Source organism: Alishewanella sp. SMS8 (assembly GCF_030737935.1).
GTDB lineage: Bacteria > Pseudomonadota > Gammaproteobacteria > Enterobacterales > Alteromonadaceae > Alishewanella > Alishewanella maricola.
The window spans coordinates 900639-1015981 of sequence record NZ_JAPJEA010000001.1 but is presented as its reverse complement, the minus strand read 5'-3'; the positions used below and the strand labels follow the sequence as shown (position 1 = coordinate 1015981).

Sequence of the window (115343 nt, the reverse complement as noted above, 5' to 3'; positions counted from 1 at the left end):
CGTTTAAGCAGTGGTGGCAATGAAGCTGATCTGGCCGCCTTGTTAGATAGCCAAACTAAACCGTTTTTATTAGTGTTAGACGGTGTCACCGATCCACACAATTTAGGCGCTATTTTGCGCAGTGCTGATGCCGCCGGTGTGCATGCGGTGATTGCGCCTAAAGATCGCTCTGTTAAGCTCACCTCAGTGGTGCGAAAAGTGGCCTGCGGCGCCGCTGAAAGCGTGCCTTTTATTACTGTGACTAACTTAGCGCGTACCTTACGTCAACTGCAAGAAGCTGGGGTATGGGTGGTGGGTACGGCTGGCGAAACAGAAACCTTAGTCTATCAAGCTGATTTGCAAGGGCCATTAGCCTTAGTTTTAGGCGCTGAGGGTGAGGGACTGCGCCGTTTAACGCGGGAAACCTGTGATGTATTGGTAAAAATTCCGATGTTTGGCAGTGTTTCTAGCTTAAATGTTTCGGTTGCGACGGGTATTTGTTTATTTGAAGCGGTACGTCAACGTGCTCAATAACTGGGCTTAGCCGATCCTAGCGCCCTCACTTAGCGTAAACACACTTGATAACGCTAAATAGCCATGTTAAGTTTTGGTAAATTTATCTTTGCCGGTTTTATGGTGCTAAATCGAGGGTTCGTTTATGGATCGCAAAATTATTGCAACAGCTATACTGATGTCTTGCGCTGCTTTAAGTTTAACGGCTTGTGGCGGCGGAGGCGGTGGTAGTTCAACTCCTACCAGCGGTGGCGGTTCTGGCTCAGGCGGCAGCGGTGTTACCCCACCCACGTGGATCGCGGGTCAATATCCTGCTGAAAGCACCTTAAAAAACTATTGCCAGACACCTCGAAGTGGTATTGATCCGTTCAGTAACGAAGCCTATCCCGATCGCGTGGGTAGCAGCATGCATGAAAAAATGTGGCTGCGTTCTTGGACCAATAACAGTTATTTATGGTATCGAGAAGTCGCGGATCGTGATCCTGCGCCTTTTTCGGTCGCTAACTATTTCGACTTGCTCAGAACCGAGCAATTGACCGATTCGGGATCCCCTAAAGACAATTTTCATTTCACCGAAGTCACCGCTGAATATCAACAACAAACCCAAGCGGGCGTGACCGCAGGTTACGGTATTAAATGGTCTTTTGGCCGAAATAGCCCACCTCGCTCTATCACCATTGCTTATACCGAGCCCAATTCTCCGGCGCGAAACGCCGGCTTAGCGCGCGGTGATCAATTGGTCAGTATCAATGGTGTTGACTTTGTGAATGATAATTCTGAAGCCGGGGTCGATTTACTCAACCGCGCGCTTTTTCCATCAGAAACGGGTTTAACCTTTAACTTTGTGTTTACTGCGGTCGATGGCACTCGTAAAACGGTCAGCATGACCTCGGCGAATGTCAGTACTTCGGCAGTACAAAATGTGGCGGTACTAGACACACCAACCGGTAAAGTGGGTTATATGCAGTTTAATACGCATATCGCACCTGCACAGCCGCAGTTGATCAGTGCGGTACAGCAATTTGCTAGTGCTAACGTCAAAGATTTGGTCATTGACCTACGCTACAACGGCGGTGGTTTGTTAGCTTTAGCTTCACAGCTTGGCTATATGGTTACGGGGCCTGCGATTATTCAAAACCAGTTTTTTGAACGAACTATCTTTAATGATAAGTATCCCAATACGAATCCGATCACGGGGGCGAGCTTAGCGCCAATCCCGTTTTATTCTAAAGTAATCGATTACGAAGGTAATCGACTGACTAACACCGACTTGCCTTCTTTAAATTTAAGCCGGGTATTTATTTTAAGTACCGGTAACACTTGCTCTGCTAGTGAAGCGCTGATCAACGGTTTGCGGGGCATTAATGTTGAGGTGATCTTGGTCGGTAATAAGACCTGTGGTAAGCCTTACGGTTTTTATCCAACAGATAACTGCGGTACAACCTACTTTACTATTCAGTTTACCGGCGTCAATGCGCAAGGCTTTGGCGAATATGCGGATGGATTCATTCCTAAAAATAACCCAGTGTTTGCGGCCGACGTGAAAGGCTGTGCTTTGAATGATGATTTCAGTAAACCGCTGGGCGATCCCAGTGAACGCTTATTTTCTGCGGCGTTATATTATGCTCAAAATAACAGTTGTCCACCGTTGGCCGTAGGCCAAGCCAGTGCGACGAGCAACGTACAATCGACGACTGGCGAAGCCTCTTTGAACGGTGGTATGCCGCTGTTAGATCCTCGCTATCGTGATGTTATCTTGCACAACAAAGTGATTACTGAGCTGGCACCTGCGGAGCAACAACCGTGAAACGCCTGCTGTTAATCGGTGCATCTTTAGTGCTGATGTTAAGTGGTTGCCAGTTAAGTCGAGCGGCTGAGCCAGCGGTACTAGAGGCTGTTGATGCCGTCTTAAAACAACAGCTGTCAGCCTTTATAACCGACATCGTGGGGGGAAACTCAGTAATACTGGCCGATGATGTCTTTATGCAGCAAGCTGAACTGTATATTAGCCAGCGGATGCCCTTAGATGCTAAGGGTAACCCTTTAGATGGCCGGCATGCCTTGCCGGCTTATCGGTTTGTTTTACTGAAGTCAGCACGAGGCTGCCTGATCCAACATCCCGCTTCGGGTAACAGCGCTTTGCTCAATGCGGCACGTTGTAAAGTGCTACCCTTAAACACGCTTTAATCGGTTTTGACCTTTGAAATAACCCCGAGCGGCGACTGCGAACGGGGTTTTTCTGAAGTATTTTGGTCATGCTCATATCAGTGCTTGTTATTTATGCGCTAACTCCGTAAAATACGCGACCTTCGGCCATTCAACTCACGTTCCTTGCCTTTATGAGAACCCGGCCGAGTTCCCCCGAGGCTTACTAACCGTAAGGAGCTACAATGCGTCATTACGAAATCGTTTTTATGGTTCACCCTGATCAGAGTGAACAAGTGCCTGGTATGATTGAACGTTACACTGGTTCGATCAAAGAAGCTGGCGGTACTATCCACCGTCTTGAAGATTGGGGCCGTCGTCAACTGGCTTACCCAATCCAAAAGTTACATAAAGCACACTATGTGTTAATGAACGTGGAAGCACCACAGACTGTGATCGATGAGCTGGAAACTAACTTCCGCTACAACGACGCTGTTTTACGTAACCTGGTTATGCGCACTAATGGTGCAGTAATCGAGCCATCACCAATGGCAAAGGTACGTGATGAGCGCCGTGATCGTGCTCCTCGTGAATCTGAAGAGCAAGTAGCAAACGACGAGTAAGTTGTTAATGGACAATTACTTTGTGCTTAGTGGCGCCATATGTCGGCACCCTGAACGCAGTGAGAGTCCGGCGGGTATTCCGCACACTGTATTAACCTTAGAACACCGCAGTATGCAACAAGAGTCGGGGTTAAACCGGCAAGCTTATGTGCGAATGCAGGTTGTTCTTAGCGGTACCGTGTTACAGCAACAAGCTCAGCATTTGACGTTGGGCAATCAGGTTCGGGTGGCAGGTTTTTTAAACCGACATCAGAATCGCAGTGGTCAGGCTAAACTGGTCCTGCATGCGCAACAGATTGAACAATTAAGTTAGGAGACAGACAAATGTCACGTTTTTTCCGTCGCCGTAAATTCTGCCGTTTTTCTGCAGAAGGCACTGTAGAGATTGATTACAAAGATACCGCCGTTCTGAAGAACTACGTTACTGAAAGCGGCAAGATCGTACCTAGCCGTATTACTGGCACTAGCGCTAAATATCAGCGTCAGTTAGCTCGCGCTATCAAGCGTGCGCGTTACCTGGCCCTGTTACCATACAGCGACTCACACAGCTAATACAGAGGGGTATAGACAATGCAAATTATTTTGTTAGACAAAGTCTCGAACCTTGGTGGTTTAGGTGACAATGTAACTGTTAAGTCTGGTTATGCTCGCAACTTCTTATTCCCACAGGGTAAAGCAGTGCCAGCAACTCAGGCTAACATTGAGAAATTTGAAGCACGTCGTGCTGAATTAGAAGCTAAGTTAGCTACTGATTTAGCTGCGGCAACTGAGCGTGCAGCAAAAATCACTGAGCTTGCAGAAGTGACTATCGCTTCTAAAGCGGGTGACGAAGGCAAGCTGTTCGGTTCTATCGGTACTCGTGATATCGCTGATGCGATCACTGAAGCCGGTGTTGCTGTTTCTAAAGCTGAAGTTAAATTACCAAACGGTACTTTACGTGAAACTGGCGAGTTCGAAATCGATCTGCAGTTACACGCTGAAGTTATCGCAACAATCAAAGTTGTTGTGATCGCTGAAGCCTAAGGCATTAAGCACACTGCCCTGCGGCGGTGTGCTTTCCTCTACTCCACGTTCCTGCTTACTATTTTACTCTGCATCACACCTCGCATTACCCTAAGATTTTTTCAGACTTTACTTTGACTTCTGCGCGCTGCAGGTTAGCATGACAGACAGTATTCCGTTATTTCCCCTCGGCAGTTTGAACACCCTATGAGTAACGTAAAAGATAAGCAAGTCGCCGCCATTAAGATGCCGCCGCATTCTATTGAAGCTGAACAGTCTGTGCTTGGTGGCATGATGTTAGACAATGAAGCCTGGGATCGCGTCTCAGAAAAAGTGGTGGAGCAAGACTTCTATTTACGCTCGCACCGTTTTATTTTCAGTGCGATGTCACGCTTAGCTGAAGCTAATCAGCCGATAGACTTAATTACTGTCTCAGAAGCCTTAGAAGCCAATCAACAATTAGATGATATTGGTGGTTTTGCCTACTTGGGCGAAATAGCTAAAAACACGCCCAGTGCTGCCAACATTATGGCCTATGCGGAGATCGTCCGTGAGCGTGCTGTGGTGCGCGACATGATCTCAGTAGCGCATGATATTGCCGATGCCGGCTATGATACGCAAGGGCGTACCAGTGCCGAATTGCTCGACTTTGCCGAAACCAAAGTGTTTAAAATTGCCGAGCAACGCGCCAACGCTAATGAAGGTCCAGAGCCAATTAATAATATTTTGGCGAAGACCATTGATAAAATCGATGCTTTATACCGTAGCCCGCAAACGGGTGTGACGGGGCTTTCTTCGGGTTACACCGATTTAGATAAAATGACCAATGGTTTGCAGCCTTCCGATTTAATTATCGTGGCGGCACGTCCATCGATGGGTAAAACCACCTTTGCAATGAACCTGTGTGAACATGCTGCGATTACCAGTGATAAGCCAGTCTTAATTTTCAGCTTAGAGATGCCCGCCGACCAAATCATGATGCGGATGTTGGCCTCGTTGGGCCGGATCAATCAAACTAAGGTACGCACCGGCCAATTAGAAGATGAAGATTGGGCACGCTTATCATCCGCCATTGAGTTACTAAACAGCAAAGGCAAAATGTATATTGATGATGCATCAGGTTTAACCCCAACAGAAGTGCGTTCGCGGGCACGACGCATTGCCCGAGAGCACGGTGGCCTGAGTATGATCATGGTCGACTATCTGCAGTTAATGACGGTGCCAGGTATGTCAGAAAACCGCACCTTAGAAATTGCTGAAATCTCTCGTTCATTAAAAGCGCTTGCCAAAGAATTAAAAGTGCCGGTGGTGGCCTTGTCGCAGTTGAACCGCTCGTTAGAGCAGCGGGCAGATAAAAGACCGGTAAACTCAGACCTACGTGAATCGGGCTCTATTGAGCAAGATGCCGACTTGATTATGTTTATTTACCGAGATGAAGTGTACAACGATGAAAGCCAAGATAAAGGTTTGGCGGAAATCATCATCGGTAAACAGCGGAATGGCCCCATCGGCAAAGTACGCTTAACCTTTCATGGCCATTACTCGCGCTTTGATAATTATGCCGGCAGTGCTCGTTTTGAGGACGAGTATTAATGAGTCGGCGTCCTGTTGCGCAGATCGATCTGCTGGCGTTACAACAGAATTTACAGCGAGTGAAGCAATTAGCGCCAGACAGTCAGGTGCTCGCAGTATTAAAAGCCAATGCCTATGGTCATGGTTTAGTGAAGGTGGCACAAAAACTGACTGCCGCTGATGCTTTTGCCGTAGCGCGCATTGATGAGGCACTCGCTTTGCGAACCGCGGGTATTGTTAAACCCATAGTGTTGTTAGAAGGGTTTTACGAGGCGGCAGAGTTACCCTTATTATTAGCCAATAACCTGCAAACCATTGTTCATAACGAGCTGCAACTGCAAGCCTTAGAGCAGACCCCGTTAGAAGGCCAATTAAAGGTTTGGCTGAAAATTGATACGGGTATGCACCGTTTGGGCATTGACCCAGCTGAAGTTGATAATGTGTATCGGCGATTGTGGCAATGCTCTAACGTGTTGCCCGGCATTCGTTTGATGAGTCATTTTAGTTGCGCTGATGAACTTGATTCAGCAACCACTTCGAAGCAGCTCGCATTATTTCAACAGCTGTGTGCCGATAAAGCCGAGCAACACAGTTTAGCCAATTCTGCGGCAATTTTAGCCTGGCCTGCCACGCATGGCCAATGGGTTAGACCCGGCTTAATGCTGCATGGTATTTCACCTTTTGTTGGTAAACAGGGGGCGGATCATCAATTGCAGCCCGTGATGCGTTTAAGTAGCCGTTTAATTGCTATCCGTAAGGTTAAGGCAGGTGACACTGTCGGTTATGCTGGGCTTTGGCGAGCAAAAACAGATACTTTTATCGGCGTGATCGCGGTGGGTTATGGTGATGGTTATCCCCGGCATGCGGCCAATGGCACGCCGGTGTGGCTAAATGGCCGTGAAGTGCCTTTAGCAGGTAGGGTATCGATGGATATGATTACCGTTGATTTAGGTCATTTCTGCAAAGATAAGATTGGTGATGAAGCAGTGTTGTGGGGGCCCGAACTAGCGATAGAACGAGTGGCTGCTCAGGCAGAAACTATCGCTTATGAATTGCTGTGTAATATTACGCCACGCGTGCAGTATCAGTATTTAGGTGATAACGGCTGAGAGGGCCCAGCCGTTTTAGCGTTCGAGCTATTTATCAAAGGTCACTTCAATATGTACTTTGCCAAAGTCTGAAGTGAACGGCATTAAGATCGTTGGGCCATCGCAGCGATGAGTAATAGTGTGGCTTTTGCCAGAAACAACAATCGGTGTTGCCATGGTAAATTCGTAGCCTTTTTCACCTAACATTCGCTTAGCGCCGCCGGTAACCATGTTCGTGATCTCACCGACCATATCAGTGACATCGGCATCTATTTTTGTTGGCCGCTCGCCTAGCATCCGAAACATAATTTCAATGGCTAACGACTCATCAAAGCTAACCGAAAAAGACCCCTTCATGGTGGGGCCAACCATGCCAATTAAACCAGAGACATCGCCATTTGCAATTTCATTCTTTTTAATGCGAGGCTGTCCAGGCACAATTTTGGTATTGGCCATTGTCGATAACACATTGACCAAAGAGGACAAAAATGGGTTTACGTATTCAACATTCATGTAAATGCCTTTGGGGTTTATACAAGCGTTCGCCTAACGCGCAATACTAAGCCTAGAAGTTTTTTTAGTGTAATACAAGCATGATTGCTCGCAAGATACTTAATTTTCACGGCAATTCCGACACTTACCTCTTGCTTCAATGGTTTGATGGTGAATATCAAATCCTTGCAGGGCCGCTTGACGGCTAAATTCGGTTTGCAAAGCGCTAGAATGCAATTCGGTAACATTGCCACACACTTCGCAAATCAGTAACTGTGCAGGGTGGTGTTTTTCAAAATGATGACACAACATAAAGGCGTTACTAGATTCAATTTTGTGGATAAAACCTTGTTCTGTCAGAAACTCTAAAGCGCGATAGATAGTCGCCGGTTTCGCGGCGGGTTCACTTTGTTTTAACTGCTCTAATAAATCATAAGCACCTTGGCCACCTTGGTTTTCGGCCATTAAACGAAAGACCTTTTCCCGGATCGCGGTAAAGCGCGCGCCATTTTGCACACAGATGGCTTTGGCTCGTGACACTAAACTCTCAGTTGACATACTTAGTCTCCACTCCATTTCTGTTGTCAGTGTACCATATTGCTTGCACACTGCCAGCTTGCGCATGTTGCTAGCTAATGTTACATGCTTGCTGACAACAACTGCTTTCTGCTTAGGTTTTTGGTATAATTGCCAACGGTTTTATTGGTGAGTCATTCACTCGTTTGTAGAGATAAATAAAAATCTTATGCCTCGATTACCCGCGAAAACGGCAGGGCTGGTTATGCCCTTGTTATTATCTATTATGATGACCTGTATTGTGTCCTTGGTGAGTACGCTAAGTAGTCTGGGGTGGCCTGCATTTACCTTTTCTGGCTGGTTATCCGCTTGGGGTTTGTCTTGGGTAATTGCTTTTCCTACCTTGTTATTGGTACTGCCTATGGTGAAAAAACTCACTAGCTATTTGGTACATGCCTAATTGCGCTGTTAAGAGGACTTCCTGCTTTGACGCTAAAACTGTTACCGCAACGACTCTCTGTTGCCCCCATGCTCGATTGGACCGATCAGCATTGTCGTTATTTTCATCGTTTAATGAGCCAGCATGCAGTGCTGTACACCGAAATGGTCACTACCGGTGCCATTATTCACGGTAAAGGCGATTACCTTGGCTATAACGAACAAGAGCATCCGTTGGTATTGCAATTAGGCGGCTCTGTTCCAAAAGATATGGCCACTTGCGCTAAACTGGCGGAACAGCGTGGTTATGATGCAATCAATATTAATGTTGGTTGCCCATCAGATCGCGTGCAAAACGGTATGTTTGGCGCCTGTCTTATGGCACAGCCACAACTAGTAGCTGATTGTGTGAAAGCCATGCAAGATCAGGTTGCGATTCCTATTACAGTAAAAACACGTATTGGTATTGATGATTCAGATGAATATCAATTTTTACAAGATTTTGTGCAAATTGTGGCGGATGCGGGGTGTCAGCAGTTTGTTATCCATGCGCGTAAAGCGTGGTTAAAGGGCTTAAGCCCAAAAGAGAATCGTGAAGTTCCACCGCTTAATTATGGTCGAGTTTATCAGTTAAAACAGGATTTCCCGGCTTTAGATATCAGTATTAACGGCGGTATTAAAACTTTAGCTGAGGCCGCGACACATTTAAAACAACTTGATGGTGTGATGATTGGGCGAGAAGCCTACACTAACCCTTACATGTTGAGCGAAGTGGATGCGCAGCTATATGGCGATGCGCATCCAGTACTTTCGCAGCATCAACTCGTGCGGCAGATGTTACCTTATATAGAGCAGCAAATGCAGCAAGGTGCGCGGTTTTGGCATATCGCTAGGCATATGCTCGGGCTATTTCAGGGCTTACCGGGAGCACGTCAATGGCGACGTTTACTCAGTGAGCAAGGCCATCTCAGCAGCGCGACTCCGACCTTACTTGAAGCGGCTTTGGCCAAAGTACCTGAGTAAGCTAAATCTTAAAAAAGTGGTGATTTTCGCCACTTTTTTTATTTTCAGCTATCGAGTAATCACCTTAGTATTTCGCTGACTTTATTTTTTTATATATAATTCATAGTCTTATGTTTTTTCTGTTTACTGGCACGGCACTTGAAACAACTTAGGCATGTTCCTGATTCTAGGATGATGCTTAAGCAAGGAGCCGTCTATGCCATTCTTAAATCCGTTAAACCGCCTGTTTAATCATAAGGCAGGTGACAAATGATGTTATTTCAACATGATACTCTGCTGTTGATTTACCTTATGCCGTTACTTGGCTTTATTTTAGGCATGTTACCGGCTTTAGTGGTGTGGCGCTTTAGCAAGCCTCGTCGCAAAAAAACGCCAACGATTGAGCAAGCTGCACGGATCAAAACCGGATTTACACTGTCGCTGTAGTGGTTTTGGTGTAAGATAAAGGCAGGTCAAACCAGCAAGGATCAGTAAGATGCGATATTTTTTCTTTATGTGTTGCAGTGCTTTGTGTTTAGCTAGTGCGGCATTAAGTGCAGCTGAACTGCAGTTAACCCAAGCAGAAGTGCGTGCGCCCTTGCCCGGTCGCACGGTAACGGCAGGTTACTTTCAATTGCAAAATGACTCAACAAAATCCATTGAGTTAGTCTCTGCCAGTAGTCCCGCTTTTGAGGTAATTGAACTACACCAACATATCGAACAAGATGGCATGATGCGCATGGTTGAAGTAGCTAGCATTGAAGTCGATGCCGGTGCGCGCTTGATTTTTGCCCCAGGCGGTTTGCATATGATGATGTTTACGCCAACGCAACCGCTGGTGATTGGTGAAACGGTACCGGTCACTCTTCAATTTAAAGACGGAAGCCAGTTACAGTTTGCATTCCCATTAGTAGCCATGCCACGCCGATAGGAGAAACCATGAATAAATCTATGATTGGCAGTTGGTCTGCCATTATCTTGTTATTGTTGTTTTGGATGCTCAGTTGGTGGGTCAGTCGAGAGCCTGCCATGGTGTTACCCGCTACTGCAACAAACAGCATGAGCACTGAGCAGCAGCGTGTTGCTGGCTACAGTACCACTACCGCTTTAATTCAAGTAAGTGAAACTCTGTTAAACAAGCCGGGCGGTTATATGGCAAATGATGTCTTACCGCCTTTTAGCTTGTTAGACAATATGCCAGCATGGGAATTTGGTGTACTAGAAATGTCACGTGATCTAGCGCTAGCGTTGCGTAAAGATTTCAGCCGTTCGCAATCCCAATCGGCCGAAAATGCATTTCTTAAAGTGGCGCAGCCGCAATTAAATATTGATCATCAAAGCTGGATGTTACCCAGCGCCGAATCAGAATACCGTAAAGCAATTGAACAGTTTTATATGTATCGGCAAGCTTTAATGGATCCAAAACAGAACGATAGCCAGTTTTATGCTCGCGCGGATAATTTACGCGACTGGCTAAAAAACGTTGAAAAGCGCTTGGGCAGTTATTCGCAACGCTTAAGCGCAAGTGTAGGGCAAGAGCGTTTAAATACGGATTTAGCGGGTGATGCTGCCGCACGTCAATCTACAACGACCCCCGAAAAACAGTGGTTAAAAACCAGTTGGTGGAAATTGGATGATGAATTTTACGAAGCCCGTGGTGCGACCTGGGCGTTATTACAATACCTGCGGGCGATTGAGGTTGATTTTGCTGATGTATTAGAACGTCGTAATGCCATGGTCAGTTTGCAGCAAATTATTCGCGAACTGGAAGCGACACAGCAACCGATTTGGAGCCCTATGGTGTTAAACGGGAGTGGTTTTGGGGTGCTGGCCAATCATAGTTTAGTGATGGCTAATTATATTTCACGCGCTAATGCGGCATTAATTGATTTATCAGAGTTGTTAATACAAGGATAGTAAAATGAAAAAGTGTATGGGTGTATTAGGTTCTTTGTTGTTGCTCAGCACGACAGTGCAAGCAGATACCGTATTAGGTCTCTATGCCGGTGCCGATTACTGGCAAACTCAAGTGAATGGTGGTTTCGCTAATTCTGAGCAAACACAGGCCTTTAACTTTGAAGATGCATCTCAGCAATCTTTTTACTTGGCGTTAGAGCACCCGTTGCCGCTACTGCCTAATTTGCGTATTCAATATCAAACCTTGGAAGCACAAGGTAATACACTGCTCAATAGCACTTTTACTTTTGGTGGCGTCAATTACATTCAAGGTACTAACATAGCCACTGAGCTGGATCTCAGCAGTACGGATTATGTCTTGTATTATGAAGTGTTAGATAATGGCTTAATCACACTCGACTTAGGTGTCACGGCGAAACATTTAAAAGGCTATGCCTCAGCCCGTTCAGCTTCCGTTGGAACGATCCAAGATATTAACCAAGTTGTGCCGATGCTGTATGTCGATACGCGTATTGGTATCCTTGGTACGGGGTTAGATGTATTTGCAACGGCGAATGCTACGCGCTGGCAAGACAGTCATTTATATGATGCTCAAGCGGGAATTGGCTACCAGCTGGTTGACAATCTGCTGATAGATCTGCGCTTGAAAGTAGGTTATCGCACAGTCGATTTACGTTTGGATGATATCGATGATTTGTACGCCGATTTACAATTTAAAGGCGCTTTTGCCGGCGTAGAATTGCACTTTTAGTTAAAAAAGCCTAAGTATTCTGGTTTGACTTGTTACTATTAGCCTTAAGCAATATAGTAACCGTCTTTATTATGCTTAAAGAGCACGATGTTGACGCAGCTTTTCCGAAATCTTACGCTTATCTATGTCGCCGCCTGCCTTATGTTGGCGGCCGTCTTATTTAGCTGGCAAGTCCGCGTTGCTGATCAACAGGCGCAGCGCCAGCTGCAGCAATATGCCGATCTGTTAAAAATCAGTTTAAAACCCTTGTTATTACAAACGTCGGCTGAGCAACTTAGTTCCCATCTTAATGAATTACAGTTCAGCGCCTTACTACCGATTGCCGCACTCGGCGTCTATCAATCTGATGGCATACAATTAGCCAGCACCGGCGCTTTGACCGCATTACCATCTAAAATTGAAACGCAAAGTCGGCAATATCAGTTGTTACAAACTGAGCAAGGTCGAGTGGCTTTACAACCGTTGATGATTTGGTCTGCCGCGTCAGGCCAATTTGATCATTTTAAAACGCCCGATGCTTTTCTATTAATCCTACCTGAAACCGCCGAAACTTGGCCTTCAGTGCTGTTACCTCTGAGTATTAGTGGTTTAATTTTTACTGTATTTTTTATGCTAACGTTATGGATGGTCTATCTTTGGCAACAACAACGTAACTTATGGCTAGATCGCCTGACCGCCGTTGATACCGAAACCCGTGGGCTGTCGAATGTGCCGTCTGATGTACAGGCGTTACTTGACTGGCGTGTACAGGCAGAGCAACAGCAACTGAGTTTGCAACAGCAGTTAGAGAATGCGGCGCAACAACAGCAATTTTTGCAGCAGCAATGTACGGCCCAACAACAACAAAGCAGTGTCTTGACCGAGCAGGCTGACATACTGCGCCAACAAATGTCAGCTTGGTTACAGCACTGTAAATTACTGTGGCAGCGACAAGAGCAATTATCAGTGGCAGTGTTTCAAACGTTATTGCGGTTGCATTTTTTGTATGGTCTCTTTCAGTTTAATCCGCGTAGTTTAAAAAAAGATCCGTTATCGCTGGTGCATTGGTTACCGCAACAGTTTGGTGCTTTGCATAAGATCCTGGCACAAGGAACCAGTATTGATTGGGTAGAAGGCCCAGATAATATAAATTTTGATGTATTGTTAGACGAGGAAGTGCTGCAAGCCAGTTTACAAGCGATGTTGTTGTTGGCGGTACGCTCTGAGAATACTCAGCGTATTTTATGCCGAGTGACCTTAGAAGCCACAGCGCAGCCTCATCTGCTGCTGCATCTGAGCTGTGATGGTAATGGTTTACCTGCGCATATTATTGAGCATATCAGTCAGGCCAAATCGTCAAACTGGCAATGGCGCGATGTGGATGTAGCCCTATTACAATTGATGGTTAAGTTGTTACAGGCTGAGTTACAGGTGCAATCATTAGAAGGGCTCGGCTCAAGTATTCGCTTGCGTTTTCCGGTTGCGCTTCAAGGGGTGACCTTTAGTAGTCCTGTGGATCGCTTACTGGTGTTTGATCAAGATAGCGACAGGCTACAGGGTCGTTTAGCAGGCTTAGCTAGCCAAGCGGTGCAGGTAAGTGCTTGCAGTCATTTTTCCGAGTTAAAACGCAAATTAGAGCAGACAGCGCCACAGCGGTTATTAATGTTTTTGCCGGCAGAACAACCCAATGAAGCTTGGCAGCAATTAATTTCCTCTTATCAAGCCAGTATTAACATACAAGCTTTTGCTCCAGAGTTAACGTTATCGCATTGGCAAGCACTATTGCCTTGCATAGCGAGTGCAGAATTTAGTTTAATGATGCTACAGCAACACGCTGTCGAGGTGTTAAAAAGCCAGCGGCATAAAAGTTTATTAGTGGTCGACGACAATGAAACGAACCAAGCTTTTATTAATATCCTGTTGCAAAACAAGCCGGTGCAGCTCGCTTCAGCTTTAACCGGTAAGCAGGTGTTACAGCTGTGCTTGCATCAGCAATTTGATATGATTTTATTAGATATTCGTTTGCCTGATATGTCGGGTATTGAAGTAGCGAAACAGTTGCGAGCTTTACCCGGATATCAACATACACCCATATTAGCGTTTACCGCGCATGCGTTGCCGGCAGAAATTGCCGAATTTAAAAAAGCAGGTATGGATGATATCTTGTTAAAGCCGTTAGAACCGAGTAAATTTGCAGCACTGTTAGCGCATTATCAGCTACATTAAAAATCTAAGCTATGCGCATACCTATTAGGGGATTAGCAGCACGCCCTTTGCAGTTAGGAAGCGGTTAAATTAGCAGGACGTTAATATAAAGGTTGGCCGATGATACAAAATAACGCAGATGAAGGATTTCTGTTTTTAGCAGACGATGAACATGCGCCGACTACACCGTTGCATGAACTTGATGTTTGGCATCTGTTGATCGTCGATGACGATGAAGAAATCCACACCGTAACCAAACTGGCGCTGAATGATTTGATCGTGCTAGGTAAGCGTTTGCAATTTCATCATGCCTTCTCCGGGCAGCAAGCCATCGATTTTTTACTGAAACAGCCTGATACAGCGTTGGTTTTACTCGATGTGGTGATGGAGACCGATGACGCAGGTTTACAGGTCGTGCGGCGTATTCGAGACGAATTGCGTATGGATGAGTTACGTATTGTCTTGCGCACCGGTCAGCCAGGTTATGCGCCTGAAGAAAGTGTTATCAAAGAATACGATATCAATGACTACAAAACAAAAACAGAACTGACCCGCAGTAAACTGGTTACCTCGATTATTTCTTCTATTCGTTCCTATCAGCAAATTAAAACCATTAATCAAAATCGCCTTGGTCTACAAAAAATCATCAGTGCCGGTGCCAATTTGCTGGAACAGCATTCATTACATGAATTCTCTGAAGGCGTGGTCACGCAAATTTCTTCGTTAATTGGCTTGCACGCTGAAGGTGTTTTGTGTGCACAGATTGAAGATGACGGCTCGGCAAGTGATCGTATTTATGTATTGGGTGCGGCCGGGCATTACGCGCCTTACATTAAATGCCAATTAGAACGCTTAGAGAATAAACGGATTGTTGAGCAAATTAATCTGTGTCTATTGAGTAAACGGCATATCTTCACGGAACGTGACACCGTTTTATATTTAGGCAACGAGAAACACAATGCTGCCGTTTATATTGAAACCAATCGGCCTATTGATACCGCGGATCAGCAACTTATCGAAGTATTTTTAACCAATATCTCGATTGGTTATGAGAATGTCGCGTTATTCCAACAATTAAGACATGCGGCCTATATTGACCCGTTAACCAAAACGCCGAATCGTAATGAGTTTATTCAAATCTTGCAGGATACGCGACGGTTTGAACCTGACAATATGGTTGCCGTACTGGTGGATATTGATCATTTCTCAGATGTGAATGATGGCCTGGGTCAAGAGGTGGGTAATGAACTGTTGGTTGCTGTTACGCTGCGCTTGATCGAACATTTTGGCATTAGCTGTCAGTTAGGCCGGGTGGGGGCGGATGTCTTCGCCTTAGTGGGCCCAGAAGACCAGTTAACCCCCACGCGGTTAAAAGCGGTATTCAGTTCGCCATTTCAAGCGTTTGAGCATAGCCTGCAAGTTAATGCTACCTTTGGTATTTGTCGTTTACGCGACTCGGGTGAGCAGGGCATGGTTATTATGAAGCATGTTTATATTGCGCTGAATAAAGCTAAAAAGACTTTGGGAGTGCACCATCAATATTACGAGCCTTCGATGGAGGATGAAGTCAGTAATCGCTTAAACATGTTGCGTAAGCTCCGAGCCGACTTTGCCCTAGACAAATTGGAGTTATGGTATCAGCCACAACTGTGTATCAAAACGCAAAAAGTAGTTGGAATGGAAGCCTTATTACGATGGCCACATCAGCCGAATCAATATATTTCACCGGCCGTGTTTATTCCATTGGCGGAGTATTCAGGGTTGATTGTGGATATTGGTTTATGGGTGCTAGAACAGGCTTGTCAGCAATTAAAGCGCTTAGCTGAGGTCGGTTATACTAATCTGCGAATTGCCGTAAATGTGTCGATGCCACAATTTCGTTCAGCACAGTTTGTGCCTTCGGTTATCGAAACCATACAGCGTTATCAGGTTGCGCCACACCTGTTAGAACTGGAAATCACCGAATCGGTGGTGATGGACGAACCGAATAGGGTGATCAGTGCATTACAAAAGCTGAAAAGCTTTGGTATTAAGGTCGCGATAGATGATTTTGGTATCGGCTTTTCGTCGTTAAGTTATTTACAACAATTACCGCTGGATCGCATTAAAGTAGACAGGGCTTTCATTAATGCAATTGATCAGCAAGATGGTGGCTTAATTGCTGAAACCATTATCAATTTAGGTAAGCGTATTGGCTTACAAACCATTGCTGAAGGCGTAGAAACGGCAGAGCAGTTGGCGGTGATTACTCAAATGCAGTGTGATGAAGTTCAAGGTTATTTCTTCGCTAAACCACTGCCACATGCTGAATTAATGGCTTACTTAGCAGAAAATTAATGCAGTTAAACGCCATAAGCCAATGATGCTGGCTTATGGCGTAATGAGGTTACTTGCTCGCGCGTTCAAATGAGGTCATGATCTCGGCTTTGGCGGCAGCAACATCACCCCAACCTGTTACTTTTACCCATTTACCGCTTTCCAGTTCTTTGTAACGTTCAAAGAAGTGCTGAATTTGTTTTTTCAACAGTTCAGGAACGTCATTCACATCATGGATATGATCATAAAGCTTCGTCAGTTTACTGACTGGAACCGCTAATACTTTGGCATCTTGGCCTGCTTCATCTTCCATATGCAGAACGGCAACCGGACGACACTTGATTACCGCACCTGGTACTAATGGATAAGGTGTTGGCACTAAAACGTCAACTGGGTCCCCATCTAACGATAAAGTTTGGTTAACGAAACCATAGTTACAAGGGTAGAACATCGGGGTCGACATAAAGCGGTCAACCCATACCGTGCCAGTATCTTTATCGACTTCGTATTTAATCGGGTCAGCATTAGCTGGAATTTCAATAATTACGTTAATTTCGTCTGGCAGGTTTTTACCTGCAGCTACATCGCTTAAGCTCATCGCTTGGTCCTCTGGTTAATGGCTGGGCGACATTATAATGACACCCGTAAAATTCGCTATAAGTTATTGGTCTTAGTTGGGCTGCTTAGCATGATAGCTAACACAGGTCTCGACCTCATGTTTTGAGCCTAAAATGACGGCCACACGCTGGTGAATATCGGTGGGCACGATATCCATAATACGTTCATAGCCGGTTGAACTTGCCCCACCGGCTTGCTCTACTAAAAAGCTCATCGGGTTAGCTTCGTACATTAAACGCAGTTTATCGGGCTTGCTCGGGTCTTTGTTATCGCGTGGATACATAAAGATGCCGCCACGGCACAATACGCGATGTACATCACCGACCATCGCAGCGATCCAGCGCATATTAAAGTTTTTACCACGAGGCCCTTCCTTGCCTTTTAGTAAATCGGCCATATATTCCTGCATAGCAGGCTGCCAAAAACGTTGGTTTGACATATTAATTGCAAATTCGGCGGTGTATTTAGGAATAGTCGCCGTGTCTTCGGTTAATAAGAAGCCGCCATAGGTTTTATCTAAGGTGTACAGACGCGTGCCTTTACCGGTCGTTAGCGCTAACATGGTCGACGGACCGTAGAGCACATAACCTGCGGCAACTTGTGCCGTACCGGGTTGTAAAAATTGACTGGCATCATCAGCCTCTTTTGCTGCATCAGCGGGAAGAATTGAGAAAATAGTGCCGAGTAGGCTGTTAATATCGGTGTTAGATGAGCCGTCGAGCGGATCAAACGTGACTAAGTAACGCCCATTAGGGTTACCCGGTACTATGGTGTCTTCTTCTTCAGAGCTAATTGCTTTGACAACACCGGTTTCTAAGATAATTTCTTTGAGTAATTCGTTGGCGATAATATCGAGTTTTTTTTGTGTTTCGCCTTGGACATTTTCGGCCAGGGTTGATCCTAAAACACCGGCCAGTTCACCTTGACTTACCCGAAAGGCAATTTCACGACAGGCAGCGAGAATAGTCTTCAAAAGCGAGATCAGGTCTGGATCCACGCCATCTTGTTGCAGTACGGGGGAGATGCGACGCATTATAGTAGGTCCTTTTCTTATCGGGTCAGAGGTTTGCTGTTAACAGCAATAGTTATTTTAAAGAAGTTTTCCTTAAATTGCAGTTTTCATCGCAGCTTTATCTGCATTTGTTACAATAGCCGGCGATTGTTAAGAGAAAAGATATATGCATATTCATATTTTAGGTATTTGTGGCACCTTTATGGGGGGCATCGCCGCATTAGCGAAAGCCTTGGGACATCACGTCACCGGCTCCGATCTCAATGTTTACCCGCCAATGAGCACGCAACTGCAACAACTTGGCATCAGTTTAACGCAAGGTTACGATCCTGCCCAGTTGGAACCTGCACCTGACTTGGTGATTATTGGTAATGCGCTGTCTCGCGGCAACCCTGCGGTGGAGTATGTATTAGAACACGGCTTAGCTTATAGCTCAGGGCCGCAATGGTTATCCGAGCAACTCTTGCAGCAGCGTTGGGTGATTGCCGTCGCCGGCACGCATGGTAAAACCACCACCGCAAGTATGTTAGCTTGGATCCTCGAGTATGCCGGTTTAAAACCGGGCTTCTTAATTGGTGGTGTGCCACAAAACTTCGATTGCTCTGCCCGTTTAGGCGATGCGCCGTTTTTTGTAATTGAAGCCGACGAATATGACACGGCGTTTTTTGATAAACGCTCGAAGTTTGTGCATTACCGGCCACGCACCTTAGTGATTAACAACCTTGAATATGATCATGCGGATATTTTCCCAGATTTGGCCGCCATTCAACGGCAATTTCATCATCTGTTGCGCACGGTACCGGCTTCAGGTTTAGTGGTGTCGCCGGAAGGTGTACCGGCTGTAGCGCAAACACTCGCCTTAGGTTGCTGGAGTCAACGCGAAGCTTATGGTACCGATTGGCGAGTCGCGTTAACGGAAGTGGATGGTTCGGCATTTCAGGTGTTTTGGCAACAACAGTTGCAAGGTAGCGTCACTTGGCAGCTAACCGGCCAGCATAATGTCGATAACGGTATGATGGCCATTGCCGCGGCTCGCCATGCGGGCGTGCCGGTTGTCGTCAGTATTGAAGCTTTAGCCCGTTTTATTGCGCCGAAGCGCCGTATGGAATTAAAAGGGACACCGGGTAATATTGCTATCTATGATGATTTTGCACATCACCCCACGGCGATTGAAACGACCTTAAAAGGTTTACGTGCCAAAGTGGGCCAGCAACGTATCATAGCCGTACTTGAACCACGCTCGAACACCATGCGACTGGGCGTACATCAAGCCGCGTTACCGCAAGCGTTACTCAGTGCCGATGAAGTGTTACTGTTTGAACCACGCAATGCCGGCTGGTCGATGAGTGAATTGGTTGCGCGGCTTCATGGCCCGGCCAGTGTGAGTTACGATATTGATGAATTATTGACGCGTTTAGTGGCAACCGCTCAACCCGGTGACAGCATTGTCATTATGAGTAATGGCGGCTTCGGCGGGATTCATCAGAAATTACTGACTGCCCTCACAGATAAATGGAACACTTAATGAATCAATCCCCAACAGAAATCACTTTAGCCTTTACCGGTGCATCAGGTGCGCCTTATGGCTGGCGCTTATTAGAATTGTTGTTAAAGCAACAGGTCAAAGTGCACTTGCTGATTTCTAGTGCGGCGCGTGTGGTCTTTGCTACCGAACATGATATTAAGTTACCCGCCGCCGCTGAGCGCTGTGCTGCGCAATTACAGCAACATTTTCAATGTGACGCTGAACTACTCAAGGTGTATGGCAAAGATGACTGGTTTTCACCAGTCGCGTCCGGCTCGGCCGCACCGCGGCAGATGGTGGTGTGTCCCTGCTCAACCGGGAGTCTGTCAGCGATTGCTCAAGGTGCCAGTGATAACTTGATAGAGCGCGCCGCCGATGTCGTTATTAAAGAGGGCGGTAAGTTAATTTTAGTGGTGCGAGAAAGCCCACTCAGTGCTATCCATTTAGAAAACATGTTAAAGCTGAGTCGGCTAGGGGTTTGTATTATGCCTGCCGCACCAGGCTTTTATCATCAACCACAGCAGATCAGCGATTTAGTGGATTTTATGGTGGCACGTATTCTCGACCAGCTGGGTTTGTCGCAGCAATTAGTCGCGCGTTGGGGCTACGGTGGTAACTAAGTATTCAAAGAGGAGTTAACATTGGAAATTGCACTGGATATTTCAGATCTGCATAAAATTTATGGCAGCGGCACGGTGGCGTTGTCAGGCATTGATTTGCAAGTTAAGCAGGGTGATTTCTTTGCCTTACTTGGCCCGAATGGCGCAGGTAAAAGCACCACTATTGGTGTGATCAGTTCGTTGGTGAATAAAACGCAAGGTAAGGTGCGGGTGTTTGGCTTCGATATCGATACACAGTTAGAAGCCGCGAAAAGTTGTTTAGGGTTGGTACCGCAAGAATTTAACTTTAACCAGTTTGAAACGGTGTTACAGATTGTGATCAATCAAGCGGGTTATTATGGCGTACCGAAAACGGTGGCGTTAAAACGCGCCGAAAAGTACCTCGGGCAGCTTGGTTTGTGGGAAAAACGGTCGGCGCCGGCTCGTGAGTTATCCGGTGGTATGAAGCGGCGTTTGATGATAGCGCGGGCGCTAATGCATGAGCCTAAACTATTGATATTAGATGAACCTACCGCTGGCGTGGATATCGAATTACGCCGCTCGATGTGGGAGTTCTTAAAAACCATTAATCAGCAAGGTGTCACCATTATTCTGACCACGCATTATTTAGAAGAAGCCGAAATGCTCTGTCGCAATATTGCCATTATTGATAAAGGCAATATTGTTGAAAACACCACCATGAAGGCATTGCTGGCCAAGCTGGGCAAAGAAACCTTTATATTCGATGTGGCACAGTTGCCTGCAAATTTACAATTAACCGACTTTGTTTGGCGACAGTTGGATGAACAAAGTATTGAAGTGGATGTAGAAAAATCGCAAGGCTTAAACCCTATCTTTAGCCAACTCAGTGCGCAAGACGTCAAAGTGCTATCGATGCGCAATAAAGCGAATCGTTTAGAAGAGTTGTTTGTCACTTTAGTAGAGCATGGTCGGGAGGTGGCAGTATGAGAAGCCAGTACTTGATTGCATTACAAAGTATTTTAAATAAAGAAATTACCCGCTTTATGCGGATCTGGGTGCAAACCTTGGTGCCACCCGCCATTACCATGAGTTTGTATTTTGTTATTTTTGGTAGCTTGATTGGCTCACGTATTGGTCAGATGAATGGCTTTAGCTATATGGAGTTTATTGTACCTGGCCTAATTATGATGTCGGTGATCACCAATTCTTACACTAATGTTGCCTCATCGTTTTTTAGTGCGAAGTTTCAACGTAATGTCGAAGAGTTATTAGTTGCGCCAGTGCCAAATTTTATCATCGTGCTGGGTTATATTGGCGGTGGTATGGCGCGTGGCATGTTGGTCGGTTTAATCGTAACCATCTTGTCGTTGTTTTTTGTGACGATCCAAATTCATAATTTGGCGATCATTATTGTTACGGTGATTTTAACGTCTATGCTGTTTGCTTTAGGTGGCTTAATCAACGCGGTGTATGCGAAAACCTTTGATGATATTAGTATCATCCCCACCTTTGTCTTAACGCCATTAACCTATTTGGGAGGGGTGTTTTACTCGTTGTCGTTATTGCCTGGTTTTTGGCAAAAAGTTGCTGCTTTAAATCCAATAGTGTATATGGTTAACGCCTTTCGCTATGGTTTCTTAGGGTATTCAGACGTCAGTCTGTGGTTAGCGCTAGCAGTAGTTTTAGGATTTATTATCGTTTTATTCAGTTATGCCATGTATCTTATTAACAAAGGTATAGGTTTGCGTAGCTAAATACTAAATCCCGGATACAGGGATATGATTTTTGCAGACATTTAATGGTTGCAACCATAACACTCCAGGTTGGTGTATAAACCAACCTAGGGTTAATCGAATGCAGCAAGGTACTGACAGGCATGAATGACCAAACAAAACGCCAAGCAACCGCTTCGGAAGAAGCGTTGTGGCGGATCTTTACTGTTCCGGAAGCACCGGACTCGACACTGAGCATTATTGAGCAGAATTTGTCGCAGAATTTGGCTGGTTTTTTAAACGAGAGCATTGTTGCTGTCGAAAAACCGCTATGGCAAATCGAGCGGGATTTTCAGGCATACCAGATCCCAGAACAACCCAGTTTTGTCTCTGACTATACCGAAAGCATTATGCAAAAGCTGGTTGCACACTCTGTGCATACGGCAGCGCCCAGCTTTATTGGCCATATGACGTCAGCCTTACCCTATTTTGTGTTGCCGCTGTCGAAAATGATGGTAGGGCTTAATCAAAACTTGGTGAAGATTGAAACCTCGAAAGCCTTTACGCCATTAGAGCGGCAAGTACTCGGCATGATGCACCATTTAGTGTACGGCGAGCGCGAAGGGTTCTATAAAAAATGGATGCACAGTGCCAATCACTCGCTCGGCGCGTTTTGTTCTGGCGGCACCATTGCCAACATTACCGCATTATGGATTGCGCGTAACAAACTACTGAAAGCTGAGGGTGATTTTAAAGGTATTGCAAAAGAGGGCTTATTCCGCGCGATGCAGCATTACGGTTATCAAGGGTTAGCCATTGTCGTGTCTGAGCGGGGGCATTACTCGTTAGGTAAAGCGGCTGATGTGCTTGGCATTGGCCGTGATTCGGTTATTTCGATAAAAACTGACGCGAATAACAAAGCCGATATTACCGAGATGCGCCGGGTGTTGAACGAGCTACAGCAAAAGCAGATTAAAGTGTTAGCGATTGTCGGAGTGGCCGGTGCAACAGAAACCGGTAACGTGGATCCGTTAGATAAATTGGCCGATCTGGCCGCAGAATATCAGTGTCATTTCCATGTTGATGCGGCCTGGGGAGGTGCGACGTTATTTTCGGCTAAGCACCGAACCCTGCTTGCGGGCATAGAGCGCGCCGACTCGGTGACCATTGATGCGCATAAACAAATGTATGTGCCAATGGGCGCGGGCATGGTGGTGTTTAAGCATCCGTCTGCGGCGAATGCGATTGAGCATCATGCTGAATATATATTGCGTAAGGGCTCGAAAGATCTCGGCAGCCAAACCTTAGAAGGTTCTAGGCCGGGCATGGCAATGCTGGTGCACGCGTGTTTGCAAGTGATTGGCTATAAAGGCTATCAGATCTTAATTGAACGCAGTATCGAAAAAGCCAAGTACTTTGCCACGCTGATTAGCCATAATATTGATTTTGAGCTGATCACTGAGCCTGAACTGTGCATTTTGACCTATCGCTATGTTCCCGCGCAGGTGCAAAAAGCGCTGGCGCATGGCACGCCTGAGCAACGCCGCCGTATCAACGAGCTGTTAAATGGTTTAACGCAGTTTATTCAAAAACGGCAGCGGGAAGAGGGGAAATCTTTTGTCTCTCGTACCCGGTTAACTCCTGTGCGCTATGATCGACAAGAAACAATCGTCTTTCGCGTGGTACTGGCGAACCCCCTTACCACAGAAGAGATTCTGCGTGAGGTCTTAGTGGAACAAGATCAGTTGGCGCAATTAGACAAAGACTTCTATCCCAGATTACGCCAATTTGCTGCTGATATCTTAGCTTAATCCTGACTCTGACGCTGCGGCGTCGGGGGTTTAGCTTGCACTTAGGCCTAAATACCAAAAATACAGCGCCATTGCACTTAACAAGCTGGCGCTACCATAGCAGAGCACTTTACCCCAGCCGCCCGCTCTGAGCATTAAGTCATGCATACCATGATGCACGCGGTGCATGGCATGAAACAGCGGCATACACAGCCCTGCGCCCACCAGCACTAAACCTGCTAATCCCCAATAATCGCTAAAGAGCCACTGGCGTATTTTTGTATAATCTAAAGCGTTTTCCGGTAATAATCCCAAAGGATAGGCAATCGCGAGGGTAAGAATTAACCCTGGGATCAGCACGGCAAAACACACACCGCCGGCACTAAATAAAGCCCACCAAATCGGTTCATCAGAACGGGCCGGTTGCGTCATAGCACACCCCCTAATAACAATGCGAGTAATAACGTCACGCTGAGTGTGCCAAGCCATTGCCCTGCAATCATTAACGGCGCTGGCAGAATGGGTAACACCCGAGGAAACAATTCAAAAAAGGTTTTGGCATGAAACAAACTAGCCAAAAAGGTCAAAAGGTTTAGGCCAATCACCCAAGGGGTGGCCATAAAGGCAAGCCAATTCAACCAGCTTTGTTCGCTATGTTGCAAACTGTACAGGCCGGTTAGCAGGCAACCACAAAAAAACAATAAGGGTAAAACGGTCGCTTCACGCAGCATATAACGTTGATAGTAGCCATGCTTTAACCACCAATTGCGCTGCAGTTGACTCTGATAAGCTTGGTTAACCTGACGGGGTTCTGACATGATGCGCTCCTAAGGTTTAAAGATACCAATCACAAAGTCCGCAGCAGACGCTACTTTACCCTGATTGACGGCCGCAGCCGGATCGAGTTGTTTTGGGCAGACATCCGAGCAAAAGCCGACAAAGGTACATCCCCAGACGCCATTTTTACCGTTAAGCTGCGGCATGCGCTGTGCTTTTCCCTGATCGCGACTATCGAGATTATAACGCTGCGCTAAAGTCAGCGCGGCGGGGCCTAAAAACGCTGGGTTTAAACCAAATTGCGGACAAGCGGAATAACATAAACCACAATTAATACAGTTGGAAAACTGAGCATACTTCGCCAGCTGTTTTGGTGTTTGCTGATGCGGCTGTAAGCGGGTGTCGTGGTTAATGAGGTAAGGTTTGACTGCCTGCAAATGGGTTAAAAACACTGACATATCAGAAATCAGATCTTTTTCGGTGGCAAAGTGTGCTAAGGCTTCCAGCGTGATGTCATCTTTATAATCACGCAGAAACGTTTTACAGCCAAGCTTCGGTATGCCATTGACCATCACACCACAGGAGCCACAAATAGCCATGCGGCAAGACCATCGAAAAGCCAGCGTTGGATCCAGTTGCTGCTGAATATACAACAATGCATCGAGCACCGAAGTACTGTCATCGCAGGGTACAGTGAAATGCTGCGGATGCGGTTTGTGATCTTGCTCTGGGTTGTAGCGTTGAATCACCAGTGTTTTCTGCATTAACGCTGCTCCTGTTGGCTAGGCTCTGCACCATAACGTCTGACCGCCGGTTTGCTCTGAGTGATACGCACGGGCTGATAACGAATACTGGCAGTCCCTTGCTCGGTTAATTGGGCTAGGCTATGTTGTAGGAAGCGCTCATCATCACGCTGTTGCATACCGTCATCGAGGCGCTGATGAGCGCCTCGAGACTCTTGCCGTGCCAATGCACTGCTGACCATAGCATTGGCCACATCTAAGCCGAAGCCTAGCTCATAATGTTGAATTAACTCAGTATTAAAGACCTTACTGTGGTCGCTGACGAACACCTGTTGATAACGTTGCTGCAAGTGCGCCAGAGTAGCTAAACATTGTTGCATACCCGCAGTATCACGATAGATGCCACAACCTTGTTCCATTGCCAGTGTCATCTCATGGCGAATTGCGGCTACACTGTCGGCGTTTTTTACACCGAGTTTGGCTTGCAACTGTTGCTGTTGCTGCTGGCAGTACTGAACCACTTCAGTGCGAGTAGCGGCCTTAGCCGTTTTAGCAAAGCTGACCGCTTGCTTACCAGCAACATGACCAAACACCAGTAATTCGCTTAAAGAGTTAGATCCCAAGCGGTTGGACCCGTGCAGCCCCACAGAGGCACATTCGCCGACGGCAAATAAACCGGCGATACTGGTTTGGCATTGGGCATCAGTTAAAATACCCCCCATGGTGTAGTGCACGGCCGGTCTGATCGGTATTAAGGCTTTTGCGGGATCGACATTGACATAAGCCTTAGCTAATTCACAAATAAAGGGCAGTCGTTGTTGCAGATGGCGTTCGCCTAAATGGCGCAAATCTAAATAGACAACCGCATGCCCCTGACAATCACCCGTTCGGCCCTGCTGCTGTTCATGCCAAAAGGCTTGCGATAATTTATCGCGCGGGCCCAGCTCCATGCATTTATTTTCCGGCTTACCCAGCGGAGTTTGAGGGCCTAGGCCATAATCTTGCAGGTAACGGTAGCCGTCACGATTGAGTAAAATGCCACCTTCACCACGGCATGCCTCGGTAATTAAGATGCCAGAGCCGGGCAAACCGGTTGGATGGTATTGCACAAACTCCATATCGCGCAGCGCGACACCATGCCGATAGGCCAGTGCCATGCCATCACCCGTAACAATGCCACCATTGGTGTTGTGGTGAAATACTCGGCCAGCGCCCCCTGTTGCCAGAATGACGCTTTTGGCATGGATCTGATACAGTTCGCCAGTGGTGAGTTGTATGGCAAGCACACCAACTATCTGTTGCTCATGTACTAATAAATCTAAAACAAAAAACTCATCTAAGCGCTGAATATTCGAGTATTTAAAAGATGTTTGAAACAAGGTATGTAAAATATGAAAACCGGTTTTATCTGCGGCGAACCAAGTTCGCTCGGTTTTCATGCCGCCAAAGCGTCTGACTTGAATACTGCCATCCTCGCGTCGGCTCCAAGGGCACCCCAAATGTTCTAAATTAACTAATTCTTCATAGGCATGTTGCACAAAATACTCAACCACATCTTGCTCTGCTAACCAATCGCCACCCGTAACAGTGTCCTCAAAGTGACCTTGCATACTGTCTTGCGCCAAGGTTACTGCGGCGGCACCTCCTTCGGCAGCAACGGTATGTGATCGCATGGGATACACTTTAGATAACAGGGTGATTCGACAAGCCGGGTCGGCTTCTGCTGCAGCGATCGCCGCTCTTAACCCCGCGCCACCCCCACCTATGATGGCGATATCGGTTTCTAGTAGCTGCATCTAAAATCCTTAAAAGTGTGCGAGTGTTTAAACTGCCGCCCAAGCGAGGCCGGCACAAAGTAACAAGGGATACACATGGCAAAGTATGACGTTTATCCCAAGATAGGGGCTAAGTTCGGTCGGTTGGTCGGCATACTTAAAAATGCCCGGCAGTAACTTCAGCAATAAGGGTAAACTGAGTAAGCCTAGCAAGGTTTGCCAGGGTAGTAATTGCATAACAACGGCTATGATCAATAGGCTATAACTGGCAAAAATGAAGCCAGTAAACACCATGGCGCTGCGTCGACGACCAATAACAATGGGCAGATGATTGCGGCCGACTTGACGATCCGCTTCAACATCAGGAAATTGATTTAGCAGCAGTAAATTACTGACTAACAAACTGATAATCATCGCCAGTACCCAAGCACCGGCGGTTAAGCCCCCAGCAAACACCCAAAAGGCGCCCAGTGTCATCAGTAAGCCGAAGCCAAAACCGGGTGCTAATAAGCAGGCTAATGCGTTTTTATTCAAATACTGAGTATAGGCATAAATAATCAGCACACCGGGGATACCAATCAACAGTAATTGCCAGTTTTGCTGAAAGCTCAGATAAAGACCGGCAAAAATGACCACACATAACGAAATAATCGCCAGTTTCAGCGCAATACTACTGGCTTCAGGGTGGTTTACTAAGGTACCACTGCCACCACTAAATGGCGTTCGCTGGGTTAAAAAATCGAGCCCCGATTTAAAATCAAAGTATTCATTAAAGGCATTGACGCTGATATGAGCACTGAGCGCAATTAAGGTCACCAGTAGGTAGTTTTGCCATGTTGACATGGCCACCATTTGCCAGCCTGCCGTAGCAGCCAGTAACACACACACTAGCGTTAAAGTAAGAAAGTTTGCGCGACTGACGCCGAAAAGTACTGCAAACAAGATCATATCCTTATGTTGTTTAATAAATACGATACGCTAAGGCTATGCTTATTGAGTATGGCGGCAAGTTACTGTAATGGCTTTTACCCGCTGTAGCCGACACAACACTCATACAGCTCAGCAGCATCGAGTAAAGCTTGTCAGCCGTTAGCTGCGGCATAATGCTTAACATCAACTCTGTTATAGTACAGGTATTGCGTTAGCAGCGGTTTGATCTACATTATGCTTGCGTTGTTTTGTGGCAAAACCAGTGCAAGCCAGAGAGTGAGCTTATTTAAAGGTTAGGAAGAGTTATCAGTAAAAGCAAATAGCGCTACCATAAGGCTAATTGATCGCGCTGCTCGCCTGGCCAGGGGGCAAGTACTGCGTGTTGTAGCTCAGGCAGTTGATGTTGTAAATCACGGGTAAATTGCCGAGCTAACGCAGGTGCCCCCTGATTGTCAGGGGTATGGAAATAGCAATAGGGTGTTTTACCTGCACGCAGCCAGCTGGCAATTTTAGTTAGCCAAGGTTGGTAATAATGCTGGTTAATGCTGGCGTCAGCACAACCAATAAAGCGCATCACAGGCGTTTCAGTTAAACAAATGGCATGCACCGGTAAGCGTGGTTTTTTTTGCTGCGCATCCAGCAGTGCAGGGCTATTGGCGGGTACCGAAAATAGCGCTCGGCTATCTAACACTACGCGTTCGGTTTGATAGTGGCTCAGCAGGCGGTTTAGCTGCACCTCAGCATCGCCTTTGTCAAAAAAAGCGGGATGGCGAACCTCAACACAGATGGGGGTTAACGGCCTTAAGATATCCAGTTGTTGCGTCAGCCAGTCGAGATTAGCTGGGCCTGTGCTGGCAGGCAGTTGTAAATGGATCATACCCAATAACGGATGTAGCGGGCTGAGCAATTGCCACCAAGCTTGCAGTTCAGCGGTATTATCACTGTGTAACTGATGTGACAGCCGCGAGGGGACTTTTAATTGTAAGCGAAAGTCTGCAGGTAACAGCGATGCCCAGCGTGCTATTGTTTTGGCATCTGGATCGGCATAAAAACTGGTATTGCCTTCCACCGTGTTAAACACGGCGGCATATTGGGCTAAAAAAGCGTGTTGCGGAGTATCATCAGGGTACAGGCTGCCTTTCCACTGCGGATTGGCCCACATGGGGCAGCCCAAATACAACTGCACTGCTTAAACTTCCAGATTATCAATCAATCGGGTCGTGCCAAGCGCTGCAGCCGCTAAGATCACCTTCGGCTCGGTGGCGTGCTCTGCCAGGGCCAAGGTGTGTTGATGGCTAATATCAAAATAATCAGGACGAAAGCCCGCTTCAGTTAAGTCGGCTTTGGCTTGGCGCTCAAGTGCCCGATAATCATGCTGGCCGGCCAAGATGGCCGCTTTTACTTGCTGTAAAATCTGATATAGCGCCGGCGCTTGCTGGCGCTGACTTGCGCTTAAATAGCCGTTTCGCGAACTTAAGGCTAAGCCATCGGCAGCGCGCTCAGTAGGCACACCAATGATCCGAATAGGAAAAGACAAGTCGGTGACCATTTGCCGGATAATCGCCAGTTGTTGATAGTCTTTTTGACCAAAACAAGCGACATCGGGTTGCACTAAATTAAATAGCTTACTGACGACGGTACTGACACCGCGAAAATGCCCGGCACGGCTGGCGCCACAATGCAGATCGCCGAGTAAAGGCACTTCAACATAACTTTGTACGTCTAAACCGCGTGGGTACATGATCTCAGGAGTGGGGGTAAACAAAGCGGCGGCGCCGTGCTGTGTTAAACCAGCAATATCATCCTCTAAAGTGCGAGGATAGCTGGCCAAATCTTCGTTTTTACCAAACTGCATGGGATTAACAAAGATGCTGCAAATCACTTGATCGGCTTGTTGCTTCGCAACATCAACTAATTTTAGATGGCCAGCATGCAGATTACCCATCGTCGGCACAAAAGCGATGCTTTGTCCCGCTTGTCGCCAGCGCAGAATTTGGCTGCGTAGCTCATTAACAGATTGCAGAATATTCATTTAATTAAAACTGTGCTCTTGGCTTGGAAAAACGCCGGATTTGACTTCACTGACATAGCTGGCAATGGCGCTGCGGATCTCGCCCGTTTGGGCTAAATAATTTTTAGAAAATTTCGGGATGTAACCACTGCTAATACCTAAGAGATCATGCATCACCAGCACTTGGCCATCGGTAACATTACCGGCTCCAATGCCAATCACCGGGATAGTCAGCGCTGCGGTGATCCGCTGTGCCAGTGGCGTTGGAATGCACTCTAGTACTAATAACTGTGCCCCTGCAGCTTCTAAGGCTAAAGCTTGACGCAGCATGGCATCGGCTTTCTCTGCCGTTTTACCCTGTACTTTATACCCTCCTAAAATATGTACAGATTGCGGTGTTAGGCCTAAGTGACCACACACCGGTACTCCGCGTTCAGTTAAGGCGGTAATGGTGGGTAATAAAAAGTCACCGCCCTCTAGCTTGACCATATTCGCGCCTGCTTGCATCAAGGGTACGACGCTTTGCAACGCTTGCTCGGTACTGCCGTAACTCATAAAAGGCATATCAGCGATAACGAAAGCTTCTGGTGCGCCTGCACGCACAGCGCGAGTATGGTAAGCGATATCTTGGACAGTCACAGGCAGGGTATCGCTATGGCCTTGTAAAACCATACCGAGAGAATCACCTATCAGCAGAACATCAACGCCTTGCTCAGCAAACAGTTTAGCAAAGCTAGCATCGTAAGCGGTCAACATGCTGATTTTATCGGCTTGTTGTTTCATTTTTTGTAAGACTGCGGTGGTTATCTTCGCCATATCATCGTATCCGACTAATTGTCTGAGGGTGCACCTTCGCACAAAGTACCTTGAGCGACAAGTTGCAGCGGTTGCAAGCCATTTAACGGCACGGCGCTAAGCCATTGCGACAGGGCAGTGCCGTCTGGTAATACTAAGTTCGGCGCAATCTCTGCTAATGGGTACAGCACAAATTCGCGTTTCTTCATACCGTAATGCGGCACGGTTAGGTTGGGGGTATCAATCTGCTGTTGCCCAAATAATAATATATCCAGATCGAGAGTGCGCGGCCCCCAGCGTTCGGCTTTACGCTGCCGTCCTTGTTCCAGCTCAATCTGCTGCAAAGCCTGCAGTAATTGCTGTGCACTAAGTTCGGTATTTAAGGCCGCCACCGCATTGACATAGTCAGGCTGGTCTTGCGGCCCCATCGGCTTAGAACTGTAAAAACGCGATACGTGCAACAGTTGGCAAGCAGGCAGTTGCGCTAATGCTGCAACCGCTCGCTGTAACTGGGCGACGGGCTCTGTGAGATTCGCTCCCAAGCCGATATAGCATAATTCTGTCTGCTTAATCATGGCTCGGTTTACGTTTGTAATTACGCCGACGCTTCGGTCTTTCTTGTCCTGCGCGGCCCAACTGCTGAATTAACTCTAATCGATTCGCTTCGTCGGTAAACTGAAATTGTTCCCACCACTGTGCTAATTCCGGCAAATCGCCGCCTTCGGCCGCTGCTCGCAGCACCAGAAAATCATAGGCACCGCGAAACTTGGTTTGCTCCATAAGCTTATAAGCCCGCCGACCCGCGCGCTTCGTCAGGCGACCTTGTAACATCCAGATGTCACGCATGGCTAGGCTAAAGCGTTTAGGAATGGCAATATTGCGCTGCACATCATCCAATATTTCGGTCATGGCGATACTAAAAGCGTCGTTCTCGTTTAAACCGCTTTCAATCAGTAAAGTTTGAGCGCGTACTTCAACCGGGTACCAGAGTAATGCTGCAAAAATAAAGGCGGGAGTCACCGGTTTATCTTGCGCTACACGTTGATCCGTATCTTGTAACGCTCGGGTGATCAGCTGAAAGGCTTTGCCTTCAGGCTCTTGTTTCAGCAGTTTTTCTAACTGTGGCAACAATTGCTTCAGCACTTTTAATTCACGCATCAGCATGAAGTTATCGAAACCTTTTCCGGCTAACCACATTTTTACCAGTTCATCAAACAAGCGTGGTGCCGGAATGTTTTTCAGCAATACCGCTAATTGCGGGATCGGTGCAGCCGTCTTCGCCGCCAATTGCATATTCAGTTTGGTGGCAAAACGAATGGCGCGTAAAATTCGCACCGGATCTTCACGGTAACGAACGTCAGGATCGCCAATTAATTCGATATTGCGATTGGCGATGCTTTGCATGCCCTCGGCAAAATCGTAAATGGTAAAATCTTTGATCGAGTAATACAGCGCGTTAACAGTGAAGTCACGACGTTCAGCATCTTCTTCGATGGTGCCATAGACATTATCCCGCAGGATTTGCCCATGATCGCTTAAGCTAGCGATTTTGTTGACATTTTCATCGTCTTCGGCACCGCTATGGTGGCCACGAAACGTTGCTACTTCGATGACTTCTCGGCCAAAAACCACATGCGCTAAGCGAAAGCGGCGGCCAATTAAGCGGCAGTTACGAAAGACCTGTTTAATTTCTTCTGGGCGAGCATTGGTCACCACATCAAAATCTTTTGGTTTTAAACCAATCAGTAAATCGCGGATACACCCGCCAACCAAATATGCCTCAAAGCCAGCGTCTTTTAGACGATAAAGTACCTTCAGCGCATTCGGGCTGATGTCTTTGCGAGAAATCGAGTGTTGATCACGGCCAATAACACGCATCGGCGGTAAGCTAGAGACGGCAGTTTTTGCAACGGCAGCCACTGGCTCAGTCGTTACGGTTTCGGTATTTTTTGCGCCAAGGGTACGACGGCAAAAGTCAATCACGCGCGAAATAATGGTGTTTCTCCTCAATGGAAACGAACGGGCTGTTTTGAGCCGAAAAAACCGGCGTATCATACCTGAATCTGCGGAAAATGAGAATGCAAGGCGACACTCTCTGTATTTTAATTACGCTGAGTGAATGTCGCGCAAATTACGCAAAATCTGTACAGCGAATTTCGAGTTGTTTTGGTACTTTCGCCAGCTGCCAGTGCTGGGTAGCCCAAGCAAGTATTTCCATTACTGGTGCTTGCCGCAGTTCATCAGGCGGGGCATGGCCTAGCAAACGTAATGCCGCCGCTAAACTGTGATGATTTGGCCAATGAGCGAGGGCGCTTGCATGGTTTTGTTTACTCAGTTTTTGCCCCGGCGCGGTAACGGCTAAGGGTAAATGGCCGTACAGTGGAGCGGTTTGCCCCAGCAACTGAAACAAATGCTGTTGCCTGGGAGTCATACTGAGTAAATCGGCCCCTCGGATCACTTCGCTGATCTGTTGATCCTGATCATCAATCACCACCACTAGTTGATAACTAAATAACCCATCACGGCGCTTAACGATATAATCTTCTGCAGCTAAGGCGGCATCGATACGCTGGTTACCAAACACCTGATCATGGAAATGACAATGCACATCTGCCGCACGCAGACGCCAGGCTAAAGGCGGTGTCGTCAATTGTTTAGCGGCACAGCGCCCGTTATAGAGGCCGCCGGCGGCTTGGATTGCTTTGCGTGAACATTGGCAACCGTACAACAAGCCTTGTTGCTGCAGTTGATTAAATACGTCTTGATAGCGATCCAACCGTTGGCTTTGATAAATAACCGGGCCATCCCAGCATAAGCCAAAGCTTTCTAGGGTGTGCATAATGTCGCTATCGGCATTGGCTTGCATGCGAGGCGTATCAATATCTTCGATACGTAACAGCCATTGGCCTTGCTGACTTTTTGCTTGAAGATAACTACCAACAGCCGCCACAAGTGAGCCAAAATGTAATGGCCCCGAGGGGGAGGGAGCAAAACGGCCGCGATAACCGGCCGTTTGCGTTGCAAAATGCTCTGACACTGAGTTTGCCGCAGCGTTAACCGCCGAGTTGCTTCTCTTTGATTTCAGCCAGCGTCTTACAATCAATACATTGATCAGCAGTAGGACGTGCTTCTAATCGTTTTATACCGATTTCGATTCCGCAGGTATCACAAAAACCAAAGTCGTCATTTTCGATCTTTTGTAATGTTTTTTCAATTTTCTTCAGTAACTTACGTTCACGATCCCGTGCGCGTAATTCTAAACTGAATTCTTCTTCTTGAGCTGCACGATCCACTGGATCAGGAAAATTGGCTGCTTCATCAGCCATATGTGTTTTAGTGCGATCCACTTCTTCACGAAGTTGTTGGCGCCATGCATCCAGAATTTTCCGGAAATGCTCCAACTGCTTCGGGTTCATGTACTCTTCCCCGACCGCTGCTTCATAGGGAACTACGCCCGCTAGCGCTAATAGCCCAAGGGATTTATTGTTATTGCCTACTGGCATGATTCTCTCCTGTACAATCCCACCAAGCCAAAAAGCTGGCGGCTATAGATAGCAGAATATCACCGCTACCGCAATCACTAATAAAAAACCGCGGAAGTATACAGACAGACCGCCTTGCCGTCACTTATTTTCGATAAGTCTGCATTGACTTTCGCTCAAGTGAGTAATAATAAACACTTATTTTGCGTTATTTGTTAAGCGCACTGCCGTTAGCAAAGTACTGCAGTGTGCTACAATACGCCATCAGCCAGCAGATGGCTTACTTTGCCCTTTTATTTTCGGAGCTAAGAATGAATTCAAACAGTTCAGTACTTCACATCAGTTTGCAACAGCAACCCGCCGCGGCCCAGTTTGGCGCTAATGCGTTAATTAGCCCCAGCGAGCAAGGTTATCAAATTCATCTTAGCGCAGGTCAAGAGCGCCGTAACGTGCAAAAAGCCGCTCGGATGCTAGATGGCTTAGGCGTAACGTCGTTGCAATTAAGCGGTGAGTGGCCGCTGGAATTACAGTGGGCATTTTATCAAGGTTTTGTGAATGCCAAGCGCCAAGGTGGCGTGCACTTTACCGGTGATAGCGCCACAGTCAAACTATTAGAGCAACAAGCGCGTTGTTTCCAGTTTGCTAAAGCGTTAATTAATCAAACCCCTGAGCAATTATCACCAGAGAAGTTAGCCGCACAAGCCGCTGCCTTTATTGAAGAAGTGGCTGGCACTGCTAAAGTGAGCTATCGCGTGATCAGTGGTGAGCAATTAGTTAGCGAAGGCTGGCATGGTATTTATCAAGTAGGTCGCGGTAGCGTGCGAGCGCCCGCAATGTTAGAACTGGATTTTAACCCCAGCGGTAAAGCGGATACTCCGGTGGCGGCTGCCTTGGTCGGTAAAGGTATTACCTTTGACAGTGGTGGTTATTCGATCAAAGCGACCGAAGGCATGTTGCACATGAAATGTGATATGGGCGGTGCCGCTACGGTGACCGCGGCGTTAGCCTTGGCTATTTTGCAGGGCTTAACCCAGCGGGTTAAACTGATTTTGTGCTGTGCTGAAAACTTGATCAGTGGTCATGCTTACAAATTGGGCGATATTATTACTTATAAAAATGGCACCACAGTCGAAATTGTTAATACCGATGCTGAAGGGCGTTTAGTGTTGGCCGATGGCTTACAAATGGCAGCGGAAAGTGGTGCGCCGTTAATTATTGATGCGGCGACGTTAACCGGTGCAGCCGTAACGGCGGTTGGCTCAGAATACAATGCCCTGTTTGCATTAGATAAACCCTTAGCACAACGCGCGCTAAGTTATGCCGAGCAGCAACAAGAGTTACTGTGGCAACTGCCTTTAGAGCCTTGGCATCAGCAACAGTGTCCGTCGGCCTTTGCCGATACCGCTAACAGCCGGCCAGTAAAAGGCGGTGGCGCCGGTGGTGCCAGTAATGCAGCCGGTTTCTTAAGTCGCTTTGTGCCAAATAATGGCCAAGGTTGGTTGCACTTTGATTTAGCGGCAGCCTATCGTGATAGCGCTAATGGCTTTTTAGCCGTGGGCGCAACGGGTCAAGGGATCCGCACAATCGCGGCTATGTTGTTACATGAATTATCGGCGTAATTTAACTTGTCACCCTGGCCGCATTTCTGCGACCCGTGCTGAGTAGCGGTTGGTGTTACCTGTAAACGAGATTATGCCAAGGCTCTGTCAGCTACTGCAGCATGAGCCTAAGGTTATTCTGTCGGCGCCACCGGGTGCCGGCAAATCGACTTTTTTACCGTTGTATTTGCTCAAACACCCCGCTTTTGCAGGTAAGCGGCTGCTATTGCTTGAGCCACGGCGCTTAGCCGCGCGTACCATCGCCAGTTATCTCGCCGCCCAACTGAATGAGCCCGTTGGACAGACGGTGGGGTATCAAATTCGCCAAGACAGCCAATATTGCGCTGAAACTCGGCTGCTTATTGTCACCGAAGGTATTTTAACGCGGAAAATTCAGCAAGACCCTGAGCTGAGTAGTGTCGATATCCTGATTTTTGATGAGTTTCACGAACGCTCTTTGCATGCTGACTTTGGGTTAGCGCTGGCGCTTGAAGTACAACAACTGAACGAGCAGCTGCGTATCTTAGTGATGTCGGCGACCTTGGACACCAGTATGCTGGCCCGCTATTTACAGGCACCAGTATTGCAAAGCGAAGGGCGCAGTTATCCGGTAAATATCGTTTATCAACCGTTGAATAAAGAGCCCATCGCGCAGCAAAGTGCCCGCTTAGCTCTGCAGGGCTTTTGGCGTCATCAAAGTAGTGTTTTGGTCTTTTTACCCGGCCAAGCAGAAATTAATCAGGCTGCGCAGTGGTTAGCTCAGCAAGACTTAGCGGCAAATCTGCGCGTATTGCCACTGTTGGGCAGTATGAGTTTGGCGGCACAACAAGCCGCAATAGCCGCTCCGGCGACAGGGCATTATAAAATCGTATTGGCTACGAATTTAGCGGAAACCAGTTTAACCATTGAAGGCATTCATGTGGTGGTCGACAGTGGTGTCGCAAGACGTGCCAGTTATCATGCCCGCAGTGGCCTGACGCGCTTAGATACGGTTGCCATTAGCCAAGCAGCGGCAATACAACGAGCCGGTCGAGCTGGACGACTTGGCGAAGGTTGGTGTTATCGCTTAGACAGTGCTGAACAATGGCAGCGGCGAACGGCTTTTGAACCTGCAGAAATTGAGATCAGCGAGTTAACCAGCTTACGCTTAGAGATTGCCGTTTGGGGTTGCCAACCGGCAGACCTAAACTGGTTAACCTCGCCACAATCAGCAAACTTAGCGGCGGCAACAGCCCTGTTGCAACAACTTGAAGTGCTGGATCAGCGTGGGCAAATCACGGCTTATGGTCAAACACTTTATCAATTTGGCACCGATATACGCTTAGCCAGTATGTTACAGCACGCCAAAACGTTAGAGACCACTCAACCCGGTGCGCTGTGGCTAGCCGCTTTGCTGGCCGCCTTGCTAGAAGATAGCCGCGATTTGCAAGAGGATCTTTACCGCCAAGTGCAGCGCTTAGCAGAACGTCCTGCGCAAGAGCAGCGGCGTTATCAACAAGCCGAAGTATTTGCTAAGCGATTGGCTGCTAAAAAACATACCAGCTTGCCGCTTGGTTTGTTACCCGTTTTATTGTTACGAGCATTTCCAGATCGGTTAGCACAGCGCCGTGGCCAGGGTTATTTGTTAGCCAATGGCGTGGGCGCCAGTTTTCCCGCCAACCATCCGTTACAGCAGCAAGATTTAGTGGTGGCCGTGAGTATTACACAAACAGCGCAAAGCAACCGGATGCAACAAGCGGTAGCCATTGCGCTGCCTGATATTCTGGAGGATTGGCCCGCGCTAGCATGGCAGCCTCATACCGGCTGGGATGAAAAGCAAGCGGGCTTTTATAGTGAGTCGCAACGTCTGTTTGGTGAAATTGTGCTGCAGCGGCGGCCGCAACCCTTGCAGCTTACTGCCGCTGAAAAGCAACAAGCTTGGTTAGCTTACTTAGCGAAAAAAGGCATAGCGATATTACCCTTTAATGCGCGCTGTCAGCAGTTACAACAGCGTGTCGCCTTGTTAACGCAACACCAGTATGCTGGCTTGCCTGATCTCAGTCTGTCAGGGCTCACCACGAATATGACGAGCTGGTTAGAGCCTTATTTAGCGAATATCAATAAAGTTAATCAGCTAGCGCAATTACCCCTGTATGATCTTCTCTGGCAGCAACTTAGTTATAGCCAGCAGCAACAACTGAATCAATGCTTACCCGAGTTTTTTACCACGCCGGCACACAGCCGGGTGGCGATTGATTACTGCTTACCTGGCGGGCCGGGTTTTTCAGTAAGGGTTCAGGAAATGTATGGTCAACTAACCACGCCGCAAGTGCTCGATGGTAAATTGGCGTTAAGTGTGACCTTGCTATCGCCTGGCCGACAACCACTACAAATTACCCGTGACTTGGCCAGTTTTTGGCAGCAAGGCTGGCATGAAGTAAAAAAAGAAATGAAAGGCCGATATCCGAAACATTTTTGGCCGGACGATCCTGCGAAAGCCTTACCGACGACTAAAACCAAAAAAGCGATGCGCTATGACTCGAACTCGTAAAAAAGTGCCCACCTCCGCTCGGCCAGCTCGCTGGTGGCGATTGATTTGGATAACCTCTTTAAAGCTCGCTTTGGCAGGATTTCTAGGGCTGTTTTTGTATTTTATATATCTCGATAGTAAGATCACCAGCACCTTTTCAGGGCAAAAATGGCAAGTGCCAGCACAAATTTATGGCCGCAGCTTAGAGCTGTTTCCTGGCAAATACCTGACACAGAAACAGTTGGTGCAAGAGCTGGAGCAGCTGCAATACCAACGCGTAAATGCAGTGTCTGGGCCAGGACAATTTCGCACCAGTGGCAACACCGTAGAGATTTTTCGCCGTAGTTTTACCTTTGTCGATGGCACTCAAGCCGCTTCACGTTTTAGTGTCGAGTTTAATCGCAGTGGCATCAGTGCATTGCTGCAACAAAAGTCATCATTAAGCATGGCACGCCTTGAGCCGCAATTAATCGAGCATTTGGTGTCACCCCACCAAGAAGATCGTGAATTAGTGCGCTTAGAGTGGGTGCCAAGCTTGCTGAAAGAAACGCTATTGCTGGTAGAAGATCGCGATTTTTATCAACATCGTGGCGTATCGCCGTTATCGGTATTACGTGCCTTGTGGGTCAATATTACGGCGGGGCGCACCGTGCAGGGCGGCTCGACGCTGACCCAGCAGTTAGCCAAGAATATGTATTTAACGCAGGATCGCACGCTGCTGCGCAAGGTTAACGAAGCGATGATTGCCTTGGTGCTCGATTATCGTTTTAGTAAGGATCAGATCCTTGAGGCTTACCTGAATGAGATTTACCTTGGGCAAAATCATGCCACGGCGGTGCACGGTTTTGGTTTAGGCAGCCGTTTTTATTTTGGTAAACCGCTCACTGAACTGAATGCCGATCAGTACGCCTTGTTAATCGGCATTGTTAAAGGCCCAGGTTACTACGATCCACGCCGGTTTCCAGAGCGTGCCAAGCAGCGGCGAGACTTAGTGCTGCGGCTGATGTTTGAGCAACATTTATTAGATCAACGTGCTTACGAGCAGGCGTTAACTCGGCCGGTAGAAGTGGTGGCAAGAGGGCAATACTTAAATGCCAACTTCCCGGCTTATATGGATGCCGTGAAACGTGAATTACGGCAATTAGCGCTGGACAGCAATCTGATGCACAGTGGCATTAAAGTGTTTACTTATTTGGATCCGATGGCGCAAACCCAAGCCGAGCGCACGGTGACTCAGTTGGTTCCGGCTATGGATAAAGAGCTAGAAGCGGCGATGCTGGTGGTGGATTATCAACGGGGCGCTGTTCAAGCCTTGGTAGGCGGTAAAACTGCGGGGTATGCGGGTTTTAACCGTGCACTGGAAGCACGGCGGCCTATTGGCAGTTTAATTAAACCGGCCATTTATTTAGAAGCGTTGGCACAACGGGGTCGCTACACCCTAGGTAGCATGCTCGACGACAGCCCGCTGAGCTTACGCAGTAATAATCAAGAGTGGCAACCGCAGAACTTTGATAAGACATTTCGCGGTAATGTCTCTCTCATGCGCGCTTTGGCTGACTCATTAAATGTCCCAACGGTGCGGCTGGGCTTACAACTGGGTATGCCTAAATTGCAAGAAGCCCTGCGCCGTTTGGGCTTAGAGCGTAATATTACCTTGTACCCATCAGCGTTGTTAGGCTCGTTAGAACTTTCACCTTATGAAGTCAGTCAGCTTTATCAAACCATCGCCAATAATGGTGTACATCAAAGCTTGGCCACGGTACAGGCTGTCACCGATCAAAATGGTGCGGTAGTGTATCAACGTAATTTGACCCCGAGCGTGCGTTATCCTGCCGCAGATGTTTATTTATTGCATTATGCGATGATCGAATCAACCTTAACGGGCACCGCGCAATCTTTAGCACGCACCTGGCCACAACCTACGTTTGCGGGTAAAACCGGCACCTCGAGTGATTATCGGGACAGTTGGTTTAGCGGTTTTGATCAAGATCGATTGGTGACCGTTTGGTTGGGGCGAGATGATAACAAATCGACCAATTTAACCGGGGGTAGCGGCGCTTTACGGGTGTTTACCGATTATTTTAGACAGCAGGGCACCCATAATTTAATTCGGTATATGCCCGAACAAGTAGAATGGCAGCGTTTTTCGACGCAAAGCGGTTTACCTGTTCCTGAGTATTGCCCGAATAGTTGGTTGTTACCCGCCCATCAAGACAGCGTATTAGCGTTAAATCAGTGTGATTAACCGATAAAAAAGGGCGCACCAGCCAGGTGAGCCCTTATTGGCGTTGCCGCTTAATTAGAGTGCGGCAAACGTTTTAGCCGCTGCGCTAATGGTTTCGGCTAAATCATCATCAGTGTGTGCTAATGATAAAAAACCGGCTTCATAAGCTGAAGGCGCTAAGTAAATGCCCTGTTCTAACATGCCATGGAAAAACTGTTTAAACGCAGCAATATCACAACGGGTTGCTTGCTGATAATTACTGACGCGGCCTTCGTTGGTAAAAAACATACCAAACATGCCACCCACTTGGTTAAAACTCATTGGCACGCCATGTTGCACCGCCGCTTGAGCTAACCCCGTAATTAAACGACTGGTTTTCTCGGTCAATGCTTCGTAAACGCCCGGTTTGCTGATTTCTTGCATGGCGGCTAAGCCTGCCGCCATGGCAATCGGATTGCCTGATAAGGTACCTGCTTGATAAACGGGGCCCAATGGCGCGATATGCTGCATAATGGCTTTCTTACCACCAAAAGCGCCAACCGGCATGCCACCACCGATGATTTTTCCCAAGGTGGTAAGATCTGGCTTAACGCCATAATAGGCTTGAGCACCGCCTAAGGCGACCCGAAAGCCGGTCATCACTTCATCAAAAATCAAGACGCTGCCGTAGTCATCACAAAGCTGCCGTAAGCCTTCTAAAAATCCTGGCTCTGGCGGAATACAGTTCATATTGCCGGCAACCGGTTCGACGATGATACAAGCAATTTCGCTACCTTGTGCTGCGAATAACTGTTGGATCTGCGCCAAATTGTTAAATTCACAGGTCAGAGTATATTTGGCAAAATCGGCTGGCACGCCAGGGGAGTTGGGAACACCTAAAGTCAGCGCCCCTGAACCTGCTTTAACCAGCAGCGAGTCTGCATGGCCATGGTAACAGCCTTCAAACTTTACAATGGTATCACGGCCCGTGTAGCCCCGAGCTAAACGGATCGCGCTCATGGTGGCTTCGGTGCCAGAGCTGACCATCCGCAGCATTTCCATGCTTGGGACCAGTTTTGCGACGGTTTCTGCCATGGTGACTTCGGCTGGGCAAGGCGCACCAAAACTTAAACCATGTGCCGCAGCATCAATGACCGCTTGGCGGATCACCGGGTTGTTGTGGCCTAATAGCATCGGGCCCCAAGAGCCGATGTAATCGATGTAGCGTTTGCCATCGACATCAAATAAATAGGCGCCATCAGCACGAGCAACGAAAAAAGGTTCGCCACCGACACTTTTAAAGGCACGTACCGGTGAGTTTACACCACCGGGGATCGTGTGTTGTGCGCGGCTGAAGAGTTCTGAAGAGATGGACATTATCGGATTCCTGTCAGTTATTTGTTGCTATACCAAGGCACAGCGCATTCATAATCTTGGATCACGTTTTCGACCCCCAGGGTTAACGCAAACAGCGCCATCCGGACTAAGATGCCATTATCGGCCTGGCGAAAAATAGCCAAGTTAGGATTGAGGTTAAGATCATTATCTAACTCATTGGCTTCTTGTCGTGAATCTCGGGGTAAAGGATGCATAATCACGGTGTTCGATTTACAGTGCCGCGTATAGATTTCTTGGTTTAAGCGAAACTTACCACGGTATAAATTGGCTTCGGCTTTCGACGGAAAACGTTCCTCTTGGATCCGTGTTTGATAGACGATATCGGCGTTCAAATTGCCTTCGAGTTTGTCGCTGATAGTCAAACGATGGCCGGCGTTATCTAAGCTGCTCACCACCTCATCAGGCATGGCTAATTCTTGTGGCGAAATCAGGGTAATTTGTAAGTTTTTGTACAAACTAAGTAGTTTCGACAACGAGTGCACGGTACGGCCAAACTTTAAATCACCCACCATGGCAATATGCATACCGTCAATACTCTGGCCAGAGGCGGTTAGTTCACGTTCAATGGTAAACAGATCTAATAAGGCCTGAGTAGGGTGTTCGTTGGCGCCGTCGCCACCGTTTAATACCGGCACACGGCTACCTTCAGCAAACTCTGCCACAGAGCCGGCTTGCGGATGGCGCATCGCGATAACATCACTGTAACTGCTGATCACTCGTGCGGTATCGTATAACGACTCACCTTTAGACAAGGCTGACGATTCCATGCCCGTGGTTTCGCGCACTTCACCGCCTAGCAGGTTAAAAGCACAACCAAAGCTTACCCGAGTACGGGTGCTCGGTTCAAAAAACAGATTACCCAAAATAGCGCCATCGAGTACCTTAGTCCGTTTTTTTCTGCTGGCGTAAGGGGACATCTTGCGGGCAATATCAAACACATATTGGATACTGTCACGGTCAAATTGTTTAACCGACAGGATATGCTGACCTTTAAAGCTCATAGTGCGTGCTCACTTATTTCGGATAGCGAATGGAAGAGACCCAGAGGCCAAACTGACTTCATTATACGGAAAAGTTAGTGCTATTTATATCGGCTTTAATACTGCGAGCAGAATTATTGCCAACAGGATCAGTACCGGTGCTTCATTAAAAATCCGATAAAAACGTGGGCTACGTGTATTGCGGTTATGTTTAAAATCGGCCAATAGCTTAAAACAATAGCCGTGATAGAGGTACAGCAGGATAACTAACAGCAATTTATAATGTAGCCAGCGACTCGCGGCAAACCATGCGCTGCCATAGCTGCCAATTAATAACAGGCCGAAAACCAAGGTAAGTAAGGCAAAGGGAGTAACGAAAAACAGTAACCGCCGCTCCATCACTTTAAAAGTCTTATCGCAATCGGTGCTTTGCGTTTCAGCGTGATAAACAAATAAGCGCGGCAAATAGAAAATACCGGCAAACCAGGCGACCATAAAAAACAGGTGTAAAGCTTTGTAAACAAGGATCAGGGTCATAGTAAGTTATTCTGTTTAGTTAAAAGTGCCCGCAGTTGGTCCCAGCGGATAATACCGATCGGATGAGCTGGGTCGTCTTGATAAATGTAAACCAGCCCTTCGCGTTCGTCTTCTAAAATAGCAAATACCTCTGCCATGGTACTTTGATGCGATAAACCTTGAATAGGCGTGTATTGCACGGCACTTTCACCAGTGAGCGTTAGACTGATGTCGTATTGTGCAGTAAAAAATTGCAGGCTATCGCTGGTTTGGCGTTTAATGATTAATTGTGTGGGCGGTTGAAGCGTGTCGAGACTGGCTAAAACCGTCTGTTCATCGGGATTATCTAACACTTGATATTCTTGGCTGATGACGGCTAATACCCCCACTTTTTGCAGCACATCATCTGCGGGCGATAATTTATACGGCAACTGCATAAAGTCGAGTTGCATCAAGAAAATCGATTTATTATTAAAAAATTGTACCGTCGTGACATAGGCGGTAACGATAACCAACATGGCCGGCAAGATAATATGTTGGTTCGCGGCTAACTCTAACACGGCCACCAAGGCGGCTAAGGGGGCATGCAGCGTCGCCGCCATCATTCCCGCCATACCTAAAACCGCATAAGTACCGGCATTACTACTGTTATCAACAATCAGCGCCGGTACGATGGCTAAAATGGTACCTAATACAACGCCGATACCAAAAACCGGGCCAATGATGCCACCAGGCACACCTAAGCCAATGGCAAACAAGGTTAAAATCATTTTGCCGGCTAAAATCAATAACAGGAGATGGATGGCAGTAGGGCTATTAATAGCAAATTGGATAGCGCCCGTTTCTGCGCCCATGGCCTCAGGGATCAGATAACCCACTAACGCCGTAACCATGCCGGCCAAAGCAAGGCGCAATAATAAGGGCCATTTTTTAAATACCGATAATAAGCGCATCATGTTGCTATTAAAAAACCAAGCAACCGCACCAAAGATAACGCCACAAAGAATTAAATATGGAAAATGCCAAACACTAAGACTAATAATATCTAATGCCGCGAGTTCACGGTCGGTGCCAAAAACCAGTTGGGTGGCCATAGCACCCACCACCGAAGCCAGCATAATAGGGATAAACACATGGATGCGATATTCACGCAGTACCACTTCCATCACAAAAATCATCGCCGCCAATGGCGTATTAAACGAGGCTGAAATCCCGGCTGCAATGCCACACCCTGCCAAAATACGCACGCTGTTATAGGGTAGTTTTAAATAACGGCCAACGGTGCTCGCACCATAGGCGCCAAGATGCACGGATGGGCCTTCCCGACCCACCGAAAAGCCACTGGCGAGCGCGACCACCCCACCAAAGAACTGACTAAGCGTATTGCGAAAGGGCATAATCCCGTAAGCGGTTTTGATGCGGTGGATGACAAATGGGATGCCAAGGCGATAGTGTTTATAACCGGTAAACAGCGCGATTAAGCCAATACAAGCCGCTCCACCTAAGGGTAATAACCAGCGTATTTCAGCATCGATACTGGCAAAGTCATCAGTATGCTCTAGAAAAAAGCCTTGAATACCGATAATAGCTAAACGAAAGCAGATAATTAATAACGCAGCAATTAACCCGCCGAGCATGCCGAGTAAGCACAACTGAAGCGAAGTTTGGGGGAGAGCCAGTCGCCGTTGTAAGGCGGGGAGGTGATCTTGCCAGCGCCGCATAGGATAATTCATGCTAAGTGGATTAAATTAAACGAAGTTTAACATAGTTGCGCCAAAAATGAGTACTGGCGTGCTGATTAGCTCGGCGTGCTGTTGGTCAGCGCGTGTCGGTCGCGGCATTCGCACGTACTGAACTATTATCGCTCACTTGCGCCTAATACTTGAATAAATTAGTCAGGTATTAGATAATTGCCGCCGTTGTTATGCTGGTTGGAGCCACCATGTCTGAATTACAGATCCCTATAGAGTTTACCGATGCGGCTGCGCGTAAAGTCGCTACCCTAGTCAGTGAAGAAGAAAATCCGGATTTAAAGCTGCGGGTTTATATCACCGGCGGTGGTTGCTCAGGTTTTCAATATGGCTTTACCTTCGATGAAAAAGTGAATGAAGGCGACTTGTTAATTGAAAAGCAAGGCGTGGCCATGGTTGTTGACCCGATGAGTTTACAGTACTTGATGGGTGGGGTTGTTGACTACACCGAAGGCTTACAAGGCAGCCGTTTTATTGTGCAAAACCCAAACGCAACAACAACCTGTGGTTGTGGTTCTTCTTTTTCGGTATAACCCGCTCATACTTTACGCTGCTCTGGCGTAAGCTTCTCACCCTGAACAATGTAGCGGTATCTGTTTTAACACAGATACCGTGTTTTAGGGTGCTTAACGATTGGTGATGAGAATTAACGCCCACAACACTAATGCGATAATAGCGTTAAATGCCCCGATATAGATAAAGCCCCGCAGGCCTTGTTTTAAGGGAATGCCGTAGTTGCGTAAGAACAAATACCAACCTAAACTCATTAATAATGGTAACAAGAAGACTAATCTAACCATTGTTTCCTCATGGCGCTTTGCGCTGCCGATATTCAAAAAGATACTCATTTACGCTCATATTTTTAAAACGTATTAATCTTGTTAACCGCCTGATTTTTTAACCTGAAAATCTGTACGCTTATCGCAACCTATGATATTAGTTACTAGTCACATCCGTGTTAGTCAAGCAAGACCACAACAACCCAATATTGCAAGGAGCGCATAAACTATAATAAATAAAAGCGTAACACGCTCGGAGAATAAAAAAAATGAAAGGTACGAAAAGTGTCATTTCTGATGAAAATAAACGGCTTTGCGTTTGGTTAAAACGACAACGACAAGAGAAAGGTCACACTATGCGCAGTTTGTCTGAGTTATTAGGTACACCGCATTCCTTTATTGGTAAGGTTGAAAATCAAGAACGTAGATTGGATGTCGTCGAGTTTGTGCGTTATTGCCAAGCGCTTGAGGTTGATCCTGCCGAAGGTTTACTGCAGTTAACTAACGGCTAGCCAGTACAACAACTTCAAAAGCCGCTCTTCGTGTTATGTTTGTGGGATAAACATGGCGTGATAAGCGGCTTTTTTAATGCTTTATTGTTGCGTTTGTTCACGTTGCTGTAGTCGTTTACCTACCCACAATAACAGCAATAAACCGGGGATCACCATTAACGAGGTGAAAACAAAAAACAACGCCCAATTCCCCCCCAGTAAATCTACCATTTCACCACTAAAAGAAGCTAAGGTGGTACGACCCAGATTACCCAAAGAGGCGAGCAGTGCGTATTGGGTAGCAGTAAAAGCGCGGCCGGTTAGCCAGGTTAAGAAAGATACAAAGGCGACGGTGGAAAAAGCAGCGGTAAAGTTATCGACTAAAATAGCGGCAATAAATAACTCGGGTTTTGGCCCGACTAAGGCGATCCAAGCAAACATCAAATTACTGGCAGCCATGGCGATGCCACCAATAAATAAGCCGCGCACAATACCAAAACGAATATTGATGGCACTACCGAGTAGGGTAAAGACAATGGTGGCAAACCAACCAACCAATTTAGAGTATTCGGCAATTTGCTCATTTGAAAAACCAATTTCTTTATAAAATGGCACTGACATGCGGCCTAAGAACGCTTCACCAACTTTAAATAAAAACACAAAACTGAGGATGGCCAACGATAACTGCCAACCGTTGCGGCGAAAGAAGTCCAAAAAGGGCTCTAGCACGGTTACGGTTAACCAAATCAGATAAGGGCGGGCAACTTGCTTGCCGACTGCCGCGCTATGACGAGCGGCCGCTTGCTGCTGCAATAGATCACGTTGATTCAGGGGTTCTTTACTGATTAAGGTAAAGAAAATTAATAGCACTATTACTAACGCCATACCCAGATACACGGCAGGCCAACCATATTGATCGGCATTGGCAAAAGCCAAGTAGCCGGGTAAGGAATAACCGGTCCACCAACCAATTACTCCCATGGCCGCGGCTGGTGCGACTCGCAATTTATCATCACCGATCATTTCAATTCGATAGGCATCAATGGCCACATCCTGAGTGGCTGATGACAGCGCAATGGCCATTGCAAGCAGCGAAGTCAGCAACAGGCTTTGGCTGGGTTCGGTAAAAGCAATGGCGATAGTGGCGCATAACATAATACTTTGCATCAGTAGGATCCAACTACGGCGCATACCTAGCCAGGCATAAAGCAGCGGTAGTTTGACGCGGTCAAGTAAAGGCGCCCATAAAAAATTTAAGGCATAGACAATAAACACTGAGCCAAAATAACCAATGGCCGTGCGAGACAGGCCCGCATCACTTAGCCATCCACTCATATTTGAGCCAATTAATACCCAAGGAAAACCAGAGGCACAACCCATAAAAAAGATGAAAAGCAGGCGGATATCTTGATAGCTTTGCAGCGTTTGCCGCCAGCTTTGCGCTGCGCCTTGTTGTTTACCGAGTGTCATCTGGCCCATCCTGAATTATCTGAAGGCAAACCTTAACAGACACGCAGCTCACAGCAAAGAGCATGAATTTGAAAAGTAACGGTTTTTAATACAGATTTTCGGTTTAGGGCCTTAAGCCCACACAATTGAGCGGTCTTTGAGCTTTACCGACGATAAAGCCTAGGCAAAGTTGTAAGTTGCGCTTCAATCTTTTGTTATGCAATAGCTGCTGTTCAGGCCAAAATTCCAGCTGATGCAGCAAATACCAAAATACACGTTCTTGCGGGTGAGGGGGGGTAGTAGGGCGCTGTTGCAAAGCAGCCCATTCTTCTAAGGTATCCCAGATAAACAAATGCAATTCATGATGTGGCAATTGGCCGCGCAAAAAACGCGAGGCATAAAACACCAATTGCCGAGATTTTTCATCAGTAAAATGAGTGGCCATACTTCAGTTCCGCCAAAAAGCCTTTACCGAAGTATAGTCAAAATTACTCTTGTGGGAGCAGAATGACCATTTTTAGTATCACCGGCTCTACCGGAACATCGCTCCAGCCGGTTTGCTGATTGATTTCAGTCTCAACATTTTGGATTTCCTCGAGTACTTCCATACCGGAAACCACTTGCCCAAATACGGCATAGCCCCAACGACTGCCTGGATCTAAACTGCTGTTATCTTCCAGATTGAAATAGAATTGACTGACCGCACTATGCGGATCGTTTAAGCGTGCCATCGCGATGGAGCCGAGTTGATTTTTTAGGCCATTGCCTGACTCGTTAAAGACCGGCTTTAGCGTGTCAATCTCTTTGTAATCGGGGGTATAGCCCCCCCCTTGCAATACAAAACCCGGCACAAGCCGATGGAATATCGTATTGTTGTAAGCGTTTTTTTTAACATAGCTTAAAAAATTATTGACGCTCAGTGGCGCGCGGCTGCGATCTAATTCCACCACGATATCGCCATGTGAGGTCATAAATTTCACTTTAGGAAACAAGTTATCAGGTTGCATAAATTGCCCCGCGTGCGCCGAAACGCCGCACAGCAGTAACATGATAAACATAAGTTGTTTCATAAATGCTCCTTTAGTTCAGCTCAGATTTCCAAGTAGGATCTTGCAGTAATTGGTTTAACACTTGCTCAGTTAGAATACGTAGTTCACGTTCTACCGCAGCTAAATCGACTTTAAAAGGAGCGGTATAGCTGCTATCACCGGCATACGATTTAGTAAAGCTACCATCATCACGTTGGATAAAGATGGTTAGCGCGACTTGATTGGTCACTAGGTGATCAAGCGGCCGTTGTTGAACGTTCGCTTGTAATTGGTTAATTTGAATTTTTAATTGCGTGCCTTGCTGGCCAAGTAAGTTTGCGCCTTGCTCGGTTAAGGCAGTCGCCACGGTTTTTTCTAACTGAAAACGAACATCATTGGAGGTTCGATAGTTATTTTCATTCCCCCCCTGCTGAATGGTTAAACTGTGCGTTCTTGGACGCAAATCGACCACCGCAAAACTAAATTGACGCCCGCTGAGTTCAGTTGTTTGTGGCCAAAAAATTTGTGGTGCCACGATAAACGACGGTACCTTGGTGGCACAACCGGCAACGAGTAGCAGCAATACCAGCGATAAATAACGCATTATTAACTCCTTTTGATGGACTCTAAAATAACAAATTTTGGGTTAGCCGCTAATTGCTGGCAATGTCCAAATAACTTTTCTAACTGCAGCTTATAAGGCAAGTGGCGATTGGCAACAATACGCAGTCGTCCGCCGGTTTTTAAGACACGTTTCGCATCACGAAACATTTGGCTTGCCACATGGGTCGTGACGGCATTTTGCTGATGAAAAGGCGGATTACAAATAATCCAGTCTGCACTGTGCTCTGCTTGTTGCGTTAGGCAGTCATCGGCAACAAATTGACAATCGCCAAGTCGTTCAGGCAGGTTTTCGCTAATGGTGGCTTGTGCCGAGGCGATCGCCAAATAGGATTCATCGGTTAAAATCAGTTTGCAATCCGGTTGTTGCGCTAACAACTGTAAACTCAATACGCCATTGCCACAGCCCAAATCAATGACACGACTGCCAGGTGCCACTTTGGGTAAATGCGCTAAAAACAAACGGGCGCCAATATCGAGTTTTTCTCGCGCGAACACATTGGCATAGTTAACCATGGTAAAGTGGCTATTATCAAGTGGCCAACGCATGGCGGCAGGGGCGTCGCGCTGAATGGCATCAGCCTGCCATTGGCTTTGAATATACCGACATTTTTTTTCAGTCAGTGACGCCTGGGTGGGCCCAATATAATGGCTAAAAAGTGCCAGTACTTGCTTGGTAATATCTTTTGCTTTGGCCGCCACCACTAGTTGCGTTTCTTGGGTCATCACTTGGCTTAGTGCGGCGAGGATATGGGCTAAATAACTGTGGTTTTGTGGCACTTTTAATAGCACCAGATCAGGGGCGTATGGTAAGGCATCAAGGCTGGATAATTCTGTGATGTTCGTATTATCCAAGTGATTTTGGGTACGGTTATAACGACACGCCAGCTGTGCAAGCACAGAATCTTGCATTAATACCTGCGAATCGGCACCCAGCCCACAGGATAAAGCACCAAAGGCATCATTAATGATCAACACTTTAGGCGGCTTGGCTAAACGCTGCGTTAAATCAGAAAGTAAAGGTAGAGCTTGAGTGAGAATCAGTTCGTCTGCGGCATCCCAGGCTTGGAGACTATGATTCGGCTGCGCTAAAGGCCAACGATGTAAGGTAAGACTGATAGAACCAAGCGTAAACTGCGTATTCATAACCACTTCATCTCAATAGTAAGGCTGGCATTTTGACACGCCCAGCAGGTAGCGACAACAGCAATCCCTCTGGCGTAGCTCGAATTATCGCTAGTGCAGTATTACGTTAGCATAAAAAAATTTATTTTAGCTTTATGCTTATTGGTTTAGCGATGATTTAACGCTTCGCACTTACCTTGAGCAGGACAAACGTCACGGCCTTAGCTAAAATGCATTAAAGGACACCCAAAGGAGCAGAACGGCAATGCTAATACATACTGCAATAGAGCAAAAATTATTGGATGCTTTTAACCCCGTATTTCTTGATGTGGTTAACGAAAGTGCCAATCATAATGTGCCCGCAGGTTCAGAGTCTCATTTTAAAGTTGTCATCGTCACGCCCGCTTTTAACGGCATGCGCCTGTTACAGCGGCATCGTGCGGTTAATGCCATCGTTGCGGAAGAGTTGGCAGAGAAAATTCACGCTTTAGCGTTACATACTTATACCCCTTCAGAATGGTATGAATACTACGCAGAAAAACCCCCAGCTTCGCCTAAATGTTTCGGTGGTAGCAAAACAGATAAAGCTTCGTCATGATCATTATTAGCTGATCCGACCTGTTTTTTGCGTTAAAGTTTTACACTAGCGCTACTTTACTCAAGACAACAGCAGGACTCTTTATGGTTATTCAACCTAAAATTCGTGGTTTTATCTGTACTAATGCACACCCAGTTGGCTGTGCAGAACATGTAAATGAACAAATTGCTTATGTAAATGCGCAAGGGGCCGTGACAAATGGCCCGAAAAACGTGCTAGTGATTGGTGCTTCAACGGGCTATGGTTTAGCCTCGAGAATTACCGCCGCTTTCGGTTCGGGTGCCAATACCCTTGGTATATTTTTCGAAAAAGCCCCGAGTGACAATAAAACCGGTTCTGCGGGTTGGTATAACACCGCCGCTTTTGAAGCTGCAGCTAATGCCGCGGGTGTTTGGAACAAACATTTAAACGGTGATGCTTTTACCGATGAATTAAAAGCGCAAGCAATTGAAACCATTCGTAGTGAAATGGGCAAAATTGATCTGGTTGTCTACAGTTTAGCAGCCCCTCGGCGTAAAGATCCTGTTACGGGTGAAGTGTTTAGCTCGGTATTAAAACCGATTGGCCAATCTTACACCGCAAAAAACCTCAATACCTCTAAACGAGAAATTGAAGAGGTGTCAGTAGAGCCAGCAAACGATGAAGAGATCTTTAACACCGTTAAAGTGATGGGTGGCGAAGATTGGGAACGTTGGTTAAGCCAATTAGATGCGGCCGGTGTGTTAGCCGATAATTGTCAGACCGTGGCTTATACCTATATTGGTAAAGAATTAACATGGCCTATCTACGGCAAGGCAACCATTGGTAAAGCCAAAGAAGATCTTGACCGGGCCGCTGCGGCCATTACGGCGACCTTAGCCAGCAAAAAAGGCAAAGCCTATGTGGCGTCGTTAAAAGCTTTAGTAACACAAGCCAGCTCCGCCATTCCGATCATGCCGTTGTATATTTCATTGCTGTACCGCGTGATGAAAGAAGAAGGCACCCATGAAGGTTGTATTGAGCAAATTAATGGCTTGTTCCGTCAGGGTTTATATAGCGCTACACCGACACTTGATGAAGCCGGTCGTTTACGCATGGATGGAAAAGAATTAAGCGATCATGTACAGCAAACCGTAAAAGACTTATGGCAACAAGTGACCACCGAAAACATTGATACCTTGACTGACTATGTGGGTTATCACAATGAATTTTTACGGCTGTTTGGTTTCGGTTACCAGCACGTTGATTATACCGCTGATGTTGAAGCGTTAGTGCTGTTACAGAATCTTATCAATTAGTCGTATTGACTCAGCTGAATAAACCGTCGCAAGGCGGTTTTTATACGTTTGATACAGCAACTTTGCTGTACAATGCAACATGGATAATTTTTGGTATTACCATGGATACAAGCTGGTATTAATGCTAGAATCCGTCACTTTAATACGTGTATCTGGTTAAGTTTTGCGCAGTTGTAATTTGCTAAATTGTTCAACCAGGTGTGCTGCCGCTCAGCAGCTGAAAAACTAGGCCCTGTTTCTTCCCAAAATAGTAGTGCAAGTACGTATGATAAAACTCAAAAAAGGCTTGGACATTCCCCTTGCAGGCAGTCCTAAACAAGAGATCAGTGCGGGCAATGCCATCACAACTGTCGCCGTTTTAGGTGAAGAGTATGTTGGTATGCGTCCGACCATGGCGGTCGAAGTGGGCGATACAGTAAAAAAAGGTCAGGTGCTTTTCGAAGACAAGAAAAACCCTGGCGTTAAGTTTACTGCCCCAATCGCGGGTACGGTTAAAGAAATCAATCGTGGCGCTAAACGAGTTTTGCAATCTGTTGTGATTGCAGCTAGCGGCGATGCGGCTGAACAATTTACCTCTTACTCTGTCGAGCAATTGGCCAGTTTGTCAGTAGAGCAGGTTAAACAAAACTTGATCGACTCAGGATTGTGGGTAGCGCTGCGTACGCGGCCGTTTTCCCGTTCTCCTGCCATTGATAGCACGCCACGTGCCATCTTTGTTAATGCGATGGATACCAATCCATTAGCAGCCGATCCTGCTGTGGTCATTAATGCTGATGCCGACGCGTTTACTCATGGTTTAACGGTGGTTTCACGTTTAACTGAAGGTAAAACCTACCTGAGTAAAAAAGCCGGTGTGGCTATTCCTAGCGTCTCTCAGGTCACTGTAGCCGAATTTGATGGTCCACACCCTGCTGGGTTAGTGGGCACGCATATTCATTTACTCGATGCAGCCAGTGCGAAAAAAGTCGTTTGGCACCTTGGGTATCAAGACGTTATTGCCATTGGTAAATTATTTACAACGGGGCAATTACACAGTGAGCGGGTGATTTCATTGGCCGGTCCTGTAATGAAAAATCCACGTTTGGTGAAAACCTTGTTGGGCGCTTCAACCGCTGAACTGACTGCCGGTGAACTTAACGAAGGTCAAAACCGTATCATTTCAGGCTCGGTACTGGCAGGTACTACCGCACAAGGCGTTCATGGTTATATTGGTCGCTTCCACAATCAGGTTTCGGTATTAGCCGAAGGCTTTGAAAAGTTATTGTTGGGCTGGATTGTACCTGGCGCTGAAAAACACTCAGTTACCCGTGCTTACCTTGGCCACCTTAACCCTAAAAAATTGTTCAATCTGACCACAACCACGAATGGCTCATCACGTGCCATGGTACCTATTGGTAACTACGAGCGGGTAATGCCGTTAGATATCCTGCCAACATTATTGTTGCGCGATTTGGTTTCTGGCGACACTGACGGGGCACAAACATTAGGTTGTTTAGAATTAGACGAAGAAGATTTAGCTTTGTGTACTTACGTATGCCCAGGTAAATATGACTACGGCACTATTCTACGCAATTGCTTGACTACCATCCAGAAGGAAGGCTAATCATGAGCTTAAAGCATTTTTTAGAGCGCATTGAACCGCAATTTGAAAAAGGCGGAAAACACGAAAAGTGGTACGCACTGTATGAAGCAGTGGCGACTGTACTTTATACGCCAGGTTTAGTGACTAAAAACGGTACTCATGTCCGTGACAGTATTGACCTGAAGCGTATTATGATTTTCGTTTGGCTGGCATTATTTCCAGCGTTATTCTTCGGTATGTACAACATTGGCCATCAGGCCAGTTTGGCATTAGCACAAGGCTTTAGTACACCTGACACTTGGCAGGTTGCCATTTACTCTGCCTTAGGCGGTGAGTTAACGGCCACCTCAGGCTGGGGCGCTAAGATGTTCTATGGCGCGGTCTGGTTCTTACCTATTTATGCTGTTACCTTCGTGGTAGGTGGTTTTTGGGAAGTCTTATTCGCCTCAGTGCGTAAACATGAAGTCAACGAAGGATTCTTCGTTAGCTCAATCCTGTTTGCTTTAATCCTGCCCGCAACCATTCCTTTATGGCAAGTGGCGCTTGGTATTACCTTCGGTATCGTAGTGGCAAAAGAAGTGTTTGGTGGTACTGGCCGTAACTTCTTAAACCCTGCCTTAGCCGGTCGTGCGTTCTTGTTCTTCGCTTACCCAGCGCAAATCTCTGGTGATGCGGTATGGACTGTAGCCGACGGATACTCAGGTGCGACTTGGTTAAGCAAAGCGTCTTCTGGTGAACTAGATTACGCGGCAAATACCCAACTGTGGTGGGATGCGTTCCTGGGCTTTATCCCTGGTTCAGTCGGTGAAACCTCAGTACTGGCGTTATTAGTTGGTGGTTTAGCGTTAATTTACTTCCGTATTGCTTCTTGGCGTATCGTGCTGGGTGTCATGGTCGGTATGGTATTAACCAGCTATTTGTTTAATGCTATTGGTTCAAACAGCAACCCGCTATTTGCGATGCCATGGCATTGGCATTTAGTGTTAGGTGGTTTTGCCATCGGTATGTTCTTCATGGCCACAGACCCAGTATCTGCTTCGTTTACTAACCAAGGTAAATGGGCTTACGGTATTTTGATTGGGTTTATGGTGGTGATGATCCGAGTGGTTAACCCGGCTTATCCAGAAGGGATGATGTTGGCAATCTTGTTTGCTAACTTGTTTGCACCTTTATTCGATTTCTTCGTGGCTCAGAGCAACATCAAGCGGAGGCTGGCACGTAATGTCTAGTAATAATGACAGCATCAGCAAGACGCTGATTGTAGTAGTTTCTTTATGTTTAGTTTGTGCCATCGTGGTGGCAACTGCCGCTGTGCAGTTGCGTCCAACGCAGCAAGCCAACAAAAAGTTAGACTCGCAAATTAACATTCTGCGCAGTGTAGGTTTAATCGAAGGTTCAGCACCTGCAGCTAAGGTTGCCGAGCTGTTTAGCAAGCACGTTGAAACGCGTCTGGTTAATTTAAAGACCGGTGAGATTGACGCAAGCTGCGATACCGCTTGTGCTGAGGCTTATGACTACCGTAAAAACCTGAAGGAAGGTGAAGCACTGGCGCAAAGCGAAGATGTGGCTTCTATCCGTCGTATTTCAGAGCAAGCACCTATTTGGTTAACTTACGATGACAATCGTAATTTAAAAGCCGTGGTGTTACCGGTGCATGGTTATGGCTTATGGTCAACGATGCATGCTTTCTTAGCAGTCGAAACCGATGGCAATACGATTATCGGCTTAAACTACTATGAACAAGGTGAAACACCCGGTTTAGGTGGCGAAATAGAAAACCCACGTTGGAAAGCACAGTTCACGGGTAAGAAATTAACCAACGATGCTGGCCAGCTGGCGTTAACTATTTTGAAACCAGGTAATGCCGACCCTCAGTCTGATTATCAGGTTGATGGTTTGTCAGGTGCCACGCTGACGGCAAATGGTGTGCAAAATACCTTCACTTTCTGGATTGGTGAGAACGGCTTCGGTCCATTCTTAACTAAAGTGCGTCAAGGAGCCTTAACCAATGGCTAATGCTAAAGAAATTAAAACCGTCCTGTTTGGTCCGGTTTTTGCCAATAACCCTATCGCTTTACAAGTACTCGGTATTTGTTCTGCGCTAGCGGTAACAACTCAGATGACCACCGCATTAGTAATGTGTTTGGCATTGACCTTTGTAACGGCCTTTTCGAATTTCTTTATTTCGAGTATCCGTAACCACATTCCATCAAGCGTACGTATCATCGTGCAGATGACCATTATCGCTTCATTGGTAATCGTTGTTGACCAGTTCTTGAAAGCTTATGCTTATGATTTATCTAAGCAACTTTCAGTATTCGTTGGTTTGATTATCACTAACTGTATCGTTATGGGCCGCGCTGAAGCCTATGCCATGAAAAGTACTCCAGGCATGAGTTTCTTAGATGGTATTGGTAACGGCTTAGGTTATAGCGTGGTGTTATTAGTTGTCGCCTTTATCCGTGAGTTAGGCGGTTCAGGTTCAGTATTTGGCGTACAAATCATGCCTCTGATCAGTGAAGGTGGTTGGTATCAGCCAATGGGTATCCTACTGATGCCACCAAGCGCCTTCATCATTATTGCAGCCTTTATCTGGGTATTACGTGCGTACCGCCCAGAGCAAATTGAGAAGAAGGTATAAGGAGCGATTGATGGAACATTACATTAGCTTGTTCGTACGTGCCGTATTTATTGAAAACCTGGCATTAGCATTCTTCTTAGGGATGTGTACCTTTCTTGCTGTATCACAAAAAATCAAAACTGCTTTTGGTTTAGGTGTTGCGGTTATCGTTGTACTGGGTATTTCGGTACCTGTGAACAACTTGGTTTTCCACCTTTTATTAGCGCCAGGTGCGTTAGCATGGGCGGGATTTCCGGATGCCGATCTGAGTTTCTTAGGGTTCTTGACCTACATCGGCGTTATCGCTGCCCTGGTGCAAATTCTAGAAATGATCTTAGACAAGTACTTCCCTGCGTTATACAACGCATTAGGTATTTTCTTACCTTTAATTACCGTTAACTGCGCTATTTTTGGTGCGGTAGCCTTTATGGTTGAACGTGATTATACCTTCGGTGAGAGCGTCGTGTTCGGTTTAGGAAGTGGTGTAGGTTGGGCTTTAGCGATAACGGTATTAGCCGCAGTTCGTGAGAAGCTGAAATACGCTGATATCCCAGACGGTTTACGCGGTTTAGGTTCTACCTTCTTGGTAGTAGGTTTAATGGGATTAGGCTTTATGTCTTTCTCTGGCGTTCAACTATAAGCAGTAGAGGAATAACACCATGCAAGAGATTTATCTTGGCGTTGGCATGTTCACTGTCGTGGTACTGGCGCTAGTATTTATTATTCTAGCGGCCAAATCAAAACTGGTTGCCAGTGGCGATATCACGATCAGTGTTAACGGTGATCCGAGCAAAGCAATTAAAACAAAAGCAGGCGGTAAGTTATTAAGCGTTTTAGCTGATAACGGTATCTTCTTGTCATCAGCCTGTGGTGGCGGTGGTTCTTGTGGTCAGTGTCGTGTCCATGTACACGAGGGCGGTGGTGAGATTTTACCGACCGAGCTGGGTCACATCACTAAAGGTCAGGCCCGTGAAGGCTGTCGTTTGTCTTGTCAGGTTAATGTTAAAACTGACATGGACATCGAAGTAGAAGCAGAAATCTTCGGTATTAAAAAATGGGATTGCTCGGTTATTTCTAACGATAACAAAGCCACTTTCATTAAAGAACTGAAACTGCAGATCCCTGATGGCGAATCAGTACCTTTCCGTGCGGGTGGTTATATCCAAATTGAAGCGCCTGCGCATCACGTTAAGTATGCAGATTTTGATGTTCCTGCACAATTCCGTGGTGATTGGGAACGTTTCAAATTCTTCACACTGGAGTCAAAAGTGGATGAGCCGACTATTCGTGCTTATTCAATGGCTAACTACCCAGAAGAAGAAGGCATTATCATGCTGAACGTGCGTATTGCTACGCCGCCACCAAATAACCTGACGCTGCCTTGCGGTAAAATGTCATCGTTTATTTGGTCTTTGAAAGAAGGCGACAAAGTAACGATTTCAGGGCCTTTTGGTGAGTTCTATGCCAAAGACACTGAAGCTGAAATGGTCTTCATCGGCGGTGGTGCAGGTATGGCGCCAATGCGTTCACATATCTTTGACCAATTACGCCGCTTAAAAACCAAGCGTAAGATCAGTTTCTGGTACGGTGCGCGTTCGAAGCGCGAAATGTTCTATGTTGAAGATTTCGATATGCTAGCGGCTGAGAACGACAATTTCGAATGGCATGTGGCGTTATCTGATCCACAACCAGAAGATAACTGGACTGGCTATACGGGTTTTATCCATAACGTAATTTATGAAAACTACCTGAAGAACCACAAAGCACCAGAAGACTGTGAATTCTACATGTGTGGTCCACCAATGATGAACAAAGCGGTTATCAATATGCTGAAAGACTTAGGCGTAGAAGATGACAACATTCTATTAGATGACTTTGGTGGTTAATCTAAGCGTGAAGCGGTAAAATAGTAGGGGTGACTTTTAGTCGCCCCTTATTTTTATCAGGAGCAGAACATGCGATTTATTCGCCCCTTGCTAATATTAGTGTTCGTTATATTGGTTGCGGCTTGCCAACCGCAGCAGACCTTTCCAGAATACAAAGTGGAAGGTAAAACGATGGGCACTTATTATGTCGTGAAATTTTACAGTGACAAAGAGCCGGATCTGACCGCGCTGCAAGCCACCTTTGATAGCGAGTTAGAGCTATTAAACGATCTGATGTCGACCTATCGACCAGAATCTGAATTAATGCGCTTTAATCGCCAACAGAGCAGTGAGCCCTTTACCTTATCACCCCGTACGGAACTGGTTATAGCCGAAGCCATTCGTGTCGGGCTTCAAACGCAAGGTGTGCTTGATGTTACCGTGGCGCCATTAGTCGAATTATGGGGCTTTGGTGCACAAGGTCGCATTGAACATGCGCCTGACGAGCAAGCGTTAATAGCCATACGCCAACATGTGGGTATTGATAAAATCAGTTTAAATGGCACTGAGTTACAAAAGAGCGATCCGCGGGTGAGTGTTGATTTGTCGACGATAGCTAAGGGCTATGGTGTCGATCAATTAGCAGAAATCTTATTGGCGCAAGGCATTACCCGCTTTTTGGTGGATATTGGTGGCGAAATGCGTGTAGGTGCAGCAAAACCTAATGGTGACTGGCGAGTGGCCATTGAAAAACCGATCGACCATGAACGTGCGGTACAACGCATTATGGCGGTAAACCAAATCGCGGTAGCCACCTCAGGTGATTATCGTAATTACTTTGAGGAAGACGGTATTCGTTACTCGCATTTAATTGATCCGCGCACGGGTAAACCGATCCAGCATAAAACAGTATCTAGCACTGTGCTGCATGCTTCCGCTATGACGGCAGATGCCTATGCCACAGCGTTAAATGTGATGTCGGCAAGTGAGGCACTGGCGTTTGCTAATCAGCAGCAGCTTGCTGCATTAATTATTGAAAAAACGGATGCCGGTTTTGTGGAACATATATCAGATGCTTTTAAACCTTATTTAACTCAACCTTGAGGTGAACAATGACCATTTTTTTAATGACCTTTGGGTTATTTTTAGTTGTAGTTGTGGCAATGGCCAGCGGTTATTTATTACAGCGTAAGTCACTTGCCGGAAGTTGTGGTGGTTTAGGTGAATTGAACATCGATAAAGCTTGTGACTGCGATAAACCTTGTGAGAAAAGACAAAAACGTTTAGAAAAAGAAAAGTTTTGGCAAGATAATAAAATTATCTAAAGTACAGGGCTAGGTCGCTATGCGATCTAGCCCAATCAAGGCTATGCCATGTTCATGACTAGCATACATTGCGTTAACCGAGCTAAATCTGCTTTTTGTCGTCAAAACTGCCTGATCCCTTGTCGCTGACTGCAATGCTGAGTATGCTGTAAGTCCATTGTTATTAACAATTATAATAGGCATAAGCCAGCATGAGGCTTCGGGAAACACTGTTAATCTATATGCTGCCGCTATTGATTTTACCTTTAGCGCTGCTAGGCTATTTGGCATATCACTACAGTAACACCGTCAAACAGCAACAATTGTTTCAGCAGGTTTCACAGCATTTAAACGACCAACAACAATACCTCAATGACTATTTAAGAGTTAATCAGACTAAGCTGTCGTTACTCACCATCTCAAAACGCCTTAATCAGTATTTACAGACGGGCTCCGCCGAAGATAAACAGGCCGTTGATAACTTGTTTCAAGAAGTCGCTGCGCAAGATGAAACGGTACGATCCATCAAGTTGTTGCGGCTAAATGGCGATGAGGATGTGATATACCCACTTCAACAGGTGGTTTCGACGGTACCTAGCCGTTTTAGGAATGAATATTTTTCTTTAGTGCAAGCAATGATCGAAGATCAAACGGTATTTCTCGCGCCACATGGCGCAGATCGTCAATTACAGGTCTTTATTGTGAAAAAGCTTTACCTTGCGGATAGTCGCGCGAATCGGCAAGTGTGGGGTTATATTTTGATGGTACTCGATGCCGAGCCCTTTGCCCAAGTCGCGAATAACCCTGTTTCAGCCAACAGTGTCACTTTATTAGTTAATCGTGCCGCCACCATTGCGTATGCCGCTAATCAATCTTTAATTGGGAGTGCCTTCCCACCCAGTCAATATCGGATCATTCAGCAGAGCATTGACCATACTAATTTTATTGATAGTTTATTGCTGGGCCAACCGAAACTTTTACTCGGTAAAAACTTAGCGGGCTCGTATCAGCTGATCTACGGCGTGGATGCAGACGAGATGTATAGCCAGTTTTTAAACTGGCCATTGCATATATTGTTGTTCGCGTTATTTTGTATCTTCGCAGTGCCTATTCTAATACATCAAATACTGATTTATCAGGTGTTTAACCCGGTAAAACAACTGACGGCAGCCAAAACGGCGGTTGGCCGGGGGAATTTTGCTACATTCCTTGAAATACGTAAGCAAGATGAACTCGGTGATATGTTCGCGGCTTTTAATGTGATGGTGCGCCAGTTACGCGTGTACCGTGAACGCGAAACGATCTATAAACAGCAACTCGAAGATAAGGTATTGCGTCGTACTCAAGATCTCGCCCGGGCCAATAGCGATTTAGCATCAGCTAACCAAGAATTAATTTTAGCGCGTGAAGTGGCCGAGCAAGCCAACCGTTTAAAAAGTGTTTTTTTAGCTAACATGAGCCATGAGATCCGCACACCACTGACCGCGATTATTGGTTTTAGTGAGCAAGCCTTAAATGAAACAGAACAAGCAACCCGTTCGGATTATTTACGGCGCGTGTTGCGCAGTAGCGAACATTTGCTTGGCTTAATCAACGATATTTTGGATTTATCAAAAATTGAAGCTGACAAATTAGAGCTGCAATTAAGCCAGGTCGATTACTTGGCGATGCTTGATGAAATTTATCAGCAGACCAAGGAGCAAGCCCGCCAAAAGAGGCTAGAGTGTCAATTACACATTCAGTTTCCGTTACCGCAAACTCTTTATGTGGACAGCTTGCGTCTTCGACAGGTGTTATTAAATCTCACCAGTAACGCCGTGAAATTTACCCGTAAAGGTAAGATCTTGTTGGCGGTCAGTTATGATGCAGCACATTCGCGGCTGTCGATTAAAATAAAAGACACTGGCATTGGCATGAATAGCGAAGAGCAACAGCGTTTATTCCAGCCGTTTATGCAAGCCGATGCCACCGTTACTCGCGATTTTGGTGGAACGGGTTTAGGCTTGTGTATCTCGAAAAAGCTGATTGAGCAAATGTCGGGTGATATTTTGGTCGAGAGTGTCAAGGGCATTGGCAGTAGCTTTGAATTACTGTTGCCTGTTGCCGACAAAGTGAACCTGATTGAGCAATATGAGGCTGTTGAACCCCTTGCTGAGCCGCTAACCGAGCGTGAAACGCAGTGGCAGCTTAATGCGCTGGTGGCGGAAGATAACCCGGATAACCAACTGCTGCTAGCGTTAATGCTAGATAAAGTGGGAGTGCATCATGAATTGGTCAGTAATGGCCATCAAGCGGTAGAGCGTGCTTTAGCCGGCCGTTTTGATGTGATCTTTATGGATATGCAAATGCCTGTGATGGGTGGTGAAGAGGCCACTCAATTGATCCGACTGGCCGGCGTGAACACCCCCATTATTGCAGTGACGGCTAATGTGATGGCTGAGGATGCCGAGCGTTATCGTCTAGCGGGGTGTCAGGAATTACTTGGCAAGCCTATTGTGCAAAAAGAATTTTTGTCCTTGTTGCGTCGTTATGCTAAAACAACGTCAAGCAAATTACAGGAGTTGGAACAGCATTTAGACCAAGATCCCGCAATGCAAGCGCTAAAAGCGCGTTTTAAAGCGCAGTTGCCGGCGTTATTACAGCAATTTGAGCTAGCTTTGCAGCAGCAGGCTTGGTCTAGCTTAGAGTTTGATGCCCATAGCTTAAAAGGCAGTGCGGGCAGTATGGGGTACCCACAGCTCACCCAACTTGCCGACGCATTAGAAAAAATAGCAAAACAGCAAGATGTGGCTGCGGTGCAAGCTATGTTGCAACAGATGCAGCAGATAATCGAGCAAGCTTAATGTAGTCGCATCGGCTTAAACCGAGGGTGCTCACTATTAAGCCCTATAACGAGTTTTCATTGATTAACCGAGAGACTGCGCAGTATGAGTGCACAACAAGCATTACTGACTATTTTAGATGACAAGATCCGTAATGACCGCTTGGTCTTACCGACCTTGCCAGAAATTGCGTTACGAGTGCGGCAACGAGCCGATGATGCCAGCGTAAGCCTCGCGCAAATGGCAGAAGTTATTTCACAAGATCCCTCTTTGGCAGCCCGGCTGATGAAAGTCGCTAACAGCGCCTTTATGGGGCGTTCAATTAAGGTGAGCACCTTAAACCAAGCAGTTACTCGAATTGGTTTAAGCCAAATTAAAAATATTGCCACCGCGATGGCGGTAGAGCAGTTATTCATATCGCAATATAAACAAGTACAGCAGCATTTAGATAAATTATGGCAAGACAATGTGCAGGTCGCGGCAATCGCGGTGGCTTGCTTAAAAGCCTATCAAACGGTGAATAAGCAATGTACGTTAAGTGCAGATGTGATGACGTTATGTGCGTTAGTGCATAATATTGGGGCACTTGCCGTGATCACCGAAGCCGAACGGCATCCAGAAGTATTTGGGCATCCGATTTTTTTAACCAGTGTGATAGACAAGGCGGCGCCTTATATAAGTGTCAAAGTGTTAAAGGCCTGGGGTTTTGATGACGAGTTGCAGCGCGCAGCCAAAACATGGCGTGTCTGCAAGGCCAGCCCAGAATTAGATTATACTGATTTTATTCGTTTAGCGGCCGTAGCTCGCGGTTTTTACAAATCAACGGAAGAACAACACCAATTGCTAACGCATTATGTTACGCAGCAAGTGGTGTCGGTACCGGAGTTTATGCAACAACCGCAAATTGCCAACCTGTACCAAGACATTCGGCAACTGTTTCAATAAATCTTAACTTTCCGGATGGCTATTCACCTGCTCGCTGATGGCGAGCAGGGCATTGTTGACACTGTCCGCCATCAATAACAAATCAGCATCTAATCGCGCTGGTAAATCATCCCAGCCCAGTTCATCGTTGTGATCAATAACGCTATCTGGGTATTTGACTTGTTTGATACTGCCATCATCAGTGATGGTTAATGAGACACCTTCGGTTTGTTGCAAGCTAATGCGCGTAACCAGTTTATCTTGTAAATGAGTTTGCACTTCATCGGCGCTGAGTAAATGATTACTAAAGCGCACCTTGGCGCCTTCTTCATCGGGCGCTTTTAACTCGACTTCCGCCCCTGGCATAAAGCCCTTGGGTAAATCTTCATGCTTTAACCATTGTTGCAACTGACTATTCAGTTTATGACTGTCTAACCAAGGTAAAGCCGGTAAAGAACCAATGGCTTTGCGCAGTAAAGCCAAGATATCTTCTGCTTTACTCGCACTGCTGCTATTAATTACCAACCAGTTTTGTTGCGCATCATAATAACCTTGAGTCAGCTGAGAGCGACTGAAAGCACGCGGCAGTAAAGTATGGATAAGCTCTTCTTTTAAAGCCTGTTTTTCTTTGCGACTTAACGCGCGGCCTTGTTCTTGCTCGGCAGCATCAATTTTGGGTTGTAATTCTTCATTGATCACGGCAGCAGGCAGGATCTTTTCTTGGCGCTTAATCGCAAAAAACCAGCGGTGCTGCTGTTGATGGCAATATTGTTTAATACTGTTATGCAGAGGATAGCTAAACCCACTTTTCACTGCTTCTTGGCCGGTACAAGGGCTGAACTTAAATTCAGCGAAGGCTTGCTCAAGGCTGGCCAAATCTGTTGTCAGCGGAGCGCTGAGTTTGTAAACCCGAATATTTTTAAACCACATAAAAACCTTACTTCATTTTACAGCAAAGAGTGGCAGTATAACCTGCTTCAAGCGGCGCTATCTATTTAGTTTTTTAGGAAAACAAATATGATAATGCAAGCCTTCGCCCAGTTGGCTGCTGACCTCAATGCTGCCACCTAGCGTTTGGCGTACTAAGTTGTAGATGATATGTGTACCTAAGCCGCTGCCACCCTGATTGCGCTTGGTGGTGAAGAACGGATGAAATAATTGCGCTAACTGATCGGCCGCGAGCCCTTTACCATCATCAGCATAATGGATGTCAATATTGTGTTCGTTGTCTAGCACGGTAATGCGGATCAGCCCATGCTCTCGGTCTTCAAAGCCATGGATCAATGAGTTCATCAACAGGTTGGTAATAATTTGTGAAATGGCACCGGCAGGGCAATCTAGGATAATGTTCTCTTCACAGTTCACCTCAATTTGATACTGGGTTTTCTTAAAATGCGGCTGTAATGAACGAATAATTTCATTCAGATAGTGGCAAAGATTAATGGTGCGGGTGGCTTCACTGGCTTGATCCACGGCGATTTGTTTAAAGCTAGCAATCAGATCGGATGCTCGCGATAAATTTGATTGTAATAAGGCAGTACTTTGTTGTGCTTCTTGTAAGAATTCTTCGAGCATTTTGGGCGTAAGCTGTTTTTGTTGATAAGCGCTGCTCAGTTTGCTGACACGCTCATCTAAAAAGCTGGTGGCCGTAACACAGATCCCGACGGGGGTATTCACTTCATGAGTAATGCCAGCGACTAAACCGCCGAGTGCCGCCATTTTTTCAGATTGCACTAACCGGTCTTGCGCTAAGTTTAAGTTATCAATGGTTTCCTGCAACTCACGTTGTTTTTGCAGTAAGTTACTTTCTGTTTGCACGCGCTGTTCGATCTCTTCACGCAGAGCTTGTTTCTTATGCAGTAATTCTTGTTTTTGTTGTTGCAAATCCATCATCGCTTGACTTAACCCCGAGGTTTTCCGCGCGACTTCTTGTTCTAATAAGAGGTTTTGTTGATCTAATTTATTATGTGATACCAGCAATTGTTGCTGTGTTTGTTTTAATTGGCCTTGATTGTCGCTTAACCGAGCCAGCAGCCGGTTAAACGCATTCGCCATAAAGGATAGTTCAGCGCCTTGGTCTTCGGCGACAATGACTTTGCTGCCATCTAACTGGTCGAGCTCTAAATCTTCAATTTGTTGGCTTAAATCAGCCAAAGGTTCAATCAGATAACGGCGAAACGCCAGTAAAAATAAGATGATTAAAAAAGTGGTTTTTAGCATTGCGTTGGCAATCAGGAAATATAAACCCACTTTGATACGTTCGATAACAATATCGCGGCTGGAAAATAGCGTGACATCGCCCACTTGGCTCGTTCTGCCAGAAAACTCAAAGATTAACGGAAAGGTAAATCCAAAAATACCCGAGCCTTGTTCACTTAAACTGACTTCTTCACTCACCAATTGGTTGCTAAAGCGTTGTTGAATATCAATATAACGGCCAGATTGAGTAATAATGGCGCCGTTATCGTCCCGCACAATAATCCCTTCAATCGTTGGGATGGCTAACAAGCCGTCGGCAATATTCAAGGTTTGTGGGGTGTTGAGCTCCCAAATCGCCCTCGTCAAACTGCCAGCGAAGGTGTTTTGTAAGGTGGTTAGCTCGTTATTAATATAATTTTTGGCGTTGTAATATTCAGCAACGATCTGGCCAACGGTCACCACAAGCGTCAAAATAAAATAGACTGATAAGACTTTTGTCAGCAGCTTTTTTGACAAGCTGGGTTGCTGCATGGTATCACCCTAAGATTGATCATCGTTTTATTGTTATGTATTACTGTTACCATAACGAATAAGCGTAAGATTTAAAATAGTTATAGCAAAATAGTCAGCAATCGGCAGTAAAAAGAGGAATCTGTGTGATCTCGTCGATATTAGTGTCCATGGTACAACATTTACCTGGTGGCGTTCTGTTACTGAATTCGCATTGCCAAATCAGTTACGCCAACAGCTTTATTTACCGATATAGCGAATTGACAGAGCGAGAGCTGGTAGGCAAATCGTTTTTTTCTTTGTTTCCCGAAGTGCCTAAAGCGTGGTTCAATCGGAAAATGCAGAGCGTGTTGACCAGCCAACAAACCGAACAGATTAGCTGGCAACAGCGCTTGTATTTACTCAAGTTTCCTCGCCAACAACACCTGGACCAAACACAAGTGTATATGGCGCAAAATTGCACGCTTATTGCCTTACGTCACCCTCAAACTCACGAACAATTTCTGTGCTTGTGGATCCAAGATGCCAGCGAGCAAGCGCGTTATCACGCTAAATTATTAATGACGCAGCAGCAATTAAAAATTCATGATCGCCAAGATAGTCTTACCGGCTTGATGAATCGGCAATTTTGGCAGCAACAATTACTGTTAGAAATCGCACGAGCCGAGCGCTATGAGCGGCCTTTATCGCTAATGATGTTTGATATTGATCAGTTTAAACACCTTAATGATCAATATGGCCACAAAGCAGCAGATATCTTGTTACAGTCGCTGGCGCGCCATTGTGCAGGGCTATTGCGTGATAATGATCTCTTAGCACGCTTCGGTGGCGCCTCTTTTGCGGTCGTGCTGCCAGATACCACCTTAAATGGGGCAATAGAAGTGGCTAACCGGGTCCGTTTGCAATTATCAGAACAGGCTTTTATCGAGCATGAACCCAAAGTGCGGGTGACAATTAGTGCGGGCGTGAGTTTGCATCAAATGTCGAACAGTGCAGATGAACTGATCTTGCAAGCCGATCAAGCGCTGTATCAAGCCAAACGAGCAGGCCGAAATCAGGTCAGTATTTGGAATACCGCAGCGATAGCCAGTTAAATCAGAAAAAGGATTGACAGACGTCTATAAGTCCGTGCATAGTGTGTTCATGAAAATAAAAATGACAGCACTCACCATGATTATTATCACCACCAACCCTGCGGGGTAGGAGGTCGGCGGTGTGTTGTCTGTAAAAAGGCCCGTGACCTCAAAAGGTTTCGGGTTTTTTTTTGGCCGATAATGGCGATGGGTCTGCGATAGCAAAACAACGAAAGACGACAATGCGCGAGGAGAGAGAGATGAGGGTGCTAAAATTTGGTGGGTCATCGTTGGCGTCAGTTGCCCGCTTCAGTGAAGTGGCAACGATCGTGATGCAACAAGCTACGACGGAACAAGTGTGTTTAGTCTTATCGGCCCCACAAGGGGTGACCAATACGCTGGTAGAATTAACGGATCTGGCTTATTTGGGTGCCGATTTTCAAGCGCTACTGCAACAGTTACAGCAACGTTATCAGCAACTATTGCAAGATGTTGTGGGTATCAGTGCCGCACAGCAACAGGTTGTGCAACAGTTAATTACCCAGCAAATTGAACAATTAAGTTTGCGATTACAGGGTATGAGCCTATTACGCTTCTGTCCCGATCATATCAAGGCGCAAATTCTGGGCTTGGGTGAACAATTTAGCGTGGCGCTGATGACAGCGTTGTTGCAAGCGCGTGGTGCAGATGCCGCATCACTTGACTCCGTAAAATTAGTGAAAAGCCATGGTGATTTCTTAAATGCCACCGCGGATGTGGAAGCGACGGCACAACAATTTCAACAAGCCCTTGCCGGTTTGCCCGCCAGTATCTATGTGTTAGCGGGTTTTGTTTCAAGCAACGCTCAAGGCGAAACGGCTTTATTGGGGCGAAACGGTTCAGATTACTCTGCTGCAGTCGTCGCTGCGGCGATCCGAGCCAGTGCCTGTGAAATCTGGACTGACGTTGATGGTGTTTACAGTGCCGATCCCCGGCAAGTAAAACAGACGCGCTTAATTGATCGTTTGTCGTATGATGAAGCGATGGAGCTATCGTACTTTGGTGCTAAAGTACTGCATCCGAAAACCATCGGCCCCTTAGCGCGAGTGCAAATACCGTGTTATATCAAAAATACGTTGAACCCAAGTGCACCCGGTACCTGTATCGATAACGACGGTGATGGGGAAGCCTTAGTGAAAGGGATCTCAAGCCTAGAGCATTTAGCGTTAATTACTGTTTCCGGCCCTGGCTTGAAAGGTGTCGTTGGCATGGCGAGCCGGGTTTTTGCTTCTATGGCACGCTCTCAAATCTCGGTCAGTTTGATCACACAATCTTCGTCTGAATTCAGTATCAGTTTTTGTGTGCCTCAATTACATTTGCAGGCCGCTAAACGCGCGTTAGAACAAGAATTTGAACTCGAATTACAAACCAAATTATTACGCCCGTTAACCATTCAATCTGATATGGCCATTGTCAGCTTGGTGGGGGATGGCATGCGCCAACATAAAGGCGTTGCCGCGAAGTTCTTTGCCTCTTTAGCGCAAGCCCGAGTAAATGTTGTGGCGATAGCGCAAGACAGCAGTGAGCGTTCAATCTCGGCGGTGGTAGAGCAACGCAGTTGTCAAAGTGCGGTAAAAGTGTGTCATGAAAACTTCTTTAGCCATATCCCGAGTATTGATGTGTTTTTGGTTGGGTGTGGTGTGGTTGGTAGTGAGTTATTGGCTCAGATCCATCGTCAACAAGCGTTTTTGCAACAACGACAAGTGCGCTTAACGGTGTACGGCATTGCCAACAGTAAGCAGCTTTTATTAGCCGGCGATGGCATTGCGTTAGAGTCATGGCAGCAACAATTGCCGGCTGCCAAGCAAACCTTCTCTTTGGCTGAGTTAAATCGTTTTGTGCAAGAACAGCATTTGATTAACCCGGTATTGGTGGATTGCACCAGTTCACAGCAAATTGCCGATCAGTATGCTGATTTTCTGGCGGCAGGTTTTCATGTCGTGACACCCAACAAAAAAGCCAACACGGCCAGTTTAGACTATTATCACAAGCTACGGACCGTTGCCCAGCAACAGCGTCGTCGCTTCTTATATGAAACCACTGTAGGCGCTGGCTTACCGGTCATTGATACTCTGCAAGGTTTAATTAACGCGGGTGATGAACTGTTAGCCTTTGAAGGCATTTTATCCGGTTCACTCTCTTATATTTTTGGTGAGTTAGAAGCGGGTGTTGCTTTATCAACCGTGACGGCCAAAGCCAAGGCGCTGGGCTTTACTGAGCCGGATCCACGTGATGATTTATCGGGTATGGATGTCGCACGTAAGCTGTTAATTATGGCACGGGAATCGGGTTTACAGCTGGATTTAAGTGATGTCGAGGTGGAGTCTGTATTACCTGCCGACTTTGATGCCAGTGGCAGTATCGATGACTTTATGGCGCGTTTACCCAGCCTTGACGAGCATTTTGCAAAGCGCTTAGCCGAAGCCAAAGCAGCAGGGCAGGTGCTACGTTACATTGGTGAAATTCGTGATGGTAAATGTAAGGTGGCCATTAAAGCGTTAGCGGTTGATCATCCCTTAGCAAAAGTGAAAGACGGTGAGAACGCGTTATCGATGTTAAGTCGTTATTACCAACCTATCCCGTTTGTGCTGCGGGGCTATGGTGCCGGAGCCGCAGTGACGTCGGCAGGGGTGTTTAGCGATATCATGCGCACGCTAAGTTGGCAGCAGCAGGTATAAATAATGCAAAAAAACAGTATTAAACGGTATTACGCTCCGGCATCGACCGGTAATTTGTCGGTCGGCTTCGATTTGCTTGGCGCAGCCTTTGCGCCAGTAGATGGCAGTTTGCTGGGCGATGTATTAGATATCTTAGGCGAGGCGGAGTCTTTATCGCTGACCATCAGTGGCCGTTATGTGCATCAATTACCTGCAGGTACCACGGATAATTTAGTAAGCCAAGCCTTTTATGCTTTTGAGGAAGCGTTAGGTAAAACGCTACCTCGCTTGCAATTACACTTACATAAGAATCTACCCGTTGGTAGCGGTTTAGGTTCTAGTGCTTGCTCAATTGTTGTCGCTTTTTATGCATTTAACGATTATTTCGGTCAGCCCTTTAGTCAAACTGAACTGCTACAACTGATGGCCACTGCTGAAGGGGGCGTCAGTGGTAGTGTGCATTATGACAATGTCGCGCCTTCTTATTTTGGTGGCTTGCAATTAATGCTACCGGATAGCCCGGCAATTTGTCGCAGTTTGCCTTGGTTTGCAGACTGGCAAGTGGTGTTATGCTACCCCGGTACCGTGTTATCCACCAAAGCGGCGCGTGAAGTGTTACCAAAACAACTCTCGTTAGCACATAGCATTAAATTTGCAGGTGCCTTAAGTCGCTTTGTTAGCGCCTTATACAGTAGCGACGACGTTGATGCGGCGGCCGCTTTACAAGATCTGGTGGCTGAACCGGCACGTTTGCCGCTATTACCTGAATTAACGGCATTGCGAGCAGCGCTCACTGACGCAGGGGTGTTGCATTTAGGTATTTCTGGCGCAGGGCCAACGTTATTTGCCGTATGTAATAGTAGCGCTGTAGCTGATTTCACGGCTCAATATCTGCAAACCCATTATGCAAAAAATCAAGATGCGCTCACCATAGTGTGTCGTCTGGCGAATACAGGCGCGCGGGCGCTGGAGGAACAAGCATGCAATTAAATAATTTAAAAGTACCTGCAGAGCAGGTCAGTTTTTTACAAGCTGTACGCCAGGGGCTAGGGCAGCAACAAGGGCTGTTTTTCCCGAGCAGTTGGCCCAAATTGGATATTGAGCATTTACTGAGTTTGCCCTTAGTACAGCGCAGTGCGGAGATTTTATCTGCGCTGATTGGTGATGAACTCAGCCCGCAGCAAGTACACCAGATGGTTGCAAAGGCTTTTACCTTTCCGGCACCGCTGGTTGCAGTAAACGAGCAAGTGCATTGCCTAGAGTTATTTCATGGCCCAACGCTAGCTTTTAAAGATTTCGGTGGGCGCTTTATGGCGCAAGCGTTGGCGCAAGCGCAGCAGCAACAACATACTACGATTGTGACTGCCACTTCGGGTGATACTGGGGCTGCCGTGGCGCATGCCTTTTTTAAACAACCGGGTGTGCAGGTGGTGATTTTGTATCCGAAGGGTAAAATCAGCATGCTGCAAGAAAAACTGTTTACTACGTTGGGTGAAAATATTACCACCGTAGCGGTGGAAGGCGATTTTGATCAATGCCAAGCGTTAGTTAAGCAAGTGTTCGATCATAAAGCACTGGTTGCTGAATTTAATATCAACTCGGCTAACTCGATTAATATCAGCCGCTTGTTTGCACAAATTTGTTATTACTTTGAAGCTATGGCACAAGTACCGGTAGATAAACGCTCAGAAGTGGTTATCGCGGTGCCGAGTGGTAACTTTGGTAACCTAACGGCGGGTTTAATTGCCAAAGCTTTGGGGTTACCGATCAAGCGCTTAGTGGCTGCAACTAATCTTAATGATACGGTGCCTCGTTATTGGTTAAATGGCGAATGGCAGCCAAAAGATACCCGTGCAACCTTGTCTAATGCTATGGATGTCAGCGCCCCCAACAATTGGCCGCGGGTTGAAGCATTGCTAGCGCAAGGTGTGATAAGCCGCAGTGATATTGAAGCGACCATGGTTGATGAAGACGATACGCAAGTCGGTATGCGTTTATTGGCGCAAGAAGGTTATTTAAGCGAGCCGCATGCGGCCGTGGCTTATAAAGCGTTAAAGCGTAGTTTACAACCGGGTGAGTTTGGGATCTTCTTAGGTACGGCGCATCCGGCCAAGTTTAAAGAGCAGGTCGAGAATATTCTTGGCAATCCAATCGCGTTACCGGCAATTTTAGCTAAATGTGCCGCTGAACCTGGCTTAAATTTAGAGATCCCTGCTGACTTTAGTGCCTTAGAGCACGTGATTCGGCAAACGGCTGCTCAATAATGCTGTGGGCCGATGTGTTGGCTGCTGAAAAACAGCAGCCTTATTTTTTAGACTTACTGGCTCAGGTTGAACAGGCGCGAGCAAGTGGTAAGGTGATTTATCCACCGAGTAATGAGGTGTTTAATGCGTTTAAATTAACGCCATTAGCACAGCTAAAAGTGGTTATTTTAGGCCAGGATCCCTATCACGGGCCAAATCAAGCACATGGCTTGGCTTTTTCAGTTAGAGCTGGGGTAAAAGTGCCGCCGTCGCTACGTAACATCTACAAAGAGCTGGCACTTGAATATGCTGATTTTTCCGCCACGGATCAAGGCTGTTTACAGCGCTGGGCTGAGCAAGGGGTATTGTTACTGAACACGGTGCTGACTGTGGAAGCGAATAGCCCGAATTCACATCAGAAACTTGGGTGGGAGCTGTTTACCGATTTTGTTATCCAACAAATTTCCGCTCACTCTGAACAGGTGGTGTTTTTATTGTGGGGCAGTCATGCGCAAAAGAAAGCCCGGCTGATTGATGCTCAGCGGCATCATATTTTAACAGCGCCGCATCCTTCGCCCTTATCAGCGCACCGAGGATTTTTCGGATGTGGTCACTTTTTACAGACCAATAGCCTATTAAAAGCGGCGGGTAAGACGCCGATTAATTGGCATGCGATCCTAGCACAGTGATGAAAACAATAGGCCCGCTATAGAGTAGCGGGCCTATTGTTTATAATTCAATGGTATCTAGTTCAGGTTCGATGGTCCAATCTATGTCACAGAGTTCCTTTTTGAGACGTTGACGCTCTTTCAGTTCTTCAATTTCACGCCATTTGCGTTTGACCACACGAGTCTTCGCAGCAGGTCGTTCCAACATATTCAGTAAGTCTTCGAAGCTTTCCATATTACGGCCTCATCTGATGTTGATTTTGTTGTTATTTTCAACAAAGGTTCTACCATATTTTGTTTAAAAATAAAACTAAAAAGTGACAACAAGATGACAAGCTAAAAAAAAGGCTGCGAAAGCAGCCTTTTTACGTTAATCAAATAATAATAAGCTTGGTAAACTTAGTGGTATGCCTAAGGTTTTTGCAAAAAGCGTTTTATTAAGCTGGCGGTTGAGCAATCAAATTGTCCGTCAGCTTGACCACTGATCGCCTGATAAATGGGGCCTGAGAGTTGTTTACCTAACTCGACGCCCCATTGATCAAAGCTGTTCAGCTCCCAAATAGCCCCCTGACAAAACACCTTATGCTCATACATGGCGATTAACGCGCCGAGGTGATAAGGCGATAAAGCATCGAGTAGTAGGGTGTTGCTGGGCTTATTACCCGGCGATACTTTATGTGGCGCCAGCTCTGCCGCGGCCTGTTGTGTCATGCCTGCAGCTAAGCATTCGGCAAGGGCTTCCTCTTCGGTTTTACCCTGCATCAACGCTTGTGTTTGCGCAAAACAATGCGCCGCTAAGCGTTGATGTTGATCCGCTAAGCTGTGGCTTACCTTTAAGGGCAGAATAAAATCAGCCGGTACTTTTAATTGGCTTTGATGTAACAATTGATGATACGCATGTTGGCCATTAGTGCCTGCATCGCCCCAGATCACCGGTGCCGTGGCGTCTTGTAGAGGTTGGCCGCGACGGTCAACCGACTTACCATTACTCTCCATATCCAGTTGTTGCACATAAGAGGGCAATAAACGTAAATAATGACTGTAAGGCAATAAGGCTTGAGCTTGGCAACCAAAACCATTGATGTACCAAATGCCTAGCAATGCCAAAATAACCGGCAAGTTTTCACTAAAGGGGGCATTAAAAAAGTGCTCATCCATGGCGGCAGCACCGGCTAGCAATTCTTTAAAAGCGCTATTGCCGATCATTAATGCAATGGGTAAACCAATGGCAGACCATAATGAATAACGACCACCAACCCAATCCCACATGGGTAAAATATGTTTCTCAATAATGCCAAACTCGGCAGCCGCTTTAACATTAGACGAGGTCGCCCAAAAGTGATGAGCAATGGCGTTACTGTCGGCATCGGCGTCGTTAAACCACTGCCGTAATGCCAAGGCATTTTGTTTGGTTTCTTCGGTGCCAAAAGACTTAGACGCCACCACGACGAGGGTGGTGGCAGGATCGAGTTTTTTGGTAATATCGCTCACCACCGCGCCGTCGATATTACCTGCGAAGTGCAAGTTCACCGGGCTGCAATGATAGGGAGTCAGTGCTTCTACGGCCATCTGTGGGCCTAATAATGAGCCACCAATGCCAACCCAGATTAAATCAGTAATCGGTTTACCTTGATAGCCGATATAACGTTGTGCGTGTAAATCATCAATCAATTGTGCCATTTGCTGCTGACAAGCCGTAATGGCTGCACCAATATCTTCGCCGGCTAGCTGTAAATTGCTCAGATCTTGTTGGCGTAATCGCGTATGCCACACGGTGCGCTGTTCAGTATTATTAATGGCCGCACCGGCTTGCATTTGTTTACTAAGCTGACGAATTTTGCTTTGTGTTGCTAATTGCTGCAAGGCTTGCCAACTTTGCTCGTCTAATAAGTTCTTTGAATAATCTAAATAGATACCACAAGCGCTGGTGCTAAAGCGTTTAGCACGGCCCGGTTCTGCTGCAAATAATTGCCGCAGGGGTTGCTGCTTCGCTGCTAGAGGGCTTAATAAAGCCGAAAGGGTTACCGACATCGCGTCATCTCCTACAAATCAGAGGTTAAAGTTGGGCAGCGAGTAATGCTTCGAGTTTGCGTTGATCCACAGCAAATTTGCGGATCCCTTCAGCCAATTTTTCCGTCGCCATGGCGTCTTCGTTGAGTGCCCAGCGAAAGGCTTCTTCGGTTAATGCTGCCGGTTTCGTTGCTGTGGCGCCGTCATCTTTCAAATGTACGGTTAATTCGCCTTGCTGCTGTTGCAGCTCTTCTAACAAACCTGGGCTGATGGTTAAACGGTCACAGCCGGCAAGCGCCAATACTTCACCAATATTGCGGAAGCTGGCACCCATCACTACTGTGTTGTAACCATGGGTTTTGAAGAAGCGGTAGATCTCGCGTACCGACAAGACACCGGGATCGGTTTCGGCGGTGTACTCTTGTTTGGTATTGGCTTTGTACCAGTCGAGTATACGCCCGACAAAGGGAGAAATCAGGAACACACCGGCTTCGGCACAAGCGCGTGCCTGCGCCATATGGAATAACAGGGTTAAATTACACTGCACGCCTTCTTGCTCAAGCACTTTGGCCGCTTGGATCCCTTCCCAAGTTGAGGCAATTTTAATTAAGATGCGTTCACGACTGACACCGTTTTGCTGGTATAAGGCCACTAATTGCCGTGCCTTGGTTAAGGTTGCATCACGATCAAAGGACAATCTGGCATCAACTTCGGTAGACACGCGGCCAGGGACTAGCTTACTAATAGCCGTGCCAATATCTACCGCAAATTTATCACTGGCTAAGCTTAACTGCGCGTCTTTGTCACTGGTTTGTGCTTTAGCATAGGCAATAGCTGCCGCTAAGATGGGCTTAGCAAAGTCGAGTTGACTAGCATTTAATAATAACGATGGATTGGTGGTGGCATCGACCGGACGAAACTGTTCAATAGCACCTAGATCACCGCTATCAACGACCACGGTGGTGACGGCTTTTAATTGGCTTAGAAGATCATTCATGTTGTTCACTTACCACTTATTAGTTGGAATTAGCTTAAGTATACGTCTAAATGGCTATTCTTGTAATAAAATAACAACAAAATAGCCGTTTGTCTAAAAACAGGGTTAATGTGGGATCTGCCCTTAACGAGGCGGCTCTGCCGTTAGTTGCAGTTTAACGAACGTAAGATGGCTGTCAGCAAAAACCAGATACAGCGGGCGACAGAGTGGTAACGCTGATGCAGATTCCTTTTGCAATCGAGTTAGTAAACAGCATAATGGGCTATATCGTTGTCTGCAAGGTCTGAAACAGCGGCTGTGCAGTATAAACGCTCATTTTGTCAAAATAGGAGCCGTCTTTATGTTGATGGTGGTATCGCCAGCCAAAGATTTAGATTTAACCCCCGTCGCGCGTGAGCTGAGTTTTAGCCAACCTGCTTTATTACAGGATGCCAAAGCATTAGCCACGGTATGTAAGCAGTTAACCCCAGCTGATTTGTCATCGTTAATGCATATTAGTGATAAGTTGGCCGGTTTAAATGCGGCTCGCTTCGCGCAGTGGCAACCCCCGTTTAATGCCGACAATGCGAAAGCTGCGTTATTTATGTTCAATGGTGATGTGTATCAAGGCTTAGCGGCGGATAGTCTGTCGGATGACGAGCTACACTATGCGCAAAACCATTTGCGTATTCTTAGCGGTTTATATGGTGTATTAAGGCCCTTGGATTTGATGCAAGCTTATCGGCTTGAGATGGGCACAAAACTGTCGAATCCGCGCGGTAAAGATTTGTATGCCTTTTGGCAGACCGAAGTGACTAAGGCTTTACAGCAGCAGCTGGCGGCTTTGGGCAGTGATGTATTACTCAATTTAGCCTCACAAGAGTATTTTAAAGCGGTCGATAAAAAACACTTATCAGCACGCATTATTACGCCTGAGTTTCGAGACTATAAAAATGGCCAATATAAAATCATCAGTTTTTATGCCAAAAAAGCGCGTGGCCTGATGGCGCGTTATGTGATCCAGCACGCATTACAGGAACCCACACAATTACAACAATTCGACCTTGATGGTTATTATTTCAGCGATACGTTATCCAGCTTGGATAAACCGGTGTTTTTGCGTGATGCCAGCTGACATTACTTTACTTTTTTGCCGGTATTTTTGTTAACATACCGGCCTGTTTTCAGTTGAGCCAACGCTATGAAATTTCCTGGTCTGCGCAAAATAAAGCATTACTTCCCAGTATCCCAACCTAAACCACAACTGCCCAGTTTTGAAGTGCGGCCGGAGTTGGACACGTATATCGTAGGGCTTGATCAAACTATCGTTGATGTAGTGGCCAGTGTCAGTGATGAGTTTCTCGCGAAACATAATATTCCCAAAGGGTTATCCAATTTAGTCGCACATGAAAAAGCCAACGAGATTTACCATGAGTTGGTGGTGGAGCAAGCGATTTCGGATCATTTTGCCGGTGGCACTATTGGTAATACCATTCATAATTACTCCGTATTAGCCGATGATAAATCGGTGTTGCTCGGCGTGATGTCGGCCAATATCGCGCTGGGTTCGCCAGCCTATCATTATGTGTGTCATACCAGCTCGAAAGTGGATATGAACCGCCTGCAAGGTGTTGCCGGTGATATTGGCCGTGGTATCACGATGATTACGCCCGATGGTGAACGTACTTTTGTTATCGATCCCAGTGATATGGATCAGTTGGCACCTGAGTATATCCCGACTGACATTATTGCAGGTGCCGCAGCATTTGTGGTGAGTGCTTACCCCTTGCGTGCCACTGATCAGCCCATTCAACAAGCTATGCTTAAAGCGTTGTCGGATGCCAGTGAGCAGCAAGTACCGGTTGTGATGAGCTTAGGTACACGGCATTTGGTGGAAGAAAACCGCGAGCAAATCATTGAAACCGTTAGCAAATATGTCAATGTTCTGGCGATGAATGAATTAGAGGCCGAAGCGTTAACCGGCTTTGCTGATCCGCTACGCGCAGCGCAAGCCGCTTTAGAGATCACCGATATGGTGTTGATCACCGCGGGTGCTGAGGGGCTATACTTGTGCGGTTATACTGATGAAAGTATGAAACGTGAAAGTTCTAACCCGATCAAATCGGCCAGCTTAGCAGATTTTAATCGCTTTGAGTTTAGTCGGCCGATGCTGCGGCAAAATTGCCAAGCCCCCTTGAAGGTGTATTCGCACATTGATCCGTATTTAGGCGGTCCAGAGCGCATTAAAAATACCAATGGCGCCGGTGATGGGGCCTTAGCGGCCATATTACACGATATGGCGGCGAATCATTATCATAAACAAGTGCAGCCGTTATCGAGCAAGCACGAAGAGTCATACTTGGCTTATTCATCGTTTGCACAATTATGTAAATACGCCAATCGGGTCAGCTATGAGATTTTAGTACAGAATGCTCCTCGTTTGTCTAAAGGCCTACCTGAGCGCGAAGATAGCTTAGAAGAGGCTTACTGGGAGCGTTAAGGAGCAGCGGTGATCAGGATTAATGCAAATGTTCATGTAGCAGATGATGAGTTGAGTTGGCAATTTGTGCGCTCATCTGGCCCTGGTGGCCAGCATGTAAACAAAGTATCAACGGCAGTGTTGCTGCAGTTTGATATTGCCCACTCCAGCTTACCTGAGATCTACAAAAGCCGTTTGCTGCAATTGTCTGATCACCGTATTACACCCAGCGGCAAAATTTTGATTAAATGTCAACAAAGCCGCAGCCAAGAGCAAAACCGCGAGCTGGCATTATTGCAATTTGTGGAGCTGGTGCACAGTGTCAGTAAAACCCCGAAGAAGCGTTTTGCCACCAAACCGACTTATGGTAGCCAGCAAAAACGTTTACAGCAGAAGAAGCAGCAAGGCCAAACTAAGGCCTTGCGCCGTGATAAAGGTTTTGAGTAGGGCTAGTTAATCGTTACCTAAACGGTAAGCCCGAAAACTGCGGCCCTTGATGCGGCTGTTGTTTAATTGCTGCAAAGCGGCTTTTAAAGCGCTGCGTTTTACCGCCACATAAGCCCGAAAATCCTGCAATTGAATTTTACCAATATCGGCAAAAGCAATCTGATCATCACGGGTGAGCGCACCCACAATATCGGCCGGACGTAATTTTTGTTTTTTACCGCCGTCAATTTCAATGGTTGCCATTAACGGTAATAGCGGCTTGCTATTGCGGGTTTCAGGTAAGGGCTCAGGATTAATCTCTTGGCCCAGCGCCTCTTCAAGTTGGCTAATTTTATTACCGTCTTGCGTGGTATACAGCGTGCAGGCGACCCCTTGCTCGCCGGCACGGCCGGTGCGGCCAATTCTATGGATATGCGTATCGGTATCATGCGCCAGCTCAAAGTTGATCACCAGATCGAGCTTTTCGATATCTAAACCGCGTGCCGCCACATCGGTGGCCACCAACAATTGTAAGCTGCCATTGGCAAATTGCAGCAGTTGTTGTTCGCGTTCGCGCTGCTCTAAATCACCGTGTAAGGCAGCCACACTAAAACCGGCATATTTTAATTGCTCGGCTAAGCTTTGCACTTCTTTACGGGTATTGGCAAAAATAACGCAGCTTTGCGGCGCTTTAGCCAAAATTAAACGTACCGTGGCTTGGCTGCGTTCTTGGTTATGGCTTAGCAAAAAGAATTGCTGATTAATGTTGGCTTTGGTAGCAGGGCTATCAATAATCACTTCTTGGGGTGAGTGTAACAGCTCGTTTGCTAGTTTCTTTACGGCAGGCGCAAAGGTGGCACTAAACAGCAGTTGTTGGCGCTGTGCTGGCATAGCATCGATGATCTGTTGTAAGTCTTCTGCAAAACCCATCTCGAGCATCCGATCGGCTTCATCGAGCACTAACATCGTCAGTTCTTCTAGGTTCAAACGATCATGTTGTAAATGATCTAACACTCGACCCGGTGTGCCCACAATGATGTGCGCACCGTGTTCTAAAGACAAAATTTGTCCTTTGGCCGGAATACCACCACATAAGGTTAATACTTTGATGTTATGGATGCCGCGCGCCAAAGTTCGAATTTCGGTGGCGACTTGTTCAGCCAATTCACGTGTGGGGCATAACACTAAACTTTGTACCCGAAAACGCTTAACGTCTAAATTGCTGAGTAAGCCTAGTGCAAAGGCGGCTGTTTTACCCGAGCCCGTCGCGGCCTGAGCCAGCACATCTTTACCCGCTAAAATTGCTGGTAGGCTTTGTGCCTGCACAGGCGTAGGCTGATGATAATTCAAGCTGGTTAAGGTATCGAGTAAGGCGGGTGAAAGCGCAAAAGCGCTGAAACTAAGTTGAACACTCAAGGGAACTATCCTGCACTAGGCGCAGACCCATTGTCTGCACGTAAAGGGCATAGTGTAGCATAAACAGGCGTTATTTCGCTTGGCTAAGTTCAGCAACGTTGTTGGGTTGCAATTCGTCGGTTAACAGCAGATTTTGTTGGCCAGGTTTAGAGGCATGCGTTTCGCCGAAAAAACTGCCACCCCGTTCGATACACAGATTATCGCTGAACACCACGCCATGTGCTTTGCCTTGAGGCAGTATTTCAACTATATTAGCGGTGATTTGACCATCGAAATAGCCATTTATCATCACCTTGTCAGCGGTGATTTCGCCAACAACTTTACCACTACAGCTGATGATGACAGTACTTTTGCATTCGACGTTACCTTCAAGTTCGCCGTCGATTTGCATATCACTGTTTACTCGGCAGTTGCCGTTAAGGACGCATCCCTCAGCGATGACAGTTGTAATTGTGTGCTTGCCTTGGTTTGCAACATGGTTACCAAAGAATCCCATTTAATACTCCTCTCTTTTTCGAACAACAGGTCGAAATTACCGGAATCCCATTCCATAAAGTGTTGTGGATTAAGTGACCGGTCAAGAAAATGAATTTCATAGTGTAAATGCGGTGCGGTAGAACTGCCGGTATTGCCTGCTTTAGCGATTAATTGGCCTTTGTGGACAAAGGTGCCACTTGCCACATTAAAGTCTGATAAATGAGCGTAAAGCGTGGCAAAACCAAAAGCATGACGTATTTTTAATAAGTTGCCATAACCGCTATTGCTGCGACGCACCACTTCTACCACGCCGTCAGCAGGGGCATAAATTTCGGTGCCTTTCGGTGCTGTGAGATCGATACCATTATGATGCTGGCGCTTGCCTAAAATAGGGTGGGTACGAACGCCATAGCGAGAAGAACGTTTATCAAAATCAAGTGGTGAGCCATTGGGTACCAGCTGCAACATGGCCATCCTTGCACTGGCATTTACGGTGGCGATATCCAGTCGAGCTTCTAAATTTTGGTCGATACCTTGCTCTAAACCTAAATTCTGTTCAATTTCACCCAAACGCTGGCTGACTTGCAGCATCTGATCTTGTTTAAGGGTTAATTCGTGTTCTAGGGTTTCGCGAGCGGCATTTAACTGAGCCAGTTGTTGCTGTAAAGCATTCGTTTGCGAGGTCAGTAGCTGTTGCTCGGTTTTGGTTTGTTCAACCGTATGCAGCAAATAGTTAATCACCGCCGCGGTGATCAGTACTGAAAACAGCACAAGCCATAAGCCAATAACAGCGTTGCGCTTAAATATCTTACCGATACTAAAGTGCTTGGTGCCGTTGATGCTAGAGATAGAAATACTAATACGATCTTTCATCAGCTGGATAATGTGCTCAGTGGCTGAAAAATAACAATGGCTAAAAATATGTGGCTTTGGGGTGGCTGTCAAGCAGTTCATGCGGCGGGTTGCACTACTTCAGAGCAATGATTTTTCAGTTGGCATGTTTGCTTAGGGTCAATAAAAAAACCGCAGCGGTCACTGCGGTTTTTTTTTATCAATGAAATCAATAGGCCTTAGTGTGAAGCATGTCCATCTAAACCATGCACATGGCCGTGTGCCAGTTCTTCCTCTGTCGCATCACGAACTAACACAACTTCAACATCAAAACTGAGTTCAATGCCGGCGAGTGGGTGATTACCATCAACGACGACTTCTTCTTCTGTGACGTCGACAATAATGACTGGCTGTTCACGTCCATCCGGGCCGGATGCGCGAAAACGCATGCCTACTTCTACATCCATACCTTCAAACATGTTTTTCGGTACGGATTGTACTAGTTGATCATGACGCTCGCCGTAAGCATCTGCAGCAGCAATGCTGCTCGTAAATTTATCGCCACTGTTTTTGCCAATCAGTGCTTGTTCCAGACCTGGGATCAATGCACCATGGCCAAACAGGAAGACTAGAGGTTCGCCGCCAGCAGAAGAGTCAAGCTGGTTACCTGCAGTATCTGTTACTGTGTAATGGATGGCGACGACTTTGTCTTGAGAAATGGTCATGCAAACCTCTTAATTTAATGAATAAGGTAGCGGTAGCTGTTGCAGCAAAACGGGCTGCTCAGCACTTAGCCGCAAGGTGTCTGCCGGTGTTATATCATTCGGAAGCAGTGCTAACAACCAAAGTTGGTCATTGATATTCACCGCATTAATGACTTGGCCAATCCGGCGCCAGTTCTGTTCCAGTTGCAGTTCTATTGCTGTACCTGCGACCGGAAGTTCGTTGGTGTTTGCGTGTAAAATGTAACTGGCTCTTTTATTGCCACCGCGGTATTTCAAGCGGGCTACCGTTTCTTGTCCGATATAGCAGCCTTTGGTAAAGCTGATGGCATCAATCGCTTGTAAGTTAAGCATCTGTGGCACAGCTTCGCCAATTAGTGGTTGTTCTAAATAAGCTAACCCTTGCAAAATATGGGCTTTGAGCCAAACCGTTGGGGCAGCCAGTGGCCAATCTGCCGTCATAAGTTGCTGCGCCTGCGTTTGCGGTAGCACCAACATAAAATGCGCCGCAGCTAAGCGTAATAAGCTGCCGTGTTGTCCGTGGCTAACCTGACCGTCTGCCGCGGGCAGACTAAAGCCTAACTGTGTCACAAGTTGCTCTGCTTGCGAACCGCCTAAACCAAACACGGCATAAGGTTCGGTGGTTTGGTCAAAACTTACTTTGGAAAACACGCCAAATTTTTTCAGTTGGGCGGCAGAGGCTTGCAGTTCGTCACGAAAAGCGACCATCAGTAGCGCATCGTCTTTGGCAAACAACTGAAATATCGCCCACATTTTACCTTTAGCATCACAATGTGCGCCGCGTAAAAAAGTGTCCGCCGTTAAGGTTTCAATATCACAGGTCGTTTGCCCTTGTAGATATTTACGGTTATCAGGCCCACTAATAGCCAATACCTGAAAAGCAGGTAAAGGAGCAAGATAAGCATCATGAACCTGAGTAGATAATTGTGCGTATTGTTCTGCAGTTAGCCAAGATGTATGCATAGCGAGCGTTCATTTAAACGTGAATAGTAAATAGATTGGGGCAAGACACAAAAGCTCAACCCCTGATCGCAATATTTGTTAAGATACTGCCAATGTCGCAGAATAATGAGGAGTCTACATGACCGCTTTAATGAGTAAACCAAAACTGCGCTGGGCGTGTCGTCGCGGTATGTTGGAGTTAGATATTTTATTAGCCCCCTTCGTCGACGAAGGGTACGATGCATTAAACGACCAGCAAAAAGCCGATTTTGAACGGCTCTTAGCCTGTGATGATCCGGATTTATTCGCTTGGTTCATGGGACATCAGCACTCAAAAGATGCCTCTATTCAAGCCATGGTTGAGTTAATCGTCAATCGTGTCCGGGTCTAGCTTTTATCTGAGAACCTCGCGTTACCGACGCATTGCGCTACTGGCCATCAGTTTGCTCGGTGGCGCTATCGTCCTCACTTTACCGCTGCAAGGGATCTGGTATTTACCCGCTGCCTTGCTGCTACTAGCGTTTTTTTATCTGATGTTGCAATACTGGGCTGCACCCGGTGTTAGCGGTATTTTACATATTGAGCAAGATGGTGCTTTGCATTGGCAACAAAGCGCTTTACCCGCTGGGCAATTAGCCGCAAATTGTCTGCTCAACCCTTGGTTTGTGCAATTGTTTTGGTATGACGAAATGGGCCAGCAGCAGCGCTGTTATCTGTTTGCCGACCAATTGTCTGCCAGTGATTATCGAGCACTGGCAAGACGGGTACAATTGCAACGCTGGCGCAGCGTTGCTGACGAGGCGCTTTAACGCAGCGGTTGTAAAATACTCGGTTTACTATCACTTAGCATATTTGGGTAATCCAAATTGTAATGTAAACCCCGGCTTTCTTTACGCTGCATGGCACAGCGAATAATAAGCTCGGCTACTTGCACTAAATTACGTAATTCTAATAAATTATTACTAATACGAAAATGACTGTAATAATCGTGGATTTCTTGTTTTAGTAACTCTACGCGATGCAGTGCCCGTTCAAGTCGCTTATCGGTGCGCACAATACCCACATAATCCCACATAAATAACCGCAACTCGTGCCAGTTATGCGTTATCACTACTTCTTCATCCGAATTACTCACTCGACTATCGTCCCAAGCGGGCAACGTTAGGGTAGCTTGAGATTGAGGCAATTGCGTTAAAATATGTCGAGCAGCGGCTTGGGCAAAAACAATACATTCTAATAACGAATTAGACGCCATTCTGTTTGCGCCGTGTAAACCGGTATAGGCCACTTCGCCAATGGCGTATAAATTTTGCAAGTCTGTTTGGCCATGCAAATTGGTCATTACGCCGCCGCAGGTATAGTGCGCAGCAGGGACGACCGGAATGGCCTCTTTGGTAATATCAATACCCACACTGAGGCATTTAGCGTAAATAGTGGGGAAGTGTTCAATAATAAAGTCTTTGTCTTGATGACTAATATCTAAAAACACGGAGTTAGCGCCAAGGCGTTTCATTTCAAAATCGATCGCACGAGCCACAATATCTCGCGGTGCTAACTCTGCACGCTCATCAAAATCAGGCATAAACCGGCTGCCATCGGGGCGCTTTAAATAGGCTCCTTCGCCGCGCATGGCCTCGGTAATTAAAAAATTCGGTGCTGCAGGGTGGTACAAACTGGTTGGGTGAAATTGATTAAATTCCATATTGGCCACCCGACAACCCGCACGCCAAGCCATCGCAATGCCATCGCCACTGGCCACATCAGGATTGCTGGTATACAGATACACTTTACTGGCGCCGCCGGTAGCTAGTGCCACCGCTTTAGCTTGAATGGTCTCAACGCGAGCCAAAAGGTTGTTCCAAACATAAGCACCATAACAACGTGCCGGATCAAGACCGAGTTTTTTGCCGGTAAGCAAATCAATGGCGTTGTAGTTTTCTAACAAACGAATATTTGGGTGGCGTTTAACTTGATCAACCAGGGTGATTTGTACGGCTTTACCGGTGGCGTCGGCTGCATGCAAGATGCGGCGATGACTGTGGCCACCTTCCCGAGTGAGATGGTATTTCATGCTGCCATCAGTATCTTGATACTGATCAAAGGGGACGCCTTGGGCGATTAACCACTCCATCGCTTGCTTAGCGTGTTCTGCGGTAAATTTTACCGCTTCTTCTTCGCACAAACCGGCACCAGCAATCAGGGTGTCATTCACATGCGACGCGATGGTGTCATTTTCGTCAAACACCGCGGCGATCCCGCCCTGCGCGTACAGTGTTGAGCCTTCGCGTAAAGCCCCTTTACTTAAAACAATAACGCTGGCGTGATCCGCCAATTGCAGCGCTAGCGACAAACCCGCCGCGCCACTACCAATAATTAATACGTCACAAAGATATTCATTGGGTTGTGTCATAGGATACACTTAACTCAGTTAGTGGCTTTGGTAAAACAGACTAAAATAACAGGCTGCGGTATAATTTGTTGCGCTATGTTCAGGTTATTCTAGCGTTTTTATAAAAATAAGCAGAACTATTTATTCAGCCTGCAGTCATAGTCAGTACGCTTGACTGGCGCCATTCGTTTACAACACCTAAATAAGTATTACAGGGGTAGGCTCAAGAATGAGCGAGCAAGAATTAGATTGGCAAATTGTCCAGCGTGTACAGCAAGGCGATAAAGCCGCTTTCAATCTGTTGGTAAAAAAATATCAGCATAGGATCGCGAACTTAATCTCACGTTATGTCTCTAACCATGGTGACGTAGCTGATGTCGCTCAAGAAGCCTTTATTAAAGCTTATCGAGCTATCCCCGGTTTTCGTGGTGAGAGTGCGTTTTACACTTGGTTGTATCGAATAGCAGTGAATAGTGCCAAAAATTATCTGGTATCAAACAATCGTAAGCCGCCGGCTAGCGATGTTGATGCCGAGGATGCAGAATACTACGAAGGTAGTGATGCGCTAAAAGAACAAGATTCTCCGGAACATTTATTATTGTCCGAAGAAATTCGCCAAGTGGTGTTTGGTACCATAGAAAAATTACCCGATGAGTTACGTACGGCAATTACGCTACGTGAATTAGAAGGGTTAAGTTACGAAGAGATTGCCGAAGTTATGGAGTGTCCGATAGGTACAGTACGTAGTCGTATTTTCCGGGCGCGCGAAGCCATAGACGCTCAGTTAAAACCCTTAGTGGGTAATACCTAAGCCGATATAGACTATTTGACAGGAAACTTTATGTTGTCAGAAAAGCAAGAATGGCTGTCACAAGCCGCCGATAATCACGCGTTAACTGCCGAGCAACTGTCAGAATTGTTACAGCAGCCTGATTTGCAGGAAACCGTGCAGCGCTATCAGTTGGCTGGTGCCGTGCTTCGAAACGAAGCCGAAAGTGTGTTACCACTGGATTTTGCCGATAACTTGGCCAGTATGTTGGAACAAGAGCCAACTTACCAATTGCAAAACAGCAGCAGTTTATTACAGAAAATGAAAAACGGCTTACGGCAGGCGGCGAATGCCGAATGGTTTAAACCGGCAGCACATGGTGCTATTGCCGCCAGTGTCGCTTTAGTCGCGGTATTTGGTGTGCAGCAATATCAGCAACCGCTCGAACAGCAACTGAGTGCGCCAACGCCTCTGTTACAAACTCGCCCCGTTGCCGGTTTTGCCACGCCAGTGAGTTTAAGTCAAACGTCTGTTGAAAATCGTTTTGAAGCGCAAGAGCAGCAAGCGATGTTAGAGCAACAGCAACGTCTGCAAGCGTTATTACAGGCACACCGTCAGCAAATTCGAGTTTCTGAAACGCAAACGAACAAAACCTCAACACAGGAAAAACGCGAGCAATAATGATGAAATGGCTGTTTGGCATCTGTAGTATAGTCGTGCTGTGTTGTAGTCAGCCGGCAAGTGCCGAAGAAACGGGTTGGGCTTTATTTGATAAAGTGCAGCAGAGTGTTAAACAGCACAATTTTGACGTTTCTTATGTCGTGCTTAAAGGCGGCCAAGCCGAGACCTATCGTTGGTTGCATGGCCGTTCGGGTGATAAAGAAATTGAACATCTGATCCCAATGTACGCCGATGGGGTCGATATCGTTAGACGCAGCGACAAAGTGTATTATTTACTCAGCGAGCGTCCTTCTCTCGTGACCCAAAGCAGCAGTATTAAAGAACTGCCGCCATTATTATTTCAAAGCCCCGAAAAGATTCGCAGCCTATACGATGCGGTCGCTGGCAGCAGTTCGCTGATGGACGGTCGCAGTGCCCAGCTCTTAAGGCTATCTGCTATTGATGATAATCGGCATCATTATTGGCTGTGGGTAGATGTGCAAACCGGCTTTCCGCTGCGCATTGATACCTTGTCTGAACAACATCCCAATAACAAAAACCGTGCTTTAGAGATTTGGCAGGTCACGCATTTACGCATCACTCCTGAACTTCCCGATACCTTAGCGCAATTGCTGGAAATTGAGTTGCCTGCGCTGACACCGCCCGTGGTGGCCAAACCGGCTTCGCAACCGCACCAACTTAGCTGGTTACCGAAGGGTTTTAGCATTAGCGACGATCCATTGTTAGTGCCTCAGTTACAACCTGATGTTCTCAGTTACTGGTTATTGTCAGATGGCTTACATCAAGTGTCGGTTTTTGTGCAGAATAGCCATCAGTTACCCACTCAAGCTTACCGTGATGGCGCCACCACCATTTATGTTCAAGCCGATGCTAAACAGGATGTGACCGTGATTGGACCAATCAGCATTGAAACGGCTAAGCGTTTAGCCGCTGCGGTGCGCTAATGATGAGCCAACTGCCCCATGGTTGAAGAAATTGCCACCGTATTAGCCATTGAATCCGATGGGGTCTGGTTAAACACCACACCGGCTGGGACCTGTCATAGCTGTCATGTCAGTACTGATTGTGGTACTGGCATCGTAGCGCAAACCTTTACACCTCGCCAAAATCGCTTTTTTGTCAAAACTCCGTTACAGCTGTTACCCGGTGAACAAGTGACGATTGGTGTTGCCGAGCAAGGCTTAGTGTTAGCGGCCTTGGCCGTCTATTTATTACCCTTAGTGTTGATGTTAGTGGTGGTGGTGACCATGCAAAGCCTATGGCAACCGGCTGAAGGCTGGTTGATGTTGGGCGCACTGATCGGCGGGGCCAGCGGCTTTGCTTTAGCTCGGCGCTATAATCAGTCTTTGCAAAGCCAGCAAGAGCAAGTGATCATCTTAAACGTACTGCCCAGTATAAAGCTAAACCCTGCAGCGACTGACGCTTAACAACCATAGCAAGCTGCCGCGGGATAGAGTACAATTCGCGCTAATTTTATTAATAACCTGTATGGTTAGTCTTAAGCTATTGGTCATTTACTGACAGCGACGGCGGCCATACGCTTAGTTTCTTGCGGATACCATGCCTAAACTTGAACATATCAGAAATTTCTCAGTTATTGCCCACATTGACCACGGAAAATCTACCTTATCCGATCGCCTGATCCAATATTGTGGCGGTTTAAGTGATCGTGAAATGCAGCAACAAGTGCTGGATTCCATGGATCTGGAGCGTGAACGTGGTATCACCATCAAAGCACAGAGTGTGACGCTGTATTATCCTGCGGATGATGGCAATACTTACCAGCTAAACTTTATCGATACGCCAGGCCACGTAGACTTTACTTATGAAGTGAGCCGTTCGTTAGCTGCCTGTGAAGGCGCGTTATTGGTAGTGGATGCCGGACAAGGGGTAGAGGCACAAACCGTTGCCAACTGCTATACCGCCTTAGACATGAATTTAGAAGTTATCCCGGTACTGAATAAAATCGACTTACCACAGGCAGAGCCGGAGCGGGTAGCTGAAGAAATCGAAGATATTATTGGTATTGAAGCCCTCGGTGCGGTGCAGTGTTCGGCTAAAACCGGTTTGGGTATCAAGGATGTGTTAGAAACCATCGTTAAAAAAATTCCTTGCCCAGAAGGCGAGCCGGATGCCCCGACGCAAGCATTAATTATCGATTCTTGGTTTGACGCCTACCAAGGTGTTGTCTCCTTAGTTCGGGTAAAACACGGCAGTATCAAAACCAAAGACAAAATCAAAGTGATGTCGAGTGGTCAAATCTTTGAAGTAGACAAAGTCGGGGTGTTCAGCCCGAAAGCCACCAATACCGGCGAATTAAAAACCGGTGAAGTAGGCTTTGTGATTGCCGGTATTAAAGAAATTAAGGGCGCCCCAGTGGGTGATACCTTAACCTTGGCAAAAAACAGCGCTGAAAAAGCCTTACCGGGTTTTAAACGGATTAAACCGCAGGTGTATGCGGGTGTTTTCCCGGTGTCCAGCGATGATTATGAAGACTTCCGTGATGCGCTGGCTAAGTTAAGCTTAAATGACTCGTCATTATTTTATGAACCAGAAAACTCAGGCGCTTTAGGCTTTGGCTTTCGGATCGGTTTCCTGGGTATGTTGCACATGGAAATCATTCAAGAGCGGTTGGAGCGGGAATACGATCTGGATCTGATTACAACAGCACCAACGGTAGTGTATGAAGTGGTCACCAAAAATGGCGAGACCATTTTAGTGGATAACCCCAGCGATTTACCTGCGGTAAATGATATTGATGAGATCCGTGAGCCTATCGTTGAAGCGCATATCTTGGTGCCGCAAGAGTATTTAGGTAACGTTATTACCCTTTGTATCGAAAAGCGCGGTACGCAAATTAATATGAGCTACCATGGTCGACAAGTCGCCGTGGTTTACGAACTGCCGATGGCCGAAGTGGTGATGGATTTCTTCGACCGCTTAAAATCGACCAGTCGCGGTTATGCGTCATTGGATTACAGTTTCAAACGTTTCCAAACCTCGAATATGCAGCGGGTTGATATCCTGATTAACGGCGAGCGGGTAGATGCGCTGGCCATCATCAGTCATATCGATTTTGCACAAGGCCGAGGCCGGCAGTTAGCGGAAAAGCTAAAAGAGCTGATCCCACGGCAGATGTTCGATATTGCCATTCAAGCAGCTATTGGTAACCATGTTATTGCTCGTACTACGGTAAAACAATTACGCAAAAACGTATTAGCGAAATGTTATGGTGGCGATATTAGCCGGAAGAAAAAGCTGTTACAAAAGCAAAAAGACGGTAAAAAACGGATGAAACAAGTGGGTAATGTGGAAGTGCCACAAGAAGCCTTCTTGGCCATTTTAAAAGTGGGTAAATAAACCCCGATCGCATGATTAAGGAAGCTTAATGGCTGGTTATTTTGCAATATTTTTGGTGTTACTGACGTTAGCATGTACCGTTACTTGGTTATTAGAGCGGTTTTTACTCGCGCCGAAGCGGCAGCAAAAATTAGCTTTTGCCAATGCCCAATCGAAGTCGGTATTGCCAGAACAGGTTCAGCAAGACTTTTTAAAACAGCCGGCTATTGTTGAAACCGCTATTTCAATTTTACCGGTGGTTGCGGGCATCACCTTGTTACGCTCGTTTTTATACGAGCCGTTTCAAATTCCGTCAGGATCGATGATGCCGACTTTATTGGTCGGTGACTTTATTTTGGTAGAAAAGTTTTCTTATGATGTGAAAGATCCGGTTTGGCGCAAAACCCTGTGGTCAAACAATCAGCCTGAACGTGGAGATGTTGCGGTATTTAAATATCCGCCTAATCCACGTTTAGACTATATCAAGCGGGTTGTGGGTTTGCCTGGCGATCGCATTGTGTATAAGCAAAAGCAATTGTATATCCAACGCGCTTGTAGCGAAGGTCAAACCAGCGGCTGCGGCAATTTAGAAATGATCCCGTTAACCTTTCAAGCCGAAGCCGAGTTCTTTATGGGGCCGTTACCACAACGCCGATATGAAGAAACGCTGGGGCAGGTAACGCACAATATTTTGCAAACCCCGATGCTGCCAGACAATCTACAAGATTTCTATCGTCAGCCAGGTACGGGTATTGATGAGTTTGTTGTACCTGCAGGCCACTATTTTGTACTAGGCGATAATCGCGACAACAGTGTTGATAGTCGGTTTTGGGGCTTTGTGCCTGCCGATAACATGGTTGGTAAAGCGGTATTTGTCTGGATGAGTTTTGAATTTAGCGAAGACCCGAATAGCTGGTTACCGCGTTGGGTTCCGGTCGGTGTACGTTTTGCACGACTAGGACCGATCCATTAAGAGTGTTTTATGCATAAACCGTTAGCACCGCTGATGCGCAAATTAAGTTATGAGTTTCAGCAACCCGCCTTATTGGAGCAGGCGCTGACCCACCGCAGTTGTAAAGGACAACATAACGAGCGGTTAGAATTTCTAGGTGATGCCTTACTGGGTCTGGTCATTGCGGAAGCGTTATTTGAGCGTTTTCCAGAGACCCGCGAAGGCGATTTAACACGCATGCGCTCGGCGCTGGTAAAAGGGGTCACCTTAGCCTCTATTGCCCAAGAATTAGGCTTATCTGAGTTTTTACGTTTAGGGCCAGGTGAGTTAAAAAGTGGTGGTTTTCGTCGAGAATCGATTTTAGCGGATGCGCTAGAAGCGATTATTGGGGCAATTTATTTAGATAGCGGTATGGCAGCGTGTAAAGCGCAAATCATGTTGTGGTTTGCACAGCGTTTACAAGAGATTACCCCAGGCCAGCAAAAAGACTCGAAAACCCTGCTGCAAGAATATTTACAAGGGTTACGTAAACCCTTGCCTACCTACGATGTGATTGCCACCGTGGGTGAGGCTCATCAGCAAACTTTCACTGTGCGTTGCACCGTGCCAGGCATGCCCCCGATTAATGCGACCGGTTCATCTCGGCGCAAAGCTGAGCAGGATGCGGCTCAGTTGGCTTTGGAACAAATTAAACATGACAGATAAGCAACAGCCCGACGCAGCAACGACTTTTGCCGGTTTGGTGGCCATAGTTGGGCGGCCGAATGTCGGTAAATCGACCCTGTTAAATAAATTAGTGGGTCAGAAAGTCAGTATTACCTCAAAAAAGCCACAAACAACACGTCATCGTATTGTCGGTATCGATACTCAAGAGCAGTATCAAACCGTCTATGTCGATACCCCAGGCCTGCATATTGAAGAAAAACGCGCGATTAACCGCCTGATGAACAAAGCGGCTTCGTCATCAATTCAAGACGTAGAGTGTGTGATTTTTGTGGTTGAAGGCACGCGTTGGCACGATGACGATCAAATGGTGCTGAACAAACTGATCGCGGCCAATAAACCGGTAGTGTTAGTAGTGAATAAAGTCGATTTGTATAAAGACAAATCAGATTTATTACCGCATCTACAGTGGTTGGGTAGCCAGTTACCGTTTTTAGACGTGGTGCCGTTATCTGCTGAAACCGGCGATAATGTTGAAGCTCTTCGTAAAGTGATACAACGCCAGTTGCCGCCTTGCGAATTCTTTTTCCCAGAAGATTATATTACCGATCGCTCGCAGCGTTTTATGGCAGCAGAAATCGTCCGTGAAAAACTGATGCGCTTTCTCGGTGATGAATTACCTTATGCCGTTACGGTGGAGATCGAGCGCTTTAAATGGGAAGAAAAACACTTTCATATTGCAGCGTTAGTACTGGTTGAGCGCGAAAGTCAGAAGCGAATGGTCATTGGTAACAAAGGCGAGCGGATCAAGCAAATTGCCACCGAAGCCCGGCTAGATATGGCGGACATGTTGGATGCGCCGGTGTTTTTGCAAGTCTGGGTTAAAGTGAAATCGGGTTGGGCAGATGATGAGCGAGCGCTGCGCAGCTTAGGTTACGGCGAAGATTAAGCTCGCCAATGGACGCTAAGCTCTGGCCTGCCTATATTTTGCATAGCCGTCCCTTTCAGGAAGATAAACTTTTATTGTCACTGTTGTTACCTGAGCAAGGGCGCATTAGCGCTGTTGCGCGGCGACGCAGTGGCAAACAGCATCACGCACTCCAACCTTTTCAGTTGTTCTCGGTCAGTTTAACCGGTCGCAGTGACTTAAAAACGGTAAAACAGCTCGAAGAGAGCAGTGCCGCCAGCCAATTAAGCGGTAAGGTCCTGTTCAGTGGTCTGTATCTCAATGAATTGATATGTCGTATATGGCCTGCTGATCAGCCATCAGATAACTTATTTGCTTTATATCAACAGGCATTAGCCGCGCTAGTGCAGGTACAACAACAAGCAACGGGTTTAGAAAGTGCGTTGCGCCAATTTGAATTGGCCTTATTAGACGAATTAGGCGTATTACCTGACTGGTCATCTGACTGCTATGATCGACCTTTGCAAGCCGATCAGCAATATAGTTACGTGCCAGAGCAAGGCTTGGTGCCCGTGCAGCAAGGCTGGCCTGGTGCTATGTTGCTAGCGCTGGCCGCAGAGCAATGGCATGTTGTTGGGCTATTACCTGTGGCTAAGCAACTGACTCGACAATTACTGGCCCCGTTACTGGGCAATAAACCTTTAGCCAGCAGGGCATTATTTACTTCGTCCGATAAGGCGTAACCCAAAGAGTGGAGAGAAAAATGACGGCAATTTATTTGGGTGTCAATATTGATCACGTGGCAACAGTGCGTAATGCACGTGGCACTTATTATCCCGAGCCAGTGCACGCGGCAATGATGGCCGAGCAAGCCGGTGCGGATGGGATTACCGTGCATTTGCGCGAAGACCGCCGCCATATAATTGATCGCGATGTGTTTATTTTACGCGAGACCATCGCAACAAGGCTCAATTTCGAAATGGCACTGACAGATGAAATGCTGGGCATTGCGGCTAAACTGAAACCGCATTTTTGCTGTCTAGTCCCAGAAAAGCGTGAAGAATTGACCACCGAAGGCGGTTTAGAAGTTGCCGGTAAATTAAGCCAAATGCGTGATGCTGTGGCGCAACTTGCCGCAGATAATATTTTGGTATCACTGTTTATTGATGCCGATAAAAAACAAATTGCTGCCGCAGCCGAAGTCGGCGCACCCTTTATCGAGATCCACACGGGTAAGTATGCCGAAGCCAAGCATCCCGCCGAGCAGTTAGCCGAACTAAAGCGCATTCAAGAGGCTGCAACCTATGCGGCTTCTTTGGGGTTAACGGTCAATGCGGGCCATGGTTTGCATTATCATAACGTACAGCCTATTGCGGCTATCCCTGAAATGTACGAGCTTAATATTGGTCATGCCATTATTGCCCGCGCCATTTTTAGCGGTTTAGGCCCAGCAGTAAGCGAAATGAAACGGCTGATGGTGGAGGCACGTCGTTAATGGCGATCCGCGGCCTAGGTACTGATATTGTGGCGATTGAACGCATTGCCCGTAGTTTGCAGCAGACCCCTCGATTAGTGCTGCGGGTGTTAACCCCGTTTGAGCAACAGCAATATCAAAATCATCGGCAACCCGAGCGTTACTTTGCAAAACGTTTTGCCGCGAAAGAAGCCGCGGCAAAAGCTTTGGGTACCGGTATTGGTCGCGGCATTTCATTTCAACATTTTGAGATCCGTAATGATATCTGGGGCAAGCCTGAGTTAACCTTAACCGAGCAAGCCGCTGAGTTAGCTGCCGAGAAGGGCGTTACCGCAGTTTGGCTCAGTATTAGTGATGAGCAGGCTTATGCTTGTGCCACGGTCATCTTAGAATCTTAACCTCAGGGCTCTGGCATCGACGGATCAATGCCATAGAGCAGTTGGATAACATCGTCTAACTCTGATAACTCCGGCTCTAATAGCTTGATATTGGCGCCGCGTTTTAACTGTGTTTCAAGGGCTTCCAGTAGATTTTTTAACCTGGGCACACCGGTATAACAACATCCACCATGCAGTTTGTGTAAGGCATGCAGCAGCATTTGTTGGTCATTGTCTCTAATCGCTTGGTTAATTTGTTTTTCAGACTGCGGTAAGCTTTTTAACAACATCAGCAGCATCTCTTGCGCTAATTCCGGTTTACCTGCCGCCCGTTGTAACGCCATGGGCCAATCGATTAAAGGCACCACTTGTAAGGTTTGTTGCTGGGGATCTTGATGTTTTTGCAGCTGACAATACTCTTGCAAGGTAAACAACAGCATTTTGTCATCTAACGGTTTGGTTAAAAATTCATTAAAGCCGGCATTGATTAAGCGTGTACGCTCGCCATCCATCGCATGTGCGGTCACAGCAATAATCGGTGTACGCTCATTTAACGAGCTTTGTCGAATGCGTTGACACGCCGTGATGCCATCCATCACCGGCATATTAATGTCCATAAAGATAATATCGTAGGCATGCTGCGTCGATTTCTGCCACGCGGCGGCACCATCACGAGCCGAATCCAGAACATGCACATGCTCACGTAAAAGCGTATTAATCAGTTTTAGATTGGCTTCGTTATCGTCGACCGTTAACACTTTTAAGCCTGGCGATAGCATCTCTTCACTTTGGCCATTGGCTTGAGCAATGTCGGTATAGGGCTGAGCTAAGGTTAAAGCTAATTTGCGCATATGAGCCGGCTTGGGTAAACAAGCGCTGGCGCCTGAGCTGAGCAATACCTCACGCAAGTTGGGTGATAAGGTATTCACCAACAAATAGACATGCTGACAGTGTGCTTTAATGCGCTGCACCAGCGTAATAATTTCATTAACTTGATTAATCGCAACGGCACGGCCTAATAAGCCGATATCATAAGCCTTAGTCTTACTGAGCGCTTGTTGCAGTTGCGCTTTGGTGGCGCAGGCCGTAACCACCATTCCCCAGCTGCTCAACAGTTGTAAGGTGGCCTCGCGTGAATATTGCTGTGGTTCAAAATACAAAACGGTTTTTTCAGCCAGCAACTCTAGTGGTAACGCTTCGGCAACCGATAATTGATGGCGTTGGCACTTAATGGTAAACCAAAAAGTTGACCCCTCGGCTAACTTGCTTTCAAAGCCAATAGTACCTTGCATGGCTAGCACTAACCGTTTCGAGATAAGCAAGCCTAAGCCAGAGCCGGTTTGTTGGTCGCTTTGCTCAAGGGGTGTGACGCCATCAAATAAATGACGTTTTTTATCTTCACTGATGCCACGACCGGTATCTTTAACCGAAATTTGTAGCTGAATTTGTTCATCATTCAAACTGGTGGCTTTAACCCGAATGATGATACTGCCATGCTCAGTAAATTTAATGGCATTACCGGCAATATTCATCAATACCTGAGTTAATCGGGCCGGATCGGCTACCACGGCATCAGGGCAATCTGGCTCGACCAATAGCACCAACTCTAATTGCTTATCAAAGGCGTTGCTGACTAATAATTCTATGGTATCGTTTAGCACGTCGCGCAGTGAAAACGGTTCAGGATTAATCGACATACGGCCTTCTTCTAACCGCGAAAAATCCAAAACATCATTGACCAAATTCAATAAGCTATTCGCTGACTTCTGGATAGTTTGTAGATAGTCACTTTGATGGTGAGTCAGCGGGGTTTTTAATAATTGCCGGGTAAAGCCAATGACGGCGTTTAACGGGGTGCGTAATTCATGGCTCATTTTGGCTAAAAAATCAGACTTTTGTCGGTTGTCTTCTAGCGCTTTGCGTTTCGCAAAATCCAACTGGATGTTTTGGATCTCCAGTTGCTCCATGCTCAGTCGTAAATCGCTAGTTACTTGTTCGATATTTTGCTGCATTTCTTGCTCTAGCCGAGACAGGTGTTCGGCTAATTTCAATAAGCCTTGTTGAAAATTATCAAACTCTCTAACACCTAGCAAATAAGGCCGCAGTCGATATTGACCATCCATCAATTGCTGCATTTGCCGTTTCAGGCGTTGCAGTTCAGGTTGCAGTTTTTGAATTAAAAATAGGGTTAAACCCAGTGCGAGCAGCAAGACTAAAGCAATTAAAGCGCCGCTTTGCAGCACCCCTAATTGTTGCTGTAATAAAATATGTTGTTGGTCAAACTGTAATAGCAAATAGCCAGGGTCTTCTGCCAGTAAATTGTTATCGCGCAATAATGGCTGATAGACAATTAATTGTGGTTGGGACGAATAAAAGCGGATTTGCGAAGGCTTAGTGGCTTGTTGATGCACCGCATGAGTAGATAAATCTTGTTGGCTATTGCTGGTGAGTAATAAACGGCCCTCAGCATCAAATAACGAAATACTGGTAATCAAGGGGGCATTTAAACGATGAGCATGTTCCAGCAAAGGCAGAACGGTTTTTAGTGACTGTTGTTGTAACAGGGGTTGGCTGCTAATTGCCAACATCAGGGCGACATTGGCAGCACGCTCATGCAAGTGTAATTCACTGGCCTGTTGTTGCCGGTGGTTAAAATAGCTAGCCAGCAGTATACCCACCAGCAAGCTGGGTAGCACACTACAAAGAATTAACCAAAAACGTAGACCAATTTTTTTCATCAGGGCACGGCACTTGTTACAATTAAGCTCAGCCATGTCATAATGACACATGATCCTTTAAATGCCTATAAGACCTGCATCGAATGGTAACGCTCTATAAACCGAAACAAAAATCGCAACACCTTGGTCAGCAAGTAAAATTGCAAGTGGAATCGACCGATTATGAAGTCAATGGTATTGGTCGTTGGCAACAGAAAATTGCTTTTGTCAGCGGTGCTTTAGCAGGCGAACAGGTGCTTGCTAAGGTGACTGAAGATAAAGCGCATTTTATTAAAGCGCGCGTTGAGCGGGTACTTAAAGCCAGCCCTTTGCGAGTGACGCCTTTTTGCCCGCATTATCAGTTATGTGGTGGCTGTCAATTGCAGCATGTGGCCAGTGCCGAGCAAGCACGATTAAAACAACAAGGTGTAGATGAATTAATCCGTCATCAAACCGGTTTAGGCGAGTTGCCATGGCAGCCATTGTTAACGGGGCCCGATCAAGGTTATCGGCGTAAAGCGCGAATTGGTGTCTGGTTTGATCGTAAACGCAAGCAGCTAACGGTTGGCTTTCGAGAAAGTGCCAGCAAAACCCTCACGCCCATTAATACCTGTGCTGTACTGCAGCCGCAGTTACAGCCTATTTTTGCAGTATTACAACAGGTTGTACCACAATTATCAGAGCCGAGTGCGATCACGCATGTTGAAGTGATTGCCGCTGAGCAGCAAGTGTTTTTAATTGTGAGGCACACAAAGCCATTGACCACCGCTGAGCAACAATTATTTGTTACGGCGTGGCCTGAAGCGGTTTGGCTGGGTGAAGCCGAAGCAGTGCAGTTAACAAACTGGCAGCCTAATGCGCCGAGTCCGCGTTATCGGTTAAGCGAGCAAGGTTTAGAGTTGGCCTTTGCCGCAACTGATTTTATTCAAGTCAATCCGCAATTAAATCAGCAAATGGTGTCATTAGCGCTACAATGGTTGCAGCCGCATGCTGAGGATAATATTCTTGATTTGTATGCAGGTATGGGTAATTTTAGTTTAGCCTTGGCGCAGCGCGCTAAATTGGTGCATGGTGTTGAAGGGCTTGCCACTATGGTGCAGCAAGCCACGGCGAATGCCCAACTTAATGGCATTACAAACGCCCAGTTTTGGCAAGCCGATTTGCATTTAGCTTGGGGTAAAACTGACTGGAATAACCCGATTTACCAGAAGATCGTGCTTGATCCTGCCCGAGCCGGTGCCGAAGGCGCGATGCCACAGCTGGTTAAGCTAAAACCGGCACAGATATTGTACATATCGTGCAATGCCGCGACCTTTGCGCGCGATGCAAAAGTGTTGTTACAGTCGGGTTATCAGTTGCAAAAGATTGCTGGCATCGATATGTTTCCCCACACGAGTCATCTGGAATTGATGGCGTTGTTCAGTCGTTAGCCAATCTGGCTGACTTTCGTGACGTGCAATAAGCTGGAACGACTTATTTTAATGAGGACAAAGCATGGTTAGGGTGCGCCAGTCACACAGCAGTGGCTACCATGGTGGTGAGACAGTCGAATGGCTGTGCTCACTGGGGCTGTCTGAAAAAAGGATTGGTGCATTATTAGAATGTGCAGCCTGGCTAAAACAGCAACAACTAGACGACGATGTGCTAGAGGTGCGAACCGGCTGGGAAATGGTAGAGATTTTGGCTGATCTTAAAATGGATCAGGACTCACTGCTTGCCTCCTTGTTATTTCCTGCTTTTGAGGCGGGCCTGCTGGAATTGGCGCAGATTGAAGCCAATTTTTCTGCTCCGGTGGCCTTGCTGCTGTCTGCAGTGCAACAAATGGAAGCGATCCGCACTATCCCAACCAGCGTTAAGCAAGGTGCGGATGGCCAACAAGCGGATAACTTACGGCGCATGTTGCTAGCCATGGTAGAAGATGTGCGCGCGGTGGTGATTAAATTAGCGGCACAAATTTGCTATCTGCGTGATGTGAAAGATGCCGATGAAGAAACGCGCGTTCTCGCGGCGAAAGAAACCAATGCCATTTTTGCCCCCTTAGCCAACCGTTTAGGTATTGGCCAATTAAAATGGGAACTTGAGGATCTGGCGTTTCGCTATTTGCATCCGACCACCTACAAACAGGTGGCCAGTTTACTGGAAGAACGGCGCTTAGATCGCGAACAATATATGCAAGATTTTGTGGCTGCGGTTCGGCAAAAAATGCTCGACGCGCAAGTGCAAGCCGAAGTTTACGGGCGGCCGAAACACATTTTTAGCATTTGGAAGAAAATGCAGAAAAAGCAACTGTCTTTCGAACAGTTGTATGACATCAGAGCGGTTCGGATTGTGACCGAGCGTGTGCAAGATTGCTATGCGTCTTTGGGTTTAGTGCACACCAATTGGCGACATTTACCCAAAGAGTTCGACGATTACATCGCCACGCCAAAACAAAATGGTTATCAATCCATTCATACCGTGGTGCTAGGCCCACAAGGGCGGCCGATCGAGATCCAGATCCGTACACGGCAAATGCATGAAGATGCCGAGTTGGGTGTCGCGGCGCATTGGCGTTACAAAGAGGGCGGTGCGGCCAGCAAAACCGTGGCGAACGATGAAAAAATTAGCTGGTTACGTAAGTTACTGCAATGGCAGGAAGATTTAGCCGATGGCACCGACTTGGCTGAAGAGTTGCGTACTCAGGTTATTGAAGATCGCGTTTATGTCTTTACGCCCAAAGGCGATATTGTTGATTTACCGATGGGCTCGACACCGTTAGATTTTGCTTACTATGTACATTCTAATGTTGGACATCGTTGTATCGGCGCGAAAATTTCTGGGCGCATCGTGCCTTTTACCTACCAATTAAAAACCGGTGATCAGGTCGAAATTCTTACAGGGCGCGAGCCTAACCCCAGCCGTGATTGGCTAAATCCTAATTTAGGCTATTTAAAATCAAGCCGGGCACGCTCTAAGGTGCAATATTGGTTCCGCTTACAAGATCGTGATAAGAATTTGTCAGCCGGTCGCGAGTTACTCGATGCTGAATTGAATCGGTTAAACCTGCTGATTGAAGCACCAACCAAGGTGTTGCAACGCTTTAATGTCAATAGCATGGACGAGCTATTAGTAGGCATTGGCGGTGGTGAAATCAAAGTGACACAAGTGGTCCACTTTATTCAAAGCCAAAGCCCAAATCATGAATTACCCGAGATTGATCCGCGTTTAAAAACCAAACCGCTACCCACTAATAAAGTGAAAAGTGATGTGGTGGTGCAAGGTGTTGGTAATTTGCTAACACATATGGCGGGTTGTTGTCAGCCGTTACCAGGCGATGCCATTATTGGCTATATCACTCAAGGTCGCGGTATTGCGATTCACCGTGATGATTGCGATCAGTTCAAAACCTTATTGGATTCACATCCAGAGCGTGTGGTCGATGCAACTTGGGGTGACAAGTATGCCTCTGGTTACGAAGTCGACATTCGGATTGTGGCGAATGATCGTAATGGCTTGTTACGCGATATCACCAGTATCTTGGCCAATGAAAAAGCCAACGTGACCAGTATGAGTAGTAGTTCGGATATTAAAGCGCAAACCGCGGTGATTAATATGACGATGGAACTGTACAACCTGGACTCATTAAATAAACTGCTGAGTAAAATTAGCCAAATAGACGATGTGATTGAAGCAAAACGCTTTCATCATTAAGCCGTTAAGTATAAGAAGAGTTAGCCGTGTCTGAACCCATCTCACGCTTGTTAAGCATCATGTCGGCATTGCGCGATCCTGTCAGCGGCTGTCCGTGGGATCTGAAACAAAGCTATGCCAGCATTGTGCCTTACACTTTAGAAGAGGCCTATGAAGTGGCTGATGCCATCGCGCGTGATAGCTTTGATGAGCTGAAAGATGAATTAGGCGATCTGCTGTTTCAAGTGGTGTTTTATGCCCAGTTAGCTAAAGAAGAAGGCCGCTTTCAGTTTGAAGATTGTGTCACGGCCATTTGCGATAAATTAGAGCGTCGCCATCCGCATGTGTTTGGTAATCTCAGGGCTGAAGATGCCGACACCGTGCTGAAAAATTGGGAAGCCCTGAAAAGCACGGAGCGTAAAGAGAGTGGGCAGCACAGTGTGCTGGATAATATTCCGCAAGCGATGCCAGCATTAAGCCGTGCTTATAAACTGCAAAAACGCTGTGCTAATGTCGGTTTTGATTGGCCGGATGTTAGCGGCTGCTGGAATAAAGTCAAAGAAGAGATTTTAGAAGTTGAACAAACCGCCCCGGGCAGTGCCGAGCTTACTGAAGAACTCGGCGATTTAATGTTTGCGCTAGTGAATGTGGTGCGTAAGCATAAACTGGATCCCGAAGCGGTATTACGTGCGGCGAACAGTAAGTTTGAAAAGCGCTTTCGCGCGGTCGAGCTGACGCTTGCCGAGCAAGGCCGCAGTACTGAACAGGCCACTTTGGACGAAATGGAACAGATTTGGCAGCAGGTAAAGCGCCAACCGTCATAATGGCGGCACAGTGGCATGCACACGGCAGTATTGACAGCGCTTAACTACCGGCTTTGAGTAAAGGGTTATGCAGATCGCTTGTTGCATTGCGACTTGCTGGTCTTACCTGTTTTACGTCGTGCAATTATTTAACGACTAACACAGCTTTAGATTGAGCCGCTGTTCGGCCTTTGCTATACTTTCCTCCCGTCCTGATACCAAACATTTTAAGCCCTTGTTTTAACAGCAACCGATAGTTTTATCGGTGCTAAATGCTTTTTTTGTTTGGCGAAATCTTCTATTACTGCGTTTCTGGGGTCTTATGGCGACACGATATATTTTTGTGACGGGTGGGGTTGTCTCATCTCTAGGTAAAGGCATTGCTGCGGCATCGCTGGCGGCAATTCTGGAAGCGCGTGGTTTAAATGTCACTCTGCTGAAATTGGATCCTTACATTAACGTCGATCCCGGCACGATGAGCCCAATCCAACATGGTGAAGTTTTCGTTACCGAAGACGGTGCGGAAACAGATCTGGATTTGGGGCACTACGAGCGCTTTATTCGCACTAAAATGACGAAGTTAAATAACTTTACGCAAGGCCGCATCTACGCTGACGTATTGCGCCGTGAGCGTCGTGGTGACTATTTAGGTGCCACCATTCAAGTTATTCCGCATATCACTAACGAAATTAAAAACCGCGTGGTTGCCGGTGCCGATGGCTATGATATTGCCATTGTCGAAATTGGCGGTACGGTCGGTGATATTGAATCGCTACCTTTTTTAGAAGCTATTCGTCAGCTGGGTACTGAAGTGGGCCGTGAGCGCACTTTGTTTATGCATTTAACCTTGGTGCCTTACTTAGGCACGGCTGGCGAGATCAAAACCAAGCCAACTCAACACTCGGTAAAAGAGCTGCGTTCTATCGGTATTCAACCTGATATTCTGGTTTGCCGTTCCGATCGGGCGATCCCGAATAACGAACGGGCTAAAATAGCGCTGTTTACTAATGTTGAAGAAAAAGCGGTTATTTCGCTAAAAGACGTCTCAAGCATTTATCAAATCCCGGCTTTGTTGAAATCACAAGGCTTGGACGATTTAGTCTGTCGCCGTTTCCATATCGATGCACCTGAAGCCGATTTAGCGGAATGGGAACAGGTGTTATACCAAGAGTCGAACCCGACGGGCGAGATCACTATTGGTATGGTTGGTAAGTATGTGGAGTTACCCGATGCGTATAAATCGGTGAACGAAGCTTTGGGTCATGCCGGTTTAAAAAATCGCGTTACCGTTAATATTAAATACATCGACTCGCAAGATATTAAGAGCAAAGGCCCTGCCATGTTAAGCGGCTTAGACGGTATCTTAGTACCGGGTGGTTTTGGTGAGCGCGGTGTTGAAGGTAAAATTTTAGCGGCGCAATTTGCTCGCGAAAACAAAGTACCTTATTTGGGTATTTGTTTAGGTATGCAAGTTGCTTTAATTGAATATGCGCGTAACGTGGCGGGTATGCCAGAAGCCCATTCTACTGAATTTAATAAAGAAACACCGTATCCGGTGGTCGGTTTGATCACCGAATGGCGCGATGCAGATGGCTCAGTTGAAGTGCGTACTAACGACTCAGATCTGGGCGGCACCATGCGCTTGGGTAGCCAAAACTGTAATTTGGTTGCCGATACCAAAGCCTTTAGTATTTATGGTCAAGCGGTGATTCAAGAACGTCATCGCCACCGTTATGAAGTGAATAACAATTTAAGACCAAAATTAGAAGCTGCCGGTTTGGTGATTTCTGGTTTATCAGCTGATAATCAGCTGGTTGAGATGATTGAAATACCCGATCATCCTTGGTTTGTGGCTGGGCAGTTCCATCCGGAGTTTAATTCGACGCCGCGCGATGGCCATCCATTGTTCCAAAGCTTTGTTGCCGCTGCGCATAAGTTCCAAAAACAGCAGCGCGTATAACTTTAGCAAGCCGTGTTGGATAACACGGCTTTTTTGTCTTTATCAAGGGGATCTTAAATTATGTCAGAAATTGCAAAAATTATTGCCCGCGAAATCGTAGACTCACGCGGTAACCCGACAGTCGAAGCGGATGTGTACTTGACCAGTGGTGTGATGGGGCGCGGTTGTGCACCCTCAGGCGCTTCAACTGGTTCACGCGAAGCCTTAGAACTGCGTGATGGTGATAAAAGCCGTTATTTGGGCAAGGGCGTATTAAAAGCGGTTGCCAATATTGATGGCCCGATCCAGGCAGCGTTAGTCGGCAAAAATGCTTACCAACAAGCTGACATCGATCAGATCATGATCGATTTAGACGGTACTGAAACCAAATCAAAATTAGGCGCTAACGCCATTTTAGCGGTATCACTGGCCGTAGCGCGTGCTGCCGCTGCCGATAAAAAGATCCCGTTGTATCAACACATTGCTGATTTAAATGGCACTTCGGGTGTTTACAGCATGCCAGTACCGATGATGAATATCATCAACGGTGGCGAGCACGCTGACAATAACGTTGATATTCAAGAGTTTATGGTGCAGCCTGTCGGCGCTAAAACCTTTGCTGAAGCATTACGCATGGGCGCTGAGATTTTCCATAGCTTGAAAAAAGAACTGCAAAAACGCGGTTTAAACACTGCAGTGGGTGATGAAGGCGGTTTTGCACCTGATTTGAAATCTAACGAAGAAGCTTTATCGGTTATCGTTGAAGCGGTAAAAGCTGCCGGCTACGAAATGGATAAAGACATTACGTTAGCCTTAGATTGTGCGGCCTCTGAATTTTATAAAAACGGTCAGTACGTGTTAAGCGGCGAGAACAAAAGCTTTGATTCCTATGGTTTCAACGATTACTTAGCCGGTTTATCACAGCGTTATCCGATCGTTTCTATTGAAGATGGTTTAGACGAAAGTGATTGGGATGGCTGGAAAGATTTAACCAACAAAATTGGCACTAAAGTGCAATTAGTTGGTGACGATCTGTTTGTCACCAATACCAAGATCCTGACACGCGGTATTGAGCAGGGCATCGGTAACTCAATTTTGATTAAGTTTAATCAAATTGGCTCGTTAACCGAAACCTTAGCCGCTATTAAAATGGCTAAAGACGCGGGCTTTACTGCAGTTATTTCACACCGTAGCGGCGAAACCGAAGATGCCTTTATTGCGGATTTAGCGGTGGGTACCGCAGCCGGTCAAATTAAGACCGGTTCACTGTGTCGTTCAGATCGCGTTGCGAAGTACAATCAATTACTGCGGATCGAACAAGAGTTAGGCAGCAAGGCCCCCTACAAAGGCCGTAGCGAAATCAAAGGCCAGTAATTTAGGCTTTGTTTCCCGGTAGCCGCCAGGCTACCGGTATAACTGCTTGCGGCATGCACCCTGCTGTGGCAGAGCGCCATCTTTATTGTGCTTAACGCATAACATATGATGAAGATCAAAGCTGCTGCAGCTTTATTGAAATTTTCCCGCCGAAACGCAATGGCTGCGTTATAGTCAATATATCTAACAACTTTTTAGGTTTGCTATGAAAAGACACGCTTTGATTCAGATATGTTGTGCAGTATTAGGTGCCGGTTTCATCAGCATCACCTCAGCGCAAAATAAACCAAGTCCAACATTAAGTGAGATTGATTTATCACAAGTGCAAATTAATGGCATACAGCTTGATATGAGTAAAGCCACGGTAGAACGATTGTTAAACCATCAATTTAGTCACAGCGATGAAAGCAATGAGAGCAGTATAGCGGCATTTAAATGTGTGAAAACACAGTGTCAGGCACAGCGTAATGGGGCAGACGGTGAAACCTTGTTAAATGTGTATTTTAATCGGCAACAACAAGCGTACTGGATTGTATTACAAACCCAAGCTCAGCTGGCTGAAACACCACCGCAGTGTTTAGTGGTGGCCGCAGAGCAGCTTGATGCCTTAAGGCAAAAATATCATCCTGAAGATGTGAAACATTTTTATGGCCCGAATGCCGTCACTTTACGCTTAAATAAACAAGGTCATCCTGATCCGGCAGATAATAGCTTTTATGGTTACCGCGTGCAGATAAAATGTGAGCCGTTTGCTCGCGGTATAGCAAGTAGTGAATACGAGCTCCGCGATAAAGCCATTGAGTTACGCTAAGATAACCACTGGCTAGTTAATCTGTCGTTCCGCTTGTTAGCGAGAGACAATCTGCTGCAACTGTTGTTCTAAAAATAACGCATGCACTTTGTAGTACTGCGCCTTGGTGAGGCTACCGTAAGCAAAATGCGCGGCTAATTCGCCCTGCCAATTAATAAATTCTTGTAATTCAAACATTAACTCATTTAGTGCCACATCATTAGGAACGTCTGCTGCCAGTGGTGGTGCGCCAGGAATCGGCTGCTCCTGCGCCGCTGGCATACTGCCTATTGCGGCATAAAAATTTAGCGCTAATTTGCCCACGATATTTTTTTGTAATACCGAGTGATGCTGCGGATAACCCACAATAGAGTAACGTAGGTTTTGCGCACAATGTTGAAAAATCTGACTCACATTCCAGTTCCCCATACTACGGAGTCGATCCGGTTGCATTGCGCGTAAACGTTGTTGCAGATCGGTCAGAGGGTAATGCCGTAAAGTCGCAACAAATTTGCTGCCCAGCACGACAACCAAGGGGGTAAAAGCAGCGGTGCGTAAAAATTGACGACGATTCATCGGACCTATTCTATGGCTAACGGTGGTGTGACTGGCGCTTAAACTACCGTTTTTCGGCGCGAGCGTCCAGTCTGCAGCGATAGCCCGGCGGATAAGCGCTTTGTTGCGAAGGTTTTTTCATACAGAACGGTTTTTCTGCTTAACAGATGCATTTAGGCTTTTACAATAATCAGGCTATTGGCTAACATCGCTACATGACGATGATGCACGAAAATCAACCACATTTTTGGCAAGCAACTGCGGCCAATCAAACTTATACTGAGCTTTGTAATGCTTTGTATGAGCGTGAGCTATTTCGTTTAGCGGCCACCCCCAGCTCAGAATTAGCACAGTTGCCAAAACGCATCGCCAGTTTACCTTTTTATATTCGACGTGCTGCGAGCAGTATTTTGCAATACCCTGCTAATTTGGCGCTCGATAGTCAAAATGCCTCTTGGTATGGCAAACAATTTAAACGCTGTCCGGCCAGTAAACAGGCGGCGGATCCGATCCTAGCTTTTTACAGCAAAGCAGCGAAACCTGGTCTGATTGTGCCGCTTTACTGCGAAGATAAAACCCTTGAACATATCGTGTTAGACAGTGTTGATGAAGTGGATGTAACAGAGCAGCGTTTGCATTGTAATCAGTATGGTTGGTTTTCGTTTAGTGGCATGCCCTTAGCCGAGGACAACAGTAAGTTGTTTTTACTTAAACCAGACAAGAACATTATGACCGCCGCTTGTTGTGGCCATCAGTGGTTAAACTTACAAAAAAAAGAACCGCGTTTACTCACTTTGCGTGAACTTTTATTGGCTAGCCGCCTAAATTGGCGTAATTTCGCTCGGCCACATTTGGGGCAAAGCAGCTGATATAAAGCTTTGCAGTAGCTATTTAACGCTTCATAATAAGCTCAAACAGAAATAACGGTTTAGTTATGCGCATATTAATCGTGCTGTTGCTCATCGTGTTAGCGGCCTTACAATACCGGCTTTGGTTTGGTCAGCTCAGTGTGACAGATTACCTGCGTCAGCAGGAAGAAATAGCCACTCAACAAGCGAGTAATCAGGAGTTGATTAAGCGTAATCGTATGTTGTTGGCGGATGTTAATGATTTACGCCAGGGATTGGAAGCGATAGAAGAGCGAGCTCGCAACGAGCTTGGTCTGATTGCTGAAGATGAAGTTTTTTTTCGGATAGTACCGCGGACACCGTAATGTCATTAAAATCTTTTCCGGCGATTGCCGCCGTGATCCCCGCCGCTGGGGTTGGCCAGCGTATGCAAGCCGATAAACCCAAGCAATACTTGCGCTTACACGGCAAAACTATTTTAGAGCACAGTGTTAAACCGGTGTTAGCCATTAGCGCGGTGCAGCAGTTATATTTAGCGCTAAGCCCAAACGATCCCTATTTTGCCGCAACCGGCTTAACCGCTGAAAATATTGTGCGGGTTGATGGTGGTGCAGAGCGGGTACACTCGGTATTAAATGCGCTGTTAGCGATAGACGCTGAAAAAATGCCTTGGGTACTTGTGCATGATGCTGCGCGACCTTTAGTGCGTCCGCAAGATATCGAGTTACTTATCCAGCGCTGCCTTGAGGTTGGGCATGGTGGTATTTTAGCAACGCCAGTCCGTGATACCATGAAACGTGGCCAAAGCTTAATTAATGCTACGGTAGAGCGCGAGCATTTATGGCATGCGCTTACACCACAGTTTTTTCCTACGGCCTTACTCAGAGCGAATATCCAAGCTGCTTTAGCGGCCAAAGTGGTTATCACAGATGAAGCCTCGGCTATGGAATGGGCAAATGAGCCAGTTCTGTTAGTGGAAGGACACAGTGATAATCTTAAAATTACGCGGCCGGCCGATCTGCAGCTGGCAGCGTTTTATTTGGAGCAAAATCAATAATGACAATACGTATTGGTCATGGTTTCGATGTACATGCCTTTGGTGGCGAGGGGCCAGTGACGCTGGGCGGTATCAAAATTCCTTATAGCCAAGGACTGGTTGCACATTCAGATGGTGATGTGGTACTGCATGCGTTAGCCGATGCTTTACTTGGTGCAGTAGCACTCGGTGATATTGGCAAGCATTTTCCTGACACCGATGCAGCGTATAAAGGTATTGATAGCCGCATTTTACTCCGCAAAGTAATGGATGAAGTGCAGCAACGTGGTTATCAGATTGGTAATGTGGATATTACCATTATGGCGCAAGCACCGAAGATGGCACCGCACATTGCCGATATGTGTGCCTGTATTGCTACCGATCTGCAGTGTCAGCCTGAACAAGTTAATGTTAAAGCGACCACCACCGAGCAACTGGGTTTTGTCGGACGTAAAGAAGGTATCGCGGTTGCCGCCGTGGTGTTATTAACCTCATGCTGAATACTGAATCCGCATTAAGTCATCCGTCTTTTCCTTCGCAAGCTGAGTTAGCTTATTTACACGGTCAACCGCATATTCGCGCCGCTATTCGAGCGGCAGCTGCTGATTTTTTAGTGGTGGAAGAACTTAATTTTACACCGAGCGGTGCCGGTGAACATATTCTGCTGCAAGTTGAGAAAACCGGGCAAAATACCCAGTTTATTGCCCGCGAGCTGGCGCGTTTAACCGGTTTACGCGTGCGCGATATTAGCTATGCGGGTTTAAAAGATCGGCATGCCGTCACGCAGCAATGGTTTTGTTTTAAATGGCCTATCAAGCAAGAACTGGACTGGCAAACCTGGCAAATTGAAGGTGCTGACATCTTACAGATGGTACGGCATTACCGGAAATTGCGCCTAGGTGCTTTAAAGCGCAATCATTTTACTTTACGCTTAACTCAAGTATCTGATATACCGGCGCTAATGGCCAAGTTACCTTTGCTGAAAGCTGGGGTACCTAATTATTATGGTGAGCAACGCTTTGGTATGGCTGGCGGGAATTTACACCTTGCTGAGCGTTTGTTTCGGGGCGAAAGTATCGCAGATCGGCAATTACGGGGTTTAGCACTATCGGCGAGCCGCTCTTTTTTGTTCAATCAGGTTTTGTCAGCGCGGATCCAACAAGGTCATTTTCAGCAATTAATGGCTGGGGATGTGGTGCAGCTAAACGGTTCTGGCTCGATTTTTCCGGTAACTGAACCCGACGCGGTGTTGCAACAGCGACTCTACAGCGCCGATATTCATCTCACCGCACCTTTATGTGGTGAGGGTAAGGCGTTAGTCAGTGCAGACGCCGCTTTATTTGAACAGCAGGTTCTTGCCCCTTGGCAGCACTGGGTTAGCGGTTTAGAGCTACTGCGGGTGCAAGTTGGCCGACGGGCGATGCGCGTGATCCCCGAGTCGGTCAGCGCTACAGTCGAAGCTGATACGGTGACCTTGCAGTTTGCTTTACCTGCAGGGTGTTTTGCGACGAGTGTCCTGCGAGAGTTAGTGTCTTATCGTGACATTGCCCGCGATCTTGCACAAATGGAGTGTTAAATGCGCATTTTACTGAGTAACGATGACGGGGTGCATGCCCGTGGTATTCAAGTATTACAGCAAGCACTATTACAAATTGCTGAAGTCACCACTGTTGGCCCCGATCGTAACTGCAGTGGTGCCAGTAATTCGTTGACCTTACTTAATCCGCTACGCACACAAACCTTAGACAATGGCTTTATTTCGGTCAATGGCACCCCGACCGATTGTGTGCATTTAGCCATCAGCCAATTATTAGATTTCACACCCGATTTAGTGGTCGCCGGCATCAATCATGGGGCAAACCTCGGGGATGACGTGTTGTACTCTGGCACCGTAGCCGCCGCGACAGAGGGCCGACACCTTGGCTTACCGGCTATCGCCGTGTCGCTTGCTGGGCGTGAAGAACAGCATTTTGCTACGGCGGCGCATGTGACCGTTGAAGTGATACGTAAATTACAATCACATCCGTTACCTGCTGATCAAATTTTGAATATCAATGTGCCGGCCATTCCCTTGCACGAACTAAAAGGTATTCAGGTCACGCGGCTTGGCCGTCGGCATAAAGCCGAAACCATGAGTAGCTCAACCGATCCTTGGGGTCGAAAAATTTATTGGTACGGCTCTTTAGGGCCAGAATTAGACGCTGGTGAAGGCACGGATTTTCATGCCATTGCAAATGGTTATGCTTCAGTCACACCATTACATGTTGATATGTCTGCCTATAAAAGTATGGAAACCTTGGCACATTGGTTAGAGGGGATCCCATTGTAATTATGGCAGTCGTTACCTTACGTAGTGCGCAGATGTTAGCGCAAAAACTTCAAGCTGATGGCATCACTGATGCCCGTGTACTGAGCGCTATCGCGCAAACACCGCGCCATCTCTTTGTTGAGCCAGTGCTGGCACACAAAGCTTATGAGAATACGGCCTTACCCATTGGCTTAGGGCAAACCATTTCGCAGCCTTATATTGTGGCACGGATGACCGAGCTGTTGCTGCATGGCGGCAGTTGCGGCAAGGTACTCGAAATTGGTACGGGCTCGGGTTATCAAACTGCCATTTTGGCTCGGTTATTCAGTCATGTATGCAGTGTCGAGCGTATTAAATCGTTACAGTTTCAAGCGAAGCGCCGTTTACAAGCGCAAGATTTACACAATGTGTCGATGAAACATGGTGATGGCTGGTTAGGCTGGCTGACGAAAGGGCCCTTTGATAGCATTATTGTTACCGCAGCACCGGTGGATGTGCCGCAAGCCTTGTTAGAGCAATTAACCGATGGCGGGCGTTTAGTGATCCCCGTGGGTGCGGAACAACAAGTGTTACGTGTTTATCAGCGAAACGGCGAACAGTGGCAAAAACAAGATATTGAAACCGTAAGGTTTGTTCCCTTAGTGCCAGGCGATCTGGCGTAACCAGCACAACGTGCAAACAGGAAGTATATGAAGTATCTGCAATGGCTGATCAAAGGTCTCGCTATGGGGGCGGCGGATGTAGTGCCGGGCGTTTCGGGCGGCACACTCGCGTTTATTTTGGGTATTTATGAACGTTTATTAGGCGCAATTAGCGCGATAAATGTACAGGCGTTTCAGTTGTTACTTAAAGGACGATTTCAGCAATTGTGGCGGCATATCGATGGCACTTTTGTGTTGTGTTTGTTTGCCGGGATTTTCCTCAGTATTTTTTCCCTCGCCTCGCTGATCAGTTGGTTGTTAGAGCATCGGCCAGTACCCTTGTGGGCCTTTTTTAATGGCTTAATCTTAACGGCGTTACCATTTTTGTTACGCTCAGTTAAGTGGTCACTTAGTCGTGCTTTGCTAGCGTCATTAGGTATTGTACTAGCGGTCTTTGTCGGGATGCTCTCGCCAGTTGATCTACAACCTTCTAGTTGGATGTTTTTTGTCGCCGGTGCCGTGGCGATCTGTGCCATGATTTTACCCGGCATTTCTGGTAGCTTTATTTTGTTAATTTCGGGCATGTATGCCCCCGTGATATTAGCCATTCGTGAGTTACATTTTTCGGTGCTGGCGTTGTTTGCTAGTGGTTGCGTTCTGGGCTTATTGAGTTTTTCGCATGTGTTAAAGTGGTTATTGCAGCGCTACCATGATGCCACTCTGGCGTTGTTAACGGGCGTTGTCGTTGGCGCCATGTATCGGCTTTGGCCTTGGCAAGCGGGTGAGTTCATGTATTCACCAAGCCGGTATGCGATAGCGTTTGGTCAAAATGATTTGCTATTGGCATTGATATGTTTTGCCAGTGCAGTGTTTGTGATGCTGGCACTACTGAATCTTGAAAAGTGGTTGGGTGCTGAACCTGAGCCACCCGCAACGGACGATGCTGAAGTAGGACAGAGCAAGGAGTAAACTATTATTGTCAGGTCTTGCGCAGTTAACACACTATCTCTGCCCGAAACCCTGAACGGTTTTGGCTGGGTAGTTATTGCTGCAGTCCTATTGTTAACAGGCTGCGCCGGTTCGTCGACTCCGGCGCCAGTCACCACGCTGGAAATTCGTAAACAGCAACATCAATTACGCCAACAACAGACCTTAAGTGGCCGCAGTTACCAAGTACAACGTGGTGACACCTTATATTCTATTGCTTTTCGGGCAGGACAAGATTTTCGTACTGTCGCAGCACGCAATAATATCAAAGCGCCTTATACCATTTATCCGGGGCAGATTATTCAACTGCAAGCCGGTACCGCTGCCAAAATTAAAGGTTCAGTCACGCCAACCAAGAGCAAAAGCTCCACTGCAAAATCGGTTGCAGCTAGCTCGCAAAAGGGGTATGTTCAAGAGAGGTCACCTGTCAATATTACTCAACCTGCTAGTACAGCAGTTGGGCGAGTGAGCTGGCAATGGCCTGTAAAAGGTCTCATTTTGGCGCGTTTTTCAACCGCTGAGCAGGGCAATAAAGGGGTAGATATTGGTGGTAGTGCGGGCAGTCGTATCAATGCCGCTGCTGATGGTCAGGTTGTGTATGCCGGTAATGCGCTACGAGGCTATGGCAACTTAATTATTATCAAGCACAACGATGATTACCTCAGTGCTTATGCCCACAATAAACGGCTTTTGGTTAAGGAACGGCAAGACGTTAAAGCGGGGCAACAAATAGCCGAAATGGGTGATACCGATGCGATAGATACACGGTTACACTTTGAAATTAGATTTCGTGGCCAATCGGTTGACCCGTTAAGGTATTTGCCGAGATAACCGTGAAAACTAATAATAAAAATAATAATAATTAATCCTTTGCATGGAAGCATTGCGCACCTATGGTGTGTCATTAAGTGTGGGGTAAGTGGATATGACAAGTAAAGATCACAAAATAACTGATGCGAAAGATGACGAACTAATTGATGAAAATGTCCTAGCTGAAGATGAAGATATTGAAGCGGAGTTACAGGAGTTATCGCAAGACGAAGGCACTCTAGACGAAATTTTCGTCAGGGATGACAGTCAAAAGTCCATGGATGCGACACAGATTTATTTGGGCGAAATTGGTTTTTCACCATTGTTATCCGCAGAAGAAGAAGTGTATTTTTCCCGTCTATCGCTAAAAGGTGATCAAGCCGCCCGCAAACGCATGATCGAAAGTAACTTACGTTTAGTGGTAAAAATAGCCCGTCGTTATATTAATCGTGGTTTAGCCCTACTAGATTTGATTGAAGAAGGCAATTTAGGCCTAATCCGAGCCGTAGAGAAGTTTGATCCTGAACGGGGTTTTCGCTTTTCAACTTATGCGACCTGGTGGATCCGTCAAACCATCGAACGTGCCATTATGAATCAAACGCGCACGATCCGTTTACCTATTCATGTGGTGAAAGAGCTTAATATTTATTTACGTGCGGCGCGTGAGTTATCACAAAGACTAGACCATGAACCAACCGCAGAAGAAATTGCTGCCTCGTTAGATAAGCCAGTTGAAGATGTCCGTAAAATGCTAAAGCTGAATGAAAAAATCACTTCAGTTGATGTACCAGTGGCTGGCGCTTCAGAAAAACAACTGCTTGATGTTATTGCTGATGAAAAAGAATTAGGCCCCGAGCTAGAATTGCAAGATCAAGACATCAAACAACATCTGGTGATTTGGCTGGAAGAGCTAAACCCAAAACAACGTGAAGTATTAGCACGACGCTTTGGTTTGCTGGGATATGAACCTTCTACGCTGGAAGATGTAGGGCGTGAAATTGGTTTAACGCGGGAACGCGTGCGGCAAATTCAGGTTGAAGCTTTACGTCGGTTGCGTGAAATTGTAACGCATCAGGGTTTAAATATCGAAACACTGTTTCAAGAATAAAGGCGATAACAGCTGCGCTTAGTCCTTCACTAAGCGCTGTCTTGCAGTGACTTGTGGCTGATTATTTATCTTTAAAAAGCGACATGCTGTTAGCGTGCTCTTGATGTCATACCTTGCTAACCTGCTTTGTACATTGCAGTTTTAACCGATTCAACACGATTTAACCGCGAGTTGTTATCTGTTGTCTTAGGCACTGATGAAGCGCTGTCCTAATTTTTGCACTAACACCGTGATTAAACCGGCTATCAATCCCCAAAAAGCCGCAGCAATATCAAAAAAACTAATGCCTGACGCCGTTACCAGTAAGGTAATCACGGCCGCTTCGCGATAGTCAGGGTCGGCGGTGGTGGTTTGTAAATTACTGGCAATAGTGCTTATCAAGGCTAAACCGGCTAAGGCGGCAATCATGGTTTGCGGAAATGCGGCAAATAACGCCACTACGGTTGCGCCGGCTAAACCCGCAATTAAATAAGACACACCAGCGGCAATACCGGCAATGTAGCGTTTCTTGGTATCAGGGTGTGCTTCTGTACCGGTGCAAATCGCAGCCGTAATGGCGGCGAGATTAATCGAGAACGCGCCCCAAGGTGCCAGTAATAAGGTACTGAGTGAGGTACTAACAATGATTGGTGACACCGGTGTTTGATAACCGCTGGCGCGGATCACCGCCACTCCGGGGATGTTCTGGGAGGCCATGGTTACCAATAATAATGGTAAGCCTACACCCAGCATGGCACTGAGAGAGAACTCAGGGCTCACCCAAACAGGGCGAGTGATGCTAAGCTCTAA

The 115343-nt window shown here is 46.7% G+C and carries 116 protein-coding genes (2 of these 116 cut by a window edge); 76 read left to right on the top strand and 40 right to left on the bottom strand.

The annotated features are described in order from the left end of the window. The 9 genes from rlmB to alr all read left to right on the top strand — a co-directional run. Positions 1-513 carry the 3' portion of a 23S rRNA (guanosine(2251)-2'-O)-methyltransferase RlmB gene (gene rlmB, locus ORJ01_RS04635; RefSeq protein WP_306177111.1) on the top strand. It extends 222 nt beyond the left edge of the window, so only the last 513 of its 735 coding nucleotides appear in the window; its start codon lies beyond the left edge, outside the window; it ends in the stop codon at positions 511-513. 124 nt (positions 514-637) lie between these two features. Then, positions 638-2299 carry a S41 family peptidase gene (locus ORJ01_RS04630; RefSeq protein ID WP_306177110.1) on the top strand — a complete coding sequence of 554 codons (1662 nt, stop codon included), beginning with the start codon at positions 638-640 and terminating at the stop codon, positions 2297-2299. Next, complete coding sequence (locus ORJ01_RS04625; RefSeq protein ID WP_306177109.1) at positions 2296-2679, top strand: hypothetical protein; 384 nt, start codon at positions 2296-2298, stop codon at positions 2677-2679. The genes ORJ01_RS04630 and ORJ01_RS04625 overlap by 4 nt, the downstream gene beginning before the upstream one ends. A gap of 203 nt (positions 2680-2882) precedes the next feature. After that, positions 2883-3260 (top strand): 30S ribosomal protein S6, encoded by a 378-nt coding sequence (gene rpsF, locus ORJ01_RS04620; RefSeq protein ID WP_226749521.1) that lies wholly within the window; start codon positions 2883-2885, stop codon positions 3258-3260. 7 nt (positions 3261-3267) lie between these two features. Beyond that, positions 3268-3573, top strand: a complete 306-nt coding sequence (gene priB, locus ORJ01_RS04615; protein WP_226749522.1) for a primosomal replication protein N — start codon at positions 3268-3270, stop codon at positions 3571-3573. An 11-nt stretch (positions 3574-3584) separates the two neighbouring features. After that, positions 3585-3812, top strand: a complete 228-nt coding sequence (gene rpsR / locus ORJ01_RS04610; RefSeq protein ID WP_008218940.1) for a 30S ribosomal protein S18 — start codon at positions 3585-3587, stop codon at positions 3810-3812. A gap of 18 nt (positions 3813-3830) precedes the next feature. Continuing rightward, positions 3831-4283 (top strand): 50S ribosomal protein L9, encoded by a 453-nt coding sequence (gene rplI / locus ORJ01_RS04605; protein ID WP_226749523.1) that lies wholly within the window; start codon positions 3831-3833, stop codon positions 4281-4283. A gap of 186 nt (positions 4284-4469) precedes the next feature. Further along, entirely contained in the window at positions 4470-5855 is a 1386-nt protein-coding gene (dnaB, locus tag ORJ01_RS04600) for a replicative DNA helicase (RefSeq protein ID WP_226749954.1), read from the top strand. Continuing rightward, a complete protein-coding gene (gene alr / locus ORJ01_RS04595; RefSeq protein ID WP_226749524.1) occupies positions 5855-6943 on the top strand; it encodes an alanine racemase in 1089 nt (362 codons plus the stop codon). Before dnaB ends, alr begins: the two co-directional genes overlap by 1 nt. A gap of 27 nt (positions 6944-6970) precedes the next feature. On the opposite strand, the gene ORJ01_RS04590 is transcribed toward alr, so the two are convergent. Both ORJ01_RS04590 and ORJ01_RS04585 read right to left on the bottom strand, forming a co-directional pair. Continuing rightward, positions 6971-7435, bottom strand: a complete 465-nt coding sequence (locus ORJ01_RS04590) for a chemotaxis protein CheX (RefSeq protein WP_226749525.1) — start codon at positions 7433-7435, stop codon at positions 6971-6973. A 99-nt stretch (positions 7436-7534) separates the two neighbouring features. Then, entirely contained in the window at positions 7535-7972 is a 438-nt protein-coding gene (locus ORJ01_RS04585; protein ID WP_226749526.1) for a transcriptional repressor, read from the bottom strand. Positions 7973-8159: 187 nt separating this feature from the next. Here ORJ01_RS04585 and ORJ01_RS04580 point away from each other — a divergent pair, with 187 nt between their 5' ends. The 8 genes from ORJ01_RS04580 (at position 8160) to ORJ01_RS04545 (ending at position 16559) form a co-directional block, all read left to right on the top strand. Beyond that, positions 8160-8390, top strand: a complete 231-nt coding sequence (locus ORJ01_RS04580) for a DUF2798 domain-containing protein (RefSeq protein WP_226749527.1) — start codon at positions 8160-8162, stop codon at positions 8388-8390. Between the two features lie 26 nt (positions 8391-8416). Then, on the top strand, positions 8417-9391 hold the full coding sequence (gene dusA, locus ORJ01_RS04575) for a tRNA dihydrouridine(20/20a) synthase DusA (RefSeq protein ID WP_306177108.1): 975 nt from the start codon (positions 8417-8419) through the stop codon (positions 9389-9391). 249 nt (positions 9392-9640) lie between these two features. After that, on the top strand, positions 9641-9817 hold the full coding sequence (locus ORJ01_RS04570) for a hypothetical protein (protein ID WP_236128752.1): 177 nt from the start codon (positions 9641-9643) through the stop codon (positions 9815-9817). A 49-nt stretch (positions 9818-9866) separates the two neighbouring features. Continuing rightward, positions 9867-10301, top strand: a complete 435-nt coding sequence (locus ORJ01_RS04565; protein ID WP_226749530.1) for a copper chaperone PCu(A)C — start codon at positions 9867-9869, stop codon at positions 10299-10301. Positions 10302-10309: 8 nt separating this feature from the next. Further along, positions 10310-11287 carry a DUF2333 family protein gene (locus tag ORJ01_RS04560; protein WP_306177107.1) on the top strand — a complete coding sequence of 326 codons (978 nt, stop codon included), beginning with the start codon at positions 10310-10312 and terminating at the stop codon, positions 11285-11287. 4 nt (positions 11288-11291) lie between these two features. Further along, positions 11292-12038 carry a TIGR04219 family outer membrane beta-barrel protein gene (locus tag ORJ01_RS04555; RefSeq protein ID WP_306177106.1) on the top strand — a complete coding sequence of 249 codons (747 nt, stop codon included), beginning with the start codon at positions 11292-11294 and terminating at the stop codon, positions 12036-12038. An 87-nt stretch (positions 12039-12125) separates the two neighbouring features. Further along, complete coding sequence (locus tag ORJ01_RS04550; RefSeq protein ID WP_306177105.1) at positions 12126-14243, top strand: response regulator; 2118 nt, start codon at positions 12126-12128, stop codon at positions 14241-14243. Between the two features lie 99 nt (positions 14244-14342). Further along, a complete protein-coding gene (locus tag ORJ01_RS04545; RefSeq protein ID WP_306177104.1) occupies positions 14343-16559 on the top strand; it encodes an EAL domain-containing protein in 2217 nt (738 codons plus the stop codon). 49 nt (positions 16560-16608) lie between these two features. Here the strand turns inward: ORJ01_RS04545 and ppa are convergent, their stop codons facing one another. Both ppa and ORJ01_RS04535 read right to left on the bottom strand, forming a co-directional pair. Further along, a complete protein-coding gene (ppa, locus tag ORJ01_RS04540) occupies positions 16609-17136 on the bottom strand; it encodes an inorganic diphosphatase (protein ID WP_226749535.1) in 528 nt (175 codons plus the stop codon). A gap of 72 nt (positions 17137-17208) precedes the next feature. Further along, positions 17209-18189, bottom strand: a complete 981-nt coding sequence (locus tag ORJ01_RS04535) for a class 1 fructose-bisphosphatase (protein ID WP_226749536.1) — start codon at positions 18187-18189, stop codon at positions 17209-17211. A gap of 145 nt (positions 18190-18334) precedes the next feature. On the opposite strand from ORJ01_RS04535, the gene mpl reads away from it, so the two are divergent. The 5 genes from mpl (at position 18335) to panP (ending at position 23797) form a co-directional block, all read left to right on the top strand. Continuing rightward, entirely contained in the window at positions 18335-19693 is a 1359-nt protein-coding gene (gene mpl, locus ORJ01_RS04530) for a UDP-N-acetylmuramate:L-alanyl-gamma-D-glutamyl-meso-diaminopimelate ligase (RefSeq protein WP_306177103.1), read from the top strand. After that, the gene (locus ORJ01_RS04525; protein ID WP_226749538.1) at positions 19693-20313 is read left to right on the top strand and encodes a flavin prenyltransferase UbiX; all 621 of its coding nucleotides are present in this window, start codon (positions 19693-19695) and stop codon (positions 20311-20313) included. Before mpl ends, ORJ01_RS04525 begins: the two co-directional genes overlap by 1 nt. A 21-nt stretch (positions 20314-20334) precedes the next feature. Continuing rightward, positions 20335-21261 (top strand): ABC transporter ATP-binding protein, encoded by a 927-nt coding sequence (locus ORJ01_RS04520; protein ID WP_226749539.1) that lies wholly within the window; start codon positions 20335-20337, stop codon positions 21259-21261. Further along, positions 21258-22028, top strand: coding sequence for an ABC transporter permease (locus tag ORJ01_RS04515; RefSeq protein ID WP_226749540.1), 771 nt, complete (start codon positions 21258-21260; stop codon positions 22026-22028). The genes ORJ01_RS04520 and ORJ01_RS04515 overlap by 4 nt, the downstream gene beginning before the upstream one ends. A 122-nt stretch (positions 22029-22150) precedes the next feature. Further along, entirely contained in the window at positions 22151-23797 is a 1647-nt protein-coding gene (panP, locus tag ORJ01_RS04510) for a pyridoxal-dependent aspartate 1-decarboxylase PanP (protein ID WP_306177102.1), read from the top strand. A 30-nt stretch (positions 23798-23827) separates the two neighbouring features. Here panP and frdD read toward each other — a convergent pair whose 3' ends face one another. The 12 genes from frdD to dksA all read right to left on the bottom strand — a co-directional run bounded on the left by frdD (position 23828) and on the right by dksA (position 34310). Next, a complete protein-coding gene (frdD, locus tag ORJ01_RS04505; protein WP_306177101.1) occupies positions 23828-24208 on the bottom strand; it encodes a fumarate reductase subunit FrdD in 381 nt (126 codons plus the stop codon). Further along, positions 24205-24594 (bottom strand): fumarate reductase subunit C, encoded by a 390-nt coding sequence (locus ORJ01_RS04500; protein ID WP_306177100.1) that lies wholly within the window; start codon positions 24592-24594, stop codon positions 24205-24207. Before ORJ01_RS04500 ends, frdD begins: the two co-directional genes overlap by 4 nt. A gap of 9 nt (positions 24595-24603) precedes the next feature. Next, a complete protein-coding gene (locus ORJ01_RS04495) occupies positions 24604-25317 on the bottom strand; it encodes a succinate dehydrogenase/fumarate reductase iron-sulfur subunit (protein WP_306177099.1) in 714 nt (237 codons plus the stop codon). Then, positions 25317-27092, bottom strand: coding sequence for a fumarate reductase (quinol) flavoprotein subunit (gene frdA, locus ORJ01_RS04490; protein WP_306177098.1), 1776 nt, complete (start codon positions 27090-27092; stop codon positions 25317-25319). Before frdA ends, ORJ01_RS04495 begins: the two co-directional genes overlap by 1 nt. Positions 27093-27119: 27 nt before the next feature. Further along, complete coding sequence (locus ORJ01_RS04485) at positions 27120-28013, bottom strand: prenyltransferase (RefSeq protein ID WP_306177097.1); 894 nt, start codon at positions 28011-28013, stop codon at positions 27120-27122. Positions 28014-28326: 313 nt separating this feature from the next. Continuing rightward, the gene (locus ORJ01_RS04480; RefSeq protein WP_306177096.1) at positions 28327-29163 is read right to left on the bottom strand and encodes a DUF72 domain-containing protein; all 837 of its coding nucleotides are present in this window, start codon (positions 29161-29163) and stop codon (positions 28327-28329) included. A 27-nt stretch (positions 29164-29190) separates the two neighbouring features. Continuing rightward, a complete protein-coding gene (panC, locus tag ORJ01_RS04475) occupies positions 29191-30033 on the bottom strand; it encodes a pantoate--beta-alanine ligase (RefSeq protein WP_226749548.1) in 843 nt (280 codons plus the stop codon). Continuing rightward, entirely contained in the window at positions 30034-30828 is a 795-nt protein-coding gene (gene panB, locus ORJ01_RS04470; protein ID WP_226749549.1) for a 3-methyl-2-oxobutanoate hydroxymethyltransferase, read from the bottom strand. 14 nt (positions 30829-30842) lie between these two features. After that, on the bottom strand, positions 30843-31382 hold the full coding sequence (folK, locus tag ORJ01_RS04465) for a 2-amino-4-hydroxy-6-hydroxymethyldihydropteridine diphosphokinase (protein ID WP_306177095.1): 540 nt from the start codon (positions 31380-31382) through the stop codon (positions 30843-30845). After that, on the bottom strand, positions 31375-32685 hold the full coding sequence (gene pcnB / locus ORJ01_RS04460; RefSeq protein ID WP_371930716.1) for a polynucleotide adenylyltransferase PcnB: 1311 nt from the start codon (positions 32683-32685) through the stop codon (positions 31375-31377). The genes folK and pcnB overlap by 8 nt, the downstream gene beginning before the upstream one ends. Positions 32686-32938: 253 nt before the next feature. After that, entirely contained in the window at positions 32939-33844 is a 906-nt protein-coding gene (gluQRS, locus tag ORJ01_RS04455; RefSeq protein ID WP_306177094.1) for a tRNA glutamyl-Q(34) synthetase GluQRS, read from the bottom strand. A 16-nt stretch (positions 33845-33860) separates the two neighbouring features. After that, a complete protein-coding gene (dksA, locus tag ORJ01_RS04450) occupies positions 33861-34310 on the bottom strand; it encodes an RNA polymerase-binding protein DksA (RefSeq protein WP_226749552.1) in 450 nt (149 codons plus the stop codon). A 290-nt stretch (positions 34311-34600) separates the two neighbouring features. On the opposite strand from dksA, the gene pepB reads away from it, so the two are divergent. Genes pepB through mrcB form a run of 3 tightly spaced genes read left to right on the top strand, consistent with a single transcriptional unit; the run spans position 34601 to position 40641 of the window. Further along, positions 34601-35908: an aminopeptidase PepB gene (gene pepB, locus ORJ01_RS04445; RefSeq protein ID WP_306177093.1), complete on the top strand. Its 1308-nt coding sequence runs from the start codon at positions 34601-34603 to the stop codon at positions 35906-35908. A gap of 52 nt (positions 35909-35960) precedes the next feature. Beyond that, positions 35961-38417 (top strand): ATP-dependent helicase HrpB, encoded by a 2457-nt coding sequence (gene hrpB / locus ORJ01_RS04440; protein ID WP_306177527.1) that lies wholly within the window; start codon positions 35961-35963, stop codon positions 38415-38417. After that, positions 38401-40641, top strand: a complete 2241-nt coding sequence (mrcB, locus tag ORJ01_RS04435) for a penicillin-binding protein 1B (protein ID WP_306177092.1) — start codon at positions 38401-38403, stop codon at positions 40639-40641. Before hrpB ends, mrcB begins: the two co-directional genes overlap by 17 nt. Before the next feature lie 54 nt (positions 40642-40695). Here mrcB and hemL read toward each other — a convergent pair whose 3' ends face one another. From hemL to ORJ01_RS04415, 4 genes are all read right to left on the bottom strand, one after another. Beyond that, positions 40696-41976, bottom strand: a complete 1281-nt coding sequence (gene hemL / locus ORJ01_RS04430; RefSeq protein ID WP_306177091.1) for a glutamate-1-semialdehyde 2,1-aminomutase — start codon at positions 41974-41976, stop codon at positions 40696-40698. A gap of 17 nt (positions 41977-41993) precedes the next feature. After that, complete coding sequence (locus tag ORJ01_RS04425) at positions 41994-42998, bottom strand: aspartate carbamoyltransferase (protein ID WP_306177090.1); 1005 nt, start codon at positions 42996-42998, stop codon at positions 41994-41996. 84 nt (positions 42999-43082) lie between these two features. Continuing rightward, entirely contained in the window at positions 43083-43514 is a 432-nt protein-coding gene (locus ORJ01_RS04420; RefSeq protein WP_229585345.1) for a CopD family protein, read from the bottom strand. Continuing rightward, complete coding sequence (locus ORJ01_RS04415; RefSeq protein WP_306177526.1) at positions 43511-45214, bottom strand: chloride channel protein; 1704 nt, start codon at positions 45212-45214, stop codon at positions 43511-43513. The genes ORJ01_RS04420 and ORJ01_RS04415 overlap by 4 nt, the downstream gene beginning before the upstream one ends. 221 nt (positions 45215-45435) lie before the next feature. On the opposite strand from ORJ01_RS04415, the gene erpA reads away from it, so the two are divergent. Next, a complete protein-coding gene (erpA, locus tag ORJ01_RS04410; RefSeq protein WP_226749559.1) occupies positions 45436-45777 on the top strand; it encodes an iron-sulfur cluster insertion protein ErpA in 342 nt (113 codons plus the stop codon). A gap of 93 nt (positions 45778-45870) precedes the next feature. Here erpA and ORJ01_RS04405 read toward each other — a convergent pair whose 3' ends face one another. Continuing rightward, positions 45871-46044 carry a hypothetical protein gene (locus ORJ01_RS04405; RefSeq protein WP_226749560.1) on the bottom strand — a complete coding sequence of 58 codons (174 nt, stop codon included), beginning with the start codon at positions 46042-46044 and terminating at the stop codon, positions 45871-45873. Positions 46045-46292: 248 nt separating this feature from the next. On the opposite strand from ORJ01_RS04405, the gene ORJ01_RS04400 reads away from it, so the two are divergent. Continuing rightward, positions 46293-46535, top strand: a complete 243-nt coding sequence (locus ORJ01_RS04400; protein WP_226749561.1) for a helix-turn-helix domain-containing protein — start codon at positions 46293-46295, stop codon at positions 46533-46535. A gap of 81 nt (positions 46536-46616) precedes the next feature. Here ORJ01_RS04400 and ORJ01_RS04395 read toward each other — a convergent pair whose 3' ends face one another. The 5 genes from ORJ01_RS04395 to ORJ01_RS04375 form a co-directional block, all read right to left on the bottom strand. Continuing rightward, entirely contained in the window at positions 46617-47984 is a 1368-nt protein-coding gene (locus ORJ01_RS04395) for an MFS transporter (RefSeq protein ID WP_306177089.1), read from the bottom strand. 103 nt (positions 47985-48087) lie between these two features. Then, complete coding sequence (locus ORJ01_RS04390) at positions 48088-48408, bottom strand: hypothetical protein (protein ID WP_226749563.1); 321 nt, start codon at positions 48406-48408, stop codon at positions 48088-48090. 43 nt (positions 48409-48451) lie between these two features. After that, positions 48452-49033, bottom strand: coding sequence for a peptidylprolyl isomerase (locus tag ORJ01_RS04385; RefSeq protein WP_306177088.1), 582 nt, complete (start codon positions 49031-49033; stop codon positions 48452-48454). 10 nt (positions 49034-49043) lie between these two features. Further along, a complete protein-coding gene (locus tag ORJ01_RS04380; protein ID WP_306177087.1) occupies positions 49044-49595 on the bottom strand; it encodes a YajG family lipoprotein in 552 nt (183 codons plus the stop codon). 2 nt (positions 49596-49597) lie between these two features. Then, complete coding sequence (locus tag ORJ01_RS04375; RefSeq protein ID WP_306177086.1) at positions 49598-50758, bottom strand: methyltransferase; 1161 nt, start codon at positions 50756-50758, stop codon at positions 49598-49600. A gap of 244 nt (positions 50759-51002) precedes the next feature. Here ORJ01_RS04375 and ORJ01_RS04370 point away from each other — a divergent pair, with 244 nt between their 5' ends. The 12 genes from ORJ01_RS04370 to ORJ01_RS04315 all read left to right on the top strand — a co-directional run bounded on the left by ORJ01_RS04370 (position 51003) and on the right by ORJ01_RS04315 (position 63750). Then, entirely contained in the window at positions 51003-51335 is a 333-nt protein-coding gene (locus ORJ01_RS04370; protein ID WP_229585351.1) for a BolA family transcriptional regulator, read from the top strand. Positions 51336-51418: 83 nt separating this feature from the next. Next, positions 51419-52612 (top strand): enoyl-ACP reductase FabV, encoded by a 1194-nt coding sequence (fabV, locus tag ORJ01_RS04365; RefSeq protein WP_306177085.1) that lies wholly within the window; start codon positions 51419-51421, stop codon positions 52610-52612. Positions 52613-52877: 265 nt separating this feature from the next. Continuing rightward, positions 52878-54215 carry a Na(+)-translocating NADH-quinone reductase subunit A gene (locus ORJ01_RS04360; RefSeq protein ID WP_306177084.1) on the top strand — a complete coding sequence of 446 codons (1338 nt, stop codon included), beginning with the start codon at positions 52878-52880 and terminating at the stop codon, positions 54213-54215. Between the two features lie 2 nt (positions 54216-54217). After that, positions 54218-55423 (top strand): NADH:ubiquinone reductase (Na(+)-transporting) subunit B, encoded by a 1206-nt coding sequence (locus ORJ01_RS04355; protein ID WP_226749570.1) that lies wholly within the window; start codon positions 54218-54220, stop codon positions 55421-55423. After that, positions 55416-56210, top strand: coding sequence for a Na(+)-translocating NADH-quinone reductase subunit C (locus ORJ01_RS04350; RefSeq protein ID WP_226749571.1), 795 nt, complete (start codon positions 55416-55418; stop codon positions 56208-56210). The genes ORJ01_RS04355 and ORJ01_RS04350 overlap by 8 nt, the downstream gene beginning before the upstream one ends. Next, a complete protein-coding gene (locus ORJ01_RS04345) occupies positions 56203-56835 on the top strand; it encodes an NADH:ubiquinone reductase (Na(+)-transporting) subunit D (protein ID WP_226749572.1) in 633 nt (210 codons plus the stop codon). The genes ORJ01_RS04350 and ORJ01_RS04345 overlap by 8 nt, the downstream gene beginning before the upstream one ends. A gap of 10 nt (positions 56836-56845) precedes the next feature. After that, positions 56846-57454 (top strand): NADH:ubiquinone reductase (Na(+)-transporting) subunit E, encoded by a 609-nt coding sequence (nqrE, locus tag ORJ01_RS04340; protein ID WP_226749573.1) that lies wholly within the window; start codon positions 56846-56848, stop codon positions 57452-57454. A 19-nt stretch (positions 57455-57473) separates the two neighbouring features. Then, complete coding sequence (gene nqrF, locus ORJ01_RS04335) at positions 57474-58700, top strand: NADH:ubiquinone reductase (Na(+)-transporting) subunit F (RefSeq protein ID WP_229585357.1); 1227 nt, start codon at positions 57474-57476, stop codon at positions 58698-58700. A gap of 69 nt (positions 58701-58769) precedes the next feature. Continuing rightward, complete coding sequence (locus ORJ01_RS04330) at positions 58770-59783, top strand: FAD:protein FMN transferase (protein ID WP_306177083.1); 1014 nt, start codon at positions 58770-58772, stop codon at positions 59781-59783. A gap of 8 nt (positions 59784-59791) precedes the next feature. Next, positions 59792-60004, top strand: coding sequence for a (Na+)-NQR maturation NqrM (nqrM, locus tag ORJ01_RS04325; protein WP_226749576.1), 213 nt, complete (start codon positions 59792-59794; stop codon positions 60002-60004). 191 nt (positions 60005-60195) lie between these two features. Then, positions 60196-62826: an ATP-binding protein gene (locus tag ORJ01_RS04320; RefSeq protein WP_306177082.1), complete on the top strand. Its 2631-nt coding sequence runs from the start codon at positions 60196-60198 to the stop codon at positions 62824-62826. An 84-nt stretch (positions 62827-62910) separates the two neighbouring features. After that, entirely contained in the window at positions 62911-63750 is an 840-nt protein-coding gene (locus tag ORJ01_RS04315; protein ID WP_226749578.1) for an HDOD domain-containing protein, read from the top strand. Between the two features lie 3 nt (positions 63751-63753). On the opposite strand, the gene ORJ01_RS04310 is transcribed toward ORJ01_RS04315, so the two are convergent. Together ORJ01_RS04310 and ORJ01_RS04305 are read right to left on the bottom strand one after the other, a co-directional pair. Further along, on the bottom strand, positions 63754-64659 hold the full coding sequence (locus ORJ01_RS04310; RefSeq protein WP_306177080.1) for a recombination-associated protein RdgC: 906 nt from the start codon (positions 64657-64659) through the stop codon (positions 63754-63756). Positions 64660-64716: 57 nt separating this feature from the next. Beyond that, positions 64717-66459, bottom strand: a complete 1743-nt coding sequence (locus ORJ01_RS04305; RefSeq protein ID WP_306177079.1) for a sensor histidine kinase — start codon at positions 66457-66459, stop codon at positions 64717-64719. Between the two features lie 125 nt (positions 66460-66584). Between ORJ01_RS04305 and ORJ01_RS04300 the strand changes: the two genes are divergently transcribed. From ORJ01_RS04300 to ung, 5 genes are all read left to right on the top strand, one after another. Continuing rightward, on the top strand, positions 66585-67532 hold the full coding sequence (locus tag ORJ01_RS04300; RefSeq protein ID WP_226749581.1) for a sensor domain-containing diguanylate cyclase: 948 nt from the start codon (positions 66585-66587) through the stop codon (positions 67530-67532). A gap of 221 nt (positions 67533-67753) precedes the next feature. Continuing rightward, positions 67754-70228 (top strand): bifunctional aspartate kinase/homoserine dehydrogenase I, encoded by a 2475-nt coding sequence (gene thrA / locus ORJ01_RS04295; RefSeq protein WP_306177078.1) that lies wholly within the window; start codon positions 67754-67756, stop codon positions 70226-70228. 3 nt (positions 70229-70231) lie between these two features. Then, positions 70232-71197 carry a homoserine kinase gene (gene thrB / locus ORJ01_RS04290; protein ID WP_306177077.1) on the top strand — a complete coding sequence of 322 codons (966 nt, stop codon included), beginning with the start codon at positions 70232-70234 and terminating at the stop codon, positions 71195-71197. Continuing rightward, a complete protein-coding gene (thrC, locus tag ORJ01_RS04285; protein ID WP_306177076.1) occupies positions 71188-72471 on the top strand; it encodes a threonine synthase in 1284 nt (427 codons plus the stop codon). Before thrB ends, thrC begins: the two co-directional genes overlap by 10 nt. Beyond that, positions 72471-73139 (top strand): uracil-DNA glycosylase, encoded by a 669-nt coding sequence (gene ung, locus ORJ01_RS04280; protein WP_306177075.1) that lies wholly within the window; start codon positions 72471-72473, stop codon positions 73137-73139. The genes thrC and ung overlap by 1 nt, the downstream gene beginning before the upstream one ends. 40 nt (positions 73140-73179) lie before the next feature. On the opposite strand, the gene ORJ01_RS04275 is transcribed toward ung, so the two are convergent. From ORJ01_RS04275 to tal, 3 genes are all read right to left on the bottom strand, one after another. Then, positions 73180-73353, bottom strand: a complete 174-nt coding sequence (locus tag ORJ01_RS04275; protein WP_226749586.1) for a DUF3545 family protein — start codon at positions 73351-73353, stop codon at positions 73180-73182. Between the two features lie 176 nt (positions 73354-73529). Next, complete coding sequence (pgi, locus tag ORJ01_RS04270) at positions 73530-75149, bottom strand: glucose-6-phosphate isomerase (protein ID WP_306177074.1); 1620 nt, start codon at positions 75147-75149, stop codon at positions 73530-73532. Between the two features lie 25 nt (positions 75150-75174). Beyond that, positions 75175-76125 (bottom strand): transaldolase, encoded by a 951-nt coding sequence (gene tal / locus ORJ01_RS04265; RefSeq protein WP_306177073.1) that lies wholly within the window; start codon positions 76123-76125, stop codon positions 75175-75177. Positions 76126-76465: 340 nt separating this feature from the next. On the opposite strand from tal, the gene yaaA reads away from it, so the two are divergent. The 3 genes from yaaA to arfB all read left to right on the top strand — a co-directional run bounded on the left by yaaA (position 76466) and on the right by arfB (position 79030). Continuing rightward, positions 76466-77239, top strand: a complete 774-nt coding sequence (gene yaaA, locus ORJ01_RS04260) for a peroxide stress protein YaaA (RefSeq protein WP_306177072.1) — start codon at positions 76466-76468, stop codon at positions 77237-77239. 66 nt (positions 77240-77305) lie between these two features. Beyond that, positions 77306-78604, top strand: a complete 1299-nt coding sequence (locus tag ORJ01_RS04255) for an inosine/guanosine kinase (RefSeq protein ID WP_226749590.1) — start codon at positions 77306-77308, stop codon at positions 78602-78604. A 9-nt stretch (positions 78605-78613) separates the two neighbouring features. Beyond that, the gene (gene arfB, locus ORJ01_RS04250) at positions 78614-79030 is read left to right on the top strand and encodes an alternative ribosome rescue aminoacyl-tRNA hydrolase ArfB (RefSeq protein ID WP_236128719.1); all 417 of its coding nucleotides are present in this window, start codon (positions 78614-78616) and stop codon (positions 79028-79030) included. 6 nt (positions 79031-79036) lie between these two features. Here arfB and dbpA read toward each other — a convergent pair whose 3' ends face one another. The 5 genes from dbpA to ygfZ all read right to left on the bottom strand — a co-directional run bounded on the left by dbpA (position 79037) and on the right by ygfZ (position 83439). Next, on the bottom strand, positions 79037-80425 hold the full coding sequence (gene dbpA, locus ORJ01_RS04245; RefSeq protein WP_226749592.1) for an ATP-dependent RNA helicase DbpA: 1389 nt from the start codon (positions 80423-80425) through the stop codon (positions 79037-79039). Between the two features lie 70 nt (positions 80426-80495). After that, positions 80496-80816, bottom strand: coding sequence for a polymer-forming cytoskeletal protein (locus ORJ01_RS04240; protein WP_229585375.1), 321 nt, complete (start codon positions 80814-80816; stop codon positions 80496-80498). An 8-nt stretch (positions 80817-80824) separates the two neighbouring features. Then, positions 80825-81847: a M23 family metallopeptidase gene (locus tag ORJ01_RS04235; protein WP_306177071.1), complete on the bottom strand. Its 1023-nt coding sequence runs from the start codon at positions 81845-81847 to the stop codon at positions 80825-80827. A gap of 125 nt (positions 81848-81972) precedes the next feature. Next, a complete protein-coding gene (locus tag ORJ01_RS04230) occupies positions 81973-82458 on the bottom strand; it encodes a peptidylprolyl isomerase (protein ID WP_226749595.1) in 486 nt (161 codons plus the stop codon). A gap of 9 nt (positions 82459-82467) precedes the next feature. Continuing rightward, complete coding sequence (ygfZ, locus tag ORJ01_RS04225; RefSeq protein WP_229585378.1) at positions 82468-83439, bottom strand: tRNA-modifying protein YgfZ; 972 nt, start codon at positions 83437-83439, stop codon at positions 82468-82470. Positions 83440-83557: 118 nt separating this feature from the next. On the opposite strand from ygfZ, the gene ORJ01_RS04220 reads away from it, so the two are divergent. After that, the gene (locus ORJ01_RS04220) at positions 83558-83809 is read left to right on the top strand and encodes a succinate dehydrogenase assembly factor 2 (protein WP_226749597.1); all 252 of its coding nucleotides are present in this window, start codon (positions 83558-83560) and stop codon (positions 83807-83809) included. Beyond that, complete coding sequence (locus tag ORJ01_RS04215) at positions 83796-84227, top strand: protein YgfX (protein WP_306177070.1); 432 nt, start codon at positions 83796-83798, stop codon at positions 84225-84227. Before ORJ01_RS04220 ends, ORJ01_RS04215 begins: the two co-directional genes overlap by 14 nt. Here the strand turns inward: ORJ01_RS04215 and nadB are convergent. Further along, a complete protein-coding gene (nadB, locus tag ORJ01_RS04210; RefSeq protein ID WP_229585380.1) occupies positions 84224-85828 on the bottom strand; it encodes an L-aspartate oxidase in 1605 nt (534 codons plus the stop codon). The genes ORJ01_RS04215 and nadB overlap by 4 nt on opposite strands. Positions 85829-86036: 208 nt before the next feature. Here nadB and rpoE point away from each other — a divergent pair, with 208 nt between their 5' ends. The 11 genes from rpoE to acpS all read left to right on the top strand — a co-directional run bounded on the left by rpoE (position 86037) and on the right by acpS (position 94990). Next, positions 86037-86618 (top strand): RNA polymerase sigma factor RpoE, encoded by a 582-nt coding sequence (gene rpoE, locus ORJ01_RS04205; protein WP_226749600.1) that lies wholly within the window; start codon positions 86037-86039, stop codon positions 86616-86618. A 30-nt stretch (positions 86619-86648) separates the two neighbouring features. Next, on the top strand, positions 86649-87257 hold the full coding sequence (locus ORJ01_RS04200) for a sigma-E factor negative regulatory protein (RefSeq protein ID WP_226749601.1): 609 nt from the start codon (positions 86649-86651) through the stop codon (positions 87255-87257). Then, positions 87257-88201, top strand: coding sequence for a MucB/RseB C-terminal domain-containing protein (locus ORJ01_RS04195; protein WP_306177069.1), 945 nt, complete (start codon positions 87257-87259; stop codon positions 88199-88201). The genes ORJ01_RS04200 and ORJ01_RS04195 overlap by 1 nt, the downstream gene beginning before the upstream one ends. An 18-nt stretch (positions 88202-88219) precedes the next feature. After that, the gene (locus ORJ01_RS04190) at positions 88220-88684 is read left to right on the top strand and encodes a SoxR reducing system RseC family protein (RefSeq protein WP_226749603.1); all 465 of its coding nucleotides are present in this window, start codon (positions 88220-88222) and stop codon (positions 88682-88684) included. Between the two features lie 133 nt (positions 88685-88817). Further along, on the top strand, positions 88818-90617 hold the full coding sequence (lepA, locus tag ORJ01_RS04185; protein WP_226749604.1) for a translation elongation factor 4: 1800 nt from the start codon (positions 88818-88820) through the stop codon (positions 90615-90617). A gap of 28 nt (positions 90618-90645) precedes the next feature. Further along, a complete protein-coding gene (lepB, locus tag ORJ01_RS04180) occupies positions 90646-91569 on the top strand; it encodes a signal peptidase I (protein ID WP_226749605.1) in 924 nt (307 codons plus the stop codon). Positions 91570-91578: 9 nt separating this feature from the next. Then, the gene (rnc, locus tag ORJ01_RS04175) at positions 91579-92253 is read left to right on the top strand and encodes a ribonuclease III (RefSeq protein WP_226749606.1); all 675 of its coding nucleotides are present in this window, start codon (positions 91579-91581) and stop codon (positions 92251-92253) included. Next, the gene (era, locus tag ORJ01_RS04170) at positions 92243-93160 is read left to right on the top strand and encodes a GTPase Era (RefSeq protein WP_226749607.1); all 918 of its coding nucleotides are present in this window, start codon (positions 92243-92245) and stop codon (positions 93158-93160) included. Before rnc ends, era begins: the two co-directional genes overlap by 11 nt. Positions 93161-93168: 8 nt before the next feature. Continuing rightward, positions 93169-93861, top strand: coding sequence for a DNA repair protein RecO (recO, locus tag ORJ01_RS04165; RefSeq protein ID WP_306177068.1), 693 nt, complete (start codon positions 93169-93171; stop codon positions 93859-93861). Positions 93862-93881: 20 nt separating this feature from the next. Next, entirely contained in the window at positions 93882-94613 is a 732-nt protein-coding gene (gene pdxJ / locus ORJ01_RS04160; RefSeq protein ID WP_226749609.1) for a pyridoxine 5'-phosphate synthase, read from the top strand. Further along, positions 94613-94990 carry a holo-ACP synthase gene (acpS, locus tag ORJ01_RS04155; RefSeq protein ID WP_306177067.1) on the top strand — a complete coding sequence of 126 codons (378 nt, stop codon included), beginning with the start codon at positions 94613-94615 and terminating at the stop codon, positions 94988-94990. Before pdxJ ends, acpS begins: the two co-directional genes overlap by 1 nt. A gap of 2 nt (positions 94991-94992) precedes the next feature. Here the strand turns inward: acpS and ORJ01_RS04150 are convergent, their stop codons facing one another. Beyond that, positions 94993-97707 carry a response regulator gene (locus ORJ01_RS04150; protein ID WP_306177066.1) on the bottom strand — a complete coding sequence of 905 codons (2715 nt, stop codon included), beginning with the start codon at positions 97705-97707 and terminating at the stop codon, positions 94993-94995. 83 nt (positions 97708-97790) lie between these two features. On the opposite strand from ORJ01_RS04150, the gene rlmD reads away from it, so the two are divergent. The 6 genes from rlmD to ORJ01_RS04120 all read left to right on the top strand — a co-directional run bounded on the left by rlmD (position 97791) and on the right by ORJ01_RS04120 (position 106282). Continuing rightward, positions 97791-99116: a 23S rRNA (uracil(1939)-C(5))-methyltransferase RlmD gene (gene rlmD / locus ORJ01_RS04145; RefSeq protein WP_306177065.1), complete on the top strand. Its 1326-nt coding sequence runs from the start codon at positions 97791-97793 to the stop codon at positions 99114-99116. A 64-nt stretch (positions 99117-99180) separates the two neighbouring features. After that, a complete protein-coding gene (gene relA, locus ORJ01_RS04140; protein WP_306177064.1) occupies positions 99181-101376 on the top strand; it encodes a GTP diphosphokinase in 2196 nt (731 codons plus the stop codon). A gap of 26 nt (positions 101377-101402) precedes the next feature. Beyond that, positions 101403-102179, top strand: coding sequence for a nucleoside triphosphate pyrophosphohydrolase (gene mazG / locus ORJ01_RS04135; RefSeq protein ID WP_306177063.1), 777 nt, complete (start codon positions 101403-101405; stop codon positions 102177-102179). 301 nt (positions 102180-102480) lie between these two features. Then, positions 102481-104118: a CTP synthase gene (locus ORJ01_RS04130; protein ID WP_229585390.1), complete on the top strand. Its 1638-nt coding sequence runs from the start codon at positions 102481-102483 to the stop codon at positions 104116-104118. A 60-nt stretch (positions 104119-104178) separates the two neighbouring features. Continuing rightward, positions 104179-105471 (top strand): phosphopyruvate hydratase, encoded by a 1293-nt coding sequence (gene eno, locus ORJ01_RS04125; protein WP_226749616.1) that lies wholly within the window; start codon positions 104179-104181, stop codon positions 105469-105471. Between the two features lie 205 nt (positions 105472-105676). After that, the gene (locus ORJ01_RS04120) at positions 105677-106282 is read left to right on the top strand and encodes a hypothetical protein (RefSeq protein WP_306177062.1); all 606 of its coding nucleotides are present in this window, start codon (positions 105677-105679) and stop codon (positions 106280-106282) included. Positions 106283-106318: 36 nt separating this feature from the next. Here the strand turns inward: ORJ01_RS04120 and ORJ01_RS04115 are convergent, their stop codons facing one another. Beyond that, positions 106319-106837 carry a DUF1569 domain-containing protein gene (locus ORJ01_RS04115; RefSeq protein WP_306177061.1) on the bottom strand — a complete coding sequence of 173 codons (519 nt, stop codon included), beginning with the start codon at positions 106835-106837 and terminating at the stop codon, positions 106319-106321. Between the two features lie 194 nt (positions 106838-107031). On the opposite strand from ORJ01_RS04115, the gene ORJ01_RS04110 reads away from it, so the two are divergent. The 10 genes from ORJ01_RS04110 to rpoS all read left to right on the top strand — a co-directional run bounded on the left by ORJ01_RS04110 (position 107032) and on the right by rpoS (position 114554). Continuing rightward, the gene (locus ORJ01_RS04110; RefSeq protein WP_226749619.1) at positions 107032-107685 is read left to right on the top strand and encodes a hypothetical protein; all 654 of its coding nucleotides are present in this window, start codon (positions 107032-107034) and stop codon (positions 107683-107685) included. Between the two features lie 65 nt (positions 107686-107750). Further along, positions 107751-108029 carry a cell division protein FtsB gene (gene ftsB, locus ORJ01_RS04105; RefSeq protein ID WP_306177060.1) on the top strand — a complete coding sequence of 93 codons (279 nt, stop codon included), beginning with the start codon at positions 107751-107753 and terminating at the stop codon, positions 108027-108029. Further along, on the top strand, positions 108029-108721 hold the full coding sequence (gene ispD, locus ORJ01_RS04100) for a 2-C-methyl-D-erythritol 4-phosphate cytidylyltransferase (protein ID WP_226749621.1): 693 nt from the start codon (positions 108029-108031) through the stop codon (positions 108719-108721). The genes ftsB and ispD overlap by 1 nt, the downstream gene beginning before the upstream one ends. After that, positions 108721-109200 carry a 2-C-methyl-D-erythritol 2,4-cyclodiphosphate synthase gene (gene ispF, locus ORJ01_RS04095; protein WP_226749622.1) on the top strand — a complete coding sequence of 160 codons (480 nt, stop codon included), beginning with the start codon at positions 108721-108723 and terminating at the stop codon, positions 109198-109200. Before ispD ends, ispF begins: the two co-directional genes overlap by 1 nt. Next, positions 109194-110276 carry a tRNA pseudouridine(13) synthase TruD gene (gene truD, locus ORJ01_RS04090; RefSeq protein ID WP_306177059.1) on the top strand — a complete coding sequence of 361 codons (1083 nt, stop codon included), beginning with the start codon at positions 109194-109196 and terminating at the stop codon, positions 110274-110276. Before ispF ends, truD begins: the two co-directional genes overlap by 7 nt. Beyond that, positions 110277-111029, top strand: coding sequence for a 5'/3'-nucleotidase SurE (gene surE, locus ORJ01_RS04085; RefSeq protein ID WP_306177058.1), 753 nt, complete (start codon positions 110277-110279; stop codon positions 111027-111029). 2 nt (positions 111030-111031) lie between these two features. Next, complete coding sequence (locus tag ORJ01_RS04080; protein WP_306177057.1) at positions 111032-111670, top strand: protein-L-isoaspartate(D-aspartate) O-methyltransferase; 639 nt, start codon at positions 111032-111034, stop codon at positions 111668-111670. A gap of 27 nt (positions 111671-111697) precedes the next feature. After that, on the top strand, positions 111698-112618 hold the full coding sequence (locus ORJ01_RS04075; RefSeq protein WP_306177056.1) for a DUF368 domain-containing protein: 921 nt from the start codon (positions 111698-111700) through the stop codon (positions 112616-112618). Positions 112619-112708: 90 nt separating this feature from the next. Continuing rightward, on the top strand, positions 112709-113467 hold the full coding sequence (locus ORJ01_RS04070) for a peptidoglycan DD-metalloendopeptidase family protein (protein WP_306177055.1): 759 nt from the start codon (positions 112709-112711) through the stop codon (positions 113465-113467). 94 nt (positions 113468-113561) lie between these two features. After that, positions 113562-114554: an RNA polymerase sigma factor RpoS gene (rpoS, locus tag ORJ01_RS04065; RefSeq protein ID WP_226749628.1), complete on the top strand. Its 993-nt coding sequence runs from the start codon at positions 113562-113564 to the stop codon at positions 114552-114554. A 186-nt stretch (positions 114555-114740) separates the two neighbouring features. On the opposite strand, the gene ORJ01_RS04060 is transcribed toward rpoS, so the two are convergent. Continuing rightward, a protein-coding gene (locus ORJ01_RS04060; protein ID WP_306177054.1) for a benzoate/H(+) symporter BenE family transporter crosses the window boundary here: on the bottom strand, positions 114741-115343 show its 3' portion. Its footprint extends 573 nt past the window's final position; only the last 603 of its 1176 coding nucleotides appear in the window; its start codon lies off the right edge, out of view; the stop codon is at positions 114741-114743.

What these genes read in the sequence shown, in the direction of transcription:
- ORJ01_RS04630 (WP_306177110.1), top strand. Translation starts at nt 638, where the DNA reads ATGGATCGCAAAATTATTGCAACAGCTATACTGATGTCTTGCGCTGCT.
- rpsF (WP_226749521.1), top strand. Translation starts at nt 2,883, where the DNA reads ATGCGTCATTACGAAATCGTTTTTATGGTTCACCCTGATCAGAGTGAA.
- priB (WP_226749522.1), top strand. Translation starts at nt 3,268, where the DNA reads ATGGACAATTACTTTGTGCTTAGTGGCGCCATATGTCGGCACCCTGAA.
- rpsR (WP_008218940.1), top strand. Translation starts at nt 3,585, where the DNA reads ATGTCACGTTTTTTCCGTCGCCGTAAATTCTGCCGTTTTTCTGCAGAA.
- rplI (WP_226749523.1), top strand. Translation starts at nt 3,831, where the DNA reads ATGCAAATTATTTTGTTAGACAAAGTCTCGAACCTTGGTGGTTTAGGT.
- dnaB (WP_226749954.1), top strand. Translation starts at nt 4,470, where the DNA reads ATGAGTAACGTAAAAGATAAGCAAGTCGCCGCCATTAAGATGCCGCCG.
- alr (WP_226749524.1), top strand. Translation starts at nt 5,855, where the DNA reads ATGAGTCGGCGTCCTGTTGCGCAGATCGATCTGCTGGCGTTACAACAG.
- ORJ01_RS04590 (WP_226749525.1), bottom strand. Translation starts at nt 7,435, where the DNA reads ATGAATGTTGAATACGTAAACCCATTTTTGTCCTCTTTGGTCAATGTG.
- ORJ01_RS04585 (WP_226749526.1), bottom strand. Translation starts at nt 7,972, where the DNA reads ATGTCAACTGAGAGTTTAGTGTCACGAGCCAAAGCCATCTGTGTGCAA.
- ORJ01_RS04580 (WP_226749527.1), top strand. Translation starts at nt 8,160, where the DNA reads ATGCCTCGATTACCCGCGAAAACGGCAGGGCTGGTTATGCCCTTGTTA.
- ORJ01_RS04570 (WP_236128752.1), top strand. Translation starts at nt 9,641, where the DNA reads ATGATGTTATTTCAACATGATACTCTGCTGTTGATTTACCTTATGCCG.
- ORJ01_RS04565 (WP_226749530.1), top strand. Translation starts at nt 9,867, where the DNA reads ATGCGATATTTTTTCTTTATGTGTTGCAGTGCTTTGTGTTTAGCTAGT.
- ORJ01_RS04560 (WP_306177107.1), top strand. Translation starts at nt 10,310, where the DNA reads ATGAATAAATCTATGATTGGCAGTTGGTCTGCCATTATCTTGTTATTG.
- ORJ01_RS04555 (WP_306177106.1), top strand. Translation starts at nt 11,292, where the DNA reads ATGAAAAAGTGTATGGGTGTATTAGGTTCTTTGTTGTTGCTCAGCACG.
- ORJ01_RS04550 (WP_306177105.1), top strand. Translation starts at nt 12,126, where the DNA reads ATGTTGACGCAGCTTTTCCGAAATCTTACGCTTATCTATGTCGCCGCC.
- ORJ01_RS04545 (WP_306177104.1), top strand. Translation starts at nt 14,343, where the DNA reads ATGATACAAAATAACGCAGATGAAGGATTTCTGTTTTTAGCAGACGAT.
- ppa (WP_226749535.1), bottom strand. Translation starts at nt 17,136, where the DNA reads ATGAGCTTAAGCGATGTAGCTGCAGGTAAAAACCTGCCAGACGAAATT.
- ORJ01_RS04535 (WP_226749536.1), bottom strand. Translation starts at nt 18,189, where the DNA reads ATGCGTCGCATCTCCCCCGTACTGCAACAAGATGGCGTGGATCCAGAC.
- mpl (WP_306177103.1), top strand. Translation starts at nt 18,335, where the DNA reads ATGCATATTCATATTTTAGGTATTTGTGGCACCTTTATGGGGGGCATC.
- ORJ01_RS04525 (WP_226749538.1), top strand. Translation starts at nt 19,693, where the DNA reads ATGAATCAATCCCCAACAGAAATCACTTTAGCCTTTACCGGTGCATCA.
- ORJ01_RS04515 (WP_226749540.1), top strand. Translation starts at nt 21,258, where the DNA reads ATGAGAAGCCAGTACTTGATTGCATTACAAAGTATTTTAAATAAAGAA.
- panP (WP_306177102.1), top strand. Translation starts at nt 22,151, where the DNA reads ATGAATGACCAAACAAAACGCCAAGCAACCGCTTCGGAAGAAGCGTTG.
- frdD (WP_306177101.1), bottom strand. Translation starts at nt 24,208, where the DNA reads ATGACGCAACCGGCCCGTTCTGATGAACCGATTTGGTGGGCTTTATTT.
- ORJ01_RS04500 (WP_306177100.1), bottom strand. Translation starts at nt 24,594, where the DNA reads ATGTCAGAACCCCGTCAGGTTAACCAAGCTTATCAGAGTCAACTGCAG.
- ORJ01_RS04495 (WP_306177099.1), bottom strand. Translation starts at nt 25,317, where the DNA reads ATGCAGAAAACACTGGTGATTCAACGCTACAACCCAGAGCAAGATCAC.
- frdA (WP_306177098.1), bottom strand. Translation starts at nt 27,092, where the DNA reads ATGCAGCTACTAGAAACCGATATCGCCATCATAGGTGGGGGTGGCGCG.
- ORJ01_RS04480 (WP_306177096.1), bottom strand. Translation starts at nt 29,163, where the DNA reads ATGTGGGCCAATCCGCAGTGGAAAGGCAGCCTGTACCCTGATGATACT.
- panC (WP_226749548.1), bottom strand. Translation starts at nt 30,033, where the DNA reads ATGAATATTCTGCAATCTGTTAATGAGCTACGCAGCCAAATTCTGCGC.
- panB (WP_226749549.1), bottom strand. Translation starts at nt 30,828, where the DNA reads ATGGCGAAGATAACCACCGCAGTCTTACAAAAAATGAAACAACAAGCC.
- folK (WP_306177095.1), bottom strand. Translation starts at nt 31,382, where the DNA reads ATGATTAAGCAGACAGAATTATGCTATATCGGCTTGGGAGCGAATCTC.
- pcnB (WP_371930716.1), bottom strand. Translation starts at nt 32,685, where the DNA reads ATGCGTGTTATTGGCCGTGATCAACACTCGATTTCTCGCAAAGACATC.
- dksA (WP_226749552.1), bottom strand. Translation starts at nt 34,310, where the DNA reads ATGCCAGTAGGCAATAACAATAAATCCCTTGGGCTATTAGCGCTAGCG.
- pepB (WP_306177093.1), top strand. Translation starts at nt 34,601, where the DNA reads ATGAATTCAAACAGTTCAGTACTTCACATCAGTTTGCAACAGCAACCC.
- mrcB (WP_306177092.1), top strand. Translation starts at nt 38,401, where the DNA reads ATGACTCGAACTCGTAAAAAAGTGCCCACCTCCGCTCGGCCAGCTCGC.
- hemL (WP_306177091.1), bottom strand. Translation starts at nt 41,976, where the DNA reads ATGTCCATCTCTTCAGAACTCTTCAGCCGCGCACAACACACGATCCCC.
- ORJ01_RS04425 (WP_306177090.1), bottom strand. Translation starts at nt 42,998, where the DNA reads ATGAGCTTTAAAGGTCAGCATATCCTGTCGGTTAAACAATTTGACCGT.
- ORJ01_RS04420 (WP_229585345.1), bottom strand. Translation starts at nt 43,514, where the DNA reads ATGACCCTGATCCTTGTTTACAAAGCTTTACACCTGTTTTTTATGGTC.
- ORJ01_RS04415 (WP_306177526.1), bottom strand. Translation starts at nt 45,214, where the DNA reads ATGCGGCGCTGGCAAGATCACCTCCCCGCCTTACAACGGCGACTGGCT.
- erpA (WP_226749559.1), top strand. Translation starts at nt 45,436, where the DNA reads ATGTCTGAATTACAGATCCCTATAGAGTTTACCGATGCGGCTGCGCGT.
- ORJ01_RS04405 (WP_226749560.1), bottom strand. Translation starts at nt 46,044, where the DNA reads ATGGTTAGATTAGTCTTCTTGTTACCATTATTAATGAGTTTAGGTTGG.
- ORJ01_RS04400 (WP_226749561.1), top strand. Translation starts at nt 46,293, where the DNA reads ATGAAAGGTACGAAAAGTGTCATTTCTGATGAAAATAAACGGCTTTGC.
- ORJ01_RS04395 (WP_306177089.1), bottom strand. Translation starts at nt 47,984, where the DNA reads ATGACACTCGGTAAACAACAAGGCGCAGCGCAAAGCTGGCGGCAAACG.
- ORJ01_RS04390 (WP_226749563.1), bottom strand. Translation starts at nt 48,408, where the DNA reads ATGGCCACTCATTTTACTGATGAAAAATCTCGGCAATTGGTGTTTTAT.
- ORJ01_RS04385 (WP_306177088.1), bottom strand. Translation starts at nt 49,033, where the DNA reads ATGAAACAACTTATGTTTATCATGTTACTGCTGTGCGGCGTTTCGGCG.
- ORJ01_RS04380 (WP_306177087.1), bottom strand. Translation starts at nt 49,595, where the DNA reads ATGCGTTATTTATCGCTGGTATTGCTGCTACTCGTTGCCGGTTGTGCC.
- ORJ01_RS04375 (WP_306177086.1), bottom strand. Translation starts at nt 50,758, where the DNA reads ATGAATACGCAGTTTACGCTTGGTTCTATCAGTCTTACCTTACATCGT.
- ORJ01_RS04370 (WP_229585351.1), top strand. Translation starts at nt 51,003, where the DNA reads ATGCTAATACATACTGCAATAGAGCAAAAATTATTGGATGCTTTTAAC.
- fabV (WP_306177085.1), top strand. Translation starts at nt 51,419, where the DNA reads ATGGTTATTCAACCTAAAATTCGTGGTTTTATCTGTACTAATGCACAC.
- ORJ01_RS04360 (WP_306177084.1), top strand. Translation starts at nt 52,878, where the DNA reads ATGATAAAACTCAAAAAAGGCTTGGACATTCCCCTTGCAGGCAGTCCT.
- ORJ01_RS04355 (WP_226749570.1), top strand. Translation starts at nt 54,218, where the DNA reads ATGAGCTTAAAGCATTTTTTAGAGCGCATTGAACCGCAATTTGAAAAA.
- ORJ01_RS04350 (WP_226749571.1), top strand. Translation starts at nt 55,416, where the DNA reads ATGTCTAGTAATAATGACAGCATCAGCAAGACGCTGATTGTAGTAGTT.
- ORJ01_RS04345 (WP_226749572.1), top strand. Translation starts at nt 56,203, where the DNA reads ATGGCTAATGCTAAAGAAATTAAAACCGTCCTGTTTGGTCCGGTTTTT.
- nqrE (WP_226749573.1), top strand. Translation starts at nt 56,846, where the DNA reads ATGGAACATTACATTAGCTTGTTCGTACGTGCCGTATTTATTGAAAAC.
- nqrF (WP_229585357.1), top strand. Translation starts at nt 57,474, where the DNA reads ATGCAAGAGATTTATCTTGGCGTTGGCATGTTCACTGTCGTGGTACTG.
- ORJ01_RS04330 (WP_306177083.1), top strand. Translation starts at nt 58,770, where the DNA reads ATGCGATTTATTCGCCCCTTGCTAATATTAGTGTTCGTTATATTGGTT.
- nqrM (WP_226749576.1), top strand. Translation starts at nt 59,792, where the DNA reads ATGACCATTTTTTTAATGACCTTTGGGTTATTTTTAGTTGTAGTTGTG.
- ORJ01_RS04320 (WP_306177082.1), top strand. Translation starts at nt 60,196, where the DNA reads ATGAGGCTTCGGGAAACACTGTTAATCTATATGCTGCCGCTATTGATT.
- ORJ01_RS04315 (WP_226749578.1), top strand. Translation starts at nt 62,911, where the DNA reads ATGAGTGCACAACAAGCATTACTGACTATTTTAGATGACAAGATCCGT.
- ORJ01_RS04310 (WP_306177080.1), bottom strand. Translation starts at nt 64,659, where the DNA reads ATGTGGTTTAAAAATATTCGGGTTTACAAACTCAGCGCTCCGCTGACA.
- ORJ01_RS04305 (WP_306177079.1), bottom strand. Translation starts at nt 66,459, where the DNA reads ATGCAGCAACCCAGCTTGTCAAAAAAGCTGCTGACAAAAGTCTTATCA.
- thrA (WP_306177078.1), top strand. Translation starts at nt 67,754, where the DNA reads ATGCGCGAGGAGAGAGAGATGAGGGTGCTAAAATTTGGTGGGTCATCG.
- thrB (WP_306177077.1), top strand. Translation starts at nt 70,232, where the DNA reads ATGCAAAAAAACAGTATTAAACGGTATTACGCTCCGGCATCGACCGGT.
- thrC (WP_306177076.1), top strand. Translation starts at nt 71,188, where the DNA reads ATGCAATTAAATAATTTAAAAGTACCTGCAGAGCAGGTCAGTTTTTTA.
- ung (WP_306177075.1), top strand. Translation starts at nt 72,471, where the DNA reads ATGCTGTGGGCCGATGTGTTGGCTGCTGAAAAACAGCAGCCTTATTTT.
- ORJ01_RS04275 (WP_226749586.1), bottom strand. Translation starts at nt 73,353, where the DNA reads ATGGAAAGCTTCGAAGACTTACTGAATATGTTGGAACGACCTGCTGCG.
- pgi (WP_306177074.1), bottom strand. Translation starts at nt 75,149, where the DNA reads ATGTCGGTAACCCTTTCGGCTTTATTAAGCCCTCTAGCAGCGAAGCAG.
- tal (WP_306177073.1), bottom strand. Translation starts at nt 76,125, where the DNA reads ATGAATGATCTTCTAAGCCAATTAAAAGCCGTCACCACCGTGGTCGTT.
- yaaA (WP_306177072.1), top strand. Translation starts at nt 76,466, where the DNA reads ATGTTGATGGTGGTATCGCCAGCCAAAGATTTAGATTTAACCCCCGTC.
- ORJ01_RS04255 (WP_226749590.1), top strand. Translation starts at nt 77,306, where the DNA reads ATGAAATTTCCTGGTCTGCGCAAAATAAAGCATTACTTCCCAGTATCC.
- ORJ01_RS04240 (WP_229585375.1), bottom strand. Translation starts at nt 80,816, where the DNA reads ATGCAAATCGACGGCGAACTTGAAGGTAACGTCGAATGCAAAAGTACT.
- ORJ01_RS04230 (WP_226749595.1), bottom strand. Translation starts at nt 82,458, where the DNA reads ATGACCATTTCTCAAGACAAAGTCGTCGCCATCCATTACACAGTAACA.
- ygfZ (WP_229585378.1), bottom strand. Translation starts at nt 83,439, where the DNA reads ATGCATACATCTTGGCTAACTGCAGAACAATACGCACAATTATCTACT.
- ORJ01_RS04220 (WP_226749597.1), top strand. Translation starts at nt 83,558, where the DNA reads ATGACCGCTTTAATGAGTAAACCAAAACTGCGCTGGGCGTGTCGTCGC.
- nadB (WP_229585380.1), bottom strand. Translation starts at nt 85,828, where the DNA reads ATGACACAACCCAATGAATATCTTTGTGACGTATTAATTATTGGTAGT.
- rpoE (WP_226749600.1), top strand. Translation starts at nt 86,037, where the DNA reads ATGAGCGAGCAAGAATTAGATTGGCAAATTGTCCAGCGTGTACAGCAA.
- ORJ01_RS04200 (WP_226749601.1), top strand. Translation starts at nt 86,649, where the DNA reads ATGTTGTCAGAAAAGCAAGAATGGCTGTCACAAGCCGCCGATAATCAC.
- ORJ01_RS04195 (WP_306177069.1), top strand. Translation starts at nt 87,257, where the DNA reads ATGATGAAATGGCTGTTTGGCATCTGTAGTATAGTCGTGCTGTGTTGT.
- ORJ01_RS04190 (WP_226749603.1), top strand. Translation starts at nt 88,220, where the DNA reads ATGGTTGAAGAAATTGCCACCGTATTAGCCATTGAATCCGATGGGGTC.
- lepA (WP_226749604.1), top strand. Translation starts at nt 88,818, where the DNA reads ATGCCTAAACTTGAACATATCAGAAATTTCTCAGTTATTGCCCACATT.
- lepB (WP_226749605.1), top strand. Translation starts at nt 90,646, where the DNA reads ATGGCTGGTTATTTTGCAATATTTTTGGTGTTACTGACGTTAGCATGT.
- rnc (WP_226749606.1), top strand. Translation starts at nt 91,579, where the DNA reads ATGCATAAACCGTTAGCACCGCTGATGCGCAAATTAAGTTATGAGTTT.
- era (WP_226749607.1), top strand. Translation starts at nt 92,243, where the DNA reads ATGACAGATAAGCAACAGCCCGACGCAGCAACGACTTTTGCCGGTTTG.
- recO (WP_306177068.1), top strand. Translation starts at nt 93,169, where the DNA reads ATGGACGCTAAGCTCTGGCCTGCCTATATTTTGCATAGCCGTCCCTTT.
- pdxJ (WP_226749609.1), top strand. Translation starts at nt 93,882, where the DNA reads ATGACGGCAATTTATTTGGGTGTCAATATTGATCACGTGGCAACAGTG.
- acpS (WP_306177067.1), top strand. Translation starts at nt 94,613, where the DNA reads ATGGCGATCCGCGGCCTAGGTACTGATATTGTGGCGATTGAACGCATT.
- ORJ01_RS04150 (WP_306177066.1), bottom strand. Translation starts at nt 97,707, where the DNA reads ATGAAAAAAATTGGTCTACGTTTTTGGTTAATTCTTTGTAGTGTGCTA.
- rlmD (WP_306177065.1), top strand. Translation starts at nt 97,791, where the DNA reads ATGGTAACGCTCTATAAACCGAAACAAAAATCGCAACACCTTGGTCAG.
- relA (WP_306177064.1), top strand. Translation starts at nt 99,181, where the DNA reads ATGGTTAGGGTGCGCCAGTCACACAGCAGTGGCTACCATGGTGGTGAG.
- ORJ01_RS04130 (WP_229585390.1), top strand. Translation starts at nt 102,481, where the DNA reads ATGGCGACACGATATATTTTTGTGACGGGTGGGGTTGTCTCATCTCTA.
- eno (WP_226749616.1), top strand. Translation starts at nt 104,179, where the DNA reads ATGTCAGAAATTGCAAAAATTATTGCCCGCGAAATCGTAGACTCACGC.
- ORJ01_RS04120 (WP_306177062.1), top strand. Translation starts at nt 105,677, where the DNA reads ATGAAAAGACACGCTTTGATTCAGATATGTTGTGCAGTATTAGGTGCC.
- ORJ01_RS04115 (WP_306177061.1), bottom strand. Translation starts at nt 106,837, where the DNA reads ATGAATCGTCGTCAATTTTTACGCACCGCTGCTTTTACCCCCTTGGTT.
- ORJ01_RS04110 (WP_226749619.1), top strand. Translation starts at nt 107,032, where the DNA reads ATGACGATGATGCACGAAAATCAACCACATTTTTGGCAAGCAACTGCG.
- ftsB (WP_306177060.1), top strand. Translation starts at nt 107,751, where the DNA reads ATGCGCATATTAATCGTGCTGTTGCTCATCGTGTTAGCGGCCTTACAA.
- ispD (WP_226749621.1), top strand. Translation starts at nt 108,029, where the DNA reads ATGTCATTAAAATCTTTTCCGGCGATTGCCGCCGTGATCCCCGCCGCT.
- ispF (WP_226749622.1), top strand. Translation starts at nt 108,721, where the DNA reads ATGACAATACGTATTGGTCATGGTTTCGATGTACATGCCTTTGGTGGC.
- truD (WP_306177059.1), top strand. Translation starts at nt 109,194, where the DNA reads ATGCTGAATACTGAATCCGCATTAAGTCATCCGTCTTTTCCTTCGCAA.
- surE (WP_306177058.1), top strand. Translation starts at nt 110,277, where the DNA reads ATGCGCATTTTACTGAGTAACGATGACGGGGTGCATGCCCGTGGTATT.
- ORJ01_RS04080 (WP_306177057.1), top strand. Translation starts at nt 111,032, where the DNA reads ATGGCAGTCGTTACCTTACGTAGTGCGCAGATGTTAGCGCAAAAACTT.
- ORJ01_RS04075 (WP_306177056.1), top strand. Translation starts at nt 111,698, where the DNA reads ATGAAGTATCTGCAATGGCTGATCAAAGGTCTCGCTATGGGGGCGGCG.
- rpoS (WP_226749628.1), top strand. Translation starts at nt 113,562, where the DNA reads ATGACAAGTAAAGATCACAAAATAACTGATGCGAAAGATGACGAACTA.